This is a genomic window from Pedobacter gandavensis (assembly GCF_032678465.1).
Lineage (GTDB): Bacteria > Bacteroidota > Bacteroidia > Sphingobacteriales > Sphingobacteriaceae > Pedobacter > Pedobacter gandavensis_B.
The window spans coordinates 1-115,343 of the sequence record NZ_JAVTSK010000002.1; the positions used below are offsets into that span (position 1 = coordinate 1).

The following is a 115,343-nucleotide window of genomic DNA, read 5'->3' on the forward strand; positions in this document are numbered from 1 at the left end:
TAAATCGAAGTTAAGGCGGCCTCTTTATTTTATTCCCTCTACTTTAAGTACTGAAGGTTAAAGTAGGTGTTATAAAGTAGCTGGTCTTAGAAACGGTAACCAAAACTTAGTCCTGATCTCAAACCTGCCCATGGGCCACTGAAATCAATTTTTGCACCATTGGCATCTACAGTAGATTTAGTTTTGACCAAGGGTAGGTCATCCAAATCAGTTAAGGCTTCTCTAAGTGCTTGTTGTTCTTCATTGCTTAAGTTCTTTTTTCCTGAAATACTACCTGAGGCTGATCCGTAGTTAGGGCCTAAAATCCACCAATCCAGATATATTGCTTTACTCAGTTTCCATTGTGCGCCTAAAAGTAAACCAGTTGTCAATGTGCTGATGTTACCATCCATATCAATTCTATCCTTTACAGTTGTAGTACCGAAAGTTGCTTCATAATTATAAGGAAGTGCAACGTTATATCTTGAATACCTTACAAAAGGAGCTACATAAAATCCACGGAATACAGACTGGCCAACATAATACCTAAACTCCGGTGTGATTGCAAAGTTCCCAGTTTTGAAATCTTTAATGCTTTCCCAGGTTTGGTCGTCGTCAATCAGACTTTTGAAAGTCGAACTGAAAGGGACATGAGATTTTGGCATCATTCTGAAACCCAAGGAAACCGACATCCGTTTACCTACCGCACGCTCATATTGAAAAGAATAAGTTTTTAAAGCTATTGCAGCCACATTCCATTTAACCAGGTTTTTAGCAGCTGCACTTTCCTGTTCCTGATTCGCATTTGCTTCCTGTGCAAAGCTATTGGAAGCTGAAAAGCTAAGTGCCATCATGCCGCAGATAAACATTGTTTTAGTAAAGATTTTTTTCATAGAAATACAATTTGTTTTGAATGGGCTAAATTATGCTTTTTAAACGTTTAAACCTTAATAGTTTTCCATCTTCCTTTTTTAAACAATACATAACCTGCAATGGCAATGCCGATCTCTGCAACAGGAATCGCAATGAATACTCCTGTTGGCCCCAACTCAAAATGTTTAGCCAGTAAAAAGGCCAGGGGAATCTGGAATAACCAGAAACCAAAGAAGTTCACCCAGGTAGGGGTCCAGGTATCTCCGGCACCATTAAAAGTGCTGACCAGAACCATCCCTATTCCATAAAAAATATAGCCTAGACTCATGATCTGAAGTGCATGCAGCGCAACCTCCTGAACTACTTGATCATTCGTGAAAAACGAAATGAAATAATAACCCACAATAAAAGTAAGGGCCATTACAAAAACCATATAGATCACAATGTATTTTGCCGTCGTCATCACAGCGTCTACCGCCCGTTGGAGGTGTTTTGCACCGAGATTTTGCCCTACCAAAGTTGCCGCGGCATTACTCATTCCCCATGCGGGCAACATAAAAAACATCATTAGTCTTAATGCCGTTTGATAACCAGCAGAGCCGTGATCACCACCAGTTGTGGCCACGAGTTGCGCCAGGAAAATCCAGCTGCAAGAGGCGATGATAAACTGAAAAATACCAGGAGTAGCAATTTTTAATAATGCTTTCATTTGTTCAAAATGAGGTTTTAAGTAGGAGAGGCGGACTTTTAATAATCCTTTCCCACTTACCAGATGCCAGATTTGATAGACTACCCCCATACTTCTTCCAATAGTAGTTGCAATTGCAGCACCAGTTAAGCCGAAGGCAGGGATAGGACCAAGGCCATTGATCAAAACCGGACATAAAATGATGTTCGCAATGTTTGCAATCCAAAGACTTTTCATCGCAATGGCCGCATTTCCAGCACCTCTAAAAATACCATTGATGAGAAAAAGCAGGACAATAATGACACTACCACCCATCATAATCTGAGTGAAAGTTGTTCCATGGGCTACAGTCTCGGCTGAGGCGCCCATCAATAACAAAATGTCTGCGGCATAGATGACCCCTATAAGACTAATGATCAGATTGAAGGCAACAGCGATTAAAATTGCCTGTACACCTGCTTTTGCCGCAGCCTCCGGATTTTTCTCCCCGATTCTTCTGGCTACGACTGCCGTTGCGGCCATACTCATTCCAATCGCCAAAGAGTAAATAATGGTCAATACCGACTCTGTTAATCCTACGGTTTGTATGGCATGACTACTATTTGGAAGGTGACCTACAAAATACAAATCCACCAATGCAAATACAGACTCCATTGCCATTTCCAGCATCATCGGAATGGCCAGTAGTATTACCCCTTTACGGATACTGCCTTGTGTGAAATCAAGATCTTCACCTTTTAAAGCCTGCTTTAAAAGGGATATAATTCTAGATAGCTTGCTTTGTGAAGCTGCTTGTTGTGCTGACATATAAAAAGGAAAAAAATTAGAAATAAACCGTTATCAGCTTCAAAAAGCAGGCTGATTATTGATCGTTTTAAGGAAGAGTGTCCTCGGTTTTAGAACCTTAAACGGACGTGAAATACTATCATCGTACTGCGGTTTTATAAAATCAAATATAGTTTATTTAATATAAATTATTAAAAAAGATCCTTTTTATTGGAGTGATTTCTTGATTGGCTCTGGGAAATTTTCATTATTCTTACAGCCATATGTAAGCATAGCCACTAAAAGATTGTTAAAATGAAAATTACCGATGTCAAAGTTTGGCTGGTTGAAGGTGTAAAGTACAACTGGACTTTTTTAAAAATATATACAGATACAGGGCATACGGGAGTAGGGGAAGCGACCAACTGGCCAGGTAGCCCCATTGTATATCATGCAGCCAAGCATGTAGCTGAACGTATTATCGGATTAGATCCAATGAGAACTGATTTCATTTGGACAAAATTATACAGAGACCTCAATTGGGTAGGGCCTTTTGGTGCAAGTATGTGTGCGATTAGTGGTGTGGATATGGCCTTACTTGATTTAAAAGGAAAAGTTTTGAAAACACCCTGCTATGAATTACTTGGTGGGGCTTTTAGAAAGGATATCCTTTTGTATGCAAATTATTGGTTTACTGGTGGTGGACATCATATAGCTGATTACGTGGCACAGGCCTTAAAAGTAAAAGAAGCGGGGTTTACCGGGTTGAAATTTGATCCATTTGCACATACAAATTATCTTTATGGAGAGGACCTCTCCTGTAACCTCCAATTGACAACAAAACAACAAGATCTGGCTTTTGAATTGAGTAAGGCTGTTCGGGAAGCTGTAGGCTCTGATTTTGACATTATGATTGAGACTCATGCCATGCTTAATTATCGGGTTGCTGTGAAAATGGCACAACGTTTATCTGAACTGGACATCACCTGGTATGAGGAGCCGGCAGGACCGGAAAACGCTGATACTTTAAAGTCTATGCGTGAAAGAATTCCTTCAAATGTATCTATATGCGTTGGAGAGAGGCATTATACCCGCCATGGGATTCGACCTTTGCTGGAAAAGAATGTGTGTGATTTCATTATGCCGGATATTACGCGTTGCGGCGGTCCTTCAGAAATGAAGCGAATGGCAACCATGATGGAGGCTTATAATGTATTATTGGCACCACATAATCCTAATGGCCCCTTGTCTACGCTGGCTTCTGCACATGTTTGTGCCGCCATCCCTAATTTCTTCAGACAGGAATTCATGTTTAATGATGTGCCATGGAGGGATACAGTAATTACACATCCAATCCAGGAAATGATAAAAGATGGTCACCTGCATTTATCCGACCGCCCAGGTTTGGGCGTGGATTTAGTAGAAGAAGAGATGGAAAAACATCCTGGAATTGTAGTGCCAAGGCCTGGTTTTTATGTTTAATAAGAGGGACGATCTAAAGTTCGATTAATTGTCAGCAGGATTTAATTATAGTTTTATAAGATACAAATATGTTTGAAATCAATCTTGCGGGGAAGGTCGCAATAATCACTGGCGTCAGTTCTGGCATTGGCCTTGGAATTGCAAAGATGCTGGCAAAAGCAGGTTGCACTATTGCAGGTTGTGCGTTGGAAAAAGAAAATAGTTTGGAAGTGCAAAATTTCATAGCAGCGGTTGAGGAAGAAGGCACTGATGTTTATTATCATCAGGCAGATCTGAGTCGTCCTGCAGAAATGAAAGATTTTGTAACCAAGGTGCTGGAACACTTCAACGGAAAGTTGGATGTCCTTGTTTCTAATGCGGGAAGGAATTTTTTCGAAGGGGTTATTGATTGTGGGGAAAGTGAGTGGCAGCAAAATATGGATCTGAATCTTAGTTCTCATTGGCGATTGGCAAAACTATGTAAACCTTATCTGGAAGTAAATAATGGTGTAATCCTCATCATGACATCAAATCATGGCTCATCAACTATCCCTGGCTGTTTCCCTTATAACGTGGCTAAAACCGCTTTAACAGGTCTGGTTAGGAGTCTGGCGATTGAATGGGGCCCAAAGATAAGAACCATTGGTATTGCTCCGGGATTTATTGATACCCCAGGAAATCAGAATTGGTTCGATTCTTTTGATAATCCTGAAAAGGAAAAACAACGAACAATAGATTTGCATCCGGTTAAGCGATTAGGAACTCCTGAAGAGATCGGAGGCTGGTGTGTGTTTTTAGTGAGCGAATATGCAGCTTTTGCCAGTGGGACCACTTATCTCATCGATGGAGGAAGAAGTGCTTTGATGCAGGATAATTAATTATTGAAATTATATTTTTAGGTTTTTCTTGAATTCCGAAGGACTTAGCCTGGTATACAGCTTAAAATTTCTGTTAAAATTGGTCAGGTTGTTAAATCCGGATTGATAACAAATTTCAGTCATGCTAAGGTGATCATCGAACAACAATTTACAGGCATGGCCGATTCTGATCTCGTTCACAAAATGGGTAAATGTTTTCTGAGTTCTGGCCTTGAAATATTTGCAAAAAGCCGAAGTTGTCATGCTGGCGAGTGTTGCCGCAGTTTCAAGAGAAATGTCTTCAGTAAAATTCGCCATAATATAGTTATAGATCTTACTAATTCGTTGTACATCTTTCTGGTTGTGTGGATTGGTGTAACCAAGACTGGATAGACATATATACTCCTTGCTTTCTGAAAGTAAGTTTAAAATACTCAATAAATGTATGATTCTACCCAATCCCTTACTGGCTATTAATTGATTCAATAATAGAACTACTTGTTTGTGCGTATCACCATATACCTTGATTCCACGATTAATATCCAGTAGTAAGTCATGAAGTTGAGGGATTTCCTTGGAATGGACAAATTCTTCCTTTAGCCAATCCATTCTGAAATACATTACCGTAGCAGTTACTGGTTGCTTATTTTCTGGTTCATAATAGGATTTATCGTTGTACATGACATGCGGAAGATTAGGACCGATTAAGACCAAATCACCTTCTTCGAAATTTTCGATACTATCGCCCACAATCCTTCTTCCTTTACTTTGGGTGATCAATACCAACTCATATTCATTATGAAAATGAACAGGATTAGTCAGGTTTTTGACATTTATTTCTTTCACAAATATCGTTTGCTGATGGACGGTATTTGTTTCCATTAATAGCGGTTGCATATGGTGAATTTGCAAATTTTATTTTAAAAGTGAATATTATTGACAATATAGTGTCAGTATTAGACAATTGAAGTATTGTTCAGGGGTTGAATTGATGGTAATTTTATTTTACACAAATAAACCAAACCAATATAACCATGAAGTTCTTGAGTAATAAGAAGCTGTGGGTGCTGTGCATACTTGTAGTGCTGGTTCTCTCAGCTGTGCTGTTTATGCCTTATGAGAAAACGGTTGATTTCAATACGGAAGTAAAACCGATCATCAATAAGAAATGTATCTCCTGCCACGGAGGGGTGAAAAAGCAAGGTGGATTTAGTCTGTTGTTTGAAGAGGAAGCACTTGCTGCAACCAAAAGTGGTAAACCAGCCATCATTCCTGGAAAGCCGGAAGACAGTGAAATGATTAAGCGTTTAGTGATCAATGATCCGGAGTTAAGAATGCCTTATAAACATACGGCGCTTAGTGAAGAAGAGATTGACATTTTTAAGAGATGGGTAAAACAAGGAGCCAAGTGGGGTGACCATTGGGCTTATTTACCGGTTAAGGAAGTTGAAATTCCTGACGTTGACCAGGATTGGGGAAGAAACAATATCGATAATTTTATCCTGGCAAAATTAGAAGAAGAAAAACTTAAACCTTCCGCTGAAGCAGATAAGCCTACCTTATTGAGAAGAGTTAGTCTTGATTTAATTGGGACAGTTCCTGCTGAATCCTTAATCAAAAATTACCTCCATGCCAAAGACGCTGATAAAGCGTATGAGATATTGGTGGATTCCTTATTGGCCTCTCCCCGTTTCGGAGAAAAATGGGCTTCGATGTGGCTAGACGTTGCCCGTTATGCAGATACCAAAGGATACGAATCTGATGGAAATAGAAACATCTGGCAGTACCGTGATTGGGTGATCCGTGCATTTAATAAAGACAAGCCTTATAATGAGTTTATTACGGAACAGATTGCCGGAGATTTCTTTGTAAATCCTACGGACGACCAGTATATCGCCACTGCTTTCAATAGAAATACCATGACTAATGATGAAGGAGGGACGAATAATGAAGAATTTAGGGTATCAGCAGTTATGGATCGGGTGAACACCACCTGGGAAGGTTTACTCAGTACCACTTTTGCCTGTGTACAATGTCATAGTCATCCTTATGATCCTTTTAAGGATGACGAGTATTATAAGTTTATGGCTTATTTTAACAATTCAAGGGATGAAGATCTGGCTTCGGAATATCCTTTGTTGAGGCAGTACAACGATTCGCTGAACAACAAGTTGATTTCATTAACGTCCTGGTTGAAGCATAATGTTTCCGATGCTAAATCAAAAGAAATTCATAAGTTTTTAAAAACCGGACAACCAACTATTAATTCTACGACTACAGATAAATTGATGAATGCGGTAATTGGAAACAACAACATTGCACTTTTCTTTAAGAATAATGGAGTAGCAAGAATTGAGAAAGTAGATTTGAATCAGGTGGACCAATTGATTTATCGTTACTCCACTGGAAAGAAAGGTGGTAAAATGCAATTGCGATTAGACCAACACAATGGTCCGGTTTTCGCAGAATGGGATGTGCCTGCGACTAGTGGTGCTCAAAATCTTCCTGTTGATTTTAAGATTCAAAAGGGTGTACATGATGTGTATTTGAGTTATTATAACCCTACCGTTACCAACAAAGATGAGACAGTTGTTACGTTCGATTGGTTTCATTTTGGTCAGCAATTTCCTGGAAAAGGAAGGCCTGATTATGCGGAAAATAAAATGACTTTCTGGGCGCTGTTGAATGCCAATGTAAGAACGATTCCGGTCATGGTAGAAAATCCAAGCAATAGGATGCGTAAAACGTATGTTTTTGAACGTGGAGCCTGGACTTCACATGGTAAGGAAGTGCAGCCCGGAGTGCCAAAAACACTACAATATGCAATGCCTGCCAATGCACCAAAAAATAGAATGGGATTAGCGATGTGGTTAACCGATGTCAAAAATCCATTACTTTCCAGAACCATGGCTAATCGTCTATGGGAACAGTTGTTTGGGACGGGGATCGTGGAAACACTGGAAGATATGGGTACTCAGGGAATGAATCCTACGCATAAGGAACTATTGGATCATTTATCATGGGAGTTTATGCACGAGTATAAATGGAGTGTGAAAAAGATGATCAAAGAAATGGTGATGAGTGCAACTTATAGACAGGATTCCCGCTTGACTGATCAGATTAAAGAAAAGGATCAATTCAACAAATTCTATGCACGTGGACCAAGAATGCGTTTGTCAGCAGAGCAATTACGTGACCAGCATCTGGCTATCAGTGGGATGTTGAGCACGAAAATGTATGGGGTAGGTGTGACGCCATGGCAGCCTGAGGGCATCTGGAGTTCTCCGTACAATGGTGATAGATGGAACAACGCAACCGGTGAGGATCAATATAGAAGAGCGATCTATACTTATTGGAAAAGAACTTCACCATATCCTTCTATGATTGCTTTTGATGGGGCGATGAGGGTGGCTTGTGCGCCAAGAAGAATTCGGACAAATACGCCTTTACAGGCATTGGTAACGCTGAATGATGGGGTCTACATTGATCTGGCCAGGCATTTTGCGCTGAGAATGCAAAAAGAAGGCGGCAAGGAAATCCTCAAACAAATTGCAGCAGGTTATCAGCAAATGTTGTATAAACCCATTCCTGCACAGAAATTGAAAATATTTGATGATTTATACCGTAAGGCTTTAGCTGATTATAAAGTAAATCCTGCAAAAATAAATGAGCTAATGGGTACAGCTGAAAATAAAACCCCGGAAAGCGCTGCATTGGTGGTCGTCGCAAATGCAATGCTGAACCTTGACGAGGTCGTTACAAAAAATTAAATGATATGACTAGAGATGAACTAAACGCCTACCGATTGGTAAAAGAAGCAAATGAAATCCAGGCAGCCGCTTATACACGTAGACATTTTTTAAAGGAGAGTGCAATGGGTTTGGGGGGCCTGGCAATGGCTGCCTTATTCGGAGGCTGTAATTATGGAGCAACAGCAAATAACCCTGTTTTATATGATGCTGCACATCCTTTGTTGCCAAAGTCACCTCCTTTTCTTGGAAAAGCAAAAAGTGTGATTTATTTACATATGGCTGGTGCACCATCGCAGTTAGAACTGTTTGATTTTAAGCCAGAACTAAAAAAAATGGATGGGCAGGATTGTCCACCATCCTTATTGGCAGGAAAAAAATTCGCCTTCATTACCGGAGTACCTAAGATGTTAGGGCCACAGGCAAATTTTGCACAGCATGGCCAAAGCAGGGCATGGGTGAGCGATAATATGCCACACTTCTCCACGATGACAGATGATGTAAGTTTCTTAAAAGCAGTAACGACAGATCAGTTTAATCATGCTCCTGCACAGTTGTTGATGCATACCGGAAGTCCCCGTTTGGGAAGGCCCAGTATTGGTAGCTGGGCGACTTATGGTCTGGGTACTGAGAATCAAAATCTACCGGGTTTTGTTGTGCTAACCAGCGGTGGAAGTTTTCCAGATGCTGGAAAAAGTATCTGGGGTAGTGGTTTTCTACCCTCCGTTTATCAGGGTGTACAATGTAGGAGTGAAGGAGACCCGGTGTTGTTCATTAAAGATCCTCATGGCATGAGCAGGGATTTAAGAAAGGCTTCTATAGATGCGATCAATACTTCGAATTTAGAGGAGTACGCCACTTATAATGATCCGGAGATTCAATCCAGGGTAGCTCAGTATGAGATGGCATACCGGATGCAGATCTCAGCGCCTGAGGTGATGAATATTAACAATGAGCCTCAATATATTCATGATATGTATGGCACGCAGCCTGGAAAAGCCTGTTTTGCCAATAATGTACTGTTAGCGCGCAAACTGGTAGAAAAGGGAGTTCGCTTTGTGCAGTTGTTTGATTGGGGTTGGGATGCACATGGCGATGGCCCTGCCAATTCTCTGAATATCGGGTTGAAGAATAAATGTCGGAGTACAGATAAACCAATCACAGCTCTTTTGCTTGACCTGAAACAAAGAGGAATGCTGGAGGATACCCTGGTAGTTTGGGGTGGTGAATTTGGCCGAACACCAATGATGGAAAACAGAAATGGCGTACAAAATCCATACAACGGGAGAGATCATCATACGGAAGCTTTCACGATGTGGATGGCAGGTGGCGGCATAAAGAAAGGCTATACACATGGAGAGACCGACGAGATTGGCTACAGTGCGATTAGCGGAAAGGTTGACGCTTTCGATATTCAGGCCACCATTTTGAATCAGCTTGGTTTCGACCATGAACAGTTTACCTTCCCTTTTCAGGGTAGGCCATTCCGCTTAACTGATGTTGCCGGAAAAGTGATCCGGGACATTGTTGCATAGAATATATTTGATAACCACCACGTTTAACCGCGATTACGACAAACTAAATGCACCAAGATAGACGACATTTTTTGAAAACTACGGTAAGGGCTGCCGCAGGGGGAATCTTAGCCCCTTATGCCGAAATTAACGCTACTGAACTTCCTTATGTGAAGGCTGGAGCGGGTTATGAATTGTACTTTATGGCCACTTCATGGGGCTTCAATGGCTCAACGGAGGATTTTTGCGCTATGGCAAAAAGAGATGGTTATGAAGGGGTAGAAGTTTGGTGGCCAGGTAGTGATTTGAAGGCTCAGCAAGAGCTGTTTGACGCTTTGAAAAAACACAATTTACAGGTGGGATTTCTTTGTGGAGCTGGGGAGCATGATCCCGATCAGCACCTTAGTTCATTTATGAAAAATATTGATGCGGTCCTCGAAAATTCTTTTCAGAAGGCTGTGTATATCAATTGTCATTCTGGAAAGGATTACTTTACTTATGAGCAAAATAAGAAAATCATTGATTTTACGGTGAAGCGGGCAAAGTCATCAGGAATTCCAATTTACCATGAAACGCACCGCGGCAGAATGTTGTATACCGCCCCAATTGCAAAGAATTTCATCGAAAAGAATCCCGAACTAAGAATTACTCTGGATATTTCTCATTGGTGTGTGGTGCATGAAAGCTTGTTGGGAAATCAGAAAGAGACCATCGCGCTGGCATTAGACAGGGTAGATCATATCCATTCCAGAGTTGGTCATGCTGAAGGACCACAGGTGAGTGATCCAAGAGCACCGGAATGGGTGGATGCACTAAATGCACATTTGGCCTGGTGGGATCAGGTGGTCGAAAGAAAGAAAAGAAAAGGAGAACGAATGACGATCCTTACGGAGTTTGGCCCACCAGATTACATGCCTACCTTACCTTACACCCGACAACCGGTTGTAGATCAATGGGCAGTCAATGTATTTATGATGAATTTATTACGTAAACGTTATCAATAAGAAGAATGATCCTTTTAAATATACCTGAATTTATTGGGCGATTTCATCCAATTCTCGTCCATCTGCCTATAGGAATTCTATTGCTGGGTTGTTTTTTTCAGCTGTTAACGATAAATACGAAGTTTAGCTTTTTGCGTCCTGCGATACCGATCATTTGTTTGTTAGGTGCCCTGGCTGCGATTTTTTCTTCTGCCAGCGGATACCTCCTTTCTCAAAGTGGGGATTATGAGGGGGACCTGGTAGAGCTGCATTTTTGGATGGGTATTGGTGTTTCTGTCATTGCCTCGATCCTTTATCTGATGTATCGAATAGGAGTTAAGGAAGTTCTGCTTAATGCGACCTCTGCTGCATTGGTTATCCTGATTACGCTTACAGGTCACTATGGAGGGTCCTTAACCCATGGTTCTGATTACATGACTGCGGCATTGAAGGGAGAAAGTACTAAAGTAGCTATACCTTCTGTGCCTGATGTGCAGAAAGCAATTGCTTATACGCATTTGGTTCAACCACTTTTACAAAACCGCTGTTACAGCTGCCATGGTGCAGAAAAACAAAAAGGTAAACTGAGGATGGATAACATTAGTTTTATGCTCAAAGGTGGGGAAGAAGGAACGAGCCTGATACCTGGAAGAGCTAATGAAAGTGAATTGATTAAAAGAATGCTGTTGCCAATTTCTAATGATGACCATATGCCGCCGAAAGAAAAACCACAGTTAACCGCGGAGGAGATTGCATTATTGCAATGGTGGATTAATGAGGGTGCTAAAGCGGACCAGAAAGTATCAGATTTAAAGCAACCCGAAGAGATAAAACCAATATTATTAAGTTTTCAGACTGGATCTGTAATTGTTAAGAAAACGATTACGGCAGAAATTCCAGAAGAAGAAGTAGAGAAAGCCGATGCAGCCGCAATTGAGCAATTAAAGAAAGCAGGGGTAGTGGTGATTCCGGTATTGAGTAATAGCAATTATCTGTCGGCCAGCTTTGTCACTGCAAAAGCAGATCCGGAAGTTTTGAAACTTTTGGAACCTTTGAAGAAACAATTGATCTGGCTTAATTTGTCGGGTTCTTCTATAGTAGATCAAAGCATGGGTGCGGTTGCTAAACTGCAGAATCTGAGAAAAATTAACCTGAGTCAAACAGTGATCAGCGATAAGGGGTTAAGCTCGCTTAAAGACCTTTCAAAATTACAGGTCATCAATTTGGTAGCTGCCAAGGTAAGCTCCGCAGGTGTCATTGCTCAGCTTAAAGGTCTTAAAGATTTACAACATCTTTACCTGTATCAAACAGCTGTGGAGGAGGAAGATCAGGCTAAATTGAGACTGTCCTTTAAAAAGGTAGGCCTTGATTTCGGAAATTATACTTTACCCTTTCTAGCGCAGGACACCACAGAAGTAAAATAAACCTATGTGTAGCGAAAGGCTTGTTTCGTATATTGGTTTGAACCATAAAATACGAAACAAGCCTTGCTTTTTCAGAATGAAATCTGATCATTAATATCCCGATAGAATGATATACATTCGATATTAATACTAAAATCTATTAACATTCTATACGAATTCAATCAGGGCATTTCTACCATAGGAAAAATTGACCTATAAAAGTCCGTTTAAAAAAGATGATGCGATCACCCAATTATCTATGCTGACTTTTTTTCTTGAAACCTGTCAATTTTTCTCTTGTAAACTGAAAATTTTTCATAAAAACGTTTTTTTACTGGCGTTAAAGTGCTGTTTTTTCGGGTTGGCACAGGACTTGAACTAAGCTTGGTGTATTTAATTTTTTTTGTATAGATAGATAAATTCTAAAAATAAAAGGAGGATTATATATGTCATTAGCTAAATTTAATAATGGAGCAAAAAACACTGGATTGTTGAACGAATTCAACGATGTTTTCGGATCTATATTTTCCGATGCTTTATTGCCAAATCATTTGATCACTAAGATACCTGATGTAAACATCAGCGAGACTAACGATCAGTATCACATAGAAATGGCAGTTCCAGGATTGAAGAAAGAAGATTTCAAGGTTAATCTGGAAGGGGATGTATTGACCATCTCTGCTGAAGTTAAAAAAGAAGATAAAAAATATAAGAAACAGGAGTTCAGTTATACTTCTTTCTTACGTTCATTCACTTTGCCTGATTCGGTAGATCATGGCAGTATTGATGCGACCTATAAAGATGGTGTATTGGTGATTGAAGTAGCTAAAAAGGAAGAAGCAAAAAATGCGGTACGTCAGATTGAAATTAAATAATTATGTTTTTTAAGAGAAGATTATCAAATAATTACTAGCTCATCTGGCTTATTCAATCCAGCCCTCAGCCAATAAATCAGCTGAGGGCTTTTTTTATAAAGGGCACAACCTGATGTTTATATGCTATAAGCTTTAATCATTTCGTCATTTACCTTGCAACCTTTACCGGTTTTTGTATCGATCATTACATAATCAAACCAACCATCAGAAGCGATTTTTCCACTCCGTTTATTCTCCATTTCAAATTGAACTCTGCAGCCTTTTTCATTAATCGTCAGGATACCAGTGCGGATTAAAATCACATCACCTAAAATTAAGGGGCGTTTAAAGTCGACATGAGCAGTGCGTACCACCCAACCATAGCCACTTTCCAGGAAAGATTCCATAGACATTTTATAAAATTCCTCCATTTGATCATAGCGGGCAGAAAGCACATAATCAAAATACTTGCTATTGTGCACATGCTGGAACATATCTATATCATCTGGGCGTACTTTTAATTCAGTTTGAAATATACTGTATTCGTTCTTTTCCATGTTTTCTTCGTTCTGCGTCAAAAATAAGGTTTAGATTTTGATATATTTGATCCTAGTGGTGTAAATTGAACGCGTATGACAATTGTTTTTTTGCGAATCATTAAAACTTAAACTATCTTTGCACCCAATTAATTAATCCATACACACTTTAGTATCATTCAAGAAATGTATTTAAGTAAAGAAAAGAAAGCCGAAATCTTCAAAACACACGGCGAAGTAGAAACTAACACAGGTTCTGCTGAAGGTCAAGTAGCATTGTTTACTTACCGTATTGCACATTTAACTGAGCACTTAAAGAAAAACCGTAAAGATTTTTCTACTCAGTTATCACTACAAAAATTAGTAGGTAAACGCCGTGGTATTTTGGCATATCTATTTAAAAAAGATATCAACCGCTACCGTGCTGTTATCAAATCGTTAGGCTTAAGGGACATCATCAAACCTTTAGGTTCATCGAGAGATAGCAAATAAGCGTTAAAATATCAGGAAAAGCCATTCTTAGGGATGGCTTTTTTACTTTGAATAATAAAATTAACATATATAAATCAGGTGTGTAGAAAGAGGAAAACACACCACAACACTCTTTAAATGAATGTAATAAAAAAATCGTTCGACCTTGGCGACGGACGAATTATCGAAATTGAAACAGGAAAATTAGCGAAACAAGCTGATGGTTCTGTAGTTGTTAAAATGGGAGACACCATGCTATTGGCTACTGTTGTATCTTCAGTAGGTGCTAAAGCAGGGGTGGATTTCTTACCATTATCTGTAGATTATCAAGAGAAATATGCTGCCGCTGGCCGTATTCCTGGTGGTTTCTTACGTCGTGAGGCAAGATTATCAGACTATGAAGTTTTGATTTCTCGTTTGGTTGACCGTGCTTTACGCCCGATGTTCCCTGAGGATTACCACTCTGATACTCAGGTGATGATCACTTTGATCTCTTCTGATAAAAATATTATGCCAGATTGTTTAGCTGGATTAGCTGCTTCGGCTGCTATTGCGGTTTCAGATATTCCTTTCAATGGACCAATCTCTGAAGTACGTGTGGCTAAAATTGACGGTAACTTTGTTATCAACCCTTATGTAAGTGATTTAGAACGCGCAACAATGGAATTCCTGGTTGCTGGTACTGAAAGAGACATCGTAATGGTAGAAGGTGAAGCTGATGAGATTTCTGAAGCGGATATGGTGGAAGCTATTGAGTTCGCTCACAAAGCCATCATCATTCAGGTTCAGGCTCAAAAAGAATTGGCTGAATTAGTAGGTAAAACAGTTAAACGTACTTATTCTCATGAAGACAGCAACCCTGAATTGAGAGCGTCAGTATTTGCTGCTACTTATGATAAAGTATATGCAGTTGCAAAAAGCAATACAAGTAAAGCTGAGCGCACTGATGCTTTCGCCGCTATTCTTGCTGACTTTGTAGCTACTTTAGGTGAAGACATCGATGATGTAACTTCATTCTTAGCTAAAAAATATTTCCATGATGTACAGTATGATGCCATCCGTAACCTGGTATTGGACGAAGGAATTCGTTTAGATGGTCGTGATGTACGTACAGTGCGCCCAATCTGGTCTGAAGTAAGTTACCTTCCTTCTGCTCACGGTTCAGCAGTATTTACACGTGGTGAAACTCAATCATTAACTACAGTTACTTTAGGTTCTAAAGATGATGAGCAAATGATTGATGGTGCATTCATCAATGGTTACAACAAATTCTTACTTCACTATAACTTCCCTGGATTCTCTACTGGAGAGGTTCGCCCGAACAGAGGTGCTGGTCGTCGTGAAATTGGTCACGGTAACCTGGCTATGCGTTCATTGAAAAAAGTATTACCAGGTTTAGAAGAAAACCCATACACGATCCGTATCGTTTCTGATATTTTAGAATCTAACGGTTCTTCATCTATGGCAACTGTTTGTGCTGGTACATTAGCATTAATGGATGCAGGTATTAAAATCAAAGCGCCAGTATCTGGTATTGCTATGGGATTAATCACGGATGAGAAAACTGGTAAATATGCTATCCTTTCAGATATCTTAGGAGATGAAGATCATTTAGGTGATATGGACTTTAAAGTAACTGGTACTGAAAAAGGTATTGTTGCTTGTCAGATGGACTTAAAAATCAATGGTTTGAAATGGGAAGTTTTAACTAACGCCCTTAACCAGGCTAAAGATGCTCGTCTACACATCTTGAACGAAATGAAGAAAACGATTGCTGCACCACGTGAAGACTACAAGGATCACGCGCCACGTATCGTTTCTCTAACAATTGATAAAGAATTTATTGGTGCTGTAATCGGCCCAGGCGGTAAAATTATCCAGGAAATGCAACGTGAAACCGGTGCTTCTATCTCTATTGAAGAAGTAGGTAATAAAGGTATCGTTGAGATCTTTGCTGATAATAAAGCGGCTATTGACGCTGCGGTTACCCGTATCAACGCGATTGCTGCTAAACCAGACATAGGTGCTACTTATGATGGTAAAGTGAAATCTATCATGCCTTTTGGTGCATTCGTAGAAATCATGCCAGGAAAAGACGGATTACTACACATCTCTGAGATCGATTGGACTCGTTTAGAGACAATGGATGGTGTGTTCAAAGAAGGCGACAGAATTCAAGTGAAACTTTTGGATATTGACAAACAAGGTAAAATGAAACTTTCTAGAAAAGCTTTATTGCCTCGTCCACCAAAACCAGAAGCAGCTGCTGAAAATACTCCGGCTTAATTTTATAAGCAATACTCAAAACCCCGCAATTCGCGGGGTTTTTTGGTTTAAAAAGCTTTATTTCATTATATTTACCTAACCATAAATCGATCCTATGAAACACATCATCGCACCATCTGTACTTTCCGCCGACTTTGCAAATCTTCAGCGTGATATTGAAATGATCAATTCCAGTGCAGCAGATTGGTTCCATGTGGATGTAATGGATGGTGTTTTTGTACCGAATATCTCTTTTGGATTCCCCGTATTAGAGGCAATAAAGAAATATGCTACCAAACCATTGGATGTACATTTGATGATTGTAAACCCTGATCAGTATATTGAGCGTTTCGCCGAAGCTGGAGCTGCGGTGATTACCGTTCATTATGAGGCTTGTGTGCATCTTCACCGTACGGTGCAGGCAATTCATGCAGCAGGATGTAAAGCTGGTGTAGCAATTAATCCTCATACGCCTGTAACGCTTTTAAAAGATATCCTTGCAGATTTAGATTTAGTATTGGTGATGTCTGTTAATCCAGGTTTTGGCGGACAAAAATTTATCCCCAATACCCTAAATAAATTGAGAGAGCTGAAAGCTATGGCCGCTGTATCAAATCCTGAACTGATCATTGAAGTGGATGGTGGAGTAGGGATACATAATCTGGAAGCCTTAATTGATGCAGGTGCTGTAGCATTTGTAGCCGGCAATGCCATCTTTGCTGCTCCTGATCCAACTGCAATGATTGCAGAAATGAAAGATCTAAACACAAGTACTTTTAAAATCTAATTGCAGGCCGCTTAAAAATCATTTCCTTCGCACTATATTTTCTTTTTTATAGCTTATTATTAGTTAATCTGCTATAACGTTTAAATGCCATCTCCAGGTTAGTTAAACGCTATATTCTATAGCCGTAATGGCAATCGTTTGCCCATTTTATTTTGCTGGTTTTTGAGCTAATTGTTTAGCTGATAGTTGGGTTAACCCTTTAATATCTATTAAGTTTAAAAATTAGAATCATTAAATCATATAAAATATTACATTTACAACCAATAAAAATAAACATAAAAATGAGACATAATTTCGGCGCTGGACCCTGTATCCTACCACAGGAAGTTTTCAAGCAAGCATCACAAGCAGTACTTGATTTTAAAGACGGCTTGTCTATTCTGGAGATCTCACACCGCACACCTGAATTTGAAGGTGTAGTGGAAGAGGCCGGGAAGTTGGTTAAAGAATTATTAAATGTTCCTGCCGGTTATTCCGTTCTCTTTTTACAAGGTGGTGCGAGTTTGCAATTTGCAATGGTTCCTATGAACTTATTGCCTGAAGGCCAAACAGCCAGTTACCTGGAGACAGGAGTATGGGCAAACAAAGCGATCAAAGAGGTCGTTAATTTTGGAACTGCAAATATTGTAGCTTCATCGAAATCATCAAACTATACTTTTATTCCTAAAGCGTATAGCATCCCTGAAGATAGTGCTTATTTTCATTGTACCTCCAACAACACCATTTATGGAACAGAAATGTTCGACTTACCGGAAACTAAAGTTCCTGTAGTGTGCGACATGTCCTCCGACATCATGAGCAGAGTGATCGACGTATCTAAGTACGACCTGATCTATGCTGGTGCGCAGAAAAACATCGGCCCTGCCGGCTTAACCGTAGTGATTGTGAAAGACGAGATCTTAGGTAAATCTGGTAGAAAGGTTCCTTCAATGTTAGACTATAAAGTACATATTGAAGGTGGATCTATGTACAATACGCCTCCTGTATTTTCTATCTATGTAGCCATGTTAAACCTTCGTTGGTTGAAATCTAAAGGTGGTGTTGCTGAGATTGAAAAAGAAAACATTGCAAAAGCAAGAGCTTTATACGCGGAAATCGATAGAAATCCTTTGTTTAAAGGTACTTGTGCAGTAGAAGACCGTTCCAGAATGAACGTATGTTTCGTCATGGAAAATCCCGAATTGGAAAAACCATTTCTGAAATTCGCAGAAGAAAATGGTATTGAAGGAATCAAAGGGCACAGAAGTGTAGGTGGTTTCAGAGCCTCTATGTACAATGCGCTTCCTATTACCAGTGTACACACTTTAATTGAATTAATGCAGATTTTTGCAGAGAAACACCAATAAAATATATAATTGATGATCAAGATACTTGCTAACGATGGGATTGATCCTATCGGTAAAGCCTTATTGGAACAAGCAGGTTTTGTAGTAAATACAGAAACCGTAGCTCAGGATAAATTAGCTGAGGCTTTACAAAATTATGATGCAATTACGGTACGTAGTGCCACAAAAGTTCGCCAGGAACTTATAGATAAATGTCCAAACCTGAAACTGATTGGTAGAGGTGGTGTTGGCATGGATAATATTGATGTAGACTACGCGAGAAGTAAAGGTCTGGCAGTTATCAATACTCCGGCAGCCTCTTCTTTATCTGTTGCGGAACTGGTATTCGCGCACTTGTTTACAGGTGTTCGTTTCTTACAGGATTCCAATAGAAAAATGCCAGCTGAAGGTGATACTAAATTCAATGCACTTAAAAAAGCATATGCTAAAGGTGTAGAATTGAGAGGTAAAACGATTGGTATCATTGGATTTGGTAGAATTGGAAGAGAAACAGCCACAGTCGCTTTAGGTTTGGGTATGAATGTCCTGGCTTATGATCTTTTCCCATTCGAAGGTAACTTAACTCTTAACCTTCAAGCTGGTATCAAAGTTGATATTCCAGTGAAAACGGTATCCCTTGAAGAAGTGATCAGCAATAGTGATTTCATCAGTTTACATACTCCTTTTGCGGATCAGCCTATCTTAGGTGCTGCCGAGTTTGAAAAAATGAAATCGGGTGTTGGTGTGGTGAACTGTTCAAGAGGTGGTACAATCGACGAGACGGCTTTGATTGCTGCGTTAGACAGTGGTAAGGTAGCCTTCGCAGGCCTTGATGTGTTTGACAATGAACCAACGCCTGCAGCTGCTATTCTTAAACATGCTAAAATCTCTTTAACGCCACATATTGGTGCGGCAACGAATGAAGCACAAGAACGTATCGGTGTGGAATTGGCCAACCTGATTATTGAACATTTTAATAAATAGTATCAATAGCTTTTAATGAGGTGCTTAAAACAGGGCACCTCATTTCCTCCTCCTCCTATGCCAAATATAAAACCATTCTGCGGATTAAAACCTGCAATACACCTGCAATCAAAGGTGGTGACCCGTCCATTGGAAAATTATGGGTCTGGGGAAGCACGACTGATTGCTTCTGAGAACAGTTGTAGTTTTCTGCATCTGATTAATCCTGAACTGGACAATCCCTATCTTAGAGGAACCCGGCAAGAACTCATTTTCAAGAAAATTGCCGAGAATTTTGAAGGATTTTTGGAGCACCATTATTTGGAGAAAGAAAAAACACCCGTAATTTACGTATATCAGGTGCTTCATGATGGTTTATGTCAGACTGGAATTTGGACGCTCACTCACATCAGTGATTACCTGGAAGGACGCATTAAGAAGCATGAGTCTACGGTGGAACGAAGAGAGAAACTATTGGCAGATTATCTGCAACAAACAGGTCTGGATGCTAATCCTGTGCTCATTACTTATCATCCCGATCCTGTCATAGATCGATTGCTGAAAAAGTATACCAGTCTTAAACCTGCTTTAGATTTTGTGTTTGCTGATAAAACCGAGCATCGGGTATGGGCTATAAATGATGTGAAGGATTTGCAGGAAATGGTAGCTGCTTTTGCAGCAATTCCCACTGTTTATATTGCAGATGGTCATCATCGTGCAGCTTCCATGGCTAAAATGGGTTTGCATAAACAAGCCTTAAATGGGCTGCTGCACACTGGATCTGAACTGTATAACTATTTCACTACAGTTTATATGAATACGAAAGAAGTAAAAGTTCTGGAATTTAACAGACTGGTGAGAGATTTAGGCAGTTTGTCGGAGACCGACTTTATGAGTGCTTTATTAGAAAGTTTTAAGCTGAGTCCGGTTGCTGAAAGTTTTAAACCGAAATATTTACATGAAATTGGTATGTATTTCAACAGACAGTGGTATGTACTCCAACCAAAGCCGACTATTTATGATGAAAACGATCCTGTTGCTGTATTAGATGTTAGCATTTTACAAAACTTTATTTTAGAGCCGATTCTGGGTATTAAAGACCCTAGAACAGATGCCAGAATTACCTTTGAAGGAGGACGGACAAAATTGAGCGATTTACAGGAAAAAGTAGATAATGGTTTGTATGTGATTGCTTTTACTTTGTTTCCAACCTCTGTAGAACAGGTGATCGCAGTGGCAGAAGCGGATGGCGTAATGCCACCGAAATCAACCTGGGTAGAACCAAAGTTTTTAGTAGGTCTGCTAACGAATTATTTTAATTGAGTTGCTTTTGCCATTGTTTTTACCCAATTCATTAAACAAGCCTTTTTTATATCCGAACCAAATTAGCCCTACGATTAACAAGCCCAGAAATGCAATGATATAATAGTAAGATGTTCTCCCTTTTTCTATGGTAGAGATTTCTTTTCTCAAATTTTCATTCTGGTCCTGCAATTTCTTTATAGATAGCATGTAGTTCTGAATTCTCCCATTGGTGGTATTGGAGTTGATGATTACATTTTTAACCTCCTGGTCTTTGTAATCCATCAGGATTTTAAGTTCTTTAAAAATCTGGTTATCGTTCAGGACAATTTGTCGGAGAATCTCGTTCGAATTCTTAATGTCTCTTTTAGTTTGAAAACCAAAAATTCCCGTTCTTGCATCAAGACTCTGGTCATATTGTCCGAATCTGTTGCTTCTCTCTGCCAGTAAGGCATTTATTTTCAATCGTTGCAATTGATAAGCACTGGTATCTACTCGAATGGCCGCTGCGTTAAGACTGAAAAAACCAACGAAAAGCAGCAATAAGAAGTTTTTAATCATAGTTCTGTATGTGTTTTTTGTTATGGGGCAAGCAAACTCCATGCCTCAGCTTTTGTACTGAAGTTAGGTTTCAGCCTGGCCCAGGTTTCCCGAAAGAGGGGGGAACACCTGTATGCTTCCAGATCTGCTTCATCTTCCCAGTGACTAATCGTAAAGAAGATCTGGTTTTCTGTATTTTTGTCTTTCAACAATTGTACACTGCTACAGCCCTTAAATGCGGTAATTTGGGGTTGTAAAGCCTTAAAGTTCTCCTGGAATTCTTCTACAAAATCTGCATTAAACTGCATTTTTACCAGGCGGATCAACATAGTTTTTATGGTTAAGGGTGAAATTCAACTCTGATGATATCGTTGAGGTGCAAACCTAACAAACCGCTTGCTTTTCCTTTATTGATCGCAATTTCCAGGTGATTACTTATGCCAAAAAGACATAGTTTTTCTCCCTCAGGAACCTCGTTATAATGCCAGCTGAGTTGGGTAATGGTTTCGCTTTTTCTAAAGTAAAGGGTGAAGTCGCGATTACGCTGTATTTTGGTGAATAACTCCTTTGTGATATTTGTGATCACATTGGAAAAGGTGTCAATGTAAATGACGCTTCCCCGAATGATATCACGTTCAATCACAGGGTTTAACAACATTCGTTCCTCTACACTGTCGGTAGGCATGCCAATGTCCTTCAGCTTGCCGCCTTTAGCCAGATGAATCGCTGCTTTTACAAAGATATCTACCAATGGAAAATGCAGGTATTTGAGGTCTTGCATAATGTTCAATTCGACAATCTCTTCCGGTAGGTCTTCAAACAATAAAGAAAAAATTCCATTGTCGGCACCTACAAAATAATGATCTCTGTATTTTAAAGCAATATATCGTGTGTTTTCACTAAATACAGAGTCAATTCCAATTAAATGAACGGTGTTTTTTGGGAAATAAGGATACACATTCTTTAATACGAAGGCCGCGTAAGAGATGTTAAAAGAAGGAACTTCATGCGTTACATCAACAATATTGGCTGTAGGCAAGATGCTCAGGATACTGCCTTTAAGAGCAGCCTGATAAAAATCTTTTGAACCTAAATCTGTTGTTAATGTAATTATGGCCATTAAAAATTGAATATTTATTCTTAATCTTGCGTAAGCGGCAAATCGCGTACAAATATTCAATTTTTATATCAAAATATACACCTCTTACTAAAAAACAATATTTTGAACGAACTTATTTTAACATTAGAATCGGTAGATCCGGTACAGTTTTGGGGAGCAAATAATGAGCACTATGAGCTGATTAAGAATGCTTTTCCTAAGCTTAAAGTTGTGGCAAGAGGGATTGAACTGAAAGTGTTTGGCGATGAAAAAGAACTTAAAGTTTTTGAACAGAAGTATATTCTTTTGTTAACTCAGTTAGAAAAACACCTCAGTTTGAGCGCAAATGATGTAGAATCCATCCTGGTTTCCAACGAAAAAAAGAACATTTCCGGAAAAGGAGACGATAAAGGAGTTAGCCCAAGTAGCGGCGGTGGAGAGGTCATCGTGTTTGGAACAAATGGTTTGATGGTGAAAGCCAGAACTGCGAACCAAAGACGTATGGTAGAGAGTGTCGCGAAAAACGATGTTTTATTTGCCATCGGTCCGGCTGGAACGGGTAAAACATATACAGCAGTTGCTCTTGCCGTACGCGCATTAAAAAATAAAGAAATCAAAAGGATCATTTTAACCAGACCTGCGGTAGAAGCAGGGGAGAGCCTGGGCTTCCTGCCGGGTGATCTGAAGGAAAAAGTAGATCCTTATCTTAGACCATTATATGATGCCCTGGACGATATGATTCCAGCGGAAAAATTAAAACAATACATCGAGAACAGAACCATTGAAATTGCCCCTTTGGCATTTATGCGTGGAAGAACACTCGATAACTGTTTTGTGATTCTGGACGAGGCTCAGAACTCAACTGACCTTCAGTTGAAAATGTTCCTCACCCGGATGGGCCCTTCAGCTAAGTTTATAGTGACAGGAGATGTGACTCAGATCGACTTGCCGAAAAAGACAATGTCTGGTTTGTTTAACGCCCTGCGTATCTTAGACGATATTCCTGGTATTGAAATTGTTTACCTGACGGGGGAAGATGTAGTGCGGCACAAACTGGTAAAAAGAATTTTACAAGCCTACGGCGATATCCAATAATTAAGTACAAATAACACAACAGCTCTTTGGCAAATACCATGACAGCAATTAAAGAAACCAATTTTAGCTTTCCAAAGCAAAGCAATTTTTACAAGGGAAAAGTGCGCGACGTATACACCATCAATAACCAGTTTATGGCCATGGTGGTGACCGATAGAATATCTGCATTCGATGTAGTATTACCCGAAGCAGTGCCTTTTAAAGGACAGGTGCTCAACCAGATTGCCGCTAAATTTTTAAATGCGACCAAAGATATCGTGCAAAACTGGGTAATTGATGTACCAGATGAGATGGTGACCATTGGCCGCATATGTGAACCTTTTAAAGTAGAGATGGTAGTTCGTGGATACCTTGCGGGACATGCATGGAGAGAGTATAGCGCTGGCAAACGTAGTGTTTGCGGTGTAGCTTTACCAGAAGGATTGAAAGAAAATGATAAATTACCCCAACCAATTATTACCCCTACAACTAAAGCAGCGGTAGGTCATGATGAGGATATTTCAAGAGAGGACATTCTGGCAAAAGGAATTGTGTCTGTTGAAGATTACACACAATTAGAAGCTTATACTCTGGCACTGTATGCCCGTGGTACTGAAATGGCCGCTGAACGTGGTCTGATCCTGGTAGATACAAAGTATGAATTTGGTAAAGTAGGTGCAGAGATCTTTTTGATTGATGAGATCCATACTCCTGATTCTTCCCGTTATTTCTACGCAGATGGTTATGCCTCGCGTCAGGAAGCCAATGAGCCTCAAAAGCAATTGTCAAAAGAATTCGTACGTAAATGGTTAATCGAGAATGGTTTCCAGGGTAAAGACGGACAGCAAGTTCCAACCATGACCCCGGATATTGTAAACTCTATTTCTGAGCGTTATATTGAGCTTTATGAGCAGATCACTGGTGATACTTTTGTGAAAAACGAAGCCTCAAATGTAATTCAACGGATTGAAGCCAATGTAACTAAATCACTGAACCAGTTGCTGGGAAATTAATTCTGAAATTTATAAAATGATAAAACAGCCGCCTGTTACTCTTTATTGGAGTACAGGCGGCTGTCATTTTTATGCAAAAATCGCTTAAACTCTAGTTTTGTTGATGAATTATTAGCTTGATTGATGCTATACCAGATAAAATTAATTACTTTAGCAATAACAAAACAAACAAATCAATATCATGAAATTTTCAGTTGACAAGCATGAAAAGTATGTAGTTCTTAAGCTTAGAGAGTCTAAGTTTACCAACGACAATACCCCTAAGTTAAAGTCTGAGTTCATTTTATTGAACGCAGAAGGATACCACAACATCGTACTGGATTTATCCGCAGTTAAAGAATGCAATGATTCTCAGGATTTAAGTAGTCTTTTAGTGGGAGATAGACTATGTAAAAAAGCAAACGGCTTATTTATTGTAACCGGTATAAATCCTGTAGTGGCTAAGATTTTAGAAATGTCGAACCTGGATCAGTCTTTAGTGATTGTATCTAAATTAGACGAAGCAACAGATTTAATCTTCATGGAAGAGATTGAGAAGGAATTATTGGGAAGTGTAGATAAAGGTTAATGAAATTTGAGGTTACCATTTTAGGGAGTAGTTCCGCTACCCCTGTATACAATAGAAATCCGAGTGCGCAGCTTTTAAACTGTAATGAGAAATTCTACCTGATTGATTGTGGGGAAGGAACTCAGCAACAATTGATTCGATTTGGTTTCAAAGCCAGTAAAATCGATGTGGTTTTTATTAGTCATTTACATGGTGACCATTATTTTGGATTGATTGGCTTGTTATCCACAATGCACCTCAATGGAAGGATCAAACCAATACGTATCTATGGACCTCCAGCTTTAATGGAGATTCTGGATTTACAGTTTAAACATTCAGAAACGGTCATCAGGTATCCTATTTTATTTACACCGGTCACTGCTGACATTCCGGCTATCATTTTTGAAAATTCAGACATGACCGTATCTACGATTATTTTAAACCATAGAATTCCATGTACTGGTTTCACATTTACGGAGAAGAAAAGACTGCGTAAAGTTGTGATCGAAAAACTGGAAGCTGAAAACGTTCCACTGGAATACTATCCTTTATTAAAAAGAGGGGTAGATCTCAGCTTACCTGACGGCAGGATCCTGCTTAATCAGGATTATACTATAGATTCCGATCGACCTAGAAAATATGCTTATTGTTCAGATACGCTTTGCGATGGTAGTTATTTCGAAGAAATAAAAGATTGTGATACATTGTATCATGAAGCAACTTTCTTACATGAATTATTAGAAAGGGCCATTCAAACGCATCATACTACAGCATTACAGGCTGCTGAAGCGGCGATAAATACTGGAGCGACCAAACTACTCATTGGTCATTTTTCTTCCAGATACAAGACCTTACAACCATTATTGGAGGAAGCAATAGGAGTTTTTGAAAATACCCAACTCGCTACAGAAGGCAGTACCTTTTCTATTTAATACTTCCTTCTTAAGGAAAGCCCTAACCTTTTTATTTGCTTTTGCATTCTCTTTAGGGCATTGAAATTTGTCCTTTTGAAGGAGCTGTTTTCATCAACAAATGGGCGGTCTTTGAAGGAGGTTGAGAAAGTGCGGATTCATTAACCAGTAATGAGAATGGGTAATTAATAAACAAAAAGCCTTTCAGGATCTCTGAAAGGCTTTTTGTTTATTAATTTCTGAGAAAGATCCCGGATTATTTGTCTTTCTTGGCACCTCCTCCAAATACGGAGAAGTGTACGTAACGTTTAGGATTTTCTTTTAAGTCGATGATTAATTTATCCAGGTTACTGGAAGCACTGTTTAGGTTATCATACATTTTTGTATCATTGATCAATAAGCCTAAAGAACCTTTTCCTTCATTGATTTTGGAAACAATGCTTTGTAGGTCGGCCATAGACTTATTGGCATTATCAATGGTTTGTTTAAAGTTTGCAGCTGCAACCTGATCAGTTACCGTGTTGATGTTGTTAAGGATACCATTGATTTTTTCATTGTTATTCTTAAGATTATTGGTAATGGCTTCTACATTAGCCAGGATAGAAGAGATTCTGGATCCTTCTGCACCAACCAGATTGTCTACTTTTTTAGAAGTAGCTTCTAATGACGTTAATGTAGCAGCTATGCTATTGAAGCTTTTGTCAACATTTTTCTGGAAATTAGGATTTAGGATTGAATTGACACTGGTTAAGATAGAGTCCATTTTGGCAATAATCATTTCCGCTTTCTTTTGTACCGGTTGTACGGTTTCCAAAAGACCTTTAGCCACATTCGCATTCAAGGTATCGCCGTCTTTAGCAAATACATTACCTGTTCCCAATGCCATTACAATAGCTTTGCCGCCTAGAAGGTCAATGCTTTCCAATCTTGCAATACTATTATTTGGAATTTCGTATTTTCCTTTAATTTTTAAGGTAGCAATAATGGTTCCGTCAGGTTGTAAGGTTAGTGCATCCACGCGTCCAATCTGATAACCATTAATTAATACAGGTTTAGAAACTCCAAGGCCGTCTACATGGGAATATCTTGCATACAATACGGTTTCGCTGGAAAAGATGGCGTTGCCTTTTAAAAAGTTGTAGCCGATGATTAACAAGGCTATAGAAAAGGCTGCTAATATGCCTACTTTGGTTTCGTTTGCTATTTTCACGTATGTGTATTTACTTAATTTACTTCTGTTTGTTTTTTATATTTTTTCACGGCATCAAAAATTGCATTAACAATTTCTTCCTGTCCGCCTGGAGAGTTCATATAGTTTTCCTCAGCGGGATTAGAGATGAACCCTATTTCCGTAAGTACTGCAGGCATTCCAACTCTTTGTAGGATTAAAATTCCCTGCTCTTTTACGCCTCTGTTTACTCTTTTATTTTCGTTTGTATAGTTGTCCTGGATTAACCGGGCTAGTTTTAGGCTTTTATCTCTAAATGTATTTTTAAACAAAGATAGTATAATAAATGTTTCAGGATCGTTGGGATCATAACCATCATAATTTTGTTTATAATTTTTTTCCAGCTTAATATCGGCATTTTCTCTGATGGCAACATCTTGTTCGTTAAGGCGATGCGTACCGGCAACGAAGGTTTCAGTTCCACTGGTGCCTGTATTTTTCACATAAGCATATCTGGGGATTTTCCTGCCATTTTTACCTTTAGTATAACCGGAAACAACTCTTCGGTCTGGCATGGAGTTACAGTGAATAGAAATGAAGATATCTGCTTTTGCATCATTGGCAATTTCGGCTCTTTTGTAAAAGTCTACATCCACGTCTGTTTTTCTAGTATATAATATTTTGATGTCAGGAAGTTCTTCTTCAAATTTCTTTCCCAATTTTAGGGCAACTTGAAGGGCTACATTTTTTTCTACGGAATAAGAACCTGCGGCACCTGGTTTACCACCACCGTGACCAGCATCAATAACTATGGTTTTAACTTTGTATCCTTGCGAAAAAGCAAACTTGGAACTTGTAATAAATAATAAAACGGCAAATAAGAATACACTTCTTTTCAATCTCATCGGGCTTAACTCTTAATTTTTATTTGTAATCTAATTATCCTTCTATCTTATGCTGATAGCTCACAATAGCCTTTAAAAGGCAATTGGTAATTTCTATTTGTCCGGCTTCTGAGTTCATATAATCCTCCTCGTCCGGGTTACTGATAAATCCTATTTCTGTTAAAATGGCGGGCATGCCTGCTCTTGCTAAAACTGCCAGACTTTTCTCCTGAACGCCACGGTTTACTCTACCCACATTTACATACTCGTCCTGTACCATTTTAGCCAATTTTAGGCTCTGGGTACGGAAGGTGTTCTTCATCAAAGATAGGATAATATAATTTTCCGCATTATTAGGGTCAAATCCTTCGTAATTATCTTTGTAGTTTTCCTCTAAAAAGATGGCTGCATTTTCCCTTTTGATCACTTCATCCTGCTCATTGATTCTGCCCATACCGGATACAAATGTTTCCACACCCCTGGTAGATGTACTTTTTCTATACACTGTTTCTGTAATCGGAATTCGCTTTCCATTTTTACCTTTCCTGGAACCAGTGACTACACTGGAACGGATCAATGGCATATCATTACAATGGATAGATATAAAAAGATCTGCTTTAGCGTTATTTGCAATAGCAATGCGTTCGTAAAGTGGAACAAATACATCTGTAGAGCGGGTATAAATTACTTTTACGTCTTTCATGTTGGCTTCAATGGCAGCACCCAAGCGTAATGCCGTCTTTAAAGCAACGTCTTTTTCAGTCGAATAAGCTCCTCTTGTTGAGCCATCCTTCCCCCCGTGACCAGCGTCTAATACGATGGTTTTTATTTTATATTCTTGCGTAAATCCTTGATAACTAGTGGTTGTAGCTAATAACAAAGAAATAAATACGATCAAAATTGCATTTGGTCTAAGCAATGGCATATTTTTCATTAATTTTGAACGTTTTGGATTAAACATTAATGCAAAAATAACATTCACACACGAATTTGAAACTTTTAAGCAACATCATTTTTTTTAAACGCCTTGTTTTATTGACATTTGTCAGTGTTCTGGCATTTGTATCTTCTGTTTTTTCCAGCCCACAGCAAACCAGGCCAACCAAACCGATTACGCAAAGTAATCCTGTAAATACAGCTCCGGCAGGTAATTCTGCATTGAAAAGCCCAGGTGTACAAGCGTCAGCTCAGGATACGGTGAACAATAGCGATAAGCTTGAGTATTCTGCCAAAGATTCTACAAAAGTAAATAAGAAGGACGGTACGGTTTACCTCTATGGTAGGGCAAGGGTAATTTACCAGGGCCTTGAACTTGATGCCGATTATATCACCTATAATGATAAAAATAAAACCGTATTTGCCAGTGGTGTAAAAAACTCAAAAGGCAAGTATGTTGGAAGACCTATTTTTAAAATGCCTGGTCAAGGGAACTCTATTGCGGATTCGCTACGATATAATATAGAAACTGGTGCCGGAAAGATTTATGGTGTTTTCACTGAACAGCAAGGAGGATTTTTTTCTGGTGGAACTGCGAAGAAACAGCCAGATGACGAGATCCATAGTAAAGGACAGCTTTATAGTACCTGTAATCTTCCGCATCCCCATTTTGGAATTCACATCACTAAAGGAATCGTAACCGACAAACAAATTATTACAGGGCCTGTTTATTTAGAAATAGAGGATATTCCTTTACCACTGGGCTTACCTTTTGCTTTTTTTCCAAAACCTAATAAAAAATCTTCAGGATTTATATTACCTACTCCAGGAGAAGACTATACCCGTGGATTTTTCCTTAGAGAAGGTGGATATTATATCGGTTTAAATGATTATTGGGATGCGAAGATATTGGGAACCATTTATACACGTGGTTCTTATCAGGCCGACCTGACCTCTAATTATACGAAAAGATATAAGTACAATGGTAATATTGCCCTGACTTATGGAAGTAACCGTTATGGAATTGAAGGAACACCTGGATATGCACCTGTAAAGGATTATAATATTCGATGGTCTCATAGTCAGAATGCAAATGCAAATCCTGGAAGTACCTTTTCTGCGAGTGTGAATATGGCGAGTAGGGGATTTAATAAGAATACTGCCGTTGGAGGTTATTATGATCCAACACAATTATCTGCCAATAACTTAAACTCTTCCGTTTCTTATACAAAGATGCTTGCAGGCGGTTTATTTAACCTTTCCATGGCAGCAAGGGTAGACCAGGACATCTCCAGGGGGGTAACCAATCTGCAATTGCCAGACCTTAACCTGGGTATGACCAGAAATATTTATCCTTTTGCTTCTAAGAATAGAGTTGGAGATCCAAGGTGGTATGAAAAGATATCCATTGGTTATACGATGCAAAGTTCCAACTCGGTTAGTGCTGCGGATAGCTTATTATTCAAAAGACAGACTTTGAATAAATTTAGAAATGGTTTTCAGCACAACATTCCGATTGCAATGAACTTTAATGTGTTGAATTTTAACTTTAACACCAGTTTAAATTATACCGAACGCTGGCATTTTCAATCTATTCGTAAAGAATACATGAGGGCGACTGGTGGTGGCCCGGATCTGGTGAGGATAGATACCGTTCCTGGTTTCAATAGATATGGCACTTATACTGTTGGGGGAGGTGTAACTACTAAAATATATTCTACCGCACAATTTAAGAATCTAGGTAAGCTGAAGGCGATCAGGCATGTGATGACACCTCAGATAGGTTTTGGATATACGCCAAATTTTGCCGACCCGAAATACGGAAATTATTTACAAGCAAAATATACAGATGGAACTGATGTTATTAATAAAGTAGATAATAAACCGTTGTATTACGCTAAACAGGAAGGTTTATTGTATGGACCTCCTAGTCCTGGAAGTTCAGCTAACATTAGTTTTTCAATCCAGAATAATGTGGAAGCTAAGGTGACTGTACCCAATGATACAACCGGAAAAGGGGAGAAAAAAATACCATTGATTAATAACTTATCCATTGGGTCTTCTTATAACTTGCTGGCAAAAGAATTTAAACTGGCCGATTTTACTATTTCAGGAAGTACACCTTTTTCTGAAAAGTTTCAGATTAATTATGGCGCGACATTAAATCCTTATCAGGTAAGGACAGTTAATGATAGTCTAGGTCAGGGAAGAAAAGTACTAATTGATGAATACACATGGAAAAGAGGACAATTGCCACGTTTGACCAATTTCAACTTATCATTTGATTACAGTCTAAACCCGGAAGCTTTAAAACGTAAGAATAATAACGAACAGGACCGTAAAAATGAGGCCCTTCAAAAAGGAATGACCCCAGAACAAGCAGAAGCCCTGGCTTTGGTAAGCAGAGATCCGAATGCCTTTGTCGACTTTAACATTCCATGGAATTTTGCTTTCAGATACAGTTTTAATTATGCAACCGATCGTAATGGAACAAATAGTCGTGTAACCAATAGTTTGTCTTTTAATGGTGATGCTAATATTACTCCAAAATGGAAGGTTACTTTTGATTCAGGATGGAATTTTGATACCAATAGTTTTACAATTACCAGATTCGGAATCTATCGTGACCTGCATTGCTGGGACATGAGTTTCAGCTGGATTCCTTTTGGCACGCAACAAATGTATTCGGTGGATATTAAAGTTAAAGCTTCTGTATTGCAGGATCTGAAGTTAAGTAAGAGAAAGAACTACTACACAAGATATTAATCCCTCTTTTATGCTGGCAGAAATTATTACCATAGGCGATGAAATTCTTATTGGTCAGATTGTGGATACGAATTCCGCCTGGATGGCCAGGCAATTGAACCAGATTGGTGTGAAAGTGAAGCAGATCAGCTCTGTTTCAGATAATACTGAGCATATCATAGAGGCCTTGAGGCTTGCAGAAAGCAGAGCCGATGTGATATTAATGACTGGTGGATTAGGCCCGACTAAAGACGACATCACCAAGCTGACTCTTGCTAAGTACTTCAATATGGGTTTTCGTAGAGATGAAGAAACGCTAAACCATGTTGCCGAAATTTTTGCCCGTGTAAACCGGCCAATGATTGATTTAAATAGAAAGCAGGCAGATGTTCCTGATGGCTGTACAGTGATCAAAAACAAAAACGGTACAGCACCATGTATGTGGTTTGAGGAGCGTGGAAAGATTTTTGTATCAATGCCAGGGGTACCTTTTGAAATGATGTACCTGATGGACGATGAGATCATTCCGAGAATTAAGTCCGCTTTTAAATTGCCTGTTATTTATCATAAAACCATTCTTACTTCCAGTATCGGTGAGTCTTTTCTTGCGATGGAAATTGAAGATATAGAAAACAGTTTACCAGAATCCATTAAGCTGGCTTACCTTCCTAAGTTAGGACAGGTACGCTTGCGTTTAAGTGCAACAGCTGAGGAGGAGGGCCCTTTGAAAGCGGAAGTTGATTTTTATGCGCAGCAGATCATCGACAGAATCAAACAATTTGTAGTAGCAGAAGAGGATATTGCATTGGAAAAGGCGATTCTAAACTTTATGGAGGAAAGGAAATTGACGCTTTCTACGGCAGAAAGTTGTACAGGTGGATACATTGCCCACCTGATTACCCAACATCCTGGATGCTCTTCTGTTTATGAAGGTGGAGCGGTTACCTACTCTTACGACCTGAAAATGTCTCTTCTAGGTGTAAAAGCTGAAACTTTGTCAAAGTATGGTGCTGTTAGTGAAGAAACGGTAAAAGAAATGGCTTTAGGAGCAATTAAAAATTTTAAAACAGACTATGCCGTAGCCGTAAGTGGCATCGCGGGCCCCGATGGTGGGATGCCCGACAAACCTGTTGGAACTGTCTGGATTGCAGTCGCTCATGCCAAAGGCGTGGTGTCTAAAGTGTTTAGCTTTGGCAACAAAAGAACACAGAATATTGAGCGTTCGGCAGCTGCTGCATTGTCAATGATTTTGAATGAACTCAGGCAACATGAGGATTAAGTGTCCGAAATACTTTACTTTTGTTGCGGATACCAATTAGAAAATAAAAAATGGCTCAATACGAATTATTGTTACCTAAAATGGGGGAGAGCGTTGCGGAGGCAACCATTATCAAATGGCTTAAACAGCCAGGAGATGTGATAGAATTGGATGATACGATTTTAGAAATAGCTACGGATAAGGTGGATTCTGAAGTACCATCACCAATCGCTGGCAAGTTGATTAAGCAGTTATTTAAAGAAGATGAAGTAGTTCAGGTAGGCGCAGTGATTGCAATTATCGAAACAGATGCCAATGTAACAGCAACACCAGTAATGGAAAACGCAGTGGAAACCGCGGTTCCCGAGGAACATACGGATGCCGTTTTAGCACAAATTCCAGGTACAGAACAATTGTTGTCAAATGAGAACGCTGAGGAAGCGGTTAAAGCAAGCTCAGATCGTTTTTATTCGCCTTTGGTGAAGAACATCGCCGCTCAGGAAAACATCGAACTGAAAGAGCTGGATAGCATCACAGGAACAGGAGCAGAAGGGCGTTTAACAAAAGATGACCTTTTAAATTATATACAACAAAAGACAGGAGGCCAGCCAGCTTCAATTGCAGCAGCAACTGAAGTACGAGTTTCAACTCCAGTTCAACCCAATCCAGCACCAGTATCTGCCTTGAAAGCAGCCCCTGCGGTCAGCGTTAGTGGTGGTGATGAAATCATCGAAATGGACAGAATGCGTAGACTAATTGCTGATCACATGGTGATGAGTGTGCAAACTGCTCCACACGTAACTTCTTTCGTTGAAGCTGATGTGACCAATATGGTGATGTGGCGTGAAAAAGTGAAACGTAATTTTGAAAAACGTGAAAATGAGAAAATCACTTTTACACCAATATTCATTGAGGCAGTCACCAAAGCGATTAAAGATTTTCCTATGATCAATGTTTCTGTGAATGGCACTCAGATCATCAAGAAAAGAGACATTAATATTGGTATGGCGGCGGCATTACCAAGTGGCAATCTGATTGTTCCAGTAATTAAAAATGCAGACCAGATGAACCTTTTGGGTTTAACAAAGTCTGTAAATGATCTGGCGGTTCGTGCCCGTAACTCTAAATTGAAGCCTGACGAAACACAAGGCGGGACTTTTACCTTGACAAACGTAGGTTCTTTCGGAAACGTAATGGGTACGCCAATTATCAACCAACCTCAGGTTGCTATCTTGGCAGTAGGAGCAATTAAAAAGAAACCGGCAGTTTTGGAAACAGAATATGGTGATGTGATTGCGATCCGTCACATGATGTTCCTGTCCCTTTCTTACGACCATAGGGTGGTGGATGGTTCATTAGGTGGCTCATTTGTACGTCGTGTAGCAGACTACCTGGAAAACTGGGATGTAAATAGAGAAATCTAAAAGGAAATTCCACTAAAATATATATTGCCATTTTCAGGATAAACCTCATGAATTGGCAAAGATTGCTCAACGAAAAGGGCCCCGAATTTCGGGGCCCTTTTACGATCAAAACAAAAAACTACTAGTTAAAAAACACTTCTTCTTCAGTTACAGTTTGTACCTGTTGTTCCGTGTAAGTATATCTTCCTGTATGGGCAATAAATACTTCTTTCTTCTCCAGTAAACTGCGGTTTTCCAATAAGGTTTTCAGGCTGATGCTACCAATTACATATTTGTAATCCTGGCGTGAAAAGCGTTCTACAATGTTTTCTACCTGCAATTGAGCAAGGGTTTCTTCATCTGAATAACGAAGGTAAACTTCAATGTTTACGTTATCCGTATGGATCAAACCATTTTGCTGATGGTATTTTTTATACTCATAACGGTAATCATATCTTAAAGCAGCGATATCCGAAAGTACTGCAGCACCTGTTGGATGACCACCAGCGCCTTTACCGAAAAAGAACTGCTTATCTGCGAAAGCTGCCTGTACAGTGACGCCATTGTATTCGTTTTCTACATTGAAAAGGAAATCATCAGATTTTACAAACTTAGGCAACACATAAGTAACCACCTGTTTACTGCTGATTTTACGTGCTGTTGGCACGAGTTTAATCTTATAATTTTTCTCCCTTGCATACCTGATGTCATCGTCATTCAGGTTTTGAATGCCCACGTTCAGGATATCGTCCGGATTAATAAATAAACCATAGGCATGTGCTGTTGCAATGGCAAGTTTAAATTTAGGATCGTAACCACCTACGTCCATGATCGGGTTGGTTTCTGCGAAACCAAGGTCTTGTGCTTGTTTCAGGGCTACACCATATTCCATGTTTTCATTGAAAATCTTGGAAAGAATATAGTTGGAAGAGCCATTGAAGATTCCGCTGATGCCATGCAGCAATTCATTGTTATAGTATTCTTCCAGGTTTCTGATGATAGGAATACTTCCACATACTGCACCTTCGTACAATAATGAAACACCATGTTTTTCCTGTAATTCTACCAGTTCAGCTAGGTGATTGGCAATCATTTTTTTATTGGCAGAAACTACGTTTTTACCGCTGATCAATGCGCGTTTGGTAATTGAATAAGCCGCATCAGCATCGTCTATCAATTCTACAATAGTATTGATTTCTTCATTATTCAGGATTTCGTCATGATCTGTAGTGAAAAGGTGCGCGTCTAAACTGCGTTTCTTTTCTGGATTTTTGATGGCGATTTTAATGATCTCCAGGTTCAGGTCCTGACCACGAATGATGTCATGTAATCCTTGTCCTACCACTCCAAATCCAAATAAACCAATTTTAAGTTTCTTGCTCATCTATCTAAGTACTATGCTGTTTTATGTAATTTAATTATTTTCTTGTTTGTGCTTTCTTTAAGGAAATTCCCGATCACATTGGTCAGTACATCCGTTTCAATCAGGAATCCATCATGACCATAGGCAGAGTTTACACTGAAAAATTCTGCAGCAGGAATGTGTTTGCTCAGGAATTGTTGTTCTGAAATAGGGAACAATACATCGTTTTCTATTCCGATCACCAAAGTATTGGCTTTGATAGCCCCCAGTGCTTCAGTGATGCTACCTCTGTTTCTGCCTACATTATGACTGTCCATTGCTTTGCTGAGGTACCAGTAGCTATAAGCGTTGAAGCGTTTACAAAGCTTTTCTCCCTGATAGTTCTGGTAAGATGAAGCGCGGAAAGCGCTTGTTTTTTCATTCACACTCTCTAATTGAGTAGCGGTATAGGCATCATAACTTCGGTAAGACAATAAAGCAATGCTGCGTGCGGTTTTTAATCCTTTTAATCCACCATCAGGTTTATTCGCATAAAAACTTCTGTCGGAGCTAATGGCCAAACGCTGACTTTCATTGAAAGCGATTCCCCATGGGGAATGTACCGCGTTGGTGGCTACCAGGATTAAATTCTGGATGGCTGAGGGATCTTCAATTGCCCATTCTACTGCCTGCTGACCACCTAATGAACCGCCAATCAGTACTTTGATCTCTTCAATACCCAAATGCTTTGCAAGTAAACGATGAGCTGCCACCATATCACGGATGGTCACTTCCGGGAAGGCCAGGTAATAAGGTAGGCCGGTTGTTGGGTTTACACTTAATGGGCTGGTGCTGCCATAATGGGAGCTCAGTACATTGGCGCAGATGATGAAATGTTCTTCTGGATTAAACAGGTCATTGTTTCCGAATAATCCTTTCCACCAGTCTAATACATCTGCATTGGCTGTCAAAGCATGACAAGCCCAGATGACATTGTCTTTATTGGCATTTAATTTTCCATACGTCTGGTAAGCAAGCTCGATTTTACGCAATTTCTTGCCGCTTTCAAGTTTGAAAACTTTAGTGTGGGTATATGTGGAGGTCGTACTCATTGTAATATTCTGGTCCTAAGTTGATTATTTTGAGGAAATGATGGCAAATGCCTGTTCAAAATCTGCTTTAATGTCGTCAATATGCTCGATGCCTACGGAAACGCGTAATAAGTTTGGTGTAACACCTGCAGAGATTTGTTCTGCATCAGTTAATTGTTGGTGAGTGGTAGCTGAAGGTTGGATGATCAGTGTTTTTGCATCACCTACATTAGCTACATGGCTCACTAATTTCAGGGAATCTACCAATGTGGTAGCCTGGCTTTTTTCTCCATGGAGTTCAAAAGAAAGTACGGCGCCGAAACCATTTTGCAGGTATTTCTTAGCATTGGCATGGTAAGGGCTGCTTTCCAAACCAGGATAGTTTACTTTTTTCACTGCTTCATGTTTTTCTAACCAGATGGCCAGGGCCAATGCATTGTCAACATGACGCTGTACACGAAGAGAAAGTGTTTCTAATCCCTGAATCAGTAGGAAAGAGTTGAAAGGAGAGATGGCCGGACCAAAGTCTCTAAGACCTTCTACACGGGCACGAATGGCAAATTGAATATTGCCAAATGGGCCTCCGATACCAAACACATCGTTAAAAACCAATCCATTGTATCCTTCAGAAGGTTCTGTAAATTGTTTGAATTTACCATTTCCCCAGTTGTAATTTCCCCCATCAACGATTACACCACCAATGCTGGTGCCATGTCCGCCGATCCATTTTGTAGCAGATTGAACAACTACGTGTGCACCATGCTCCAATGGACGGAACAAATAACCTGCAGCACCAAAGGTATTGTCTACAATTAATGGCAAGCCATGTTTATTGGCTATAGCCGATATTTTTTCAAAGTCTGCAATGCTGAAAGATGGATTCCCGATACTCTCCAGGTAAATAGCTTTGGTATTTACATCAATTTTTGCTTCGAAGTCTGAAGCATCATCACCATTAGCGAATTTTACCTCAATCCCTAAACGTTTAAAAGCTACTTTGAACTGGTTGTAGGAACCTCCATATAAATGTGAAGAAGATACAAAGTTATCGCCAGCTTCGAGGATATTGTTTAAAGCGATGAATTGTGCAGCCATTCCGGACCCTACTGCCACCGCTGCTACACCACCTTCCAATGCGGCTACGCGTTTTTCAAAAACGTCTGTCGTCGGATTCATGATTCGGGTATAAATGTTGCCGAATTCTTTTAAAGCGAAGAGGTTTGCACCGTGTTCAGAATTTTTGAATCCATAGGAAGTGGTTTGGTATAGAGGTACAGCTCTTGAACCTGTTGTTGGATCAACTTCCTGACCTGCGTGAATTTGAAGGGTTTCGAATTTATGGTTGGTTGACATGCGGCTTATGATTAAAATGGTTGAAAAATGGTTCTAGGTTTTTCCTGCCTGATGAAATCAGGATTGGATATAGGGGTATAACGTACCTCAAAGGAGGCCTTCCGGATGAATCAAGAATGCAAGTGGAAGATTTTTGAATTTATCGCATGCAACAGCACATACAGATTGTATATTGCTTATTACGATAATTAAAAGAATCAGGTGTCATTTTAACTGTTTTCATTGTCTTAATTTATCTCTCCAGAACGCACCATGCGAACCGGTCAGGAATTGGCACCTTCTCCATTTTGGGAGGGTTGCCAGTGGGTCAAAGAGCCTGTCTCTCGCCACTTCTTTATAAATCAAAACCCAGTTTTAAGGGGTGTTGACTTGAATAGCTTTCGCTAAGAATACCACAAATGTAAAGCTATTTGCAAAATAACCAAAATTTAATTTTGATTATTTTGCAAATAGCTGATTTGTAGTATTATAAAAAGTAAAAATAATGATATTGACCTTGTTTGTGCTGCTATTTTAACCTAAAGCTTGCTCAAAATCTGCGATTAGATCGTCTATGTGTTCCAGTCCAACTGAAATCCGAATTAAATTCTGTGGCGTTTTGGTTTCCGGCCCTTCTACAGAGGCACGGTGTTCAATCAAACTTTCTACACCACCGAGGCTAGTTGCCTGGGCAAATAGCTTTACCGTATTGACTACCCTGCGTGCTTCTTCGGCATTACCCTCTACTAAAATGGACAACATTCCACCAAAGCCGCTCATTTGTTGTTTAGCGATTTCATGTTGAGGATGTAGGGCTAATCCCGGGTAAAATACCTTGGCTACTTTAGGATGTTTTTCTAGGTATTTGGCCAATGCCATCCCATTTTCGCAATGGCCACGCATGCGGTAAGGAAGGGTTTTGATGCTTCTTAATAACAGAAAGCAATCGAATGGAGAGGGTACTGCTCCACCGATCTGTTGTATGTTTCTTACTTTTTCCCAGAATGGAGTTATTTTAGCGGTGATTAAAGCACCACCTAATACATCACTATGACCGCCGATATATTTGGTAGAAGAATGCATAACGATATCTGCGCCAAGCTCAATTGGTTTTTGCAAGCATGGAGAAGCAAAGGTGCTGTCGCATGCCAGTAAAAGGTTATGCTTTTTGGCAATTGCCGAAACTGCGGCAAGGTCTGTGATTTTTAGTAAAGGATTAGAAGGTGTTTCCACCCAGATCATCACAGTGTTCTCTTTAATATAATCCGTAATACGGTCTACATCCGTCAGGTCAATAAAGTCGATGGTTAAAGTATCTGCGAAGATGGATTGTAACTGCTTTTTAAAACCCCAGTACATGTCATCTGGCGCGATAATATGACTGCCGGGGGCTAAGGCCTGAAAAAGAGACATCCCTGCTGTATTTCCCGAAGAAAAAGCGCAGGCATCTGCAGCATTTTCTAAATCAGTCAATACTTTCTCTAAAGCAGAGCGATTTGGGTTGCTGACACGGGAGTACATATGTCCGCCAGAATAGCCACCATCTGCATCTCTGAAAAAGGTGGTGGATAAATTAATAGGCGGTGTAACATCACCTGTGTTGGATTTGTATAAATTTCCGGAATGTATAGCTAAAGTTTCTGGTTTCATTTTCAGGAGGATAAATAGTTAATCAGGGATCAGAACCCCACAAAGCTAAAGGTAAAAATTATTCTCTTTAAGTTTTGGCAAGATTTATGTAATTGAAACAGCATTGTGACTTAATATGGTAAAAAGTACAATTTTGTCAGTAGGGGTCATAACCAACAAAAAAATAAACAAATAAAAAAACAGATTGATATGAAAAGAATATTCCTGATCGCAGCCATTTTATGCAGTTCATTAATGGTATTGCAAAGTTGCTCTCCAAAAGGTGGAGCAGGTACCGAAATGGTTAAAAGAGGAGATGTGACTGGTACTTGGGTATTAAATGATATCACCTATGAAGGTATTCCTGAAGCTTCTGTAAAATCATTGTTTGGTGAAGCCGCTCCAAATTGTTTTGTTGGTGGTACCTGGAGATTAACAAATAGCGGTAACGGAAGTTATAGCTTACCAGGTGGTGGCAATTGTGCTGCCAGAACACAATCCATTTATTGGTCGGCAAGTGTTCCAGATCAGACCTTCCAGTTTAAGAAAATCTATGAAGGTGATAAAGCTAAAAATGTAACTGAAGGTTACCGTTTAGTGCTTTCTACTTCATCAAAAGAAACATTAGTGATTAAATCACCAGTGGAATATGGTAATTCAACTGCATACATCGTGTTACATTTCGCGAAAGCAGCAAAGTAAATTTTTGGTTAAATTTGGTTTAGGTTGAAGGGACTCGTGGTTGGGTCCCTTTTTTGTGCTTAAAAAAACCTAATTTTGCGGCATTAAGGAATACTATGATGTCAGACCTGATTATACTTTGTATAGTCTCTTTTTTTGCCGGTTTTATAGATGCGATTGTTGGTGGCGGTGGATTATTGCAAACGCCTGCAATCATGATTGTTTTACCTCAGTATTCGGTGGCTACCCTTTTCGGAACCACAAAAATCCCTTCTCTTTCCGGAACGGCTTTCGCGGCATGGAAGTATTCACAAAATGTGAAGTTGAACTGGCCACTGCTGATATACATTGCCATGGCTGCATTTATCGGAGCAGTACTGGGGGCACATAGCATCACACTGATCGACAATTCCGTTATCAAACCCATTGTTTTTGCGATTCTGATTCTGGTGGCAGCCTATACTTATTTCAATAAGAAATTTGGTGTCCATCAGGAGAAGGAACATAGTGTATTGCAACAGGTGCTGATTGGCTTGTTGTTTGGATTCAGCATTGGTTTTTATGATGGATTGATTGGTCCTGGAACCGGTACCTTCTTTATTTTGGCTTTCATCGCCTTAATGGGGTATGATTTTCTGCATGCGAGTGCCAGCGCAAAATTGATCAATATGGCCACCAATATTGCAGCCATCTGTTATTTTGGAAGTACCGGGCACATCCTTTATGAGTTTGCCATTCCAATGGCGTTTTGTAACGTAGGTGGTTCTTTTCTAGGAACCCGATTAGCGCTTTTAAAAGGGAATAAATTTATACGCATCTTTTTTTTACTGGTGGTTTTTGGGACGATCCTAAGATTTGCTTATGATATTTTTATCAAAGCATAATTGTTTTTTTATGGTGTTGAGCTGAATAGTTTCAGGACCGAATTGATTTTTAATGAAGAAGAATAAAGTATTTGTATTTGCGATTTTGATTTTTGCATTGGTGATGGCTGTTTTTGCCTTCGGTTTGTCGACCATCAAAACTGATGTAGCGGTGAGAAGACCGGTTAATTTTCCGGAAATTGTACAACAGGGCCCCGCATTAACAGTAGAAGGGGTGACCCTCGGACAAAAGTTGTTTGATGATGCATTGCTGTCTAAAAATGGAAAAATAGCTTGTGCTTCCTGCCACAATCAAGTGGATGGTTATGCGAGCAAAGGGATTAAAATCAACCCTGGTGTAAATGAGGCGATTCATGGCACAATGAATACACCCGCTTTAATGAACCTCCAATGGAAGACTTCTTTCTTTAGAGATGGAAGGGAATCTCATTTGCAGAATACGGCGATTAATGCCTTAACCAGTCCTGCAGAAATGGGAGAAACGATGGACAATGTGGTTAAAAAGTTAAATGCCTCTCCGGTGTATAAACATTATTTTAAATCAGTTTTAGGTGTAGATACCATACAACAAAAAGACGTGACCGGGGTGATGGAGCAATACCTGCTTTCTTTGGTATCTGCAAATTCCCGATATGATAAATTGGTGGTAAAACAGGAGCATACTTTTAATCCAGCGGAGTTAGAGGGCTTCAAACTTTTCAAAGAAAAATGCGCAAGTTGCCATACGGGTGATTTGTTTACTGATGAATCTTTAAGAAATATCGGTACAGCCACAGGGAATACCGGCTCGAGGAAATTTAAAGTGCCTAGTTTAAGAAATATAGAAGTCACAGCCCCATATTTCCATGATGGCCGATTCCAGACTTTAGAAGAAGTGATGGTCCATTATGCTACAGGGGTACATCAGGAAAAAGATCTGGATCCCTTGATGCAAACAAATGGTAAGGCCGGAATTCCAATGACTGAGGATGAACAGAAAAAAGTGATTGCCTTTTTGAAAACACTGACTGATCATGCATTTATCAATAAGATGACCCTTCAATAAATAAAGTGCCCAAAATATCATAAGAAAGGCCATTCCCAAATCAACAGGAATGGCCTTTTTTTATAGCATCACCAGGATAGGAATTGCCAGAAATTAAACCTTAGGGTTTAATATTTTACGGATTCGGTCGGCAAGGTCTTCATAATGATTTTTAATCAAAGGATTTGTTGCTTTTACCTGTAATGCCTGGACATTTGCCTGTAATTTTTTCAATTCCAGACGCAGGATTAACCTCATGTCTGAAATGTTTGGATTGTAAGGGGTAATTCCCATAATTGCATAGCCAGACTCAACAACTGGTTTGTCTAGCTTTAACAGCAGCCCAAGGCGATCAGCATAGGACCTTTGTAATGCTCTTTTGAAAACATCCGGTGTTTCTGAGTTGAAAATAGATCCACGTAAATCTGTCAGTAGGTTATTCACTGTATAAGCATTTGCTCCATTTTTCACTTCATCATCAATCATTCTGGCAAAGCCATAAGTTTCCAATAGTGAAGTTAATACCTGATTTTGCATTTCAGTAATTCTATGGTTAACCACACCATAATCTACTCTTGCTAAAATTGAAGGATTCAATAACCAATTCGGCGTAGTAAATACCTGTTTGTTGAGGAAAGCAACTGCTTGCTGTTGTTTCGCTTTTGGGGTATAGCTGAATACTGCCCCGGGTTCATCCACTGTTTTCAGGTCTTCCTGTAACCCACTTACATTGGCAACCACATGGTTCACATAGCGTCTATACTGACGGATTACTTCATAATACAAATCGTTCATGTCTTCCAGTTCTTTGCCCGGTTCGTAGGTCCATTTTTCCAGATTGGGGAGGATTCTCTTTAAGTTTTCAATGCCATAAGTGCTTGCTTTCATAGCATTATCGCCCAGGTCTTCACTTTGTGCACGGGGATCAATGGAACCTTGTTTTCCGTAGAAATACAATGGATCTTTAGATTTTTTCAGGATCATGGCATCCAATGTCTTTTTCTCCTCTTTGACTGATTGCTTTGCTGGAAAATAGGTATAGCCAAATTTAATGGCATACTGATCGTAGGCGCCGATTTTTGGGTAGATCTCTGTTACACCATCTCCCGGTTGTGCGATATAGTTGAAACGCGCATAATCCATGATAGAAGGAGCGGTACCATATTTGGCAGTAAAGGTTTTAGAACGTAGGGAATCAACAGGAAATGCGGCACTGGAGCCGAAATTATGTAATAAACCAAGTGTATGACCTACTTCATGAGAGGAGACAAACCTAACGAGCTGTCCCATTTGTGCATCACTGATTTCAGCCCCCCTTGCTGCCGGATTTATGGCTGCTGTTTGTACGAAAAACCAGCTTCTTAATAGGGACATCACATTGTGATACCAGCCAATATGACTTTCTATGATTTCACCAGATCTGGGATCGGCAATCCTTGGTCCGTAAGCATTTTCTGTAGAGGAGGCGAAGTAACGGATTACGGAGTAGCGTGCATCTTCTGTACTGAACTCCGGATCCTGCTCCGGGCCTGGGGCTTCTTTAGCGACAATGGCATTTTTAAATCCTGCTGCTTCAAAAGCAGTATTCCAATCGTTTACCCCCTGAATTAAAAATGGAACCCATTTTTTTGGAGTTGCTGGGTCGATGTAATAAACGATTTGTTTTTTCGGTTCTACCAGCTCGCCACGGGAGTATGCCGCCTCATCTTTAGGCTCTAATCTCCATCTTTGAATATAGGCAGTAGGCGTAACTTGTTTGTCGCTCAGTCCAAAGTCTAATTGTCTTTCTGTGAAATAACCAATCCTTTTGTTTTCCAAACGTGCCTTCATTGGCTCTTTTGGCAATAACACCATAGAGGTATTTAGACCAAAAGTCATGGCACCAACGGTTTTATCTGTAGGTAATTCTGGTGTTCTATAGGTTTTTACGGTTTTTACTTCAATATTAGTCGGGAAGCTTTTTGCCGTATCAATGAAAGAACGGGTATTGTCTATACCTGCAATTTTATACGTCTTTTTTAAACCTTCCGGTAAAGACATCCCGGGAATATCCCCGTTATAAAAATCGGTTACATCAATTACCACACCTTTTCCATTGGAACTAAATGCTTTGATGTCAAAGGCTGCAAGAATAGGCAGGGCATTTGAGTTTTCAAGCGCCTGGTGTAAGTCAGATGATTTATCTGCAACATACTTAAAGTTAGGTACCCTGATGAAGATTTGTTTGTCGTGTTTTTCCCAGTTCCACACCTGATTATTGATCATTTCGCCACCATATTGAGCTCTGGATTCTCTCAAGGCTACTGGTGTTTGACTGAATCGGGTAACCACCAACAGGTCTCTTCCCAATAAGGAATCGGGGATTTCGAAAAAGTATTTCTGATCTACTTTATAAACGTTGAACACTCCTTCATCGGCTTTAGTACCTGCCGGGATAATCTCTGAGAATTTTTTTATACTGTTTTTTTTCGTAGCAGAATTTTTTGCTGTGGTATCTTGAACGGCTTGTTTGGCCATGCTGCCAGGCCATTTTGTTTGCTGTGCAACTGCATTTCCGCTGAATATTGCAGAAAGCAAGATGAAGACAGCGCCCCTTGTCAGGGCGCCATTCTTCTGTTTTAAGGTAGATTCGAAGATCATGAATATATTAAGTTGTATTTAGGAAATTTGTAGCTGAAAGGGTAGATGTTACCAGCCTTCATTTTGTGGTTTCAGGTTAGGATTGGTGGCGATTTCCGTCAAAGGAATAGGTTGCCAGTAGTTTTTATCAGTAAAGACCCTGCTTCCCGATTTTTTAGCCACATAGCTTATGCTGCCATTCCCTGCTTTGGTAATGGTGACACCATTAACTGATTTGTTTAAAGTGTTAGTGGCTTCTTTCCAGCGACGCAAATCATTGTAGCGTACCTGGTCTTCAAAAGCAAGTTCAATTCTGCGTTCGTGACGGATTTTTGCGCGCATTTCCGGTTGATTCAATCCAACAGGAAGTTCCGGCATTTTGGCTCTTTTACGGATGTCGTTGATGGCCTGGTAAACCGAAGCATCAGGGCCGATGGCCTCATTTTGTGCTTCTGCATAGTTTAAAAGTACCTCAGCATAGCGCATGATTACCCAGTTGGTGCTGCTGCTGACATTAGGATCTTTGTTGTAGTCAAAATCTTCAGCAATGAACTTCCTGATGTAAAATCCGGTAGGCGAAGGGTTGGCTGTTGGCATGTCCTTTCCTTTGGTAAAAGTTTCTACTGCTCTGCCTTTAAAATTTGCATTATTGTACAGCACTGATTTTTCGAAACGTGGGTCGCGTCCGGCATAAGGATCTGAGGCGAGGTATCCAGAGCCACTTTCGCTGATCATCTTTCCGTTTTTCATTTCGTATTCGTCTACAATTTCCTGAGTAGGGGCATTGATCCCTTTTCCTCCGTATCCTGTAGGACTGTTGTTTTTATCGAAACTCTGTTGTTTTTCGCCTTTTAATCCATTGTAACGGTATTCAAGAATCACCTCTGGTTTCAATAAAACATTCTTTTTCAAGAATGGATCGTTGTAATCCGCCTGTAAACTATAGTAAGCAGTGTTCATCACTTTTTTTGCTGATTCGGCTGCTGCCTGCCATTTTTCCAGGCTGTTGGATGGATTGTTCAAAACACTGGCTGTCCACAGTAAAACGCGACTCTGGAAGGCTTGTGCCCCTGTACTGGTGACACGGCCATATTCTGTGTTTGGCCATGTTGCGGGTAGTTCTGCTGCAGCCTGTTCGAGTTCCTTTACGATAAAGTTCATCCCTTCCAGTTGTGTCGTTTTAGCAGGTTTGTTTTGCGCTTCCTCTACAGGCTGTGCCTTTAATAATAAAGGAACTTCCTTAAAGCTGCTGAACAATTGAAAGTAAACGAAGGCCCTAAAAAAACGAGCCTGACCTAACATTTCCTTTCTTTGTGTTGGATTCAATACCGGAGCTGTTTCTGCCCGTTCCAAAAAGTAATTGATCTTCCTGATTTGCGCATAACTGTCTTTCCAAAGGTTTTTCTGAGGGAAAGTGGTTGCATTAAAATCACCGGTCAGGTAGCCAGAGATTTTGCTTTCCTCGCTGCCAATTACCTGGATGTCGTCAGTAATGGCTGCAGGTAAATACGTAGTGCTGAATCCGGTGTTCAGGAAGTTGTAAAACTCGTTTACAGATAGTTTTATCAATTCAGGATCTTCCCAAAGACTGGCTTCTGAAACCAGGTTTAGTGGCTTTCTGTCGAGGAAATCTTTCTTGCAGGAACTGAAACTCAGTAGTCCTGCCATTAGGATAGTGCTGGTATATTTTGAAGGTATAAAGTTCATGATTGCTGATTTTTTCGATGAATAAATTAAAGGCCTAAACGAAGACCAAAAGAGAAAATCCGTTGTGGAGGGTAAGAGTTGGCAAAGGTGCCGGAGGACTCAGGATCAAACCTCCTGTTATTGCTGATGGTAAAAATATTCTGTCCCTGGGCGGTTAAGGTTAAGGAAGAAATACCGATTTCTTTCAGCACATTTTTTGGAATGGAGTACAACAATTGAGCGGTTCTCAATTTTAGGTAGTTGCCATTTTTCACATAAAAAGTAGAAGGATACCTGTTGGCTTCGTAATTAGACAATAGTCTTGGGTAGCTGGCATTGGTATGTTCAGGAGTCCATCTGTCGAGGTGTAACTCATAAAAATTTGTTAAATCTGCAGCAGGGGCGTAGTTGATGTACACACCTGTTGAAGCCTGAAATAGGGCATCTGCAGCAAAGTTTTTCCACTTAAAGGCCAATGATAATCCATATACCGTTGGTGGAACGATGTATTTTGTTTCTACATCACGATCGGCACTGCCGGTAAACAATTCAACAACACCATCACCGTTAAGGTCCACATACCTGATGTCGCCTGGTTTACTACTTACTGGTGTACCCCCGGGACTGGTCAGGTATTTTGGCCAGCTGTCTACGTCCTGCTGATCTTTGAAAATCCCATCTGCTTTTAAAATTCTGGAGGCGCCAACCGGGCGACCTTCCTGACGTAAACCAGGTAGAACACTTTCGTTTTCACCATAATCAATTACCCGGCTTTTAGTAAAAGTCATGTTCAGACGAGCAGAAAAATTCACCTGACCGATGTTGCTTTGATGAGATAGTGCAAATTCATAACCGTAGTAATATTCTTTTCCAAAGTTCTCTAATGCCGGACTCAATCCAAAAGTAGCAGGTACGTCGTAACCTCTGGAGCGTAGGATATCGTATTTAGATTTGCTGTAATAATCGGCTTCAATGCCTAATTTTCCTCCCCATAGCAAGGCATCCAAACCAATGTCGAAAGCTTTCACTTTTTCCCAGGTAATGTTGGTGTTTGGAACGGTTGTATTGCTGAGCCTGGTCATCGGAGCGATGGCATTGCCAGTACCAAAGACATAACCTGCCGGAAATAAACCATAGTTGTAAAAATACGAGTATAAAGTTCCACCATCATTACCTAATTTACCATAGGAAGTACGGATTTTCAATTCGTTGATGAATGGATAATGATCTTTAATGAAATTCTCTTCAGATAAGATCCAGGCTGCCGATAAAGAAGGGAATAAGGCTCTTCTTTTTCCTTTAGGATAGTATGGAGAACCATCATATCTAAAATTGCTTTCTAAAATATATTTGCTGTTGTAGTTGTAGATGAAACGGGCCACCGCACTCTGACGTGCATTTTCCTGTGAGCTACCCGCACTTTTTTGTGTGGTTACATCGCCAAGAAATAGCTGGTCTATACTGGAAACGGGGTAATTACTTCTTTCCGCAATTATGTTTTCTCCTTTAAATTCATTTTGCTCATACAATGCAAGTGCAGTAACTGAATGCTTGCCAAATAGTCTTTTGTAATTCAGGGACACCTGTAGGTTGACATTGTCGTTTAGTGATACAGTTTCACTCAATGAGGCTTTCTCTGTTGCGTTTTGCTGGGTGTATTCGTCTTTTGACGGATCTAATGAATATACAGGAAAAGGTACTGTGAATGCTTTTGTTAAAGAATTGTTCTTGTCGACAGTTACAATTCCACTTGCAGAAAGTCCCTTGATAAATGGAAGTTGCTGTGTCAATTTCAGGGAACTGGTAAAGATATTTCTGCCTACTTTATTGTATCCTGCACCTTCCAATGCATCGGCTAAAGGATTACCGGAAAATCCGGAGAAAGCATATAAGCCATTCGAAAAACGGGCAGGGGATACGGAGCCTAATGCTGCCATTCTGCTAAAAATGCTTTCTGCATAAACTGCCGGATTTTTAGCGTTTTCGGTAATGTAATTCAGGCCAACAGATAGGCTGGTACTAGGAGTAACATCCAGATCAAAGTTACTCACTACACCATAACGTTTCATTCCTGAAGTACTGATCAGGCCTTGCTGATCGGTATAGGTGCCACTGATAAAGTACCTCGAATTATTGCCACCTCCATTTAAGCTCAGGTTATGTCTTTGTAATGAGGCATAATCTTTTAAGACTGTTTTATACCAGTCGGTATTTGGATATCGGTCAGGATCAGATCCGTCTTTAAATTTCTGAACTTCTTCAGCTGTATATTTTGTTCTGGGAGAACTTCCTTTTTCAGCTTTATCATTGTCGTACATCTCATTGTTCAACAAGGCATAATTGTAGGAGTCCAGAAATTTAGGAAGCCTGGTTGGTTCCTGTACCCCAAAATTACCATTGTAATTCACAGATACTTTATTGGATTTTCCACGTTTGGTGGTGATTAAAACCACTCCGTTGGCACCTCTGGCACCGTAAACTGCAGCAGAGGCATCCTTAAGCACACTAATGCTTTCAATAGAATTGGGATCTAATTTGTCCATTTCCATCCCTACTATACCCATACCTTCCCGGGCAACTCCGTCTATCACGATGAGTGCATCGCCCATTCCACGGATTTTAATGGCAGAGCGGTCACGGTCCGGTGTTCCGGAAGCAGTCATGTAAGAAACCAATCCAGTCACTCTACCCATTAAAGTATTGGATACATTTACAGCTGGTGATTGCGTCAGTTCTTCTCCTTTGACTACCCCAATGGCCCCGGTTAGTAGTTTCTTTTGTTGTGTACCATAGCCAATTACAACCGCTTCATTCAATTCCCCTATACTCATAGTCATGGATACATTGATCTGCGTTCTCTTTTGGATAGGCACTTCTTCTCTTTTGAAACCGAGGTAGGAGAAGATTAAAGTTTGATTTTCTTCTGCCTGGATTTTGTAAAGCCCATCGGAATTGGTAATTGCAACTGCGCTGCCTTCTTTTACCAGAATCGTTACTCCAGGCAATGGAATACCTTTGTCGTCGGTTACTTTACCTTGTATGCTGATGATTTTTGCCGGAGCTTGTGTTGCTGTTCCGGAGCTTTCCTTCAGACTGAGTACAATGATGTTTTTTTCAATGGTATAGTTCAGGGGTTGATTTTTGAAAATCTCCAGCAAAGCGCTATGGAAGTCTGTATTCTTCAAATCAAGGTTTAGTGGTTTCGATTGAAGCATGACTTCATTATTGTAAATAAAGTAATATCCGGTTTGCTTTCTCAGGTCTTGCAAAACGGATTTCAGGCTTGTGTTTTGCCTGGAAATGGTAACTCGCTGCGCAAAGGAAGCGGTACTTACCTGCAGACCAATGGTCATCAGGATAATCAAGGATAGTTTCATGATAATGAATACTTTTCTTAGGGTTTTTAGCCCATAAGAGGAAATGACTTTAGAATGTAGTCGTTCTTTCATAAATTTGAAATGTTTAGGTTTAAGTTGATGGGCTTGCAAATCCGGTGAAATCCGGAATGTTCTTTTGGCTAAACCTGAGCATTGACCTTCCCGGCCGCGAACCGGGTTGGTTATTTTCAGACTCGCCTGTGGTGGTGTTTTAAGTGGCGGGTTTCATAAGATGGAATTTGTGGTGGTGGTTTGTTGATTTATTTTGTTTTTTGAATGATGACTTTATTTTGTTCAATGCCAAATTTGACAGCTCCCGTTCCTTCCAGTACTTTTAGGAAAGTAGAGAGTTTGCTGTCCCTTGGAATCACACCTGTGAAATGAAGATTTGGCACTTCAGTTCTGTAGACAACTTCTACGTTGTACCAGCGTTCCATTTGCTTCATAACTTCCTTGGTAGGCGTATTGTTAAATACAAAAATTTCGTTTTTCCAGGCCAGGGCTTCTTCCATATCAGCTGTGGTAATTCTCAGCGGACTCTCGTCTTTGGTGTTCAGCAATGCCTGCTGTCCCGGTTTTAAAATTTGGGAATCATCTTGTTGAATACGGCCAATTTTGATACTTCCCTCTGCCAGTGTTGTACTGATTTGAGATTGATCCTCATAAGCATTGATGTTAAATTTGGTCCCCAATACTTCCAGGCGTTGTGTATTCGCAAGCACCAGAAAAGGCTGGTGTTTATTTTTAGTGACCTCAAAATATACTTCTCCGCTGATGTTTACCCTTCTCTCTCCAGTCTGGAACATCGTTGGGAAACGAATAGAAGAAGCGGCATTAAGCCATACTTTCGTGCCATCGGGAAGGACAATCCGGTATTGGCCACCTTTAGGTGTAGATACGGTATTGTATTTTAAGTCTTCCGGAGCAAGGGATGTATTGGCAGCATGTTTATTGTAAACAAGTTGTCCATTTTTGCTCTGACTAAAATCAATGTCGCCACGTTGGGTCAGCTTTGTACTTTTAGTGCCATCTAAAACGACCTCTGTGCCATCGGCAAGTTTTAAGATCGCCTTATCGCCTCCAGGTTTAACTTCGTTTTTAAAAACAAGTTGCTGATTTGAAGAAGCTGGTGCGTGTAGGTGATTCATGTAGATACCGATACTGCTCGTTAAGACAATGGCAGCGGCGGCAGCGATTTTTTTCCAGCCAAAAGTATGGCGATTTAAGCGGATTTGATTTGTGTTGATGGCCACTTCAGATGCCGGATGCAATTTGTGGATCAAAGGCTTAGCAGCATCAATTCGCTGTTCAATTCCGGAGTATATGCGCTGGTAGACAGCGCTCTCGTCCATCCCGACAGTTGCAGGCCATTCTACGGTTTGTTTTTGCTGAGAACGGTACCATGTTAGCAATTGCTCCCGCTCCTCTACAGTACATGTACCATTGATGTATTTTTCAATTAATATAGCGGTATCGTGTTTTTTCATCCAGGTACGTTTGTTTTTTAGCAGGTTTGAACGCTCATTAAACTCTGATTTCTCCTGGCTAATTATTAGGTAGTACGCTGAACCCACTGGTTACCCTTAGTGCTATCTAAGAAAAAAGGATCTTTTTAAAAAAAAGATCCTTTTAATGCAGTATTCGTATATTATTTTAGAAAAATAGAGCAGGCGATGAGGAGTACGCCAGAATTATTTAGGTCTTTTCGGATCGTTTTTAGGGCTTTGGTAAGATGGGCCTCTACTGTTTTTTCTGCAATTCCCATTTCTTTTGAAATTTCAGGAATGCTTAAACCTTCATGTCGACTGTATTTAAAGACCAGTTTGCATTTTTCCGGCAATTGTTCTACAATTCCATCAATGTATTCCTGTAGAAATTTAGCCTGGATCTTTTCTTCATCTAATGCGATCAGGTCGGTCTGATAATTCTGTATGGCCAGTTCTGCTCTTCTCTTTTGTTGATGAATGCTTTTGAATATAGAAAACTTAACAGCGGTAGCTAAGTAGTTTTCAAGAATATTGATCTCAAGTAGTGCTCTTCTATTCCAGAGACCGATAAATACTTCCTGCACAATTTCTTCAGCCACAGCATGGTCTTTCGTATAATTATAGGAAACTGCAAGCAGTTTCTTCCAATAACGATTGAAGAGCTCTGTAAACGCAAGACGATTGTCCATACGTAGCTCCAGCAGTAATTCCTGATCAGAAAAATTATGATAAATCCCCATATATCCCGAGGCTAATGTAGGGATAAAACAATTTTATTTCTGTATCAATCAGATTTATGAATTTTTTATTCAGGAAAAACAGCCAGTGTTTTTTGTGGAACGAAGATCAGCAGAACAGAGGAAGCGTCTTAAACTTTAGACGCTGTAATAAGCCATGTGTAGGGATCTGGTAGGGTTGACTAGGGCTCCAGACCCTAGGATTGCTTTACTATAGCCCTGTTTTTTATCCATATTACTGCCTGTTTGTCGGGCTTCATCCTTCCTTCAACGGCATGAATTTTTCCTTTTACCTTCCATTCGAGCGCTGTAGCAAGGGCGATTTTTGTAATTCTTCCCAATTGCATTATGACCTCTTCTTTAGCTTTTAAAAGCATGGTATGCTACATACGGTTCCTTTATAATCGAAATGAGGAAAGCTCCATTTCATGAATTCGGAAGTATCCGGACAAGCTTCATGAATCAGTTTCCTGAAGTATTTAAGGATGGCTTGTGCAAAGGTTCTTATTTCTCCAGGATTCATTCCTTGATGAATGATCTAATTAATAAAAAGTAAAGGGGCTCAGCTGTGAAGACCAAATTTTGTGTCAGCGCTCTTTTACATAATGCTGACAGCTAAAACCTGTTCAAAAGACGGGTATATGCTGATTTTATACTACTTTTGCTCGTGGCCAGGTCATTTTTTAAATGCACCTGTCTTTTTACATTTGTACCATTATCTCATTATATATGGATGCTAATTCAAAGCTGGCTTTAGTGTTGAACGACAATGATTTGTCTGCAGAACTGAAAGCAATAGCAAATAAAGTTCAGAACCAGGAAAGAATCACCTTCGATGAAGGCGTATATCTGTATGAACATGCCGAACTAGGTTATTTAGGGGTTTTGGCGAACTATATCAGGGAGCAAAAACACGGCGACAGGACCTTTTTTAACCGTAATTTTCATATTGAACCTACCAACGTTTGTGTGTACGACTGCAAATTTTGTTCTTATTCCCGTTTGATCAAACAACGTGAAGAAGGATGGGAGATGAGTGTAGAAGGAATGATGGAAGTGCTTAGAAAATATGATAACGAGCCGGTAACTGAGGTGCACATCACAGGTGGTGTGGTTCCAAAACAAAATCTGGAGTTCTACAGTGACTTTTTCAGGAAGGCAAAAGCACATCGTCCTGACTTGCATATTAAAGCATTAACTCCGGTGGAGTATTATTACATCTTCAAAAAGGCAAAATTGACGCATTATGAAGGGATGAAATATTTGCAGGAAGCCGGTCTGGATTCTATGCCAGGTGGTGGTGCGGAGATTTTTCACCCGGAAGTAAGGGAGAAGATTGCGCATGACAAATGTAATGCGGAACAATGGTTGGATATTCATGAACAAGCGCATAAATTGGGCATGAAAACCAATGCAACGATGCTGTATGGACATATTGAAGCGTTCTGGCATAGGGTTGACCATATGGAGCGCCTGCGTCAGCAGCAAGATAAGTCCGGTGGTTTTCAGGCTTTCATTCCATTAAAATTCAGAAATCAGAACAACCAGATGGACAATGTGCCTGAGGTTTCTGTGATTGAAGATCTGAGAAATTATGCAATTGCAAGGATTTACATGGATAATTTTGACCATATCAAAGCCTATTGGGCGATGATTAGTCGCCAAACGGCACAACTTTCTTTAAATTTTGGTGTAGATGATATTGACGGTACTTTAGATGATACCACCAAAATTTACTCAATGGCAGGTGCTGAAGAGCAACATCCGGCCATGAATACGGAAGAATTGGTGAACCTCATCAAACAGGTCAACCGTCAACCGATAGAAAGAGATACCCTTTATAATGTCGTAACCGATTATACAGACTTCGTATTTGAAGCTGAAGTGAAGCCACAGTACTATAAATTGCCGGTCATCAATTCATGAAGAAAGAATTATACATCATCAGACATGGTGAAACAGATTTAAATAAACAGGGAATAGTTCAGGGAAGAGGGATCAATAGTGATCTTAATGAGACTGGAAGAGCGCAGGCAGCCTCATTTTATAAACTGTACAAGGATGTTCCATTTGATAAAGTCTATACTTCTACTTTAAAGCGAACCCATCAGACTGTGAAAGGTTTTCTTGAGGCAGGATTGCCATGGGAACAACTATCTGGTTTGGATGAGCTGGCCTGGGGTGTCTGGGAAGGAAAACCCAATGACGAAAATGCCATCGCTGCATTTAAGGGGATGATGGAGAAATGGCAATCCGGAGATTATGATAGTCATTTTGAAGGTGGTGAAAGTCCGAATCAGGTGAAAATCAGACTTCAGGAAGCGCTGGAGGTAATTGTGAATGCAGCAAATGAGGAAAAGGTATTGATCTGTATGCACGGTCGTGCCATGCGATTGTTCCTTTGCCTGTTAACCGGCAGACCTTTAAACGAGATGACAGAATTCCCGCATCAGAACACAACGCTCTACAAAGTCGAATTGAACGATGGTCGGTTTACGATCCTGGAGTTCAATAATACGGATCATTTAAAAACATTTCCAATTGAGTAAGATTAAAATTTCCGCAGTTTCTTATACCAATACCAAGCCTTTTATGTATGGTATTGAACATTCAGAACTGCTAAATAAAATAGATTTAAGTTTAGATATTCCTACGGATTGTGCGGCTAAATTAATCAATGGTCAGGTAGATATTGGTCTGATTCCTGTCGCCGCAATTCCTAATGTACCTCATGCACACATCATAGCCGATTATTGTATAGGCTCTGTAGGAGCGGTAAATTCTGTATTTGTGTTTAGCAAAGTACCGGTATCTGAGATTAAAACAGTGAAACTGGATAGCCATTCCCGGACTTCAAACAACCTGGCTAAAGTGTTGTTGAAATTCCATTGGAAACAGGAGGTCAGTTTTACAACTGATTTGGATGCCCAAACGGATGCGATGGTTTTGATTGGTGATCGTACTTTCGGTAAGAAATCAGACTATGCCTTTGCTTACGACATGGGCGAAGAATGGATGAAGTTTACTGGATTACCTTTTGTATATGCAGCCTGGGTAGCCAATAAATTGATTCCTGAGTCATTTATTGCCGAATTTAATCAGGCATTGGCTTTTGGCCTTTCACATCGCGCTGCGCTGTTAAAGGAATTGCCAGAAACTCCAAATTTCGACATGGAAGATTATCTGTTCCATAAACTGGATTTCGACTTAACCGATAAAAAACGCGAAGCATTGAACTTGTTCTTATCTTATATAGAACAAGTGTAACATTTATAGTTTTCAACAAAGCTTAAAGGTTAAGCATTCAGGTGCTATCTTTACAGTTTTGTAAATTAAAATACATTTTGGCTAAAGACAAGACTAAAGAGACACCTTTAATGCAGCAGTACAATGCTATTAAAGCAAAGTATCCAGGTGCATTATTATTGTTCAGAGTAGGCGACTTCTATGAAACATTTGGTGAAGATGCTGTAAAGACCTCCCAGATTCTGGGGATTGTACTTACAAGAAGGGGAAATGGACCGGGTGGTCATATTGAACTGGCGGGATTTCCACATCATTCTTTAGACAATTACTTGTCGAAATTGGTAAGAGCTGGACAAAGGGTCGCGATTTGCGATCAACTGGAAGATCCAAAAACTACCAAAACTATCGTTAAACGTGGTGTAACAGAATTGATTACCCCGGGTGTTGCCTATAGTGATAATATCCTGAGCCAGAAGTCCAATAATTACCTTGCTTCCGTATATTTCGATAAAACCGGATTGGGTGTGTCTTTTCTGGACATTTCTACAGGGGAGTTTTATGTGGCTCAAGGTAATGAAGAGTACATCGATAAGCTTTTACAAGGTTTTAAGCCTACTGAGGTCATCTTTCAAAAGAGTAAAAGGAAAGAATTCATAGAGATTTTTGGTGATAAGTTCTATACTTTTAGCTTAGACGACTGGGCTTTTACCAGCGATTATGCAAATGAGACCTTACACAAGCATTTTGAAGTGAATTCTTTAAAGGGTTTCGGGGTAGATAAATTGCCTAATGGGATTATTGCTGCGGGGGTTATCCTTCATTACCTGAATGAAACTGAGCATAAGAATTTAAAACATGTGAGTTCTATCGCACGTTTAGAGGAAGATAAGTACATGTGGCTGGATCGTTTTACGATTCGCAACCTGGAACTGGTGAGCTCTAATAATGAAAATGCGGTAACGCTCTTTCAGATTTTAGACCATACTTCTACGCCGATGGGTGCGCGTTTATTGCACCGTTGGATCATCATGCCGCTTAAGGAACTGAAGCCGATTCAGGAACGTCTGGGGATGGTTGATTATCTGGTGAAAGACGAGGAATTGGTTGAAAAATTCTTAGGACACATTAAGCAGATCGGAGATCTGGAACGTTTGATTTCTAAGGTTGGTTTGTTAAAGGTTGGGCCAAGAGAATTGTGTCAGCTAAAGAAAGCCCTCTACCATATTGAATCGGTCAAAGACATTGCTAATGCTTCTGATAACCCATTTTTAATGGCTTTAGCAGCTCAGTTAGATCCTTGTTTATCCATCAGAGAGAAACTGGAGAGAGAGTTACAGCAAGATCCTCCTGCTTTGCTGATTAAAGGTAATGTGATTGCCGATGGGGTAGATGAAGAGCTGGATCGTTTGCGTAAAATTTCCTTCGGTGGAAAAGATTATTTAATAGAAATTCAAAAGAGAGAAGCGGCCATTACTGGTATCCCTTCCCTTAAAGTAGCTTTCAATAACGTTTTTGGTTATTATCTGGAGGTTACCCATACGCATAAAGATAAGGTTCCTACAGAATGGATCAGGAAACAGACGCTGGTTAGTGCTGAGCGCTATATCACGCCAGAGTTGAAAGAATATGAAGAGCAGATTCTGGGGGCTGAAGAGAAGATCATGGAGATCGAAATTCGTCTTTATGGAGAGCTAATGGCATTGCTAAGTGCTTATATCAAGCAAATCCAGCTGAATGCTTTTTGTATTGCACAATTGGATGTATTGCTGTGTTTCGCACAACTGGCGGTTAAAAATCACTATGTGAAACCGGTCATGAATAAAGGGAAAGGTTTGGACATTAAGGGTGGAAGACACCCGGTGATAGAAAAACGGTTACCGGTAGGCGAGGAATACATTACGAATGATGTTTTTCTGGACAATGTGACGCAGCAGATCATTATCATTACCGGTCCCAATATGTCGGGTAAATCGGCAATTCTGAGACAAACCGGATTGATTGTGTTGATGGCACAGATGGGATGTTTTGTCCCGGCTAAAGAAGCAACAATCGGTTTGGTGGATAAAATATTTACCAGAGTTGGTGCTTCAGATAACCTGTCCTCCGGGGAGAGTACGTTTATGGTGGAGATGAACGAGACCGCAAGTATCCTGAATAACATTTCGGAAAATAGCCTGATCTTATTGGATGAAATTGGTAGAGGTACCAGTACCTATGATGGGATTTCCATCGCATGGGCTATTGCTGAATTCCTGCATACCCATCCTACAGCCAAACCTAAAACACTTTTTGCAACGCATTATCATGAGTTGAATGAGCTGGCCAATACCATGACCAGGATTAAAAACTTTAATGTGTCAATCAAGGAAGTAGGGAATAAGGTGATTTTCCTGCGCAAATTAGTGCCGGGAGGTAGTGAACATAGTTTCGGTATCCATGTCGCAAAGATGGCGGGTATGCCACCTAAACTCATCAACAGAGCGAATGAAATTCTGAAAAAACTGGAAATCGACCGTACAGAGGGACAGAGCATTAAAGATAGCATTAAGAAAGTGCAGAATCAGGCTTACCAATTGCACATGTTTGCCATTGATGACCCGGTTTTAGTTAAAATAAGAGATACTTTAAATAACCTGGATGTGAATGTGCTGACTCCAGTTGAGGCGCTGCTGAAACTGGATGAAATACAACGCATCATTAAACAATAAACCATATGACCATTCATCAGACCGCTCTTAAAGGAAAATTTAAGCTGTTGATGTTGTTAATGGTATTGCTCGTTTTTTCGGCATGTAGTACAAGGAGAAATACGAATGTAAATACGACCGGCGCAAAGGCAGCAGTGGTGATGTCTCATTTGAAAAGCAAACCATTGTACCGTTTTATCAACGACTGGACCGGGGTAAAGTACCGTTTAGGAGGACTGGATAAACGTGGGATCGATTGTTCCGGTTTTGCCTTCCTGTTGCAAAAAAATATCTACGGCAATGAACTTCCAAGGCGTTCCAGCGATCAGGCTGGTGTGATCAAAACTAAAAGTGTTGGACAACTCAAAGAAGGGGACCTCATATTTTTCTCTTTTGGTGGTAGATCTGTTGACCATGTGGGGGTGTATTTAAATGATAATTTCTTTGTTCATGCTTCAACTACCCGTGGTGTGGTTGTAGATGATTTAAGTTTGCCAGCCTACCAAAAGGCTATGGTGAAAGCCGGTTCCTTCAAAAAATAGGAACAAAAGCGGAATACACCTGTTGTTCTATTACATCAATTGTAATTATGTATGACAGAGAGACCCACTTATCAAACCGGAATCATTGGAAATTGCGCTTTCCTCGCTCATGTAAATAAGAACACTAATATCGACTGGCTTTGCTGGCCAAGATTTGACAGCAGTTTCGTTTTTGGTGCTTTATTGGATGAAGAGAAAGGAGGTGAATTTTCTATTCTACCGGCTGCTGAGTATTTATCTAAACAGTATTATCTGGAAAATACGAATATCATTTGCACGGAAATCAGTAATCCGGAAGGCAGCTATCGCGTAACTGATTTTGCGCCACGTTTCCATCAGTTTGAGCGGTATTTTAAGCCATTGATGCTCATTAGGAAAATTGAACCCTTGACTGGAAATCCAAGGGTAAAAGTCACCTGTAAACCGGTATGTGAATATGGGGGGAAAAAGCAAAAAGCAAGCAGGGGAAGTAATCATCTCACATTTAGCGGGGATACTGAAGATATGCAGCTGAGTACCAATATTTCCCTGAGTTATATTGAAGATGAAAAGTATTTCGCTTTAAATGAAACAAAATACCTGATCTTAACTTATGGGAATGAATTGAATGCAGCCATTATCAGTACTGCGGAGCGGTTTTTAATGGAGACCAAAAAATATTGGCGCACCTGGATTAAACATTCCACGATCGTAGGTTTTTACCAGTCCTATATTATCCGGTCAGCACTTACTTTGAAAATCCATCAGTACGAAGACACCGGAGCAATCATCGCTGCAAGTACAACCAGTTTGCCGGAATCGCAGGGGACTGGCAGAAATTGGGATTACCGGTATTGCTGGATGAGAGATTCTTATTATGTGATCACTTCATTGAACCATATCGGGCATTTCGAGGAGATGGAGCGGTATTTTAACTATATCACTGATCTTTCTTTTAGAGATGATGAGCGTTATCAGCCACTATTTGGAATTGCGGGGGAAAGGGTACTCACCGAACATATTGTTCCTGATTTAAAGGGTTATCTGGGCAATACCCCCATAAGGATCGGAAATCAGGCATTTGAGCATATTCAGAATGATATTTATGGACAGGTACTGATTTCTATGTTACCCTTATATACAGACCGTCGTTTTATCTATTCGGAGCGAAAGGATTCTGAAATATGGTTGGATTCTCTGCTAAAAAAGATCGAACATACCATTGACGAACAAGATGCCGGGATTTGGGAATTTAGAAATCTTCCAAATATTCATTGTTACACTAATTTGTTTCAATGGGCAGGCGCAAATGCTGCGTTAAAAATGGCAAAGACTATTGAAAATCAGCATTTCCAGGATCGAGCACAGCTCCTGATTGATAAGGCTGCACAACATATAGAGGATTGTTATGATCCGGTTCGTAAAGTATATACGCATGCAGTTGGGAGTCCTTATCTGGATTCGAGTACTTTACAGCTGATTTTAATGAATTACCTGGACCCAAATTCAGAACGGGCAAAAGATCATTTGATTGCTTTAGAAGCAGAACTCAAAGCTGAAAATGGTTTGTTTTACCGCTACGTGCATAGTGATGATTTTGGTAAGCCGAAAACGACTTTTTTAATCTGTGCTTTCTGGTATGTAGAAGCCCTGGCCTGTGTTGGGAGATTAGATGATGCAATCAAAGAATTTGAATCGATCATCAAATATTCCAATCATTTACTACTGTTCAGTGAGGATGTCGATGAAGTTGATGGAGGCCAGTGGGGGAATTTTCCTCAAGCCTATAGTCATGTCGGTTTGATGAATGCTGCCCATCGAATTGCAGTGAAATTAGACAGGCCATCATTTTTGTAATTTCATTTAAAGCACTGGTTTATTGTTAAACCAGTGCTTTTTTACTATACCAGCTCTTTTAGTAGAGACCTGACTTCTTTGAAATCTTTGAGATAATATCGCGCTGCGGAAATATTGCTGCCCACTTTGATGGTGTAAGCTTTTGTTGGCAATGCCTTAAAGATGTCTTCATCCGTATGGTCGTCGCCAAGCGCTAAAATAAAATCTGGATTTTGTCCATATAGCCAGTGCTGTGCTGCTTTTCCTTTGTTGACTTCCACATTTTTAAACTCTATCACCTTGTTTCCAGGCATCATCTGTAAGCCTTTGTCGGCAATTACCATCCGAAGATGATTGACAATTTCGTTAGCCCTGAGTGCGCCCAGGCCTTCTTCAACCTTTCTATAATGCCATACCAGAGAGTAACTTTTTTCTTCAATGAATGATCCTGGCGTGCGGTCTGTATAGGTATCTAAAACCAGTTTTATTTCCTGTTTCCATTTGTCAGTGAGCAGAGGTAAAGGCTTCCAGTCGGTATGTTTGTGTTTTTGCCAGGCACCATGTTCTGCAATCATGTCCACATCTAGATGCCCGAACCATTGTTCTAATGTCTGGTAATTCCTGCCGCTAATGATAATAATTTTATTAGCAGGATCTTGTGTGAGTTGCTTTAAAATGGTATACAGCTCTTCATCTGGTGAGGCTTGATTGATATCGGCATGAAAGCCCACAAGTGTTCCATCATAATCCAGAAATATGTACCTGTCTTTTGAATTTTTATAATCAATATTGATTTGATTCTTAACCGATGTCACTGCATGTTTAGTATGTAATGATTCCTGCATCGTTTTGACCTCTTTTAATTTATCCATAAAGTTTTTCACCCAAAGGTGTATGTTGAATTTGCTGACAATTGCCCGCATGCTTTTCATTCTGCTTTGCTGTTCTTGTGGCGACATGTTGATGGCCTGAATCATGGCTTCAACAAGGTCCTCGATGTTGTTTGGATTTACAATTAAAGCATCGTTGAGTTCTTTGGAAGCACCAGCCATTTCACTTAAGATCAATACGCCATCCTCGTTTGGTCTGGATGCAACATATTCTTTGCTGACCAGGTTCATCCCATCCCGCATTGGGGTAACCAGGCAGATGTCTGCCGCACTGTAGATTGCGGAAAGGAATTCTACGGAAAATGAGCGGTAGAAATAGTGTACTGGAACCCAGCTAATCGTTCTGAACTTTGCGTTAATGTTGCCTACAAGTTGGTCTATCTGGTCTTTTAGCTCTTTATATTTTGGAACGGTGTCTCTGGATGGAACCACAATCATATATAACGCTAGTTTTCCTATATATTCCGGATGATTTTGCAGCAATAATTCTAAAGCCTGTAGCCTTTGTAAAATCCCTTTACTATAGTCCAGACGATCTATCGTGAGAATGGTCTTGATGTTTTTTAAATTGGTTTTAATGGAGGTATTGAATTTTTCAACCTTCGGATCTCTGGTAAGGCGATCAAATTTTTCATTGTCTATCCCCATAGGAAATGCTTCTACGACCACCTGTCTGTTTTTATAGTTCAGAATGTTGTCTGAAGGATTGCTGGGCGATAAGCGCGATGCAGCACTGATAAAATGCCTTGCATCATCAAAGGTATGGAAACCCAATAGATCCGCTCCAAGCATTCCTGCAATGATTTCTGCTCTCCATGGGATGAGTCTGAAGATTTCAAAAGAGGGAAATGGAATGTGCTGGAAGAAACCAATCGTCACACTAGCTTGCATTTCCCGGATTAAATCTGGCAACAACAAAAGCTGATAATCCTGTACCCAGACTCTATCGCCACTGGAAAGGTGCTGCATGACCGCCTGTTTGAATTTCTCATTTACCCCCTTGTAAGCTTCCCAATAGGATTGCTCGAAATTTGCATAAGTGACCAGGTAATGAAACACCGGCCATAGAATTTCATTTGAAAATCCTTCATAATAACCGTTTATTTCTTCGGGACTCAAAAAGACTGGTATGAGGTTCAATGCAGCTAGTTTCAGGCTGACTTCTTTTTGTCTTTCTTCAGGGATTTCAATGCCGGGCCAGCCAATCCAGATGTTACTTCCTTCTTTATAGATGGAGTCAAGACCAGTGGCCAAACCACCTTCGCTGGGACTCAATTCGTAGACGCCGTTTTCTTCTGTTATTTTTACCGGTAATCGGTTGGAGATGATGATGGTTTTACTTTCTCTTATCATTATATTAAATTATAACGATCTATATTGCTTTTTGTTTTTCTTTTTTTAACCATTTGGTATTATTTAGGTCTTTTTTCAAAAAACACTAATTCTGGTTCATCAAAGATGAGATGAGCTCGAAGTGGATGTTCATCATATGTATCTTCGCTTAGGTAAAAGGATTAAACTCCTGGAAAGTAAACCTGGCTCGTTAAAGGGGCTGTGATGCTCCTGTTAGTGTGGAACGATTGGAGTGTATGATTCAGCTGTTAAGGGAGTATACAGTTGAGCCGGAAAGTTTGGGGAATTAGATGGGAAAATAAGATGATCAACGTATATTTGTATCATCGCTCATTTAGAGTTAAACCATTATGCCTATACCTAATCAAGAGGATTCTTTCTGGAATAAATACAAGAAATTTGCAACTACTGAAATCCTGATGTATTTGATTATGATTATTGGTATAGGCCTGGGTTTGATCATACTCAGTTAGTTAGAGTTTGTACACTATCCTGCTGTGGTCGGCAGCATTGATGTCGTTTATAAAAGTGCTGAATTCCTTAAATTGCGCAGCAGGATAACTACCATCATTAAGTATCATTTTTCTATGGTAAACTATGGTTTTTCCTTCAATTCTCAGGGATGCTGTATAGCTGCCAAATGGGCTGTTGATTTGCTTATTTGTAGGTAATGATTCTATTTTGTAACCCTCTGGAAGCTGGTAAATCAATTCATCCTCATCTGTATAACCTCTATTGATATATACTTTTAAGGTTCTGTTTTTCATCTCCGGAATAGTTTTGGTTTTATTAAAGAGGTTGAGTTCCAAATAAAAGAGATTGTTGTTTTTTGCGGCGTATTTCTGGATACTTAGTTGAAGCGATGTTGTCGTTTTAGGTGTTAAACTTTTATCCTGATTCAGCTCTAAGTCACTGAAGTTGATATTGTCTATGTCGTAAGTCTCTTTTAATAGTTTCAGCTGTTCGGTCTTGGTTTGTCCGATTAAGTTATTGTTGCTGTCATACTGCGCGCCGCTATGAATGGTTTTAAGTTGACCGTTTATATTTCCAAGTGTGTCAATCTGAAGCGTAGCCTTTGTATTCAATAGGTTCATTGCAGTGCTGAGCTTGGGTGTGCGAAGTATTTTGCCTCCTTCAGGCGTACAGGCGAAAACGGTTCTATCATCGGTAAAATCCCCTAGGTAGCCAAAAGGATTTTCGGAACTGGTACATTCCAGCCAAACAGTGTCTGTTTTTAGAGGTAGGGCCAGAATGATATGATTTCCCTGTTCCATACCTGCAAAGCTGGGATCAATATCCTTTTTTGTGGATCCGGCATTTACTACACAGTATAAGGATGGGATGCCTACAGTTTTTAACAGTGTTTGGGTATAATTGACTAAAGCTTTACAATCTCCATAAGCCAGTTGCTGAACTTCCGCAGCGGGCATAGGTTGAAAACCACCAATTCCTATTTGTACACTGATATATCTGGTCTTTTTTTGTACATATTCATAAATCTTTTTTGCTTTTTCCCGCTCATCATTTATCCCATTGACCAATGCTTTTACTTCATTGATGGCAGATTCAGGGAGCAATTGTCGATTTTTAATTAAGTCGTCATACACCCATTTGCCTAATTCTTCCCAATTCTGATAACTCCCTTTATGACCATAATAACTAAATTGTTTTGCTGCAATCCGTACCGATGGGAGGTAATCATCCGGATCGGGAGCGAAGGGCTCTCTTTTTCGGGCAGCTATATTGTTCATTTGCCAGGTATAGCTTTTTGTTTTTTCTGTAGTTTGTATTTCAGCTTTTCCTGGGGAATTTCTTTCCTGGATTCGAACTTCATCTTCAGGTTTTGAAATGAATACATATTTGCTGTGTTCGATAGATTGATCCGCGTAAGGATTGGGATACCATTCAGGAAGAATGAGGTTCTGTTTGTTCCGGAGTTCATATTCATAAACAACGGTATAGGGATAACTGATCAGCTGTGGACTGTAGTATTTTACCCGGTAATCAACATAAAGGCTCCCTTTGCTTACTGCACTCTCATCACTAAAATCACTTTGTGAAAACTTATAGATTTGCTTTCCATAGGCATCAATTACCTGACCTTTTATGCGCTGAATAACGGTACTTTTATCGTAATGGATGGCTAATTCGGCTCTGGCATCACCATTTTTATTCCAAACAGTAACCACTTTTTTTACAGCAATCAACACCTGATCAATGTCCTTCATATCTACTGTGGTTTGCATATCCCGGATCACAGAATTTGCATTGCTTTTTAAGCCCGCTGGGATTTGATCAATCGCATACTCGGATTGAGAAAAGCATGGTGAAACTACGCATACTGACAGCAAGAACAGCATCAACTTTTTCATTTACTTCGTTTTTTTAAGGATGATATCTGTCTTTTGATTTTGAATAACCTGGCTGTAAAATTCTTTTAATGAAAGGTATTCTGAGGGATCATAAATTGGTTTATTCAGTTGTAAAAGCTGGGTAAAGGTGATGGTCTGGTCTGCGAATATGGTGTTGGTGAGGTATCTGCCTCCGTTTTCTGCAAGGCCAATACTCATGTTTTTCGGTTGAGCTTCCATTACATAACCTTCCGGAAGGCTTAGCTGAACGGTAATCCTGGATTCTAAACCTGTACCTAAATTAACCGGATATGTTCTTTCATTAAGGTTAAATGGATTTTTACTGATATGGTCGATGAAAAATGGACTGAAGAAAAGTTTCGACATTTGATCTCCATCGTAGGAATTGACAACAAGCTCATATTTTTCTACCAATGGGAGCTCAAGACTATCCAGATTGATTATTTTATGTTGATCAATGCTGATTTTTGGCATTTTCTCATCCAGTTTTTCTACATATTCTTCGATGGAACCGGCCTCTTCAATTGCTTTTCTTTTTTTTAATGCTGTATATCCGGAAGAGTAGGTCGTTAATTCTCCTTTTATCTTTCCATCAGGTCCTAAAGTGGCATTAAAACTATAACGGGAATAATCCTTTTGACCTGGTTGTACATCGTACCAATAGGATGGTTTTTTCAAGCTGATCACTCTTCCTTGTCCGTTGATGCAATGCAAAGGGAGCATCCCAAATGGTAACAATGGTACAGAAGCATCGAGCAAATAGCTCTTTTCGCCGATGTTGAGTTTTACCACCACATAATTGAAATTACTAATTACTGGAAATAAGCGGTTCAGTTCACCATTGTTGCGGGTGGAAAGAATTAAAGCTTCCGCATCCAGATTTGCAGCATCCAAGGCAGAGATTAAGGCCAGATTGATATCCCCGGTATTACCTGAATGACTCTCTAATGCCTTTTTAACAGCAGTTTCACTGTAGATGCCAATGTATCCATTGGATTTGATGTGCTTTGAGATGTAGTTATAGATGGCTTTGGCTTTTGAAAGATCGTCTGTGGTGTGCTCTAAAATCTCAGGCATCAGCTCTTTAAAAGCATCTTTCTTTTTCATTTGGCTACCAAATGAACGATCAGAAACCAGTTCATTGTCAATGTTTTTCCAGGTCTTGGTTACATTGACTTTGGCACCAGATAATAAGGTGTAATCCGATAACTCGAAGTAAACGGCCGATATGAAATTAACAGGAGAAGTCATGTAATCTTCTTCTATAAATGCAGGTATATCTTTCATTACGTAAGTCATCTTTGAGCAATCAATCGACGTTCCGTTTATCCGCATACATTCTCTATTGACTTCTGCCTTGGTATCGCTGAGTTTCAATGGGCCTCTTAATACTACATTATAGTTGTATAAAGCAGGAATAAAGGCGATAAACTCACTATAGAGTTTGGGAATGCCCGACTGGAAGTTCCAGGACTTAAAGTTAAAAACCTGAGGAATGTTAACCTGATAACTATATTCTATAATGCTACCATCCTGAAGATTAGGGAGTGTAAACTTAGTTTGGGCAGTGTATTTATTGTTTTTCTCGTTAAATATTTTTTTAGGATCAAGGGCAGTCTCTTTAAACCTGCCATCAACATAATTAATGGTGACCGCCTTGATTTCTATGATTTCATCCTCCTTTTCGCCGTAAATGCGTCTGGGAATTGTGATATTACCATGTTCGTAACCCTGTTTATTAAATATTTTAATCCGGACATGGTAGTTATATGAAATGTATAACCTTCCATCTTGGTCATCAAGCTGCATTCTGGCGGATCCAAATTCCTTCAAAACAATTGCATTTGCACTGGAATCTATCACTGTATTTTTTAAATCAATATCTTCAAGGGTGACGGCAGCAAAGGGGAAATCCTGTGCATGTGTGCTGATTTTTGCAAGAAGAAGAAAGGAAAGGAGTAAAAAGTATTTCATTTGAGCTATTAATTGAAACACGAAGTTAAGCTATTTAAGATAAATAAGAATTTTTCGCCTTAAATATATTTCCGCTCAATAGATTATTTCCCAGTATGGAATTCATCGTTATGGTATTTAGTGCATTACTAAATAAGTTCAGGTTTAATGAATGATTTTTACGACTTTTGAAGAGCTACCAAAGCGTTAATCATGAATTCTTTTGAATTCAAACCTTTAAAAATAGCAATATATACGAATGAAATTAAATTTAAACCGCCCTCTTGCTTTTTTTGATCTGGAAACTACAGGTGTTAATGTAGGTACAGATCGCATAGTTGAAATTGCCATTTTAAAAGCCATGCCCGATGGAACGGAGCAAATCAAAACGATGCGCATTAATCCAGAGATGCCGATTCCTTTAGCTTCTTCTCTAATTCATGGGATTTATGATAAAGACATCGCTAATGAACCCACTTTTAAAGAGGTGGCAGCTGAACTGGCCGAGTTTATTGGTGATGCTGACCTTGCTGGTTATAACTCCAACAGATTTGATATTCCGGTATTGCTGGAAGAGTTTTTAAGAGCAGGAGTAGATTTTGATATGTCAGACAGGAAATTTGTTGACGTACAGAATGTTTTTCACCAAATGGAACAACGCACATTACGTGCTGCATATAAGTTTTACTGCGATAAGGATATTGTTAATGCACATTCAGCTGAAGCTGATATTACTGCGACTTACCATGTGCTACTTGCTCAGATTGAGCGTTACAAAGACACTGAGTTTGAAGATAAACAAGGGAATATTTCTAAGCCAGTAAAGAATGATGTAGAGGCTTTACATATTTTCACGAATATGAATAAACCGGTAGATTTTGCTGGTAGAATGGTATTCAATGAACAAGGACAGGAAATTTTTAATTTTGGAAAACATAAAGGTAAAGTCGTAGAGCAGGTATTTGATACCGAACCAAGCTATTATGCCTGGATGAGACAAGGTGATTTTCCTTTGTACACCAAGAAAAAACTGGAAGAAATCTGGTTGAGATGGAGCAAGAAAAAGGAGCAGTTGAAACAAGAAAAACAACAGCAGACCGTGGCAGCTAAACCAAAACCAGTAGTAGGTTCTGGGGCAAGTAATGTGGTAAAACCTGCAAGTCCTCAAGAGAAAAAAACAAAGCCGGCAGTTGCGGTTACCACAGATATGTTGGAGCAACTAAAAATGAAATTCGGTAAATAAAGTAAATCACTCATAAAGGAAAAGAGGCTGCTCGGAAGTTAAAAGAACTTTAGGCAACCTCTTTTTTGTTTAAAAATAACATATATGCGAATCAAAAGAATCTCTTTTTTTGTATTTTTTATTGGGCTGGCTGGAATGGCTACTGCCCAGCAAAGTTTACCTGTTCCGGCAGAGATCCAGGCGGCCTTTGCTAAAGGAACGAGAGCTAAATCCGGAAAACCTGGGGCTAAATACTGGCAGAACACAGCCAATTACGATTTAAAGGTAGACTTTAATCCGGCAAGCAGAGCGTTAAAAGGAGTAGTAGAGGTGGTTTACTTTAACAATAGCCCGGATACCTTAAAGCTGCTTTGGTTTAAGTTATACCCTAACCTGTATAAAAAAGGGGTGGAACGTAGTACCAAGTTCAATGACCGTGATTTAAATGATGGGGTAAAGATTTCAGCTTTGCAAGCGGACGGACGTCAGTTAGCGCAGGATGCGATGACGATTGATGGCACTAACATGCAGTTGAAGATTGCTCCATTGGCACCAGGAAAACAAATCAAGTTAAAAATCGACTATCAGTATGACCTAAATAAAGGTTCCCATATGCGTACCGGACAGGTGGATGAAGGCTCACATTTTGTAGCTTATTTCTTCCCACGAATTGCAGTCTATGATGACATTGATGGCTGGAATAAGTTTCCTTACACCGGAGATGTGGAGTTTTATAACGACTTCTGTAATTTTAAAGGAGAAATTACTGTTCCTAAAAACTTTGTGGTTTGGGCTACCGGAGATTTGATGAATTCAAAGCAGGTGCTTCGCAAAGAGATTGCCGGACGCCTGGCAAAGGCAGAAAAGGTAGATGAGGTCGTAGATGTCATCAACGATCAGGATTTGGCAAATCAAGCAGTTACTGCAGCCCAGGCATTTAATACCTGGAAATTTGATGCGAAAAATGTGACAGATTTTGTGTTTGCCACCAGTGATCATTACCTATGGAAATCGACCAGTTTGGTTGTAGATCCTAAAACGGGTAGGAGAACACGTGTTGATGCTGCATTTAATCCAATTCATAAAGATTATTATGAGGTGATTGATTTTGCCCGTCAGACCGTACATGCGATGAGTTATACCTTCCCTAAATGGCCTTTTCCATATGCGCATGAGACCATCTTTGATGGTCTGGATCAAATGGAATACCCGATGATGGTGAACGATAATCCTGTGGAGAAAAGGCAGGATGCGATTACTTTAACGGTTCACGAAATTTTTCATACAATGTTCCCTTTCTATATGGGGATCAATGAAACCAAATATGCCTGGATGGATGAGGGTTGGGCAACAATAGGGGAATGGCTGATTGGTCCAATGATTGACACCACAATGGTGGACGAATATGGTATTGCGCCAACAGGCATGACCTCAGGTACAAAAGATGATACCCCAATTGTTACCTTAAGTACAGCACTCAAAGGTGCAGGAGCTTTTACCAATTCTTATCCTAAACCTGGATTGGGTTATTTATTTGTTAAAGATTACCTGGGAGATGAACTGTTTATCAAGGCTTTGCACCATTACATCAGATCGTGGAATGGAAAACATCCTATGCCCTACGACTTTTTTAATAGTATGAATGAGGGTTCTGGTAAAAACCTGGATTGGTTCTGGAAGCGTTGGTTTTTTGAGGAAGGGGTCACCGATATGGCGATCACTGCAGCGACTAAAGTACCAGGTGGTTATGACATTAGTATTAAGAATAAAAGCAATAAACCTTTGCCTGTAGATCTGAAGTTTACATTTGATGATGGTTCTACTGAAGACCTTCATAATAATATTGGAATATGGGAAAAAGGGGAGGATCAGGTTATCATTAAGCTGAATACCAATAAAGGACTGGTAAAAGTTGAGTTGGGTAGTGCTCATGTGCCAGACAAAGATAAATCTGATAACGTGTTACGCCTTTAATTAAGCGTGTTTTCATGTCAGGTTCTAAAATGAGTTGACATAAATATAGCCACAAAAAAAGCGCATTGATCAATGCGCTTTTTTTGTGGAACTAAATTCTCTTTTAAGTTTTTAGTGTTTTCTGATTGTTAAGTAGCATCACCAAGGCTTTTTCACAATAATAATTGAAGTTCTTCTGGTATTCCTTCAATGTGTTCGCCCTTTTTAAGCATAGTTATTTGGTGGTTTTAATGAAGTCAATGTTCCTGCTGAGTCCTTTAAACTTTGTGCGTTTCACAGCCGAATTCTTGAAAATGGTTTTGAATACATCTTCTGTAATGTCCATCCAATCTTCCTTTTTCATATTAAGCAGGTTCTGATTGGGTTGAAATTTTGGTTCTGTATGTGGAACAGAAAACCGGTTCCATGGACATACATCCTGACAAATGTCGCAACCAAACATCCAGTTCTCCATTTTATCATTAAATGATTTTGGGATTTCATCTCTGAGCTCTATGGTCAGGTAAGAAATACATTTTTTTGCATCAATAATATAAGGGGATAAGATCGCATCAGTTGGACAGGCATCTATACATTTGGTACAGGTACCACAATGATCGGTTTCGAATGGTTGATCGTATGCTAATTCCAGGTCTATGATCAGTTCTGCCAGAAAGAAGAAGGATCCACTTTTTTTGTTGATCAGATTGCTGTTTTTTCCAATCCATCCGATACCTGCACGTTTTGCCCAGGCGCGATCCAGCACTGGTGCTGAATCAACAAAAGCCCGGCCGGAAACTTCTCCGATTTGTGCTGTGATAAAGCTAAGTAATTGAAATAGTTTGTCTTTGATGACCAAATGATAATCCATTCCGTAGGCATATTTGGATATTTTTGGTGCTTCAGGATCTTGCTGTTGGCTTTCCGGATAATAATTCAGGCTTAGGGAAATCACAGATTTCGCATCATCGACCAGGAGTCTTGGATCCAGTCTTTTGTCGAAATGATTCTCCATATAATTCATTTCTCCATGGTGCTGATCTTTTAGCCATTTTTCCAGTCTGGGTGCTTCTTCTTCCAGGAAATCAGCCTTGGCTATACCACATTGCATGAAGCCTAGTCGGAGGGCCTCCTCTTTAATTAACGCGCTATATTTTGCCGGATTATTCAACATCTGGATGCAAAGATAAGGTTTAGCAATAAAACCTTTTAAAAGATAGGCTGTTATTACATTAAGCCATCATATAGAAATCATGGAAAATAACAAAGAGCCCGGCTATGAGGAACCATTAAAGCCACATAAGCCTATAGAAACCAATTATCAGAAACATCAGGAAGATCCTGGCCCTTCGCGTCAGGCCGTTGATGAATATGATAAGAACGGTGCGGCAGTAGCTTTAAAATGGATTATTCCAATACTAATCATCGCATTGCTCATTTATTGGTTATTCTTTAAATAGCACCAAAAATTAGCTTGATGGTGCTATTACCCGCTTTTATTTGAACAGCAAAATGCTATTTAAGTAAACGTACCTCATAAAGATCCTTCCGACGATCTTTCAGGATTCTTACGGTTCCGAAATGATGAATCTCATCTAAGAGGTGTAAATCCACATCTACAACCAGCATCATCTCTGTATTAGGGGTACTCTCTGCTTTAACTGCATTGGTGGGAAAAGCGAAATCTGATGGAGTGAATACTGCGGATTGCGCAAACTGGATGTCCATATTGTTTACCTTAGGTAAATTACCTACACAACCAGCAATTGCTACATAACATTCATTTTCTATGGCTCTTGCCTGTGCGCATCTTCTTACTCTCGTGTATCCATTTTGCGTATCTGTTAGGAAAGGGACAAACAAAATCTGCATGCCCTGATCCGCGTAGATTCTGCTCAATTCGGGAAATTCAACATCATAACAAATCAGGATCCCTACCTTACCACAATCGGTGTCAAATACCTGGATCTTATCTCCACCTACCATTCCATAATATTTCTGCTCATTGGGTGTAATGTGAATTTTTCTGAATTCATCTGTTTTTCCGCTTCTGTGACATAAATAAGTGACATTATACAACTTATTGTCCTCTACAACAGGCATGCTACCTGAGACGATATTTACATTGTAGGAAACGGCATATTCCTGTATTCTGCTTACAATTTCTTCAGTAAACTCCGCCAGTTTACGCATGGCTTCCATTTCCGGGAGGTCGTTGTAGGGTTCTAATAATGGAGTATTAAAGAATTCCGGAAACATGATGAAATCTGACTGATAGCCGCTTACTGCATCCACAAAAAACTTTACCTGTTCATAAAAACCATCAATATCCGGGAATAGACGCATTTGCCATTGGACTAATCCGATTCTGATGGTCTTTGCTGATCGTGCAGAGGCATCCACACCCCGATAGTAAATGTTATTCCACTCTAAAAGTGTAGCATAATCTTTAGACTCATGATCTCCGGGAAGGTAATTTTTCAAAACTTTTCTAACGTGAAAATCATTAGATAGCTGGAAGGTGAGGGTAGGATCAAATATTTCTTTCGCTTTTACCTTATCGATATATTGACGAGGTGTGAGGGTATCCGCATATTGGTGGTAATTTGGAATTCTGCCACCGGCAACAATACTTTTAAGGTTTAGACTTTCACAAAGTTCTTTTCTGGCTTCATATAATCTGCGTCCTAATCTTAGTCCACGGTATTCAGGATGTACAAAGATTTCAATGCCATACAGTACATCGCCTTCCCGGTCATGTGTGGAGAAGGAATAATCACCAGTAATGTTTTTGTAAGTATGTTTATCGCCATATTCATCGTAATCTACAATAATAGATAAGGAACAAGCCACTACTTTATCGTCTACTGAAATGCAGAGCTGACCTTCAGGAAAGAGTTTCAGCAACCTTTCAATGCTACTTTTACTCCATATTTGCCCGCCCAGGGTATCATAGGCCTGGCTCATGGATTCCTTTAAATCATTATAATCTGCTAAAGTGAGTTTTCTTAATTCTATGTTCATATACCTAAGTTTAGTAGATGAACACAGAAATGATGCCTAAAGCAGGTAGATCGTTAAAATAGTTTGCCTGTTTGTCCGGGGAAATTTCTTTCCAGATGCTTATATGCCGCTTCTGTGACTTCTCTACCACGTGAGGTACGCATCAGGAAGCCTTCCTGAATAAGAAAAGGTTCATAAACTTCTTCTATGGTCCCTTCATCTTCACCAACAGCGGTAGCAATAGTTTTCAAGCCTACGGGACCACCTTTAAATTTGTCTATAATAGTGACCAGGATTCTATTGTCCATTTCGTCCAAGCCATGTTCATCCACATTTAAAGCTTTTAAGGCATATCTAGAAATTCCTGTATCAATTTTACCATTCCCTTTGATTTGTGCAAAATCACGTGTACGTCTGAGTAAAGCATTGGCAATACGAGGGGTTCCTCTGCTACGGCGGGCAATTTCATAGGCACCTTCTTCGGTGATGGGCGTTTTTAGAATGGCTGAGGAGCGAAGTACGATGGTAGTCAGTAGTTTTGCGTCATAATAGGCCAGTCGGGAGTTGATACCAAATCGGGCTCTTAATGGCGCTGTCAAGAGTCCGGAACGGGTGGTTGCACCAACTAATGTAAAAGGATTCAGACTGATTTGCACAGAACGGGCATTTGGGCCGCTTTCTAACATGATATCGATCTTAAAATCTTCCATAGCTGAATACAAATATTCCTCTACTAAGGGACTTAGGCGGTGGATTTCATCGATAAACAGGATGTCACCTTCGTCCAGACCAGTTAATAAACCGGCAAGATCCCCAGGTTTATCCAATACCGGGCCTGAGGTGACTTTAATACCTACACCCATTTCATTGGCAATGATATAAGAGAGCGTAGTTTTACCAAGTCCCGGAGGACCATGTAATAAAACATGGTCTAAAGGTTCTCCGCGTAACTTTGCAGCCTCCACAAATATCTTTAGGTTCTCCATGATCTTTTCCTGACCTGTAAAGTCTTCAAATGCCTGCGGACGTAATACTTTTTCGATATCTCGTTCAATAGGGCTTAAGCTTTCAGCGTTTGGGTCCAGATTTTCATTCATGGCGTAAAGTTAGTATAAAAGGCTTAAAATTGATATTATTTGCTAAATTTATTAGCTACGACTGCTTCTTTAATGCCCTTTGCGTAGTTATAAAAGCCTTCTCCAGATTTTACACCTTTGTTTCCGGCATTAACCATATTGACCAATAGTGGGCAAGGCGCATATTTAGGATTTCCGAAACCATCATGGAGTACATTTAAGATGGCCAGACAAACATCAAGTCCGATGAAATCGGCCAGTTGAAGTGGGCCCATCGGATGCGCCATTCCTAGCTTCATCACGGTGTCAATTTCAGAAACGCCAGCAACACCTTCGTAAAGGGTGTATATTGCTTCATTGATCATAGGCATTAAAATCCTATTGGCAACAAAGCCAGGATAGTCGTTTACTTCTACTGGGCTCTTGGCTAGTTTTGTTGAAAGGTCCATCACGATTGCTGTTGTTTCATGACTGGTGGCATAGCCTCTGATGACTTCTACCAACTTCATCACTGGAACAGGGTTCATGAAATGCATGCCTATTACTCTGTCTCCACGCTGTGTGACTGAAGCTATTTTTGTAATAGAAATAGAGGAGGTGTTACTGGCCAGAATAGCTGCAGGTTTGGCAAAACTATCCAGATCCTTAAAAATCTTGAGTTTCAGTTCCAGATTTTCTGTTGCTGCCTCAATGATTAAATCTGCCTCAGCTACACCAGTTTTCAAATCAGTATAGTTAATGATGTTTTTAAGCGTACTAGCCTTCTCTTCTGCTGTGATGGTACCTTTACTCAGTTGACGATCGAGATTTTTGGATATGGTCGCGATAGCCCGTTCCAAAGCCTCATTGTTGATGTCAATTAAATTTACCTGATAACCAAATTGCGCAAAAGTATGTGCGATTCCATTGCCCATTGTTCCTGAGCCAATCACTGCGATGTTTTTCATTTAGTTTTTTATTAATAAGTTATGGTGCTAATCTATTGATAATCCATGAACCATCTACTAAGTGGTAATTGATTCTATCGTGTAGCCTACTTGGGCGTCCTTGCCAGAATTCAATATGAGTAGGATTCAGTATGTAGCCGCCCCAATGTAATGGGCGTGGAATTTCCTGTCCTTCATATTGAGCGCTCAATTGTTTCACTTTCTCTTCCAATACTTCCCGGTTTGGGATGACGCTACTTTGGGGAGAGGCCGTTGCACCAATCTGACTACCAACTGGACGGGCATGAAAATATTCAGTAGAGGCTTCAGGAGAAATTTTAGCCACCGTTCCGTCTATTCGTACCTGTCTTTCTAATTCCGGCCAAAAGAATACCAATGATGCTTGTGGGTTTTCTGCCAGGTCTTTTCCTTTATCACTGTTGTAATTTGTGAAGAAGACAAAACCATCCTCATCAAATCCCTTCAGTAAGACAATTCGTGCCGAGGGTTTTCCGCTGGCGCTCGCTGTAGCCAGTGTCATGACATTTGGTTCAAATAATTGTGCATCAACTGCTTCAGTAAACCACTTTTTGAATTGCAGGATAGGATTGCTTTCCACATCCGTTTCGGCCAGTTCTGCGGAACGATATTCCTGTCTTAGGTCGTGTAAATTTTTTTTATTCAGCTCCATACACAAAAATAGGTTTTAGTTTATTTAATATAATCGCTAAATTTCCGAAATGTTAAGTCGATTAGCGCCATCAGCGGGTAAATTATTAATTTCAGAGCCATTTTTAATGGATCCTAACTTTAAACGTTCTGTAGTTTTTGTGACAGAGCATCAGGAGGAGGGAACTGTTGGATTTATTTTAAATCATAAAAGTGCGTTATTATTGAGTGATCTGGTGCCAGATTTTACAGGTTGCAATTTTCCGGTATTTTTGGGCGGACCAGTTGCTGTAGACACAATTCATTTTATTCACCGTTGTTCCAGTTTACTAACGGATGGTGAAGAGATTGCAAAAGGAATCTATTGGGGTGGTAATTTCGAAACTTTGAAAATCCTGGTGAATAATGGACATATTCAATCTGAGGATATCAAATTTTTTATTGGTTATTCGGGTTGGACTGCTGAACAGTTAGAGGAAGAAATGAAAGAGAATACCTGGATTGTCTCCGATCAGTTTAATGCTGATCTGGTATTCTCTCACAATGAAGAAGAGTTATGGAAGGAAGTGATTATTAACCTCGGACCTAAATACGCCCATGTGAGTAATTTCCCTCAAAACCCTAATCTTAATTAAATAAGGTCGGATGAATCCGACCCTTATGCTTAATAATTTTCAAGATCGATTGCGCTCTCTTCAATCTTTTTCTTTAGATCATCTTTATACTGCTGCATTTTTGCAGAAAGTTCGTCATTCGCAGTAGCTAAAATTTGAACGGCCAATAATCCTGCATTTTTTGCTGCATTTAAAGCTACAGTTGCTACAGGAATACCATTTGGCATTTGAAGAATAGATAGGATAGAATCCCAACCGTCAATAGAATTTGAGGATTTTACAGGAACCCCAATTACAGGTAGGGTAGTGATCGAAGCCACCATTCCTGGTAAATGCGCTGCACCACCTGCACCAGCGATAATTACTTTTAAACCTCTTGAAGCTGCACCTTTAGCGTATTCGTACATTTTTTCTGGAGTACGGTGAGCTGACACTACGGTCATTTCAAATTGGATACCGAATTCTTTCATGATATCGGCTGCGTCTTTCATGATATGAAGGTCAGACTTGCTGCCCATTATAATACCTACTTGTATGCTCATTAGGAAATAACTTTTAATGTTTCTTTGATGTAATTGGCTTTTTCAATTGCTTTCTCGCGGTTTTGATCCACAATGGTAATGTGTCCCATTTTGCGGAAAGGTTTGGTGTATTTTTTACCGTAAAGGTGTACGTAAACGCCATCGATGGCCATTACTTTTTCCAATCCTTTATATTTTGCTACGCCGTTGTGGTTTTTCTCTCCCAGAAGGTTGATCATCACCGCATTGTTAGTGGATCTGGTATCCCCAAGAGGGAGGTTGAAGATTGCACGTAAATGCTGGTTAAATTGAGATACGTAGTTTCCTTCAATGGTTTGGTGTCCGCTGTTGTGTGGACGAGGCGCCAATTCGTTTACCAGAATTTCTCCTGATTTTGTTACGAACATTTCGACTGCCAATAATCCTGTAATGTTTAAGGAGGTAGCGATATTTTTCGCAATAACTTCTGCTCTTTCCTGGATTGAAGCAGGATAAGTGGAAGGAGAAATTAAGAATTCTACCAGGTTTGCTTCTGCATTGAATTCCATTTCCACCATTGGGAAGGTTTTCATATCTCCATTAGGATTTCTGGAAACAATCACTGCAATTTCTTTTTCGAAATCAACCAGTTCTTCGATTAAACAAGGTGCATCAAATGCATTCTCGATGTCCTCAATGTTATTTATTTTCATTACCCCTTTACCATCATAGCCATCTTTACGTTGTTTAAGGATGTAAGGAAATGGAATGTGACTATTTCGCATGTCTTCCCTGGTATTTACCAATTGGAAAGGTGCGGTCGGGATATTGTTTTCTTTAAAGAATTGTTTTTGAACACCTTTGTCCTGAATTAGTCGGATTACCCTGGATTGAGGGTATACAAGTTTTCCTTCTTTTTCTAGTTGTTCCAGTGCTTCAATATTTACCTTTTCTATTTCGATAGTAATGATATCTGCTTTCTTACCGAAGTTATAAACGGTGTCGAAGTCGGTGATAGAACCACATTCAAAGTAGTTTGCAAGGTGTTTACATGGAGCGTCAGTATCCGGATCTAAAATTAAAGTGGTTAAATTATAATTGATGGCTTCCTGTATCAACATCCTGCCCAATTGACCACCACCTAATATGCCTAATTTTAAATCACTTATTTGTTTTGCCATATCGATATGAAAAAGTTATGCTTATTTTGCACAAAAATAACAATATAAACGGATTGATGGAGGCAGATGCTATAATTATTGGTGCTGGAGCATGCGGATTAATGTGTGCGGTACAGGCGGGCTATTTGGGAAAGCGGGTCATATTGTTGGAGAAAAGCGATAAACCAGGTGCTAAAATTTTGATCTCTGGGGGAGGTAGGTGTAACTATACCAATCTGTTTGCCAGTGATGAACAATTTATTTCTAACAACAAACACTTTTTAAAATCTGCTTTTACGCAGTGGGGGGTTGAAGATACAATTAGCTTTTTTGAGACTTATGGCATTCATGGAAAAGAAAAAACTTTAGGGCAACTTTTTCCTGATGGTAAGAATGCAAAAGATATTGTTGGTGTATTTACGGAACTCTGTCATGATTTAGGTCAGCAGATCATTTGCGAAGCGCAGGTGACGGATATTGAACAAAATCCGGATGGGTTTTCTGTTAGCTTTGATAAGGGGAATAAAGCTAAAACATTAAAAGCACCAAAATTGGTGATTGCGACCGGTGGTTTACCCATTCCAAAAATGGGAGCAACAGATTTTGCTTTACGGTTTGCCAGAAAACATGGTCTGAATATCATCGAAACAGCCCCTGCATTGGTTCCGCTGACCATCACAGGAAAAGATGAGGATTGGTACTCGGCTTTATCAGGAAATTCAGTATTCTGTGAAGTGAGCAACGATCGCATTAGTTTTGAAGAGAATATTTTATTTACTCATTGGGGATTAAGTGGACCTGCAATCTTGCAGATTTCTTCTTATTGGCGCAGAGGGGAATCGGTCAATATTGATTTATTGCCTAGACAATCTATAGTAGATTTGATAGCAGAGGAGCGCAGAAATAATGGAAAATTGCTGCTGTCTACTTTATTGAATCGTTATTACCCTAAGAAATTCACAGATGCTCTGGGCAAATTTCTTCCTTTAGAAAAGCAGGTTGCTGCCTTAACTAAAACGGAATTGGAAAGAATTCAACAAACGATTCATTTTTTCAAAGTGAAGCCAGCGGGAGATAAAGGTTATGATAAGGCGGAAGTCATGAGGGGCGGTATTGACACGAAAGAATTGTCATCGAAAACATTAGAATGCAAGCGTATTCCAGGATTATATTTTGGTGGAGAATGCGTGGATGTAACTGGATGGCTTGGAGGGTATAATTTCCAATGGGCCTGGGCCAATGGGTACGTGATTGCGCAGAATATTTAATTTAAGAATGATTTCAATAGATCTGATTTAATCAATGATAGGAACAAAGCTGTAAATCAATTGCTTATTCTACAGCTTTGTTTCTTTAAAACTTCATCCCCATCAGTTCGCCTAATTTAAAGGCATTTCCAATCGCTGTTGCGGCACCATAATCCAAAATCGCGCGGTATTTGTTATGGTATTTTTTGTACACATAGACATCTCTTCTCCAGGCTTTATAGTTGGAGCTGTTCACCTGATCAATAATTGTAGAAATGTTTTGACCGTGGGCCTGAGTGGTGTGCCAGATACCACTAGGAATATAAAGCACTTCTCCAGCCTTTAAGGTAATGGTGGTTGGTGTAGCCTCTCTGAATCTCGGGTACTTTTCGTAATCCGGATTAGATATATCAATCGGTGATCTGGATTCTAATAATCCACCTTTTCCTGGATACATTAATTCTTCCTGATCTCTTGGAAAAATGATGACATCTTTTTCGCCATAGAGCTGAATGAGCCAGGCATGTACATCATAAGCATCTTTGTGCACTGAATAGCAATTCCCAGCACCACCAATATGTAGATCCATTCCGTTTCCGAGTTTGTTTTTTAGAATCTTGTGGTTTAGCCAATTCGGCTTTACCATGTTCATATCCATAGGATCCATGAATTCCTGAATTTCCGGGAGTTGAGTTAGAATATTGAATTTTACAGGATAGGGGGCAGGATTTTCTTTTGTGCTATTGGCAGTTAAATCCAGTAATTCCGACACGGTATATTGTTTGTTGGAGAACCAGGTGGTACGATCGCCAAACTTTTCCCGGAAAAAATCAGGAGTAAATATCAGGTTGGACTTCCAGGCCTGAGTAGCATTTTCGAGGATGACCGGAATCCCCGGCTTTTGATATTTCTCTATGAATTCTTTATAAGAGAGGTCCTTTCTTCTGTCGATTGTTGTCATGTTTTTCCTATGATGAGCGTAATATTTTAAATGCCAAAGCTTAAAACTTAATAGGAAGCTACTTTTTATCCCTATATGAAGTTAAGGATTTTCCTCAGTTAAATTTACTGAAAAATAAAAATACCTTTTTTGGTGACTTTTTAAAACAAATTTCTATATTTGCAACCCGTTAAAGAAGGAAATGCCCGGATGGCGGAATTGGTAGACGCGCTGGTCTCAAACACCTGTGGGAAACCGTGCCGGTTCGACTCCGGCTCCGGGTACTAACCGGAATCGAACACTTCGATTCCGGTTTTTTTTTGCCTTTTTGAGGCTTAAAGATGCTTCAGGCAGTTTTCAAAGTATTTCTACTGAACCCCCTAATTTATCGGAGTCTTTTTTCGTTGTTGCTGATCAGAAATGAGGGAATAATGATAAAAACATTACCCTCCTGGTTATTTGCTTACTTCAAACTGTTAATGTATGTGGTAATTTCTGACATATAGAGATCACTATCGGTATTTTTCGTCATTTTGTAAAAGCATTCAAGATGGTTACAGTCCCAGGTTACCAATCTAGATTTTGCATTAAGGCTAATAAACGCTGAATAATCTGTTGACTTTGTGACAATGTCATTTAAACCAGAAAACAGCAAAATTGGAATTGATGAAGGTTTAGTGTTTGATTCAAAATACTTTTGTGCTCCATCTGGAAGTAGTACATGCTTATTCTTTATTTCAAAGATTCTGTTGACAACTAGATTAGGGTCAATAACAAAAGAGTCCAGTATTACTCCATTTATAGATATATTTGTATCCAGAACGCTTTTTGATATAATTGTTCCCATAGATAATCCGTACAAAATTATTCTATTAGACGAATATTCCTTTTTTACATACTTTAGAACGGAACATAAGTCTTCCGCAAATTCTTCATAATACATCATATCACGATTAATCTCAAAATCTGAGCTTTCCCCAAATCCCCTGTAATCGTATAAGACAACATTGTACCCCGCTTTGAAAAATTCACCTGCCTGACCTAAACAATTAGACATATTTCCGGAGTCCGAGTTTGAGACAATGATAAATGGTTTATTTTGATCGTTTTGCAGAAAAAGCCAGGAGTTAAGTTCAACCGTACCGTTGACCCTTATTTTCTTAGTTTGATATTTCAAGCCAAGTTGTTCAGGTCTTACTTGATATTGCCTAGAAGGATTAATTGAGAATCCATTCAGTGAAAGAGTAAATAGAACAAAGAGGAAGGCAAGTTTTTTCATTTTTGAAATTTTTATTTAACGTAATCACCTGTAAGTGATAACTTGTTGAAGTTAAAATTTTTGGCAATAAATCCCGCTTGTTATTTCTATTTAGGGAAAAATATACACTTTTGAACCCTACAGGGATGTAGAATTGATCTGATCAAAAAAACGTGGAATAGTGATAATTGTTAACAAGCCATCCTTGTACTTTGACAGTTAGAATAAAAACCGGAAAATAATTATTTGATAATGTCAAGTTTTTGGTTCAAAGCAAGACCGGTCATTGTAAACTCCCACCGAATTTATCTTTGGGATCACGTATGGCTTGTTTCGCTTCGTCATAATTTATAGCAAATAATTCTTGGGCAGTTGTTCCTTCAATTGTTAAGAGCTGATGATCATATTTGTCAAGGATATTAAGTGCGTATGCATAATCGATTACTACTCTTAGTAGCCCGGTAGCTTTGACTGTATTTAATAACTTATTTTAGAGTACATTACTTAAAAGATTTACTGTATTCTTTAAAGAGGTTAATTGGTCATTTTGTTCTCTTAATAGTGATTCATTTAAAGAATTGCCTTTTACCAAGTATTCTTTCAGAATTCTATTTGCCCAATTACGGAATTGGGTGCCCTCTAAGGATTTTAGCCGATAGCCTATTGAAATTATTACATCTAAGCTGTAGAAAGCCACTGGTCTATCTGAATTAGCAATGTGCATTTTTTGCACATTGCTTTTTTCCTCCAATTCTTTTTCCTTAAAACTTTGGTTAAACCATATTGTAGCATCAGTAACTTCGAAGTCATTGTGGTTCATGTCAGGTGTCGATTTTCGATGATCATCGAAAGGTGCAGGCATTATTATTTCACCACATATTTGATGGTATTTGCCACATTAATTCTACAATATTCTTTTAGTTTGCTTCCTTTGATCTGTATCGAAAGAAATATATGTTAACAGCTCTTAAAAAATTACTGACAAACTGGGTTCTCCATTTTTTAACTGTGTGGATTGCTATTAAAGCATTTTATGTGATTGCTTATTTGTATCATGTACATACATGGGGCAATTATATCGTAAATACAGATGGCACACCTGTAACAGGCTGGCAATATGCTACCAATTCAGATAATAGATTACTAGTTGTTGCTCTTTTAGTATTTATGACTGAAGCCGTAAAACAATTTCTATTTAAAAAATATCACTTTATCGTTTTTATTGCGGGATGTTTACTGGCTGGGATGATCTCATGTGCAGGACTTGTCTATGAACGGCCTCATGTTTTCAATCAACAAGCTAAACTAACGCTGATAGTACCCATTTTATGTATGGCAGCTTACGCTTTCATTTACATTATTGTAAGCGCTTATTATCTTCAGAATAGAAATAGACAGTTACATAGAATTCAGCAGTCAGAGAATGAATTACATACTTTAAAGGCGCAATTAAATCCACATTTTCTGTTCAATGCTTTAAATTATCTATATGGGACTGCTATAAAAGAAAAAGCCACAAATACAACTCAGGGGATTGAGATCATGTCCGATATGATGCGTTATATCATTCATGGTATGCATGAGAATTTTGTTCAACTACAGGATGAAATAAAGTTTATGGAAAACTATCTGAGACTTCAGCAGGTACGCTTGCCTCTAAAGAATAACATTAAAATTAGTACTCAGATTGTTTCATATGATCATAATCATCAGCAAAAAATAGCTCCGCTATTACTGCTGCCTTTCATTGAAAATGCTTTTAAATACGGGATCAGTATGGATACTCAGTGTGAAGTTCAGATAGAGATTGTTGTGACCAAAAATGAGCTGCAGATGCAAGTGTTTAATACCATTGTTCAGAATCGGCCAGAAGTTAGCGGAAATAACACGGGAATAAAAAATACGATTAAGCGACTGGATCTTCTTTATCCAAATAGTTACCGGTTAGATCATAAAAATACCGGTTTGGATTATAAAGTTGCATTTTGGTTGAAACTCAACTCTTAAATACATCATTCAATTTTCGTTCTCATGATTAAAAAATTAATGTTGCTGCTTTGCGGAGTAGTAGTCCCTCTTATGTCTATATCTCAGACTAAAGACTCCTTGTTTATAGTAAAAATAACTGCAACAAAAATGCCCTCAAAGGCTAAGATTTACCTGTTATATCAAAAGTACGGTAAAAGAATAATTGATTCTGCAACGCAAAAAAATGGCTTATTTGTTTTTAAGGGAAGGATAGGTAGACCAATGTTTAGCAGACTCATTTGCGATACCACGAATATTGGTTTTTCGAGAATGCTTAAAAAGCAATATGATAGACCGGACCTCTTGAGTATGTATATTTATCCGGGGCGAGTAGTGTTAAAAACCTTCAGTCGATCAATTGCTGATGCAGTGTTTGTTGGGAAGGGTATCAATTCAGATTATTTTAAGCTTGAGCAATTGCTTAGTCCCATTTATGATGAGAGCGACAAGATTAGTAAGTTGAGGGAAACTGCTCTTGAGCCGAGTGCCTCACTTTCGAAAAAGAAATTAGATAGTTTGAGCCTGGTTAAGAATGCCATTCGATGGAAATTCGTTGTCGATAATCCAGACAGCTTTATCGCCTTGAGTGCATTGCAGGACTATGCAGGAATCTCCCCGGATGTTGCCGTTATAGTGCCATTGTTTAACAGGCTTTCTGTAAGATTGCAGAATACACCGTTAGGTAGAGAATTCTGGAAATTTCTATCAAACCAAAAAAAACTTAATCCCGGTAGAATGGCTCCTGTTTTTATTCAAAATGATACTGCAGGCAATCGTGTTAATTTAACCTCATTTAGGGGGAAATATGTATTAATTGACTTTTGGGCTTCCTGGTGTGGACCATGCAGAGCAGCCAACACTGAACTTGTTAAAATTTATAATGATTTTAAGGATAGAAATTTTACTATCTTGGGTATTTCTCTAGATGCTGCTGATGGAAAGGATGCCTGGCTAAAAGCAATAAAGAATGATAGGCTAAGCTGGACCCAGGTTTCAGACTTGAAGCATTGGGAAAATGAGGTAGCAAAGCTTTACAGTATTATGGAAATTCCACAAAGTTTTTTGATTGATCCTGAAGGTGTAATCATTGCAAGGGGGCTTGAGGCGAAAGAATTAATGGAGAAACTTAAGCATATATTACCGGTAAAATGATCAAAGTAATTGCAGTTGACGATGAACCTGTAGCACATGATATTATACGTGACCACTCGGAGAAAATTCCATTTATTTCGCTTGAAGCTACGTTTTTGAGTGCTACAGATGCACTGTTTTATATTAAACATGAGCGTGTAGACTTAGTTTTCCTCGACATCGCTATGCCTGATCTCTCGGGTATTGAATTTGCCGCTATGATCCCCCACGAAATTCAGGTCATCTTTACTACTGCTTATCCTGAATATGCATTAAAGGGTTTTGAATTGGCTGCTACCGACTATTTATTAAAGCCTATTAATTTTACTCGATTTTTAAAAGCTTGCCAGCTTGCTGAAAAGAGGCTCCAACTGCCTGAAGTAAAAAAAAGGAACGAAGAGCAGGCATTATTTGTAAAGGATGGACATGACTGGGTGCAAATAAAGTTTAATAATCTGGTGTACGCCAAAGCGGAAGACAATTATGTAGATTTGCATGAAATAGGTAAACATACACTTACACGTATTACTTTGACAGAATTGCAGACAAAACTCCCTAAAGATCAGTTTTTACGTGTTCATAAATCATTTATAATTTCCAAACAGAAAATTGAACGAATTGAGAAACACCAGGTAATTGTAGCAGGGAATAAGATTCCCTTATCTAAATTGTATAAAGATGCGCTACTGCAGCATCTTGGACAGGCATCATCAGTTGGTTAATTAGCTTGAAATTTATGAATATCCTTAGCTTTTTACACGCTCAGTCATTATTAATATATATATAAAATCAGGTAGTTTAAACCAAAACTTTAGATTATTTAACTTCCAAATTTTGATTCAAAACTGGCCCAATTAAGGTTGCCTAAAACTAAATTTGCGCTATTATAAACTAAAGGCAAATTTAAATAAGACATTTTAGCTTAAATCTTGAATAATAGGCTCCATAAGCAACAGTTTGTGCGTTCAAAGTAATCTGGAGAAAGGGCAATGAAAAAAGCTTCTAGTTAAACTAGAAGCTTTTTTCATTGCTTTAGCTGGAAAAATCACAACTTATTTATGTTCCTTCACTAAAAATAACTTTTTATGATAGGTCAATCAAATTGGTTTATCCGCATAGACTCATAATTCCTCAAAAAGTGCTCTAATTTCAAATCATACTGTATAAAATCTTTTAAATACTATGATCCTAGTAGGCAATCAGAATAGAAAGTCGGCTGTTTTAGCTTACAGAGGACTTTTGAAGATTTAATGATCTTTTTTACCTCTTATTGGGGTTTTAGTTGTGTTTGGAATGAAAACTAAATAGTCATAACCTTTTATAATTCTTTCCAGCTCTAAATTCTCTACTTTAAGTTTCTTTTTAGAGATTGCTTGTTTCAAGGGGCTTAAATCATAGGCATACCAATTGTCATCTTTTACGACGGTTAAAAAAGATTTATATTGATCTAAATCAGCCAATGTTGCACCTTCTTGCTTTCCGATAAGCATAATGTGTAATGACTTCCGATAATTAGCCTCTTCAATATTGGAAACCAAGTTGCCAATATCAAATACTTCCATTAAACTCTCTCCTTTAGGCAGGTGATTGGCGCCAAATTTGAAAAGATTCTTCTTGTCTTTCCATTCAGGTAGTTTTTCAAAAATCAGGTGCTTCATATATTGAACTCTCATAGGATGAATTCGAGTTAAATATAGTTTTCTGCTTAGTTTTAGTGCCTCAAGCTGTTCTTTCTCGCTTGCTGATAAATTCAGAGCACTCAACTCGTTCAATTTTGCCTGACAATGGTCAGAGAACAAATAGAATGTGGTGTTATTTTTTGTATCATAAGCAGCGGAATTATCGATCATCTGATCATAAATTTCTTTAGCTTTATTATTTTTAGATTGTTTCTTTAACTCTGAAAGTAGTAATCGGTCTGAAAATAGACTAATTTGATCAGCTCCATATGATTTAATATTCTGCTGAAGTATGTTTTTGAATAAATCAAACTCAGCTTCACCTTGTAAAAAGGATAAAGCTGAACCCGATTCATTACGGAATTTGTCCAGTTCAGTAGGCGATAAAGATTTAATTTTTTTTGATATTGTGTTGATTGTATATGGATCAATTTCCAGAATATAGTTGTCAAACTTAATATTATTAATAATCGCATTGGTGAAGTAAGGGACTTCATTCGTGAAATGTACCTCGCCCAATAATAAAGAATTACTTTTGTTGATTTCATCCTGTAAGGTAATCCATCCTTTCCCTTCGAAAGTGTTGTTATTGTTTTTTTTAAATGTGGAGTAGTTTTTCTGAATTAAACTATCCATTAAAGTAGTTTGTGCGTAACTGAAATTGGCAATAAACAGAGTTAGAATTAGTAGTTTGGTTTTCTTCATTTCTTTTTTTTGAAAGGTACAATAAATTTAATTTATCATCCTGATCATTGTATGATATACCCCTAGGAATTGCCTTTTGTGATGACAATCTCTGGAGAAAAAGGATGTGCTGGCAGATTTAAATTAACTTGATCTTGTATTGTAACATGAATACACTTTTACCATTACTTCAATAGTCCGTTCTAGAAGTTATAATACTATTTGTCAGCAATGTTTCTGTAAAACCTATCAAAAGGAATAAATATCAAGGTAAAATCCTGTATAGTTAAGAATCTGAATTTTTGCCCGTCAGACTGCTGATCGGACACAAAATTCATACTACAGCATTTGTCCGAGAAACCCACAGATAATGCGCATATCTCTAGACCTCACAGTTCTTTAGGAGGATTAACACCACACCATATATAAAAAAAAAGCCAATTAACGGCCTTATTTTCGAATTTCCATTATCTTATATTTGGGGGAGGTCAATATTAAAACTACACTCAAGTGTAGTAATAGTCAGAACAAACTGTAATAATTTTGAATAATACTAAAACCTATTAATTTAATAAATTGAAAACTGTCACCATGAAAAAGATGATCCTGATCTTTGGATTTTTTATCTATGGAAGCTCATTCGGACAAAAAGTAAAAGTTCTAAATTTTGCGACTTTTCATATGGTTTATACGCCGGATGAACACAAAGTGAAATTTGACCAAAATGATGAAAAGAGTAAATCTGAAACTTTTGAAATAGCAAAAATGTTAGCTGAATTTAAACCAACAGTAATTTGTGTGGAAATTGTTCCTGGTAAGAGTGAGGGATTGAATACGGACTACAGTAACTTTTTGAAAAATAAAGATTACAAAACCAAGATTGGTGGTGAAGTCGCTTTAATAGCTTATGAAGTTGGTAAAATTTCCGGCGTAAAAAAGATTTATGGAATTGATGAACAAGAAACTGCTCCTTACAATTATAAAATTGGCAGTGAATTAGAAAATCAAGTAGATAGTCTTACCTCAAAGAAATATTCTAGAGCAGTCTTTAAGGAGTTTGCTGAATTTGGGAAGCTATCAACACTCGGTAAATTAAAAACCTTCAATGATAAAGAAACGTTAGAAAAATTTATAAATATTAATGCTGATATTTTAACCTATAACAGCACTAAAGGAAACTTTGAAGGAGCTGATGAAGCAAGTAAATTTTATAGAAGAAATTTAAGAATATTTTCGAATATAAATCAAATTCCTCTTACAAATGAGGATAGAGTATTTATAATTATGGGTGCTACTCATACTGCTTTTTTAGGTGAATTTATGAAAAGAAGTCCTAAATATGAGCTTGTAAATGTTGCAGATTATCTTAAATAGGAATGATTTGACTCCAGGTATACTGGATTTAGTTGAACAATAAGCTTGTCCGCGAACATTTTGAGGATAAGGGCAGTGCTTATGGAGTAAAGAAGATTAACTGTAATGCTTATTATTAATATAAAAAGTCAATGCAGACCGCATTGACTTTTTAGGTAATTTAAACAAACTAAAAAATAGAGAGACCAGGTACTTTATATGAAAGAAGTTGACAATATGGGCGAAAACCATAAGCCGAAACGGATTAATTTATCATACATAATTCACGAACTAAAACATCTTCTACATCTTGAAAGTGGATTTCTATTTACTGTAAAACAACTGTTTATCAGACCAGGGAAATTGGTGAGGACCTTCATATCTGAGGATAGAAGTAAAGCTACCAAACCTATAATTTTTCTAATATTTTCAGCAACATTATTCACCATTATCTTTCATTATTTTCATATCAAATACGAGTTTTTCTCTTTAAATCAAGAGATTGGAGGAATTGACGAGTTTTTAGAAAAGAAAACAATTAGTGACTGGATCAACAATCATATAGGTTATACCTCACTTTTTATTGGATTTTTTATTGCTCTTTGGGTAAGATTATTCTTTAGGAAGCATAGATACAATATCTATGAAATCACCGTTTTATTATGTTATTCGATTGGCCAGGGGTTATTGATAACAAGTTTATTTGCGTTGTTTGCGGTGGCTTCTAAAATTAATGCAATTGCCTCGATTGGAATTTTTGCAGGGTATTTGTATATATTTTGGTCTATTGGACAATTTTTCGGTGAAAAAAAGACAGCAAATTATGCTAAATCACTGATGTGTTGTGTTTTAGGAGCGGTGTCTTTTCGGTTGGTTTTAATATTACTTGCATACACTTTTTATTATATAAAGATGAAATAATTTCGGGCATTGGTGTATGCGGGCAAAGTAATAGCAGATTCTTAAGATTACAAATTACATTTATTTACTCCGGAGGGTACTGCTCAAGATCGTAAAAGTGTTGAAATCTGAGTCTTATAAAGTGTTTTTGGTAGAGTCTTTAAAAATAACGTTGATTATAATTCCGCCTATTCCAAATTATTTACATATTATTGGTGTAAAATTTTTACTCACATTATTCCCGGAAGAATTATAAATGGAAAACTACGCTAAGCGCTCTGACTTAGAATTGTTGAAGATGCTCCAGCTTGGTGACCGTTTTGCTTATACGGAAATATTTGAAAGGTATAAATTCATTCTGCATCATCATGCCATAAAAAAACTGCCGAATAGGGAGGAAGTAAAAGATATTGTTCAGGAAGTATTTACCATGCTTTGGACAAAAAGAGAAGGCATAAATATCCATACTAGCCTTTCAGGTTACCTATATACCTCTCTAAGGAATAGTGTTCTTGATCATTTTTCAAGACAGAAGGTGCGTGATAAATATGTGGATTCGATGAAGGATTTTGCCAGTCAGGGGGTAATACTGCCTGATCATCGCATCAGGGAAAAACAATTATCTGCAGCGATAGCAGCAGAAATTAGCATGTTACCTGAAAAAATGCGAATTATTTTTGAGTTGAGCAGGAGAACTTACCTTAGCCATAGCGAGATTGCCGAACAACTGGGGATTTCTGAAAAGACGGTCAATAGGCAGATTTCCAATGCGTTAAAAATACTTAGGTCAAGGCTTGGCCTCTTTGCTTACCTCATGTTTCTGATCAGGTATTAAAAAAAATAAAAGAATATTAATTTCGTCTACATGTTCGGCTTGAGTTAGCCGTCTTGTTATTGGATTTGGGGAAAAAACAATCTGGAATTAATATGCATGCAGCAGACTATGATAAATTATTCGCTCAATATAAAGCGGGTAATTGTTCAGAAGAAGAGATCGCATTTATAGAAAGCTGGTACCTTGTTTATCAAGAGGGTAGCTTACATGACGATTTATCTTTATCGGATAGAGAAGCCGATCTGGATAAAGTGAGAAATGCGCTTAATCTTGAATATCCGAAACCTACACTTCGTTTGTGGCCACGAGTTGCTGCTGCCGCAGCAATATTAATCATATTTGGGGCAGGTTTATATGTTTATACAGATAAAAGCAGCCCTATTGCAACCGAATACGCTAATGATATCCCATCAAAAGGCAAAAATACTGCAACACTGATCCTGGCAAATGGTGAAAAGATTGAATTGTCTGAAGCTAAGGTCGGGAAACTGGTAGATCAGGCTGGTATTGAAATCTCCAAGACTAAAGAAGGACAGTTAATTTATGAAATAAAAGATCAGGAAAATGCTGGTCCAAATAAGTGGAACACACTTTCAACTGCTAAAAGTCAGACCTATTTGATTCAACTGCCTGATGGAACAAAGGTATGGTTAAATGCAGCCTCTGTATTGAAATACCCAGTGTCGTTTGCGAAATTAAAAAAACGAGATGTTGAATTGAATGGTGAAGCCTATTTCGAGGTAGCAAAAGATCCTCAACATCCATTTAGGGTGAAAACTTTAACGCAGGAGGTTGAGGTATTGGGAACGCACTTCAATATCAGTAGTTATTCTGATGAAAATAGTACTAGAACTACCCTGCTGGAAGGTGCGGTAAAAGTAAGCCTGGTAAATGGAATACTTTCAAAAGTGATTAAGCCTGGAGAAGAAGTATTGAATGTACAACAGCAACTGCAGGTAAGGCCAGCAAATCTTAAAGCTGCCGTCGCCTGGAAGACCGGATATTTTAGATTCAATAATGAAAATCTGGAAAGCATTATGCGGCAGATATCCAGATGGTACGATGTAGATATTGTCTATTCGGGTAATCGCAACGAACTTGCTGCCCTTACTTTCTGGGGCATTGTCTCAAAAGAGAAGAATGTTTCTGAAGTTCTAAAGATGATAGAACGCGCTGAGAAAGTTAAATTTAGTATTGACGGCCGAACCATAACGGTCAAGTCCAATTAAAATCCCCCCCCCCCTTAATTATATAAACCTAAACCAAACCAACCACATGAAAAAAAGAAAGCACCGCGACCCTTAGCCAGATTCAGATAAATCAGAAAACAGGAACGTTCGAACCGTTCCTGTTTAATCCTGATTGGCACAAAATAATGAAATAACAAATTTTATGATTACCGGATTGCCTGTCGCCTCTGAAAGCAGGGCATTTCCGGTACAGACCAACATGTCAAATGTATACAAATTTTACAAAATATTTTTGTGAGTCTTTGGGCTACAAGGATAATTTCCTCAAGTCAACAGGACCGGATTATTATCCGGCAACAGGCTATAGGTTATGGGGGATAAATACAATTCTTGTGATGAAATTAATTACAGCCTTATTAATCCTGAGCCTAACTCAGGTGACTGCGGCTACTTTTGCACAGAAAATTACTATCAACAAAAGTAACGCTACGATTGAAACCGTTCTTGAAGAAATAGGAAAGCAAAGTGGCTACGGTGTTTTTGTTGGGGTGAAGACCTTAAATAGTGCAAAATCTGTCAGCATTAATGTAAAGAATGCAGAAATGGAGGAAGTGTTGAAACTGTGTCTGGAAGGACAGCAGCTTGATTTCTCTATTGAAAATAAGATCATTGTGATTAAACAGAAGCAAGCTTCAATTCTGGATAAATTAACTGCCGTTTTTTCGGGTACTGAAATATTTGGGATTGTGTTGGACAATGATAACAATCTGCTGCCAGGAGCAACGGTAACCATTAAGGGGAGCAATCGAAGTACGACCACCAATGGGATGGGGCAGTTTAAATTAAAAGATGTCCCTGACGGTGCCATATTACAGATTTCTTTTATGGGGTATGTGACTAAGGAAATTAAGGCCAATGAAAACCTACTGGGAGTGAAATTGGAATTGAGCACATCTAAACTGGATGAAGTACAGGTGATGGCTTATGGAAAAACCAACAGAAGGATTTCTACCGGAAATATTGTAACGATCAGTGCCAAGGAACTGGAAAAACAGCCGGTCACCAATCCCTTGCTGGCGCTTTCAGGAAGGGTTGCAGGAATGATCGTAACGCCGACCAATGGTTATGCGGCGAGTCCTGTGAAAGTAGAGATCAGAGGAAGAAAAGCCATTAATCCAGGCTTTGTTTCTGATCCCCTGTATATTATAGATGGTGTTCCACTCAGTAGTATTGAACTGGGTGCCGGATCAAATTATAGCAAAGGTTCAGCAGGTGTGGTTCAGAATGGATTTTCTTATACAGGAGGCCAGAGTCCACTGTTTAATATCAGTACGAATGATATTGAGAGCATCGAAGTTTTGAAGGACGGTGACGCGACTGCTATCTATGGTTCAAGAGGGGCAAACGGCGTAATTCTCATCACCACCAAAAAAGGAAGGGCTGGGGAAACTACACTTTCAGTGAATACTTCACAGGGACTAAGTTTTGTAACGCAGCGTTACAATATGCTAAACACAGAACAATATTTACAACTGAGAAGAGATGCATTTGCGAATGATAACATCGTACCAACGGTAGTCAATGCACCTGATTTAACACTTTATGATCCTAATCGGTATACCGATTGGCAAAATAAACTATGGGGCAATATGGGAAAAAAAACCAATGCCTCGGTCAGTCTGACCGGTGGAGACCAGCAAACGCAGTTTCTTTTTTCCGGTAATTATGGTCGGACGGAAGAGATTGTTTCCAATGGTGGAAACAATCAGAATGCCTCGATGGCTATTAATCTGGCTCATAGTGCTATGGAACAGAAATTCAAAATTAATGCAAATGTACTTTATACTTATTCGGCAGTAAAAACCATTGGCACACCTGATGCGGTTACAGTGGCTCCTAATGCCCCTGATATTTATGCAGCAGATGGCAGTTTGAATTTTAAGGCCTGGGGTAGAGGTCCGGCAGGTTCTTACTTCCCTTTTGGTTCCCTGGAATCCGGTTATTTTTCCAATACCAATCTGATGAAAGCGGGAGTAAATCTGCATTATCAATTGGCAAATAACCTTTCTTTATCTACCAATCTGGGTTATACGTTTACTTATAACACGAACCGTTTTTTCAACCCGATCTCTAGTATGGATCCACTTAGCAATCCAGCTGGTAATGCATTTTCAGGAAGTACCAATAATTCTAACTGGATTATCGAACCTCAGCTAAATTATAATGTGAACTTATTTGGAGGTGAGTTCAGTGTATTATTGGGTACTAGTTTACAAAAAGACGGCACTAAAACTTCAGGTATTTATGGTCTTGGTTACGAAGCAGACGATTTTTTGGAAAATATTGCGCTCGCTCCCATTAAATTAATTTTTGACAACATAGGTTATTATAAATATGCAGCAATATTTGGCAGGCTAAGTTATAACCTGAAGGACAGGTATATCTTGAATATCAATGGCAGGAGAGATGGATCATCGCGATTTGGCCCAGGAAAACAGTTTGGTAATTTTGGTTCTATCGGAGCAGCATGGATCATATCAAATGAGAACTGGCTTAAGGATCGACTTCCTGCATTGATCAGTTTTATTAAATTGAGAGGAAGCTACGGATTAACAGGCAGCGATGCAGTTGGTGATTATAAATACCTTACTCAATGGGCAAATAATACTCCAGGCTCAATACCACTCCCTGGTTATAATGGTGTTTCGCCTTTAGTCAGCCTGTTGGCCGTAAATCCAGACTACAGATGGCAGGTGGCAAAGAAACTGGAAGGTGCGTTAAATTTAGGTTTCTGGGAAGATCGTGTCAATCTGCAGGTTTCCCGCTATCGTGAACGCATAGGGAATCAGCTGACAGAGTATCCAACTCCATTGTTTAGCGGCTTCAAAAGTGTAATCGCTAACTGGCCGGCTTTACTTGAAAATAAAGGATGGGAATTTACAGCAGATATTGAAGCCATCAAAACCGATAAAATAGGATGGAGCTGGAGTTTTAACGGCGGTCGGAATACGAATATATTGGCCAGCTATCCCGGAATTGAACTTACACCATACTTTAATCTTTTTAAAGTGGGCGCCTCGCTGAATACCCTGTACCTATTGCATTATACGGGTATAGATCCACAAACTGGGCATTATACATTTGAGGATTATAATAAAGACGGTCGCATTGCTTTTGATAATAGCATACAACCGGGTACCGCCGAGGACGATCGTTTTGTGGCTGTTGACATGACCCCAAAGTTTTCCGGAGGTTTTGGTACTTCTTTTAGATACGAGAACTTCAATATTAGTGCGTTTTTTGAATATAGACAGCAAATCGGTATTAATCCGGATTACAATAGTTCAAGTTTGTTAGGAAGTATGAACAATCAGTCTGCTGATTTATTTGGCAAGTATTGGAGGCAGCCGGGCGATCAGGCTTTATATGCAAAACCAACCACTATAACAGGTGATGCAAGTACCAACAACTTTTTTGCTTCTGATGGTCAATACCAGGATGCTTCCTATCTGAGAATGAACAATATCTCCCTGGCTTACCAATTCGATAGAAAAATCTCTAAAAAACTGGGTGCAAAATCATTGAATATATATGCTAATGCACAAAATATTTTTGTGCTGAGTAAAGGAAGAGGCCTGGATCCTTCTGTTCAAAACTTTGGAGCACTCCCACCGCCAAAAGCAGTAGTATTTGGTATTTCCGCACAATTTTAATCTGATGAATGATATGACGATGAAAAGAAATCTAAAATTATATAGTGTAATTATATTAACAGTTGGTTTAGCTTCCTGTAAAAACCTGGTCAGCATTCCGGAACCAACAGGCTCTGTGACCACAAAAAAGGTATTTTCAACCGATGCACAAGCAAATTCTGCTATGGCTGGTGTATATACCCGCATGATCAACAAGACCTACGAAGGAACTACTGGTACGCAGGGGTTTGCAGCGGGAATGTCAACCATTTTTGGAGGGATGTCTGGTAATGAGCTGATTACATCCTCAACGGCGACTTCTTATTATTCCTATAATACGAATAAACTGTTTGCTAATGATGGTTCAGTAGCAATGATTTGGGTTACTGCTTATGATGCCGTGTATGGTTGTAATGCCATATTAGAGGGCATTGAAGCTTCAGTTTCCGAAAAACTGCACGATAATGTCAGAAATAGATTGATTGGAGAAGCGAAATTTATTCGAGCATTTTCTTATTTCTACCTGCTTAATTTTTTTGGTGATGTGCCAATGGCGCTGACGATAGATTTTAATAAAACCGCCACCATGAAAAGAACACCAAAAGCGGAAGTCTACGCGCAGTTGATTAAGGACTTACTGGATGCAAAAAATCGTTTGCCAGATAATTTTTCAGCTACAGGCGGCCAAAGGATTTTACCTACTAAATGGGCTGCTACCGCATTATTGGCCAGGGTTTATTTGTATACAGGAGATTACTCAAATGCTGCAGCCCAGGCTACTGAATTGATCAGTCAATCTGCATTATTCAAACTGCCGGAAGATTTGAACAGCATTTTCTTAATCAATAGCGAGGAAGCCATATGGCAACTGCAGCAGGGTGACCTTCCTGCAAATGGCAAAGCGACTCCTGAAGGATATACCTTGGTTTCCAATAAAGCAACCATTCTTAACGACCGTCCATTTTTTCAAATAACAGATGAATTGAAAGATGATTTTGAAGCGAATGATCAGCGTAAAATAGCCTGGACCTGGAATGAAAGCACTGAAGGTAAAGAAGTTTACTACCCATATAAATATAAAGTTGGCAGCTACAATGCACGTACTGGTAATATGACCGAGTATTATATGGCCTTAAGATTGGCTGAGCAATACCTGATTCGCGCAGAAGCACAAGCACTGGCCAACATGCCTCTGGGTTCAGCGATTGCCGATCTGAATGTGATCCGTCATCGCGCTGGTCTGGATGATCTGCCTGCCGGACTTTCTAAATCTGCAGTCATACAGGCAATTGAGCATGAAAGAGAGATCGAACTTTTTGCAGAATGGGGACATCGGTTTTTTGACCTCAAGCGAACAGGACGTGCAGAAAGTATCCTTTCAGCATTGCAAATCAAGCAGCCCTGGAGAAGCGATCAGTTGATTTACCCTATTCCAAGAACAGAAATTATTGCCAACCAAAACCTGACACAGAATCCAGGATACTAATTTTTAATATACAGCCGTCATCCCTGGTAAAATGGGGGGAATACCTGCAGTAAAACTGCGGAACTGGATTCCCTTTGTCTGAAGATGACTGCTGATCTAAAACAATAACTTATCAAACTCAATAAAAACTATGGAACCAATCGTTCGTATCAGCGGGCTTTCGCACCGTTATAGTACCAGCTGGGCTATACGTGACATCAATTTCGAAATTCCAAAAAGTGGGATTGTTGGCCTTCTGGGCTCTAATGGTGCCGGTAAATCTACTACCATGAATATCCTTTGCGGGGTACTTACACCGACCACAGGAAAGGTGATTATTAATGGCATTGACCTGAGTAAGCAGCCGGAATTGGCCAAGCAGGAAATCGGCTTTTTGCCGCAGACGCCGCCATTGTATATGGACCTGACCGTGGATGAATACCTGAGGCACGCAGCGATTTTACGTTCAATAGATGATAAACAATTAAAGTCCGCACTGGAGGAAGTTAAGGAGCGCTGCGGTCTAACCCAGATCAGCAAAAGACTGATCAAGAATCTATCTGGAGGATATAAACAGCGGGTGGGCATCGCTCAGGCCATTGTCCATGAGCCGAAATTAGTGGTATTTGATGAGCCTACAAATGGCCTGGATCCAAACCAGATTCTGGAAGTTCGCGGACTAATTAAAGACATTGCCACTGAACGTGCGGTAATTCTATCTACACACATCTTAACCGAAGTGCAGTACCTCTGCAAAGACATCGTCATGATTGAAAGCGGAAGGATTGTATTTGCGGATACCATGGAAGCTTTTGACAATTATATCGCCCCGCATAGCATGCTGTTGACCCTGGAAAATGCGCCTTCAGAAGCCGCATTGATGGCCATAGAAGGGGTAATCAGGATAGAATTCCTCACAGAAAAACAATTGCGGATTTATTTTAATGGCGACCGCAGTATTTCTGAATCGATGGTGCTGGAAAGTGCAAAACAGGGATGGCGCTTACGGGAGCTCATTATGGAGAAAAATTCTTTAGATGAAACTTTTGCCCAACTGTCCAAAATCTCCAAATAGCTTATGAAAAAAATTATACAGATAGCCAGGCTTGAACTCAGTCTGCTATTTTATTCCCCGATTGCATGGTTGCTGATCTTGGTTTTATTTCTGCAGATGGCACTCGCATTCCTATCCTCAATCTCCGAAATACAATACCTCCAGGAATTTACTCCTGTGACAGGGATATCAGAAAGACTATTCACGACCATGATTGGGACGGACACCATTCCTGTAGGTATATTTCTGACGATGTTGGGCAGTTTATACCTGTATACACCGCTCATTACGATGGGAATCATCAGCCGGGAAATGAATACAGGAACAATCAAATTGCTTTATTCTTCACCGGTAAAACTCAGCCAGGTGGTCTATGGTAAATTCCTGGCAATGCTGGGTTATAACCTTGTGGTAATGGCACTCATGAGTCTTTTTGTGTTTGCAGGTTCCTCCTTTGTACAGCATTTTGATTATTCCCATATTTTGGTAGCGATGCTGGCCTCTTTCCTGCTAATGAGCGCCTATTCAGCTATCGGCATTTTTATGTCGAGCCTAACTACTTATCAGGTGATCGCAGCGATCGGCACTTTTGCCGTATTGGCCTTCATGAACTATATCGGGAAATTCGGACGTGGGATAGATTTCGTTCGTGACCTGACCTATAGCCTATCCATGCCAAGTAGGGCAGAGCGAATGGTAGGCGGTTTATTGACCAGTAGGGATGTGATTTATTACCTGGTGATTTGCGGCATTTTTCTCGGATTTACCATTGCCAAATTAGAACTGGCAAGGACTTCAAAGTCTATCGTAAAGCAGAGCTCACGATATGCCTTTATTTTAATCATTGGTTTAGCAGTCGCTTATGTCAGCTCACGACAGCCATTGATTGCCTATTACGATGCCACGGCAACTCAGTCCAATACGCTGGTAAAGGCTACTCAGGAAATTCTCAAACAAATGGGTGATGAGCCTATTGAAATGACTGAATACATCAATATAATGGACGATGGATATAATTATGGTGCTCCTGAAAATCGCATTTCAAGTATAGCCCGATGGGAGCCTTATCTACGGTTTAAATCCAATATTAAGTTAAACTGGGTATACTACAACAGTAGTTTCGACCTTCAGGCTTTTAGCGAAAGGGCAAAGGCTTTGGAAGTAGATACCGCAGACTTTCTGACACCAGAAGCCATCCGTAAACAGGTGGATTTAAGCGGAGAAGATGGTCGTTTGGTGATACAGTTGAAATATAAAGGTAAAACCACCTTTTTACGGACCTTTTTTGACGGTGGATTCTGGGCCAAAGAACCAGAAATTGCAGCTGCATTAAAGAGACTGCTGGTTACACCGCCGAAAATTGTTTTTGTGACGGATGGTTATCAGCGTAATGTAGCTAAGATTGGCGATCGTGATTACCAGCAGTTTTTTAATATAAAGACTTCCAGACCCACTTTGATTAATCAAGGTTTTGACATCGACAGTCTTTCGATAGAGAATGCCGAAATACCAGATGGCATTGCCACGCTCGTAATTGCTGATCCGAAAGTGAAATTCAGCCCGAATGCCTTGGCAAAGCTTCAAAATTATATTACAGCAGGTGGAAATCTGCTAGTCGCCGGAGAACCAGGGAAACAAGAGGTGATCAACCCAGTTCTCAGTATGCTGGGACTAAAAATGAGTGATGGAACACTTGTTCAGCGAAGCAGGGATTATTCTTACGGTCTGGTGAGGCCAACTTTAGGAGCAGCAGCCCTGCTCATGAGCCCTGGATTAAAGATGCCATACGAGGATAAAAAGGTAGTCGCTATGCCTGGTGTAGCCGCATTAAAAATAGAGGATAAGGGCATTCTTAATGCTCGGCCTGTATTGGTAACAGATGACAAAAATAGTTGGAATAAAGCCGGAACCTTTGTGCTGGACTCGGCTGCCTTAGTATTTGAGGCGAAGAATGGCGATCAGAAAGGTGCTTTCCCAACAGCGATAATGTTGACCAGAAAACTGAACCAAAAGGAACAGCGGATTATGGTTGCAGGAGATGCCGATTTCATGAGCAATAATGAAATGACCAGAGGGAATCTGGCCACAGTGAATAGTGCTTTTGTACTTCATCTTTTTAAGTGGTTTTCTAATGATCAATTTCCCGTAGATATGACTAAAATCGAGCCTAAAGACAATAAACTGGAGCTGAATGAGGCTGGGTTGAGAACTGTACAAATCATGTATTATGGTTTGATTCCGGGTACCATATTAATCCTGGGAATGATTTTGCTTAGCCGAAGAAAACGTAAATAATTATGAGCTTTATAACCGATAAACAAACGATCGATGATCTGAATATTTTCGCCAAATCGGGGAGTGATTCGATCTATCATATTTTTAATAAAACCTATACCCAGGGTGCTGCTGCCCTGCTGGAGGAACTATTCAGAAATCCACTTTCAGATGAAAAACTGATCAATGAACGTGTGGCTATACTACAGTATTTCCAGGAAAGTAAACTGACTTTTCCTTTACAGGGAAATCGTTTTGAGGAAGCAGAAAGGTATCTTGCCAACACCGAGCCTCGAAGCCGACTGTCAAATCAGGGCTTTAGTATGGCTGATTTTCAGTCTGCTGCACAAAGTGTGACGACATTAGTGGAGATCTTACATGGACTGAGAGCATTTATGCAGGCCCTTCAGCCTAAAGTAGCCCGAAATCCTTACGGAGCAGAAGTGGAAAATGTTTTGAACCTGCTCAATTCAAGAGCACTGGAGCTAGTTTTTACCGATCATGGGAAGGGGAAAATCTCTTCCGGGAAAATTGTAGAGTACGACAATATTTTAAGGTTCCAGGAGCGTGACTTGCTGGAAAAAATACTCCATCATATTTATCACCTGGATGTGTATTGTTCTATCGCCAAAGTGGCAGAAGAACGTGGCTACCATTTTGCAATTGCTTTAAAACGGGATGCCAATCGCCTGGAATTACAGGGCCTATACCATCCCTTGCTCGATAGACCAGTGGCGAACTCCTTAACGATGACACCGGATAGTAATATTGTTTTCCTAACCGGGGCCAATATGGGGGGGAAATCCACATTTATGAAATCGCTGAGCATTGCCATGTATCTAGCGCATCTTGGTTTCCCTATTGCGGCAAAAAGCATGCAGTTCTCTGTCTGCGATGGGATGTATACCACCATCAATTTACCGGATAATCTGGCCATAGGGGCCAGCCATTTCTATGCAGAGGTGCTCCGGGTAAAGAAGGTTGCGGTCGCACTTGGCGAAGGGAAAAACCTGTTTGTCGTATTTGATGAGCTGTTTAGAGGAACTAATGTGAAGGATGCCTATGAAGGAACCATTTCCATCATGGAAGCCTTTGCAAGTAAACCACATTCACTATTTGTGATCTCCACCCATATCATGGAAGCCGGGACCGTATTGCGTCAGAAGTGCAGTAACATGATTTTCCGCTATTTACCTACCCGTATGGAAGAGGGTAAACCTGTTTATACTTATACACTAAAGGAGGGGATTACCGACGACCGACACGGGATGATCATCATTAATAATGAAGCGATTTTAGAACTGATCGGTCATGAAAAACAGGCAAAGAAAGTACAAAGCAGTTTTAATGCAGATAAACAAACGGCAGACGATTTAAATCTTCAGGGGAAATATAAACAGCAATCGATTTATAGCTTATTTAACCACCTGCAAACCAGAGGCGGAGAAAAGGAACTGGAAGGTATGTTTGCACGGCCGTTAACCACTCCTGAGCAGATCAATAAAAGAAGCGCTGTTTTTGCGTTTTTTCAACAGCATCGGGTAATCTTCCCAGTGATCCGTTCACAAATAGAATCTATGGAAGATTACTTATCGGGCGGTGCAGGAGCAGCTTTACCAGCTGTGGCCTGGGGTATCTTTGCAAAAAAGCTAAAACAAGTTCTTTTTCATGATGCCGAACTGCTGCAATTACAGGCAGGGCAGTCGGTGACTATTGAAGTACTGCAGTCATTCCGAGATTTCTTTAAGGAACTGTCAGGAAAAGCAAATGTGGCCGTTTACCAGAAAGAAATGGATAAGGCAGCGCAGATTTTCGAGGACAGCAGACTGGTGGGCATTTTAAATGCAGCGGAAGAACAACTTTCTCTAAAGCAGCTGATCCGCAACGACTATGTGATTCGCCATGCGATGATGACGCAGATGGAAATCCTGTTGAAATTAATTTTTGAGCTGGATGTGTTTGTGGGTGTAGCTGCGGTTGCAGCGGAACAGGGTTTCGTGTACGCGGAGGCTTTACCATCGGAACAAATGGTATTGCATATGGAAGGTTTTCGTCATCCGGCTTTAAAAAATGGAATCAGTAATAGCCTGCATTTAACTGCTGATCGCAATGTCTTGTTCTTAACCGGCGCTAACATGGCTGGTAAATCTACCTTTATGAAATCTATGGGGATTGCGGTTTACCTGGCACATATGGGTTTTCCTGTAGCAGCAAAAAGAATGAGGTTCTCTGTAAAAGATGGGTTGTTCTCTTCCATCAATGTTTCAGATAGCCTGGATATGGGTTACAGCCATTTTTATGCGGAAGTATTGCGCACAAAAACTGTGGCACAGGCGGTCAACGAATCACTCAATTTATATGTGCTGTTTGATGAGCTTTTTAAAGGAACCAATGTAAAAGATGCTTATGACGCTACACTTGCAGTGACGCAGGCTTTTGCGGAAAACAGGAATAGTTTCTTTGTGATTTCAACACACATCATTGAAGTGGGGGAAGCCTTAGGTAAAGCCTGTCAGAATGTGCAGTTCTCTTTCTTACCAACGGTGATGAAAGATGGCGTACCTACTTATCCATATACCCTGGCTGCCGGAATTACCAGCGACAGACAGGGAATGATCATCATTGAAAATGAAAAGATTGTTGACCTCATCCGTAATTAATATGTTATTTAAATATAAATCTTTAAGCCTGCTTTTTATTGCAGGATTATGTATTCCTATCGCTTGTAAAACGCAATTGGATAGTCAGGCACTACCATTAGATCCACAGCTACGTACGGGAAAACTATCAAACGGTTTTACCTATTACATCCGTAAAAATAAAACACCAGAAAAACGGGTGATGATGTACCTTGCGGTTAAAGCAGGTTCTATCCTGGAGACGGATCAGCAAAGGGGAGTGGCTCATTTTATAGAGCACATGAGTTTTAATGGAACAAAGCATTTTCCTAAAAAAGCACTATCCGAGTATCTGGAGAAATCTGGTGTGCGGTTTGGTGCAGACATCAATGCGACTACGCTTCCTGATGAAACCGTATACCAGCTACCTTTGCCCTCGGATAATCCAGAACTGCTGAGCAATGGTTTACAGATGATGCGTGATTGGGCGCAGGATGCCAATATAGAAGCCGAAGATGTAGAGCGTGAGCGTCATGTCATTCTTGAAGAAAGACGGGTTCGCCAGGGAGTTACACAGCGTTTACAGGAACAAACCATTTCATTGTATACCAATCAGTCGCGTTATGGCTCCCGTTTGCCAATCGGTACAGAAGAAGTTCTTCTAAAGGTTACACCCGAAGAAATCCTCAGTTTTTACAAAGATTGGTACAGACCGAATCTTCAGGCCTTATTGGTAGTGGGAGATATTGATGTGGATCAGATGGAAAAAGAAATTAAGGCTAAGTTCTCTGACCTGAAAAATCCTGAAAAGGAGAAAGAACGTACGATTTATCGCGCAGAACTTACAGGTAAGAACCAATACATGCAATTTATAGATCCTGAATTGGGTGGTGTTTCCCTGGAGATCGTAATGAAACAAAAGGGGGATACGGTGATTACAACAGCTGATTACAGGGCTGATTTATTGAAAAACTTATTTGCACAAATGCTGGCCGCAAGGTTCAGACAAATGCCTCTCGTTGGGATTGGACCCATCATGGGTGGGCTGAACTCTTTTTTCGTGAATATTACGACTAAGCCGGCGGAGATGGAACCTGCTTTAAAAAGCGTATGGTTGGAGCTCCGTAAAATAGAGGAACAAGGATTTACGGAACCAGAGCTGGATCGGATGAAAAAAAGTTATCTGTTAAATCTGTCCGAAAGGCTGCAGGAAAAAGATAAAACCACTTCGGAAACCTTGATCAAACCTTATTTGCAGAATTTTCTAATGGGTAGTGCTGTTGCTGGTATTAACAAAGAATATGAATTGACGAATGAGTTGCTTCCAGACATCAGTCTAAAGGAGGTCAATGCACAGATGAAAGCTTACCTGAAGCAAACAGATAGAGACATCGTAGTGAAATCATCAGCTGTTAATAAAGTGTTTTTACCAACGGAAGCAGCTATCCAGACCTGGATTGAAGAGGTTTATGCGCAAAACTTACCTCCTTATGTGGATGATGTATTGAGCCTTCCCCTGCTTAAAAAGGAACCAAAAGCCGGAAGAATTACCGCAATTGAGGATGTTAAACAAGTTGGATTGCAGAAAATTACTTTGAGTAATGGTGTTAAAGTGATCTTGAAAAAAACAGATTTTCAGAACAACCAGATACTCTTTAAAGGGTTTTCTGAAGGTGGCGCATCCTTATCTTCTGATGAAGACTATCAAAATGCGGTAAATGCTGCAAATATTATTGCTACTGGTGGTGCCGGTAATTATGATGCTTTGCAGTTGGGTAAATTATTCGCAGGAAAGCAGGTGCAGCTGATTCCGTTTATTTTGGACAACTACCAGGGTTTTAGTGGCAGTACTACAAAAGAAGACCTGCCTGCAACGCTGGAATTGTTGTATGCTTACTTTAGGGAACCACGTAAAAGTGAAGAAGCCTTTCAGACATTCATTGGCAGAACCCGAGAAACTTTCGCCAACAAAGCGAATGATGCGAATCAGGTATTTACAGATACGGTAAACCTGGTTTTGTCAAATCATCATGTGCGCAGAACACCACAAAGTATGGCTAAAATCGCCTCGATTAATCTTGATAAAGCTTTGAAAATTTATCAGGATCGCTTTGCAGATGCTTCAGGTTTTACCTTCGTTTTTGTTGGAAATGTAGAAGAAAAGACAATAATACCATTGCTGGAGAAGTATCTTGGCGGCTTACCATTCACAGGAAGGAAAGAAAAGGCTCGCGATCTGGGGATTAATGTTCCTTCAGGCCGTATGGCTAAAACAGTATACCACGGTGCTACGCAAAAGGCAAGTGTGATGATGGTCTATGCTGGTGATTTTAATTATAATTTCGAAAATACCATCCAGATGAATGCCCTTGCTGATGCCTTGAATATCAGTCTCAATAAGCGGCTTCGCGATCAGGAAGGCGGGACATATACTCCTAATGTGCAGATGAACATGACGAAGTACCTGAAGAACAGATTTAGTCTGACGATCTCTTTTGATTGTGCTCCTCAGAATGTAGAAAAGCTCATTGCTTCGGCACAGGATGAGGTCAATAAAATGAAAATCAACGGTCCATCTGCTGAAAACCTTCAAAAGTTTAAGGTCGCCCGTAAGCTTTCCCTACAAACGGGATCTACCAACAATAACTTCTGGTTGGATTACTTGCTAGGCCAGGAGATGAATAAAGAGCCGCTTACTGAGTTTTATAATTACGATGCCGTATTGAATAAAATTTCGGTGAAATCTGTTCAGCAGGCTGCGGCAACTTTTATTCAGGATAAGAATTACATCAGGCTGGTTTTGATGCCAGAAAAAAAATAACTATTCAATATATGAAGAAAATCATACAAATAGCCAGGCTGGAGCTCAGCCTGCTATTTTATTCCCCAATAGCATGGTTGCTGATGATCATACTCTTTGTACAGATGAGTGTCAATTTTACCGCAGCGCTCCCTTCATTAGGAAACGGAGGTAATTTTCCTTTTTTAACCAGGGACCTTTTTACGAATCCTAACGCACTGGGACTGCTGACTCGGATTTTAGATAGTTTATACCTGTACATCCCATTGATCACCATGGGCATCATCAGCAGAGAAATTAGTGCTGGTAGTATTAAACTGCTTTATTCTTCTCCGGTGAAACTGAGCCAGGTGGTGTACGGGAAATTTGCAGCTATGCTGATTTATAACCTGGTCATTATAGGTGTAATGAGTTTGTTCGTGCTGGCTGGGATTACATTTATTCCTGCTTTTGATTATCCACATATTCTGGTCGCCTTGTTTGCTGCATTTTTACTGCTGACTGCTTATGCCGCTATCGGGATTTTTGTATCTAGCTTAACCACTTACCAGGCGGTTGCAGCGATCGGTACTTTTGTACTGCTTGCCTTTATGAACTATATTGGAAAGGTAGGGCAGGAATATGATGTGATCAGAGATTTAACGCATAGTCTTTCTATGCCGACCCGCGCAGCACGAATGATGGCCGGTCTGCTGAATACCCGGGATGTAATTTATTATTTGGTGATCACCGGAATGTTCCTTGCTTTTACCATTACCAAGCTGGAATTGGAAAGGAAATCAAAATCATTTCTACAACAGGTATTCAGGTATACTATGATTGTGGTCATTGGTTTAACCATTACCTATGTCAGCTCACGACAGCCTATAATTGGTTATTATGATGCTACCGGGACTAAAGTGAACACCATTACCATCGCCAGTCAGGAGATTTTAAAGAAGATGGGAGATGAACCTATTGAGCTGACTACTTACATCAATGGAATGGAAGGCTCATACTGGGAGATTACTCCAGCAAGGCGAATTGCGAATATATCTATCTGGGAGCCTTATTTACGGTTTAAACCTAATCTAAAGTTGAAATGGGTTTATTATAACGACAGTGTTCCCGGAATGAACGCCAGGCTTAAAGAGTACAATAAGACTTTTGATGAGGCTGTTGTACATATGGCAAAAATGCAGAAGTTAAATCTTCGGAATTTTAAGAAACCGGAACAAATCAGGAAAGAAATTGACCTGAATGGAGAAAATGGACGAGCTGTAATGCAGCTAAAATATAAAGGCAAAACTACTTTTCTGCGTACATTTCCTGATCCGCAATTCTGGCCGAATGAAGAAGAAACTGGTGCTGCTTTAAAGAGGTTGATACAACCTATTCCTAGGCTGATTTTTGCAACTGATGGGTATCAACGTAGTATTGATAAATTAGGTGATAGGGATTATCAAATGCTCATTAACGATAAGCTCAACAGATTTTCCATGATCAATCAGGGCTTTGATATAGATACTATTGCTCTGGAAAAGTCAGCTATTCCAGCCAATATTGCAGCCCTGGTGATTTCGGATCCAAAAGTGGCTTTTAGTGCAGTTGCAAAAGTAAAACTTCAACAATATATAGCCGCTGGTGGAAACCTAATGATCTTAGGCGAACCCGGTAAGCAGCAAGTTATTAATCCGTTGCTGGAATCTCTTGGCGTAAAAATGGAGAATGGAACGCTTGTTCAGCTCAGCAAAGATTATTCGTATGATCTGGTGACGCCGTCATTAGCGCCGGGATCTGTGGCTATGGACCCGAAAATGCAATCCTTCTTTCAGCAGAAAGCTATTGTAGCCATGCCGAGTGCAGGCACCTTAAGCTATGAAGAAGGCGGCGTTTTTGCAATTCATCCATTATTGACAACCGATGCGCAAAGCAGCTGGATCAAAAAGGGAAAGTTTGTTCTGGATTCTGCAGCCTTAACAGTTGATTTTAAAGCCGGAGACGAACAAGGATCTTTTCCAACGGCGTTAATGCTGACCAGACAGTTAAGCAATAAAGAACAGCGAATTATCGTTGCCGCCGATGCTGATTTTTTCAGTAATGCAGAGGCAGGAAGACGCAATCTTGCAACGCTGAATAGCTATTTTGCTACGAGGATATTCAGCTGGTTTAGCTATGGGGAATTCCCAGTGGATGCAAGCCGTCCTTTTCCTAGAGATAGCAGTAACACACTCACTAAAGGTAGTGTAAAAACAATGCAGATATTATATTACGGCATTATTCCAGCAATCATGTTTCTGGCTGGTATGATGATTTTAATCCGTAGAAAACGTAAATAAATATGGACCATTTTTTAGAAAATTTCAGCGTAGCATTTTTGATCACTATAATCCGATATTTTGTCATTGCAGGTGCATTTTTTTTAGTTTTTTACCTGCTCTTTCCTAAAAGCCTGCTGCGAAATAAAATTCAAAGCAGGCTGGCCGGCAAGCTTGATTTTATACGGGAAATTTTACACTCTTCTGTATCTAGCGCTATCCTAGCCCTCGCAGCAATTATAGCTTTGTCTGACGGATTGAGGCCCTACACTTTAATCTATTCTGATGTACATGAATATCCATTAATCTGGATTCCCATTAGTCTATTGTTAAGTTTACTGGTTCATGATGCTTATTTCTACTGGATGCACCGTATTTTACACCATAAAAAGTTGTTTAAACTCACACATCTTGTGCATCATCAGAGTACCAATCCTTCTCCCTGGACTTCCTATTCCTTTCATTTTCTGGAAGCAATCGCAGAGGGAGGGGTGATGATTTTGCTGGTTTTTGCAATGCCCATTCATCCTTTAACACTTGGGTTGTTTGCCCTTTCCTCTTTTGTGATTAATGTATATGGCCATCTGGGGTATGAGATTATGCCGAAAGGATTCCGGAACTCCTTCCTGTTCGAAATCATCAATACCTCGACCTTTCATAATTTTCATCACCTGAAGTTTAAAGGTAATTATGGGTTGTATTTAAGGGTATGGGATCGGTGGATGAAAACAGAGCATCCGGATTATGTAAAAGAATACGATAGGATTCAGCAGCAACGTTTTGGGTCATCATAAAGCATACAGGCCGAGATTGATAATTCAATTGTCAACAAGCATATATGCGGGTTAAATAATAAGAGCGTGGACTTGTTTGAGAACCAGTCCACGCTCTTATTATTTAATTATCTGTGTTGGATAACTGTTGAAGTATTCAGTAATTGAGATTAATCGCAGTTAGGAATTGTAAAAGTATAAGTTTCTGCAACTCCTGTAGGGAAACTATAGATCATTCCTTTACCAGTTTCAAACCAGAATTTACCACGAAGTTTTTCTCTGGTACCAATTTCATTCATCGATAGACTATCGAAAATACGTCCATTGATCATGACGTATTTGATCTTTTCAGAGTTTCGTATGTCGTTCAATGGGTTGGCATCCATGATCACTAAATCAGCCAGCTTTCCTGGCTCCAAGGAACCTATTTCTTTATCCATTCCAAGGTAAGCTGCACCATTTAAAGTCCCACTGCGGATGGCTTGTAAAGGTGACATGCCACCTTGCACCAACATCCATAGTTCCCAATGCGCACCAAGACCCTGAATTTGTCCATGTGCACCCAGATTTACTTTAACTCCTGCATCGGCTATTTGTTTGGTGGCTTTGGCCACCTCAATATGACCGTAATCTCCATATTCTGAAGTCGTCCTTCTTCTTGCACGTGCATCAATAATAGCACGTGGGGTGAAAGCCATTAACCGCTCGTTTTCCCAGACATTCGTTCTGTCGTACCAATAATTTTCTCCCCACTGACTACCATAACTCACAATAAGGGTAGGTGTATAGCCCACCGCTGTGTTGCCCCAGAATGAAGTCACATCTTTATAAACCGGTGCAACCGGAATGCTATGTTCAATTCCGGTATGTCCATCAGCAATCATGTTCATGTTAGTGAAAAAGGTAGAGCCACCTTCAGGAACCACTTCCATTTTTAACTGTCTCGCTGCTTCGAGGATTTGCTGACGTTGGTCTCTTCTGGGCTGATTGTAGGATTTTACAGAAAATGCACCTACAGCCTTTAATCTCTTTAAGTGAGAAAGTGCATCATCAAGACTATTGATGACAACTTTAAAATCGCCATCAGCACCGTAAAGTATAGAACCAGTTGAATATAAACGTGGGCCAGTCATTCGGCCAGCTTTCAACATTTCTGCCTGGCTAAATACCATTTCTGTATTGCTGGAAGGATCATGAGCGGAAGTTACACCAAAAGCGAGGTTAGCCATATAAGACCAATCTTGTTGTGGCGAAATGCCATCAGGACTGGTTCTCAAATGCGCATGTACATCAACTATTCCAGGCATAATTGTTTTGCCAGTCACATCAATTACTTTTGCATTTGCCGGGATACTCATTTCTGCAGATTTTCCAACAGAAATAATCTTATTGTTTTCCATGATGATCGTTCCTTCTTCAATCACTTCATCGCCTTTCATGGTGATAATTCTCGCACCTGTTAAAGCAAGTAAACCACTAGGCCGGTCACTTTTTAGCTTTAATCCTATAGGAAGCCCAATGGTATCCGGTTTTGCTATGATCTGTATACCTGCATCGTCAAAGTTGAAAGCCGATTTGATGTCCTTACTAAAATATTGATCACCTAGTGTCCAGAACAACTTCTGACTGTCATTGCTCCAATGGATATAGGTTCCACCATCTTTAGTAATTTTTGTCAGTGGAATAGCTTTATTACTCGCGGAAAGTTCTAGAGGAGAACCAACGGTAACCATTGGTGTAATATAAACATTGAACAATTCTGTGAAAGCCATCCATTTGCCGTCAGGGCTAGGTGTAAACTGAGTGACATAGGTAGAAGTGTAATGTGTTCTCTCATTAGCACCGTACAAGTCGATACTTTTAAAGGCTTTCTTACCACCTTCATAACCCTGGAAGTAAATACGGGAATCATCTGTGTTGAACTGTGGTTTTATCCCATTATCGGAGATCAGTGTTTTTGGCCCCCCATTGGCCGACATGATAAAAATTCCTGTTCCTCTACCGTAAGCATACCCTAATACATCATTTCCTATCCCTTTTCTGAAAATGATTTTATCTCCTTTGTTAGAGAAGGATGGAGAATAGTAAAATCCTTTTTCATCCGTCAGTGTAATCGTTTTTCCTGATTTCAGGTCAGTTCTTTTGATGGCACCTTTCAGTTCATCATTCCATGTGGTATAAACCACATATTTTCCATCATTACTGATTTTTGGTTCGAACTCAAAATCTATCCCATTGGTTACACGTTCAGGAGTTCCATCAGGAAGATCTTTCTTATATAGAAATCCTGCAGCATTGAAAACGACCATTTTTCCATCAGCAGAAGTGGTCAGTTGTCTGATCATTTTTACATCAAATTCATTACTGAAAACCTGATGCGGAAAATGAAGTGCATCCTGGATAGTTTGTTTACTATTGACCTGGAATGGAATTTCATTGCTGATTAAGGTGGCCAATTCTATTTTTCTGATCTTTCCTTTGGAATAGAAAACGATATTTTTGTTGTCAGGTGTCCAGGAAAAGTTTGGATAAACACCGAAGATTGCCCAGGTTTCTTGCTGGTCATGCGATAGGTCCTCATAGACTGGCCACTCTTCTGCAGTGCGCAGATTCTGTACATACAATACAGACTTTAAGCGGACACGTTTTACGTAAGCCATCATTTTACCATCAGGAGAAATCTGTGGACGCGCAGCACCTCCTTGTTGTGCAACCAGATTGCTGAATTTTCCAGTCACCATATCTAGTTGACGGATGGCATAGATCATCCCATTTGGATCTTTACTGTATTCGAAGTTAGGTCCAGGAGCCATGTCTTCACTAAAGTAAAGATATCTGCCATTTGGACTAATGTTTGGCTCTCCAGCATCCTGCTGGTCATTTTTTCTTTTAGTCAATTGTACACCTTCACCGCCATAAATGCTATACATCCACATTTCTCCGGCACCAAGGGAACGGGAGCCTGTGAAGTGTTTACGCGCAACAAGGTATTCGCTGTTTGGTGTCCAGGTGGCATTGTTGAGTAATCGGAAGGTTTCTTTAGTGACTTGTCTTTTGCCAGAACCATCCCGGTTCATGATCCAGATGTTATCTGCACCGTTTTTATCACTGGTAAAAGAAATATACTTTCCATTTGGACTAAAGCGAGGCTGGATATCCCATGCGATTCCGCCACTCAATAGCGTTGCGGCACCGCCAGTAATTGGCATACTGTAGATATCACCTAATAGGTCAAAAACTATATCTTTACCATCGGCGCTCACATCCAGGTTCATCCAGGTTCCTTCATCGGTGTTTATATTGAAGGTTTTTGTTGGGCCCTGGTATTTTTCTATATCCCATTTCTTTTCCTGGGGAAAGGCGGATTGAAAAACAAATACCAAAGCCAATGGTAGTAAAGATTTTTTCATCATGTAGGTTGGTGTAATTAAGCCTGCAATTTAATAATATCAGTTCATTTTTATAGTTTTGATGAGTAACCTTTCTATGAGCGAAGCCGAGATACTTAAAAAATACTGGGGATTTGATAGTTTCAGACCACTACAGTCAGACATTATTAGTTCCGTTTTAAATGGTCATGATACCTTGGCATTATTGCCTACAGGAGGAGGTAAATCCCTTTGCTTTCAGGTACCTGCATTGGCAAAGGAGGGGATTTGTATTGTCATTTCTCCACTGATTGCGCTGATGAAAGATCAGGTAGAAAATCTCAAATCCAAAGGAATTGAAGCAGTCGCGATTTATGCAGGAATGGGAAAAAGAGAAATCGATATTCTCCTGGATAACTGTATTTATGGTAAGATTAAGTTTCTATATCTGTCTCCGGAAAGATTGTTGTCAGAAATCGTTCGTATCCGGATTTCTTATATGAATGTAAACCTGATCGCGGTAGACGAAGCACATTGTATTTCTCAATGGGGTTATGATTTCAGGCCGCCTTATCAACAGATTGCGGAAATACGGGAAATCCATCCTAATGTACCCGTTCTGGCCTTAACAGCTACAGCAACGCAATTTGTGAGAGGCGATATTGTCGACAAATTGAAGTTTAAGAATGGAAAAATCTTCGTGCAGAGTTTTGAGCGTAAAAACCTGAGCTATGTCGTGATGGATAAGGAAGATAAATACAGAAAGCTACTTGATATCGTGAAAAATGTAAAGGGAAGTGGTTTGGTATATGTGCGTAACAGGAGAGAAACGGTTGAAGTTGCTTCTTTTTTAATCCGAAATCAGATTTCTGCGGATTTTTATCATGCCGGCATTGAGAAAATTGAAAGATTTCGCAAGCAGGACGATTGGAAGAAGAATAAAATTAGAGTTATGGTTGCCACCAATGCTTTTGGAATGGGCATAGATAAACCAGATGTTCGTTTTGTAGTTCACATGGATTTACCAGAAAGTCTGGAGGCCTATTATCAGGAAGCTGGTAGAGCAGGCAGGGATGAACAAAAAGCCTATGCCGTACTTTTGGCCAATAAATCCGACAGAGTCACGCTAAAAGCAAAATATGCAGATCATTTTCCCAGTATGGAAGATATCAAAAAAACGTACCATTACCTCGGAAATTATTTTCAGCTAGCTTTTGGGGCAGGAGAAGGATTGATCTTCAATTTTGATCTTGCTGATTTTTGTAAACGATTTAATGTTGGTGTGATCAAAACTATGGCTGCGCTGAAATTTCTTGAACATGATGGTTATCTGACACTTTCTGAAAACATCTTTTTGCCTTCCAGAGTACTGTTTACCGCTTCCCATGAAGATGTTTATCGTTTTCAAATTGAGAATGCAGGATATGATCCTTTAATTAAGGCGATCCTGAGATCATATGGTGGTGCATTTGATCAGTATGTGAAGATTGATGAAAATGAACTGGCTAAAAAAGTTGGTCTATCTTTTAGTACCGCAAAAAAAATGATCAGTAACCTGGAAGAACAAGGTTTACTCTCTTATCTACCTCAATCTGATCAGCCACAACTTCAATATATTCGGCCTAGGGTAGATTTTGTACACATGGATATTGACCTGAAATATATGGAGCTGAGAAAGAAAATTCAAATGGATCAAATCAATGCGGTTTTAGCATACACAGAAAAATCAGAATGTAGGAATGTACAACTGTTGAGGTATTTCGATGAACCAGATGCAGATAAATGCGGTGTTTGCGATGTTTGTCTTGCAGAGAAAAAAGCTGATGATCAGGAGGCTCGTTTAGATAGAATCGATTTTGAACTGGTCACTCTACTACAAACAAATCCCCAATCTATCGATGATCTGGTGCGTGGAATTAAAACTGGAAATGAGCATGAACGTCTGGAACGTATTCGTGAATTGATGGATGCTGGAAAAATTAAAACAGACGGTAAAAACTATTATTTGTAAATTGCAATAAAAACACTCCCTATGAAGAAATTACAACTTATCGCCTTAGCTATCCCTGTATTTTTAGCAGGATGTACTTCTAAATGTATCGAAGATTCCGGAATTCAGGTGACGAAAGTGGTAGGGCTGAAAAGCTATGATAAAATCAACGTGAGTGGTACTATTAAATTAATTTTAACACAGGACAGTACCTATAATGTGAAAATTCAAGCAGATTCCAATATAGTGCCATTGATTAGAACGAGGGTAAGTAGCGGGGAATTAGAACTGAAATTAGAGAATGGGAAATATTGCGGAACAGATTCTATAGTGATTTACGCTGGAATAGGGGAGTTGAAAGAGCTGGAAACCAGTGGTATGGTTCGGGTAGCAGGTACAGGCCCAATTTATGTGAAAGATCTTAGTCTTGATTTGCAAGGCAGTTCTGATGTGATCTTGAATTTAAATGCGAGCAAGTTGACTTCAAAAATTGACGGCGTTGGAAAACTAACCTTATCCGGCCAAACCGGAACACATGTGCTAAAAACAAGTGGCAATGCCAAACTGGACGCTTTTGATTTTGTTGCAGGTGTTTACGACATTAATATTGATGGTACTGGAAAAGCCAATATCAATGTACTGAACGACTTAAAAGTAAAGACTTCTGGAGCGAGTGAGATTTATTATAAAGGGAATCCAAAAAATGTATCTGAGAAGAAATCGGGAGCAGCGAAACTAGAGAAAGTTAATTAGCCGTATTGTTGTTTTTTAGCTATTTTAGCGGCCTTAATTGATACATGGAACAAAAAAACGACAAGAAAGTTATCCGATCATGGGCCTTTTTTGATTGGGCAAATTCTGCTTATAACTTAGTCATTACCTCTACCATTTTTCCTGCTTATTATACCATTATAACGACTACCGCTGAGCATGGCGACCAGGTGAAGTTTTTTGGACATACTTTTACAAACACAGCTTTGTCGAATTACGCGCTTTCTGCTGCTTATTTGGTAATGGTGATTTTGATGCCACTGTTTTCTGCAACTGCAGATTATCGTGGTAATAAGAAAATATTTATGAAGATTTTTACCTATATCGGTGGTTTTGCCTGTATGGGTTTGTTTTTCTTTAAACTGGAAAGTCTGGAGCTTGGAGTAATACTATTCGCTATTGCAGCGATAGGTTATATTGGCGGGGTCTTGTTCAATAACTCTTACCTTCCTGAAATCGCTACGAAAGACCAACAGGATAGGGTGAGTGCCCAAGGTTTTGCATATGGTTATGTGGGAAGTGTCATTTTGCAGGTCATCTGTTTTGTATTTGTCCTAAAACCTGAGTTTTTTGGGATTACAGATGCTTCTTTACCTGCCAGGTTGTCCTTCTTGCTGGTGGGCATTTGGTGGATCGCTTTTGCGCAAATTCCTTTTCGCAAATTACCTGCGGGAAGCCCTAATTATACAACAATTAATAAGAATCTGATACATAGTGGAATTGAAGAATTGGCTAAGGTTTGGAAACAATTAAAACAGATGGTGTTTTTAAAG

88 protein-coding genes, 1 tRNA gene and 1 riboswitch (1 of these 90 running past the window's edge) are annotated in these 115,343 nt (G+C 39.5%); of the genes, 53 read left to right on the forward strand and 36 right to left on the reverse strand.

Features of this window, described 5'->3' with window-relative positions:
• Positions 1-86: 86 nt before the first annotated feature.
• The gene (locus tag R2Q94_RS03110; RefSeq protein ID WP_316819975.1) at positions 87-872 is read right to left on the reverse strand and encodes a DUF3575 domain-containing protein; all 786 of its coding nucleotides are present in this window, start codon (positions 870-872) and stop codon (positions 87-89) included.
• A gap of 47 nt (positions 873-919) precedes the next feature.
• Positions 920-2,347 carry an MATE family efflux transporter gene (locus R2Q94_RS03115; RefSeq protein ID WP_316819976.1) on the reverse strand — a complete coding sequence of 476 codons (1,428 nt, stop codon included), beginning with the start codon at positions 2,345-2,347 and terminating at the stop codon, positions 920-922.
• Positions 2,348-2,620: 273 nt separating this feature from the next.
• Here R2Q94_RS03115 and R2Q94_RS03120 point away from each other — a divergent pair, with 273 nt between their 5' ends.
• Both R2Q94_RS03120 and R2Q94_RS03125 read left to right on the forward strand, forming a co-directional pair.
• Complete coding sequence (locus tag R2Q94_RS03120) at positions 2,621-3,787, forward strand: mandelate racemase/muconate lactonizing enzyme family protein (protein ID WP_316819977.1); 1,167 nt, start codon at positions 2,621-2,623, stop codon at positions 3,785-3,787.
• A gap of 68 nt (positions 3,788-3,855) precedes the next feature.
• A complete protein-coding gene (locus R2Q94_RS03125; protein ID WP_316819978.1) occupies positions 3,856-4,644 on the forward strand; it encodes an SDR family NAD(P)-dependent oxidoreductase in 789 nt (262 codons plus the stop codon).
• Between the two features lie 9 nt (positions 4,645-4,653).
• Here the strand turns inward: R2Q94_RS03125 and R2Q94_RS03130 are convergent, their stop codons facing one another.
• Positions 4,654-5,505 (reverse strand): AraC family transcriptional regulator, encoded by an 852-nt coding sequence (locus R2Q94_RS03130; RefSeq protein ID WP_316819979.1) that lies wholly within the window; start codon positions 5,503-5,505, stop codon positions 4,654-4,656.
• Positions 5,506-5,657: 152 nt separating this feature from the next.
• On the opposite strand from R2Q94_RS03130, the gene R2Q94_RS03135 reads away from it, so the two are divergent.
• From R2Q94_RS03135 to R2Q94_RS03155, 5 genes are all read left to right on the forward strand, one after another.
• A complete protein-coding gene (locus R2Q94_RS03135; protein WP_316819980.1) occupies positions 5,658-8,393 on the forward strand; it encodes a DUF1553 domain-containing protein in 2,736 nt (911 codons plus the stop codon).
• Positions 8,394-8,398: 5 nt separating this feature from the next.
• A complete protein-coding gene (locus tag R2Q94_RS03140; protein ID WP_316819981.1) occupies positions 8,399-9,907 on the forward strand; it encodes a DUF1501 domain-containing protein in 1,509 nt (502 codons plus the stop codon).
• 71 nt (positions 9,908-9,978) lie between these two features.
• Positions 9,979-10,890, forward strand: coding sequence for a sugar phosphate isomerase/epimerase family protein (locus tag R2Q94_RS03145; RefSeq protein ID WP_316819982.1), 912 nt, complete (start codon positions 9,979-9,981; stop codon positions 10,888-10,890).
• Between the two features lie 5 nt (positions 10,891-10,895).
• Positions 10,896-12,293 (forward strand): c-type cytochrome domain-containing protein, encoded by a 1,398-nt coding sequence (locus tag R2Q94_RS03150; protein WP_316819983.1) that lies wholly within the window; start codon positions 10,896-10,898, stop codon positions 12,291-12,293.
• A 425-nt stretch (positions 12,294-12,718) separates the two neighbouring features.
• Complete coding sequence (locus tag R2Q94_RS03155) at positions 12,719-13,147, forward strand: Hsp20/alpha crystallin family protein (protein ID WP_316819984.1); 429 nt, start codon at positions 12,719-12,721, stop codon at positions 13,145-13,147.
• Positions 13,148-13,263: 116 nt separating this feature from the next.
• Here R2Q94_RS03155 and R2Q94_RS03160 read toward each other — a convergent pair whose 3' ends face one another.
• Complete coding sequence (locus tag R2Q94_RS03160) at positions 13,264-13,683, reverse strand: acyl-CoA thioesterase (protein WP_316819985.1); 420 nt, start codon at positions 13,681-13,683, stop codon at positions 13,264-13,266.
• 165 nt (positions 13,684-13,848) lie between these two features.
• Between R2Q94_RS03160 and rpsO the strand changes: the two genes are divergently transcribed.
• The 6 genes from rpsO (at position 13,849) to R2Q94_RS03190 (ending at position 20,796) form a co-directional block, all read left to right on the forward strand.
• The gene (gene rpsO / locus R2Q94_RS03165; RefSeq protein WP_316819986.1) at positions 13,849-14,154 is read left to right on the forward strand and encodes a 30S ribosomal protein S15; all 306 of its coding nucleotides are present in this window, start codon (positions 13,849-13,851) and stop codon (positions 14,152-14,154) included.
• Between the two features lie 117 nt (positions 14,155-14,271).
• Positions 14,272-16,419 (forward strand): polyribonucleotide nucleotidyltransferase, encoded by a 2,148-nt coding sequence (gene pnp, locus R2Q94_RS03170; RefSeq protein WP_316819987.1) that lies wholly within the window; start codon positions 14,272-14,274, stop codon positions 16,417-16,419.
• Between the two features lie 94 nt (positions 16,420-16,513).
• Positions 16,514-17,185, forward strand: coding sequence for a ribulose-phosphate 3-epimerase (gene rpe, locus R2Q94_RS03175; protein ID WP_316819988.1), 672 nt, complete (start codon positions 16,514-16,516; stop codon positions 17,183-17,185).
• Positions 17,186-17,466: 281 nt separating this feature from the next.
• Positions 17,467-18,531, forward strand: a complete 1,065-nt coding sequence (serC, locus tag R2Q94_RS03180) for a 3-phosphoserine/phosphohydroxythreonine transaminase (protein ID WP_316819989.1) — start codon at positions 17,467-17,469, stop codon at positions 18,529-18,531.
• Positions 18,532-18,543: 12 nt separating this feature from the next.
• Positions 18,544-19,494 carry a D-2-hydroxyacid dehydrogenase gene (locus tag R2Q94_RS03185; RefSeq protein ID WP_316819990.1) on the forward strand — a complete coding sequence of 317 codons (951 nt, stop codon included), beginning with the start codon at positions 18,544-18,546 and terminating at the stop codon, positions 19,492-19,494.
• Between the two features lie 57 nt (positions 19,495-19,551).
• Complete coding sequence (locus tag R2Q94_RS03190) at positions 19,552-20,796, forward strand: DUF1015 domain-containing protein (RefSeq protein WP_316819991.1); 1,245 nt, start codon at positions 19,552-19,554, stop codon at positions 20,794-20,796.
• Here R2Q94_RS03190 and R2Q94_RS03195 read toward each other — a convergent pair.
• Genes R2Q94_RS03195 through R2Q94_RS03205 form a run of 3 tightly spaced genes read right to left on the reverse strand, consistent with a single transcriptional unit; the run spans position 20,776 to position 22,435 of the window.
• Positions 20,776-21,336 carry a hypothetical protein gene (locus tag R2Q94_RS03195; RefSeq protein ID WP_316819992.1) on the reverse strand — a complete coding sequence of 187 codons (561 nt, stop codon included), beginning with the start codon at positions 21,334-21,336 and terminating at the stop codon, positions 20,776-20,778. The genes R2Q94_RS03190 and R2Q94_RS03195 overlap by 21 nt on opposite strands.
• Before the next feature lie 20 nt (positions 21,337-21,356).
• Positions 21,357-21,644 carry an antibiotic biosynthesis monooxygenase family protein gene (locus R2Q94_RS03200; RefSeq protein WP_316819993.1) on the reverse strand — a complete coding sequence of 96 codons (288 nt, stop codon included), beginning with the start codon at positions 21,642-21,644 and terminating at the stop codon, positions 21,357-21,359.
• A gap of 11 nt (positions 21,645-21,655) precedes the next feature.
• Positions 21,656-22,435: an SAM-dependent chlorinase/fluorinase gene (locus R2Q94_RS03205; protein ID WP_316819994.1), complete on the reverse strand. Its 780-nt coding sequence runs from the start codon at positions 22,433-22,435 to the stop codon at positions 21,656-21,658.
• A gap of 102 nt (positions 22,436-22,537) precedes the next feature.
• Here R2Q94_RS03205 and R2Q94_RS03210 point away from each other — a divergent pair, with 102 nt between their 5' ends.
• From R2Q94_RS03210 to R2Q94_RS03225, 4 genes are all read left to right on the forward strand, one after another.
• A complete protein-coding gene (locus tag R2Q94_RS03210; protein WP_316819995.1) occupies positions 22,538-23,509 on the forward strand; it encodes a PhoH family protein in 972 nt (323 codons plus the stop codon).
• Positions 23,510-23,547: 38 nt separating this feature from the next.
• Positions 23,548-24,501 carry a phosphoribosylaminoimidazolesuccinocarboxamide synthase gene (locus tag R2Q94_RS03215; RefSeq protein WP_316819996.1) on the forward strand — a complete coding sequence of 318 codons (954 nt, stop codon included), beginning with the start codon at positions 23,548-23,550 and terminating at the stop codon, positions 24,499-24,501.
• 181 nt (positions 24,502-24,682) lie between these two features.
• The gene (locus tag R2Q94_RS03220) at positions 24,683-25,069 is read left to right on the forward strand and encodes an STAS domain-containing protein (RefSeq protein WP_316819997.1); all 387 of its coding nucleotides are present in this window, start codon (positions 24,683-24,685) and stop codon (positions 25,067-25,069) included.
• A complete protein-coding gene (locus R2Q94_RS03225) occupies positions 25,069-25,980 on the forward strand; it encodes a ribonuclease Z (protein ID WP_316819998.1) in 912 nt (303 codons plus the stop codon). The genes R2Q94_RS03220 and R2Q94_RS03225 overlap by 1 nt, the downstream gene beginning before the upstream one ends.
• Positions 25,981-26,215: 235 nt before the next feature.
• On the opposite strand, the gene R2Q94_RS03230 is transcribed toward R2Q94_RS03225, so the two are convergent.
• The 3 genes from R2Q94_RS03230 to R2Q94_RS03240 are packed head-to-tail and all read right to left on the reverse strand — an operon-like array spanning position 26,216 to position 28,945.
• Positions 26,216-27,169: an MlaD family protein gene (locus tag R2Q94_RS03230; RefSeq protein WP_316819999.1), complete on the reverse strand. Its 954-nt coding sequence runs from the start codon at positions 27,167-27,169 to the stop codon at positions 26,216-26,218.
• Between the two features lie 14 nt (positions 27,170-27,183).
• Complete coding sequence (locus R2Q94_RS03235; RefSeq protein WP_316820000.1) at positions 27,184-28,032, reverse strand: N-acetylmuramoyl-L-alanine amidase; 849 nt, start codon at positions 28,030-28,032, stop codon at positions 27,184-27,186.
• A 34-nt stretch (positions 28,033-28,066) separates the two neighbouring features.
• The gene (locus R2Q94_RS03240) at positions 28,067-28,945 is read right to left on the reverse strand and encodes an N-acetylmuramoyl-L-alanine amidase family protein (protein ID WP_410478517.1); all 879 of its coding nucleotides are present in this window, start codon (positions 28,943-28,945) and stop codon (positions 28,067-28,069) included.
• Between the two features lie 101 nt (positions 28,946-29,046).
• Here R2Q94_RS03240 and R2Q94_RS03245 point away from each other — a divergent pair, with 101 nt between their 5' ends.
• From R2Q94_RS03245 to R2Q94_RS03255, 3 genes are read left to right on the forward strand one after another with little or no spacing between them, the layout of a single operon-like run.
• The gene (locus R2Q94_RS03245; protein ID WP_316820002.1) at positions 29,047-31,713 is read left to right on the forward strand and encodes a putative LPS assembly protein LptD; all 2,667 of its coding nucleotides are present in this window, start codon (positions 29,047-29,049) and stop codon (positions 31,711-31,713) included.
• Between the two features lie 10 nt (positions 31,714-31,723).
• Complete coding sequence (locus R2Q94_RS03250; protein WP_316820003.1) at positions 31,724-32,971, forward strand: competence/damage-inducible protein A; 1,248 nt, start codon at positions 31,724-31,726, stop codon at positions 32,969-32,971.
• Between the two features lie 50 nt (positions 32,972-33,021).
• Entirely contained in the window at positions 33,022-34,374 is a 1,353-nt protein-coding gene (locus R2Q94_RS03255; protein ID WP_316820004.1) for a dihydrolipoamide acetyltransferase family protein, read from the forward strand.
• 121 nt (positions 34,375-34,495) lie between these two features.
• Here the strand turns inward: R2Q94_RS03255 and R2Q94_RS03260 are convergent, their stop codons facing one another.
• From R2Q94_RS03260 to R2Q94_RS03275, 4 genes are all read right to left on the reverse strand, one after another.
• On the reverse strand, positions 34,496-35,737 hold the full coding sequence (locus R2Q94_RS03260) for a homoserine dehydrogenase (RefSeq protein ID WP_316820005.1): 1,242 nt from the start codon (positions 35,735-35,737) through the stop codon (positions 34,496-34,498).
• Between the two features lie 11 nt (positions 35,738-35,748).
• Positions 35,749-36,807 (reverse strand): alpha/beta fold hydrolase, encoded by a 1,059-nt coding sequence (gene metX, locus R2Q94_RS03265; protein WP_316820006.1) that lies wholly within the window; start codon positions 36,805-36,807, stop codon positions 35,749-35,751.
• Positions 36,808-36,831: 24 nt separating this feature from the next.
• Positions 36,832-38,139, reverse strand: coding sequence for an O-acetylhomoserine aminocarboxypropyltransferase/cysteine synthase (locus R2Q94_RS03270; protein WP_316820007.1), 1,308 nt, complete (start codon positions 38,137-38,139; stop codon positions 36,832-36,834).
• Positions 38,140-38,368: 229 nt separating this feature from the next.
• A riboswitch (SAM riboswitch) is annotated at positions 38,369-38,482 on the reverse strand.
• 170 nt (positions 38,483-38,652) lie between these two features.
• Positions 38,653-39,768, reverse strand: a complete 1,116-nt coding sequence (locus R2Q94_RS03275; RefSeq protein ID WP_316820008.1) for a trans-sulfuration enzyme family protein — start codon at positions 39,766-39,768, stop codon at positions 38,653-38,655.
• 189 nt (positions 39,769-39,957) lie between these two features.
• On the opposite strand from R2Q94_RS03275, the gene R2Q94_RS03280 reads away from it, so the two are divergent.
• From R2Q94_RS03280 to R2Q94_RS03290, 3 genes are all read left to right on the forward strand, one after another.
• Complete coding sequence (locus R2Q94_RS03280) at positions 39,958-40,449, forward strand: lipocalin family protein (protein ID WP_316820009.1); 492 nt, start codon at positions 39,958-39,960, stop codon at positions 40,447-40,449.
• Between the two features lie 95 nt (positions 40,450-40,544).
• A complete protein-coding gene (locus R2Q94_RS03285; RefSeq protein ID WP_316820010.1) occupies positions 40,545-41,312 on the forward strand; it encodes a sulfite exporter TauE/SafE family protein in 768 nt (255 codons plus the stop codon).
• A gap of 52 nt (positions 41,313-41,364) precedes the next feature.
• Entirely contained in the window at positions 41,365-42,357 is a 993-nt protein-coding gene (locus R2Q94_RS03290; protein WP_316820011.1) for a cytochrome-c peroxidase, read from the forward strand.
• A 93-nt stretch (positions 42,358-42,450) separates the two neighbouring features.
• Here the strand turns inward: R2Q94_RS03290 and R2Q94_RS03295 are convergent, their stop codons facing one another.
• The 7 genes from R2Q94_RS03295 to R2Q94_RS03325 form a co-directional block, all read right to left on the reverse strand.
• The gene (locus tag R2Q94_RS03295; protein WP_316820012.1) at positions 42,451-44,976 is read right to left on the reverse strand and encodes a zinc-dependent metalloprotease; all 2,526 of its coding nucleotides are present in this window, start codon (positions 44,974-44,976) and stop codon (positions 42,451-42,453) included.
• A 48-nt stretch (positions 44,977-45,024) separates the two neighbouring features.
• A complete protein-coding gene (locus R2Q94_RS03300; protein WP_316820013.1) occupies positions 45,025-46,662 on the reverse strand; it encodes a RagB/SusD family nutrient uptake outer membrane protein in 1,638 nt (545 codons plus the stop codon).
• Positions 46,663-46,688: 26 nt separating this feature from the next.
• Positions 46,689-50,090, reverse strand: coding sequence for a TonB-dependent receptor (locus R2Q94_RS03305; RefSeq protein WP_316820014.1), 3,402 nt, complete (start codon positions 50,088-50,090; stop codon positions 46,689-46,691).
• Between the two features lie 188 nt (positions 50,091-50,278).
• Entirely contained in the window at positions 50,279-51,505 is a 1,227-nt protein-coding gene (locus R2Q94_RS03310) for a FecR family protein (protein ID WP_316820015.1), read from the reverse strand.
• A 161-nt stretch (positions 51,506-51,666) separates the two neighbouring features.
• Positions 51,667-52,245, reverse strand: a complete 579-nt coding sequence (locus R2Q94_RS03315) for an RNA polymerase sigma-70 factor (RefSeq protein WP_316820016.1) — start codon at positions 52,243-52,245, stop codon at positions 51,667-51,669.
• Between the two features lie 194 nt (positions 52,246-52,439).
• Positions 52,440-52,619, reverse strand: coding sequence for a hypothetical protein (locus R2Q94_RS03320; RefSeq protein WP_316820017.1), 180 nt, complete (start codon positions 52,617-52,619; stop codon positions 52,440-52,442).
• On the reverse strand, positions 52,610-52,765 hold the full coding sequence (locus tag R2Q94_RS03325) for a DUF1801 domain-containing protein (protein ID WP_316820018.1): 156 nt from the start codon (positions 52,763-52,765) through the stop codon (positions 52,610-52,612). The genes R2Q94_RS03320 and R2Q94_RS03325 overlap by 10 nt, the downstream gene beginning before the upstream one ends.
• A gap of 206 nt (positions 52,766-52,971) precedes the next feature.
• Between R2Q94_RS03325 and mqnE the strand changes: the two genes are divergently transcribed.
• The 6 genes from mqnE (at position 52,972) to R2Q94_RS03355 (ending at position 60,553) form a co-directional block, all read left to right on the forward strand.
• Positions 52,972-54,168, forward strand: coding sequence for an aminofutalosine synthase MqnE (gene mqnE / locus R2Q94_RS03330; RefSeq protein WP_316820019.1), 1,197 nt, complete (start codon positions 52,972-52,974; stop codon positions 54,166-54,168).
• Positions 54,165-54,791, forward strand: a complete 627-nt coding sequence (locus R2Q94_RS03335; protein WP_316820020.1) for a histidine phosphatase family protein — start codon at positions 54,165-54,167, stop codon at positions 54,789-54,791. The genes mqnE and R2Q94_RS03335 overlap by 4 nt, the downstream gene beginning before the upstream one ends.
• Complete coding sequence (locus R2Q94_RS03340) at positions 54,784-55,509, forward strand: menaquinone biosynthesis protein (RefSeq protein WP_316820021.1); 726 nt, start codon at positions 54,784-54,786, stop codon at positions 55,507-55,509. Before R2Q94_RS03335 ends, R2Q94_RS03340 begins: the two co-directional genes overlap by 8 nt.
• 77 nt (positions 55,510-55,586) lie before the next feature.
• Positions 55,587-58,196 carry a DNA mismatch repair protein MutS gene (gene mutS / locus R2Q94_RS03345; RefSeq protein ID WP_316820022.1) on the forward strand — a complete coding sequence of 870 codons (2,610 nt, stop codon included), beginning with the start codon at positions 55,587-55,589 and terminating at the stop codon, positions 58,194-58,196.
• 5 nt (positions 58,197-58,201) lie between these two features.
• Positions 58,202-58,717 carry a C40 family peptidase gene (locus tag R2Q94_RS03350; RefSeq protein WP_316820023.1) on the forward strand — a complete coding sequence of 172 codons (516 nt, stop codon included), beginning with the start codon at positions 58,202-58,204 and terminating at the stop codon, positions 58,715-58,717.
• A gap of 51 nt (positions 58,718-58,768) precedes the next feature.
• Positions 58,769-60,553, forward strand: coding sequence for a glycoside hydrolase family 15 protein (locus tag R2Q94_RS03355; protein WP_316820024.1), 1,785 nt, complete (start codon positions 58,769-58,771; stop codon positions 60,551-60,553).
• A gap of 44 nt (positions 60,554-60,597) precedes the next feature.
• On the opposite strand, the gene R2Q94_RS03360 is transcribed toward R2Q94_RS03355, so the two are convergent.
• The 3 genes from R2Q94_RS03360 to R2Q94_RS03370 all read right to left on the reverse strand — a co-directional run bounded on the left by R2Q94_RS03360 (position 60,598) and on the right by R2Q94_RS03370 (position 67,121).
• Positions 60,598-62,775 (reverse strand): bifunctional alpha,alpha-trehalose-phosphate synthase (UDP-forming)/trehalose-phosphatase, encoded by a 2,178-nt coding sequence (locus tag R2Q94_RS03360; protein ID WP_316820025.1) that lies wholly within the window; start codon positions 62,773-62,775, stop codon positions 60,598-60,600.
• Positions 62,776-63,248: 473 nt separating this feature from the next.
• Positions 63,249-65,147: a DUF3857 domain-containing protein gene (locus R2Q94_RS03365; RefSeq protein ID WP_316820026.1), complete on the reverse strand. Its 1,899-nt coding sequence runs from the start codon at positions 65,145-65,147 to the stop codon at positions 63,249-63,251.
• Complete coding sequence (locus R2Q94_RS03370; RefSeq protein WP_316820027.1) at positions 65,148-67,121, reverse strand: DUF3857 domain-containing protein; 1,974 nt, start codon at positions 67,119-67,121, stop codon at positions 65,148-65,150.
• Positions 67,122-67,359: 238 nt separating this feature from the next.
• On the opposite strand from R2Q94_RS03370, the gene R2Q94_RS03375 reads away from it, so the two are divergent.
• Positions 67,360-68,343 (forward strand): exonuclease domain-containing protein, encoded by a 984-nt coding sequence (locus tag R2Q94_RS03375; RefSeq protein ID WP_316820028.1) that lies wholly within the window; start codon positions 67,360-67,362, stop codon positions 68,341-68,343.
• A gap of 84 nt (positions 68,344-68,427) precedes the next feature.
• On the forward strand, positions 68,428-70,296 hold the full coding sequence (locus tag R2Q94_RS03380) for a M1 family metallopeptidase (RefSeq protein ID WP_316820029.1): 1,869 nt from the start codon (positions 68,428-68,430) through the stop codon (positions 70,294-70,296).
• Positions 70,297-70,510: 214 nt separating this feature from the next.
• Here the strand turns inward: R2Q94_RS03380 and queG are convergent, their stop codons facing one another.
• Positions 70,511-71,449: a tRNA epoxyqueuosine(34) reductase QueG gene (gene queG / locus R2Q94_RS03385; protein ID WP_316820030.1), complete on the reverse strand. Its 939-nt coding sequence runs from the start codon at positions 71,447-71,449 to the stop codon at positions 70,511-70,513.
• A gap of 79 nt (positions 71,450-71,528) precedes the next feature.
• Here queG and R2Q94_RS03390 point away from each other — a divergent pair, with 79 nt between their 5' ends.
• A complete protein-coding gene (locus tag R2Q94_RS03390) occupies positions 71,529-71,735 on the forward strand; it encodes a hypothetical protein (protein WP_316820031.1) in 207 nt (68 codons plus the stop codon).
• A gap of 55 nt (positions 71,736-71,790) precedes the next feature.
• Here R2Q94_RS03390 and R2Q94_RS03395 read toward each other — a convergent pair whose 3' ends face one another.
• From R2Q94_RS03395 to pdxH, 4 genes are read right to left on the reverse strand one after another with little or no spacing between them, the layout of a single operon-like run.
• Complete coding sequence (locus R2Q94_RS03395; protein ID WP_316820032.1) at positions 71,791-73,299, reverse strand: bifunctional GNAT family N-acetyltransferase/carbon-nitrogen hydrolase family protein; 1,509 nt, start codon at positions 73,297-73,299, stop codon at positions 71,791-71,793.
• Positions 73,300-73,352: 53 nt separating this feature from the next.
• Positions 73,353-74,375, reverse strand: coding sequence for a Holliday junction branch migration DNA helicase RuvB (ruvB, locus tag R2Q94_RS03400; protein WP_316820033.1), 1,023 nt, complete (start codon positions 74,373-74,375; stop codon positions 73,353-73,355).
• 35 nt (positions 74,376-74,410) lie between these two features.
• Positions 74,411-75,301: a 3-hydroxybutyryl-CoA dehydrogenase gene (locus R2Q94_RS03405; RefSeq protein ID WP_316820034.1), complete on the reverse strand. Its 891-nt coding sequence runs from the start codon at positions 75,299-75,301 to the stop codon at positions 74,411-74,413.
• Positions 75,302-75,320: 19 nt separating this feature from the next.
• A complete protein-coding gene (pdxH, locus tag R2Q94_RS03410; RefSeq protein WP_316820035.1) occupies positions 75,321-75,971 on the reverse strand; it encodes a pyridoxamine 5'-phosphate oxidase in 651 nt (216 codons plus the stop codon).
• A 49-nt stretch (positions 75,972-76,020) separates the two neighbouring features.
• Here pdxH and R2Q94_RS03415 point away from each other — a divergent pair, with 49 nt between their 5' ends.
• Entirely contained in the window at positions 76,021-76,584 is a 564-nt protein-coding gene (locus R2Q94_RS03415) for a YqgE/AlgH family protein (RefSeq protein WP_316820036.1), read from the forward strand.
• A 29-nt stretch (positions 76,585-76,613) separates the two neighbouring features.
• Here the strand turns inward: R2Q94_RS03415 and purE are convergent, their stop codons facing one another.
• Both purE and R2Q94_RS03425 read right to left on the reverse strand, forming a co-directional pair.
• A complete protein-coding gene (gene purE, locus R2Q94_RS03420; RefSeq protein ID WP_316820037.1) occupies positions 76,614-77,105 on the reverse strand; it encodes a 5-(carboxyamino)imidazole ribonucleotide mutase in 492 nt (163 codons plus the stop codon).
• The gene (locus R2Q94_RS03425) at positions 77,105-78,244 is read right to left on the reverse strand and encodes a 5-(carboxyamino)imidazole ribonucleotide synthase (protein ID WP_316820038.1); all 1,140 of its coding nucleotides are present in this window, start codon (positions 78,242-78,244) and stop codon (positions 77,105-77,107) included. The genes purE and R2Q94_RS03425 overlap by 1 nt, the downstream gene beginning before the upstream one ends.
• A gap of 17 nt (positions 78,245-78,261) precedes the next feature.
• On the opposite strand from R2Q94_RS03425, the gene R2Q94_RS03430 reads away from it, so the two are divergent.
• Positions 78,262-79,491: an NAD(P)/FAD-dependent oxidoreductase gene (locus tag R2Q94_RS03430; RefSeq protein ID WP_316820039.1), complete on the forward strand. Its 1,230-nt coding sequence runs from the start codon at positions 78,262-78,264 to the stop codon at positions 79,489-79,491.
• An 85-nt stretch (positions 79,492-79,576) separates the two neighbouring features.
• Here R2Q94_RS03430 and R2Q94_RS03435 read toward each other — a convergent pair whose 3' ends face one another.
• The gene (locus R2Q94_RS03435) at positions 79,577-80,431 is read right to left on the reverse strand and encodes a cupin-like domain-containing protein (protein WP_316820040.1); all 855 of its coding nucleotides are present in this window, start codon (positions 80,429-80,431) and stop codon (positions 79,577-79,579) included.
• 183 nt (positions 80,432-80,614) lie between these two features.
• Here R2Q94_RS03435 and R2Q94_RS03440 point away from each other — a divergent pair.
• Positions 80,615-80,694, forward strand: a tRNA-Leu gene (locus tag R2Q94_RS03440).
• A gap of 179 nt (positions 80,695-80,873) precedes the next feature.
• On the opposite strand, the gene R2Q94_RS03445 is transcribed toward R2Q94_RS03440, so the two are convergent.
• On the reverse strand, positions 80,874-81,689 hold the full coding sequence (locus tag R2Q94_RS03445; protein WP_316820041.1) for an alpha/beta fold hydrolase: 816 nt from the start codon (positions 81,687-81,689) through the stop codon (positions 80,874-80,876).
• 469 nt (positions 81,690-82,158) lie between these two features.
• On the reverse strand, positions 82,159-82,488 hold the full coding sequence (rhuM, locus tag R2Q94_RS03450) for a RhuM family protein (protein WP_316820042.1): 330 nt from the start codon (positions 82,486-82,488) through the stop codon (positions 82,159-82,161).
• A 134-nt stretch (positions 82,489-82,622) separates the two neighbouring features.
• Here rhuM and R2Q94_RS03455 point away from each other — a divergent pair, with 134 nt between their 5' ends.
• Genes R2Q94_RS03455 through R2Q94_RS03465 form a run of 3 tightly spaced genes read left to right on the forward strand, consistent with a single transcriptional unit; the run spans position 82,623 to position 85,549 of the window.
• Complete coding sequence (locus tag R2Q94_RS03455) at positions 82,623-83,675, forward strand: sensor histidine kinase (protein WP_316820043.1); 1,053 nt, start codon at positions 82,623-82,625, stop codon at positions 83,673-83,675.
• A gap of 24 nt (positions 83,676-83,699) precedes the next feature.
• Positions 83,700-84,848, forward strand: coding sequence for a TlpA disulfide reductase family protein (locus R2Q94_RS03460; RefSeq protein WP_316820044.1), 1,149 nt, complete (start codon positions 83,700-83,702; stop codon positions 84,846-84,848).
• A complete protein-coding gene (locus R2Q94_RS03465; protein ID WP_316820045.1) occupies positions 84,845-85,549 on the forward strand; it encodes a LytTR family DNA-binding domain-containing protein in 705 nt (234 codons plus the stop codon). Before R2Q94_RS03460 ends, R2Q94_RS03465 begins: the two co-directional genes overlap by 4 nt.
• Before the next feature lie 525 nt (positions 85,550-86,074).
• On the opposite strand, the gene R2Q94_RS03470 is transcribed toward R2Q94_RS03465, so the two are convergent.
• Entirely contained in the window at positions 86,075-87,211 is a 1,137-nt protein-coding gene (locus R2Q94_RS03470; RefSeq protein ID WP_316820046.1) for a hypothetical protein, read from the reverse strand.
• Positions 87,212-87,781: 570 nt separating this feature from the next.
• Between R2Q94_RS03470 and R2Q94_RS03475 the strand changes: the two genes are divergently transcribed.
• From R2Q94_RS03475 to R2Q94_RS03530, 12 genes are all read left to right on the forward strand, one after another.
• A complete protein-coding gene (locus R2Q94_RS03475) occupies positions 87,782-88,564 on the forward strand; it encodes a DUF5694 domain-containing protein (protein WP_316820047.1) in 783 nt (260 codons plus the stop codon).
• 198 nt (positions 88,565-88,762) lie between these two features.
• Positions 88,763-89,464 (forward strand): DUF3667 domain-containing protein, encoded by a 702-nt coding sequence (locus tag R2Q94_RS03480; protein ID WP_316820048.1) that lies wholly within the window; start codon positions 88,763-88,765, stop codon positions 89,462-89,464.
• Between the two features lie 235 nt (positions 89,465-89,699).
• Positions 89,700-90,278, forward strand: coding sequence for an RNA polymerase sigma-70 factor (locus R2Q94_RS03485; RefSeq protein WP_316820049.1), 579 nt, complete (start codon positions 89,700-89,702; stop codon positions 90,276-90,278).
• Positions 90,279-90,370: 92 nt separating this feature from the next.
• Entirely contained in the window at positions 90,371-91,507 is a 1,137-nt protein-coding gene (locus R2Q94_RS03490) for a FecR family protein (protein ID WP_316820050.1), read from the forward strand.
• 356 nt (positions 91,508-91,863) lie between these two features.
• Positions 91,864-95,181: a SusC/RagA family TonB-linked outer membrane protein gene (locus R2Q94_RS03495; RefSeq protein ID WP_316820051.1), complete on the forward strand. Its 3,318-nt coding sequence runs from the start codon at positions 91,864-91,866 to the stop codon at positions 95,179-95,181.
• A gap of 19 nt (positions 95,182-95,200) precedes the next feature.
• Positions 95,201-96,646, forward strand: coding sequence for a RagB/SusD family nutrient uptake outer membrane protein (locus tag R2Q94_RS03500; protein ID WP_316820052.1), 1,446 nt, complete (start codon positions 95,201-95,203; stop codon positions 96,644-96,646).
• Between the two features lie 130 nt (positions 96,647-96,776).
• On the forward strand, positions 96,777-97,700 hold the full coding sequence (locus R2Q94_RS03505) for an ABC transporter ATP-binding protein (RefSeq protein WP_316820053.1): 924 nt from the start codon (positions 96,777-96,779) through the stop codon (positions 97,698-97,700).
• A gap of 3 nt (positions 97,701-97,703) precedes the next feature.
• On the forward strand, positions 97,704-99,974 hold the full coding sequence (locus R2Q94_RS03510; RefSeq protein ID WP_316820054.1) for a Gldg family protein: 2,271 nt from the start codon (positions 97,704-97,706) through the stop codon (positions 99,972-99,974).
• 2 nt (positions 99,975-99,976) lie between these two features.
• Positions 99,977-102,613 carry a MutS-related protein gene (locus R2Q94_RS03515; protein ID WP_316820055.1) on the forward strand — a complete coding sequence of 879 codons (2,637 nt, stop codon included), beginning with the start codon at positions 99,977-99,979 and terminating at the stop codon, positions 102,611-102,613.
• A gap of 1 nt (position 102,614) precedes the next feature.
• Entirely contained in the window at positions 102,615-105,392 is a 2,778-nt protein-coding gene (locus tag R2Q94_RS03520; protein ID WP_316820056.1) for a M16 family metallopeptidase, read from the forward strand.
• An 11-nt stretch (positions 105,393-105,403) separates the two neighbouring features.
• Positions 105,404-107,689 (forward strand): Gldg family protein, encoded by a 2,286-nt coding sequence (locus R2Q94_RS03525; protein WP_316820057.1) that lies wholly within the window; start codon positions 105,404-105,406, stop codon positions 107,687-107,689.
• Between the two features lie 2 nt (positions 107,690-107,691).
• Complete coding sequence (locus R2Q94_RS03530; RefSeq protein ID WP_316820058.1) at positions 107,692-108,462, forward strand: sterol desaturase family protein; 771 nt, start codon at positions 107,692-107,694, stop codon at positions 108,460-108,462.
• Positions 108,463-108,611: 149 nt separating this feature from the next.
• Here R2Q94_RS03530 and R2Q94_RS03535 read toward each other — a convergent pair whose 3' ends face one another.
• Positions 108,612-111,854: an amidohydrolase family protein gene (locus R2Q94_RS03535; RefSeq protein ID WP_316820059.1), complete on the reverse strand. Its 3,243-nt coding sequence runs from the start codon at positions 111,852-111,854 to the stop codon at positions 108,612-108,614.
• 73 nt (positions 111,855-111,927) lie between these two features.
• Here R2Q94_RS03535 and R2Q94_RS03540 point away from each other — a divergent pair, with 73 nt between their 5' ends.
• The 3 genes in view from R2Q94_RS03540 to R2Q94_RS03550 are tightly spaced (at most 44 nt apart) and all read left to right on the forward strand, a layout consistent with a single transcriptional unit that may run on beyond the window.
• A complete protein-coding gene (locus tag R2Q94_RS03540; protein WP_316820565.1) occupies positions 111,928-113,820 on the forward strand; it encodes an ATP-dependent DNA helicase RecQ in 1,893 nt (630 codons plus the stop codon).
• A gap of 21 nt (positions 113,821-113,841) precedes the next feature.
• Positions 113,842-114,552, forward strand: coding sequence for a head GIN domain-containing protein (locus R2Q94_RS03545; RefSeq protein ID WP_316820060.1), 711 nt, complete (start codon positions 113,842-113,844; stop codon positions 114,550-114,552).
• A 44-nt stretch (positions 114,553-114,596) separates the two neighbouring features.
• A protein-coding gene (locus tag R2Q94_RS03550) for an MFS transporter (protein ID WP_316820061.1) crosses the window boundary here: on the forward strand, positions 114,597-115,343 show its 5' portion. It continues 558 nt past the right edge of the window; 747 of the gene's 1,305 nt are visible here — the first part of the coding sequence; it begins with the start codon at positions 114,597-114,599; its stop codon lies off the right edge, out of view.

Excerpts from the sequence above, each read along its gene's own strand:
- R2Q94_RS03110 (WP_316819975.1), bottom strand. The coding sequence starts at position 872 with ATGAAAAAAATCTTTACTAAAACAATGTTTATCTGCGGCATGATGGCA.
- R2Q94_RS03115 (WP_316819976.1), bottom strand. The coding sequence starts at position 2,347 with ATGTCAGCACAACAAGCAGCTTCACAAAGCAAGCTATCTAGAATTATA.
- R2Q94_RS03120 (WP_316819977.1), top strand. The coding sequence starts at position 2,621 with ATGAAAATTACCGATGTCAAAGTTTGGCTGGTTGAAGGTGTAAAGTAC.
- R2Q94_RS03125 (WP_316819978.1), top strand. The coding sequence starts at position 3,856 with ATGTTTGAAATCAATCTTGCGGGGAAGGTCGCAATAATCACTGGCGTC.
- R2Q94_RS03130 (WP_316819979.1), bottom strand. The coding sequence starts at position 5,505 with ATGGAAACAAATACCGTCCATCAGCAAACGATATTTGTGAAAGAAATA.
- R2Q94_RS03135 (WP_316819980.1), top strand. The coding sequence starts at position 5,658 with ATGAAGTTCTTGAGTAATAAGAAGCTGTGGGTGCTGTGCATACTTGTA.
- R2Q94_RS03140 (WP_316819981.1), top strand. The coding sequence starts at position 8,399 with ATGACTAGAGATGAACTAAACGCCTACCGATTGGTAAAAGAAGCAAAT.
- R2Q94_RS03150 (WP_316819983.1), top strand. The coding sequence starts at position 10,896 with ATGATCCTTTTAAATATACCTGAATTTATTGGGCGATTTCATCCAATT.
- R2Q94_RS03155 (WP_316819984.1), top strand. The coding sequence starts at position 12,719 with ATGTCATTAGCTAAATTTAATAATGGAGCAAAAAACACTGGATTGTTG.
- R2Q94_RS03160 (WP_316819985.1), bottom strand. The coding sequence starts at position 13,683 with ATGGAAAAGAACGAATACAGTATATTTCAAACTGAATTAAAAGTACGC.
- rpsO (WP_316819986.1), top strand. The coding sequence starts at position 13,849 with ATGTATTTAAGTAAAGAAAAGAAAGCCGAAATCTTCAAAACACACGGC.
- pnp (WP_316819987.1), top strand. The coding sequence starts at position 14,272 with ATGAATGTAATAAAAAAATCGTTCGACCTTGGCGACGGACGAATTATC.
- rpe (WP_316819988.1), top strand. The coding sequence starts at position 16,514 with ATGAAACACATCATCGCACCATCTGTACTTTCCGCCGACTTTGCAAAT.
- serC (WP_316819989.1), top strand. The coding sequence starts at position 17,467 with ATGAGACATAATTTCGGCGCTGGACCCTGTATCCTACCACAGGAAGTT.
- R2Q94_RS03185 (WP_316819990.1), top strand. The coding sequence starts at position 18,544 with ATGATCAAGATACTTGCTAACGATGGGATTGATCCTATCGGTAAAGCC.
- R2Q94_RS03190 (WP_316819991.1), top strand. The coding sequence starts at position 19,552 with ATGCCAAATATAAAACCATTCTGCGGATTAAAACCTGCAATACACCTG.
- R2Q94_RS03195 (WP_316819992.1), bottom strand. The coding sequence starts at position 21,336 with ATGATTAAAAACTTCTTATTGCTGCTTTTCGTTGGTTTTTTCAGTCTT.
- R2Q94_RS03200 (WP_316819993.1), bottom strand. The coding sequence starts at position 21,644 with ATGTTGATCCGCCTGGTAAAAATGCAGTTTAATGCAGATTTTGTAGAA.
- R2Q94_RS03205 (WP_316819994.1), bottom strand. The coding sequence starts at position 22,435 with ATGGCCATAATTACATTAACAACAGATTTAGGTTCAAAAGATTTTTAT.
- R2Q94_RS03215 (WP_316819996.1), top strand. The coding sequence starts at position 23,548 with ATGACAGCAATTAAAGAAACCAATTTTAGCTTTCCAAAGCAAAGCAAT.
- R2Q94_RS03220 (WP_316819997.1), top strand. The coding sequence starts at position 24,683 with ATGAAATTTTCAGTTGACAAGCATGAAAAGTATGTAGTTCTTAAGCTT.
- R2Q94_RS03225 (WP_316819998.1), top strand. The coding sequence starts at position 25,069 with ATGAAATTTGAGGTTACCATTTTAGGGAGTAGTTCCGCTACCCCTGTA.
- R2Q94_RS03235 (WP_316820000.1), bottom strand. The coding sequence starts at position 28,032 with ATGAGATTGAAAAGAAGTGTATTCTTATTTGCCGTTTTATTATTTATT.
- R2Q94_RS03240 (WP_410478517.1), bottom strand. The coding sequence starts at position 28,945 with ATGAAAAATATGCCATTGCTTAGACCAAATGCAATTTTGATCGTATTT.
- R2Q94_RS03250 (WP_316820003.1), top strand. The coding sequence starts at position 31,724 with ATGCTGGCAGAAATTATTACCATAGGCGATGAAATTCTTATTGGTCAG.
- R2Q94_RS03255 (WP_316820004.1), top strand. The coding sequence starts at position 33,022 with ATGGCTCAATACGAATTATTGTTACCTAAAATGGGGGAGAGCGTTGCG.
- R2Q94_RS03260 (WP_316820005.1), bottom strand. The coding sequence starts at position 35,737 with ATGAGCAAGAAACTTAAAATTGGTTTATTTGGATTTGGAGTGGTAGGA.
- metX (WP_316820006.1), bottom strand. The coding sequence starts at position 36,807 with ATGAGTACGACCTCCACATATACCCACACTAAAGTTTTCAAACTTGAA.
- R2Q94_RS03270 (WP_316820007.1), bottom strand. The coding sequence starts at position 38,139 with ATGTCAACCAACCATAAATTCGAAACCCTTCAAATTCACGCAGGTCAG.
- R2Q94_RS03275 (WP_316820008.1), bottom strand. The coding sequence starts at position 39,768 with ATGAAACCAGAAACTTTAGCTATACATTCCGGAAATTTATACAAATCC.
- R2Q94_RS03280 (WP_316820009.1), top strand. The coding sequence starts at position 39,958 with ATGAAAAGAATATTCCTGATCGCAGCCATTTTATGCAGTTCATTAATG.
- R2Q94_RS03285 (WP_316820010.1), top strand. The coding sequence starts at position 40,545 with ATGATGTCAGACCTGATTATACTTTGTATAGTCTCTTTTTTTGCCGGT.
- R2Q94_RS03290 (WP_316820011.1), top strand. The coding sequence starts at position 41,365 with ATGAAGAAGAATAAAGTATTTGTATTTGCGATTTTGATTTTTGCATTG.
- R2Q94_RS03295 (WP_316820012.1), bottom strand. The coding sequence starts at position 44,976 with ATGATCTTCGAATCTACCTTAAAACAGAAGAATGGCGCCCTGACAAGG.
- R2Q94_RS03300 (WP_316820013.1), bottom strand. The coding sequence starts at position 46,662 with ATGAACTTTATACCTTCAAAATATACCAGCACTATCCTAATGGCAGGA.
- R2Q94_RS03305 (WP_316820014.1), bottom strand. The coding sequence starts at position 50,090 with ATGAAAGAACGACTACATTCTAAAGTCATTTCCTCTTATGGGCTAAAA.
- R2Q94_RS03310 (WP_316820015.1), bottom strand. The coding sequence starts at position 51,505 with ATGAAAAAACACGATACCGCTATATTAATTGAAAAATACATCAATGGT.
- R2Q94_RS03315 (WP_316820016.1), bottom strand. The coding sequence starts at position 52,245 with ATGGGGATTTATCATAATTTTTCTGATCAGGAATTACTGCTGGAGCTA.
- R2Q94_RS03320 (WP_316820017.1), bottom strand. The coding sequence starts at position 52,619 with ATGCTTTTAAAAGCTAAAGAAGAGGTCATAATGCAATTGGGAAGAATT.
- R2Q94_RS03325 (WP_316820018.1), bottom strand. The coding sequence starts at position 52,765 with ATGAATCCTGGAGAAATAAGAACCTTTGCACAAGCCATCCTTAAATAC.
- mqnE (WP_316820019.1), top strand. The coding sequence starts at position 52,972 with ATGGATGCTAATTCAAAGCTGGCTTTAGTGTTGAACGACAATGATTTG.
- R2Q94_RS03335 (WP_316820020.1), top strand. The coding sequence starts at position 54,165 with ATGAAGAAAGAATTATACATCATCAGACATGGTGAAACAGATTTAAAT.
- R2Q94_RS03350 (WP_316820023.1), top strand. The coding sequence starts at position 58,202 with ATGACCATTCATCAGACCGCTCTTAAAGGAAAATTTAAGCTGTTGATG.
- R2Q94_RS03355 (WP_316820024.1), top strand. The coding sequence starts at position 58,769 with ATGACAGAGAGACCCACTTATCAAACCGGAATCATTGGAAATTGCGCT.
- R2Q94_RS03360 (WP_316820025.1), bottom strand. The coding sequence starts at position 62,775 with ATGATAAGAGAAAGTAAAACCATCATCATCTCCAACCGATTACCGGTA.
- R2Q94_RS03365 (WP_316820026.1), bottom strand. The coding sequence starts at position 65,147 with ATGAAAAAGTTGATGCTGTTCTTGCTGTCAGTATGCGTAGTTTCACCA.
- R2Q94_RS03370 (WP_316820027.1), bottom strand. The coding sequence starts at position 67,121 with ATGAAATACTTTTTACTCCTTTCCTTTCTTCTTCTTGCAAAAATCAGC.
- R2Q94_RS03375 (WP_316820028.1), top strand. The coding sequence starts at position 67,360 with ATGAAATTAAATTTAAACCGCCCTCTTGCTTTTTTTGATCTGGAAACT.
- R2Q94_RS03380 (WP_316820029.1), top strand. The coding sequence starts at position 68,428 with ATGCGAATCAAAAGAATCTCTTTTTTTGTATTTTTTATTGGGCTGGCT.
- queG (WP_316820030.1), bottom strand. The coding sequence starts at position 71,449 with ATGTTGAATAATCCGGCAAAATATAGCGCGTTAATTAAAGAGGAGGCC.
- R2Q94_RS03390 (WP_316820031.1), top strand. The coding sequence starts at position 71,529 with ATGGAAAATAACAAAGAGCCCGGCTATGAGGAACCATTAAAGCCACAT.
- R2Q94_RS03395 (WP_316820032.1), bottom strand. The coding sequence starts at position 73,299 with ATGAACATAGAATTAAGAAAACTCACTTTAGCAGATTATAATGATTTA.
- ruvB (WP_316820033.1), bottom strand. The coding sequence starts at position 74,375 with ATGAATGAAAATCTGGACCCAAACGCTGAAAGCTTAAGCCCTATTGAA.
- R2Q94_RS03405 (WP_316820034.1), bottom strand. The coding sequence starts at position 75,301 with ATGAAAAACATCGCAGTGATTGGCTCAGGAACAATGGGCAATGGAATC.
- pdxH (WP_316820035.1), bottom strand. The coding sequence starts at position 75,971 with ATGGAGCTGAATAAAAAAAATTTACACGACCTAAGACAGGAATATCGT.
- R2Q94_RS03415 (WP_316820036.1), top strand. The coding sequence starts at position 76,021 with ATGTTAAGTCGATTAGCGCCATCAGCGGGTAAATTATTAATTTCAGAG.
- purE (WP_316820037.1), bottom strand. The coding sequence starts at position 77,105 with ATGAGCATACAAGTAGGTATTATAATGGGCAGCAAGTCTGACCTTCAT.
- R2Q94_RS03425 (WP_316820038.1), bottom strand. The coding sequence starts at position 78,244 with ATGGCAAAACAAATAAGTGATTTAAAATTAGGCATATTAGGTGGTGGT.
- R2Q94_RS03430 (WP_316820039.1), top strand. The coding sequence starts at position 78,262 with ATGCTTATTTTGCACAAAAATAACAATATAAACGGATTGATGGAGGCA.
- R2Q94_RS03435 (WP_316820040.1), bottom strand. The coding sequence starts at position 80,431 with ATGACAACAATCGACAGAAGAAAGGACCTCTCTTATAAAGAATTCATA.
- R2Q94_RS03445 (WP_316820041.1), bottom strand. The coding sequence starts at position 81,689 with ATGAAAAAACTTGCCTTCCTCTTTGTTCTATTTACTCTTTCACTGAAT.
- rhuM (WP_316820042.1), bottom strand. The coding sequence starts at position 82,488 with ATGAACCACAATGACTTCGAAGTTACTGATGCTACAATATGGTTTAAC.
- R2Q94_RS03455 (WP_316820043.1), top strand. The coding sequence starts at position 82,623 with ATGTTAACAGCTCTTAAAAAATTACTGACAAACTGGGTTCTCCATTTT.
- R2Q94_RS03460 (WP_316820044.1), top strand. The coding sequence starts at position 83,700 with ATGATTAAAAAATTAATGTTGCTGCTTTGCGGAGTAGTAGTCCCTCTT.
- R2Q94_RS03465 (WP_316820045.1), top strand. The coding sequence starts at position 84,845 with ATGATCAAAGTAATTGCAGTTGACGATGAACCTGTAGCACATGATATT.
- R2Q94_RS03470 (WP_316820046.1), bottom strand. The coding sequence starts at position 87,211 with ATGAAGAAAACCAAACTACTAATTCTAACTCTGTTTATTGCCAATTTC.
- R2Q94_RS03475 (WP_316820047.1), top strand. The coding sequence starts at position 87,782 with ATGAAAAAGATGATCCTGATCTTTGGATTTTTTATCTATGGAAGCTCA.
- R2Q94_RS03480 (WP_316820048.1), top strand. The coding sequence starts at position 88,763 with ATGAAAGAAGTTGACAATATGGGCGAAAACCATAAGCCGAAACGGATT.
- R2Q94_RS03485 (WP_316820049.1), top strand. The coding sequence starts at position 89,700 with ATGGAAAACTACGCTAAGCGCTCTGACTTAGAATTGTTGAAGATGCTC.
- R2Q94_RS03490 (WP_316820050.1), top strand. The coding sequence starts at position 90,371 with ATGCATGCAGCAGACTATGATAAATTATTCGCTCAATATAAAGCGGGT.
- R2Q94_RS03495 (WP_316820051.1), top strand. The coding sequence starts at position 91,864 with ATGAAATTAATTACAGCCTTATTAATCCTGAGCCTAACTCAGGTGACT.
- R2Q94_RS03500 (WP_316820052.1), top strand. The coding sequence starts at position 95,201 with ATGAAAAGAAATCTAAAATTATATAGTGTAATTATATTAACAGTTGGT.
- R2Q94_RS03505 (WP_316820053.1), top strand. The coding sequence starts at position 96,777 with ATGGAACCAATCGTTCGTATCAGCGGGCTTTCGCACCGTTATAGTACC.
- R2Q94_RS03510 (WP_316820054.1), top strand. The coding sequence starts at position 97,704 with ATGAAAAAAATTATACAGATAGCCAGGCTTGAACTCAGTCTGCTATTT.
- R2Q94_RS03515 (WP_316820055.1), top strand. The coding sequence starts at position 99,977 with ATGAGCTTTATAACCGATAAACAAACGATCGATGATCTGAATATTTTC.
- R2Q94_RS03520 (WP_316820056.1), top strand. The coding sequence starts at position 102,615 with ATGTTATTTAAATATAAATCTTTAAGCCTGCTTTTTATTGCAGGATTA.
- R2Q94_RS03525 (WP_316820057.1), top strand. The coding sequence starts at position 105,404 with ATGAAGAAAATCATACAAATAGCCAGGCTGGAGCTCAGCCTGCTATTT.
- R2Q94_RS03530 (WP_316820058.1), top strand. The coding sequence starts at position 107,692 with ATGGACCATTTTTTAGAAAATTTCAGCGTAGCATTTTTGATCACTATA.
- R2Q94_RS03535 (WP_316820059.1), bottom strand. The coding sequence starts at position 111,854 with ATGATGAAAAAATCTTTACTACCATTGGCTTTGGTATTTGTTTTTCAA.
- R2Q94_RS03540 (WP_316820565.1), top strand. The coding sequence starts at position 111,928 with ATGAGCGAAGCCGAGATACTTAAAAAATACTGGGGATTTGATAGTTTC.
- R2Q94_RS03545 (WP_316820060.1), top strand. The coding sequence starts at position 113,842 with ATGAAGAAATTACAACTTATCGCCTTAGCTATCCCTGTATTTTTAGCA.